This window comes from Mucilaginibacter sp. (genome assembly GCF_041660805.1).
Classification (GTDB): Bacteria; Bacteroidota; Bacteroidia; order Sphingobacteriales; family Sphingobacteriaceae; genus Mucilaginibacter.
The window spans coordinates 57,672-173,014 of sequence record NZ_JBAZVP010000004.1 but is presented as its reverse complement, the minus strand read 5'-3'; the positions used below and the strand labels follow the sequence as shown (position 1 = coordinate 173,014).

The 115,343-nt window shown below is 41.1% G+C and carries 93 protein-coding genes, 1 tRNA gene and 1 pseudogene (2 of these 95 cut by a window edge); 44 read left to right on the top strand and 51 right to left on the bottom strand.

Annotated elements, in window-relative coordinates:
- Nucleotides 1-820 carry the 5' portion of a BNR-4 repeat-containing protein gene (locus WC743_RS07935; RefSeq protein WP_373011368.1) on the bottom strand. It extends 1,541 nt beyond the left edge of the window, so 820 of the gene's 2,361 nt are visible here — the first part of the coding sequence; the start codon lies at nucleotides 818-820; its stop codon lies off the left edge, out of view.
- A gap of 274 nt (nucleotides 821-1,094) precedes the next feature.
- Between WC743_RS07935 and WC743_RS07930 the strand changes: the two genes are divergently transcribed.
- Nucleotides 1,095-1,871 (top strand): sialate O-acetylesterase, encoded by a 777-nt coding sequence (locus WC743_RS07930; RefSeq protein ID WP_373011366.1) that lies wholly within the window; start codon nucleotides 1,095-1,097, stop codon nucleotides 1,869-1,871.
- Nucleotides 1,872-2,053: 182 nt separating this feature from the next.
- Here the strand turns inward: WC743_RS07930 and WC743_RS07925 are convergent, their stop codons facing one another.
- On the bottom strand, nucleotides 2,054-2,305 hold the full coding sequence (locus WC743_RS07925; protein WP_373011365.1) for an Arm DNA-binding domain-containing protein: 252 nt from the start codon (nucleotides 2,303-2,305) through the stop codon (nucleotides 2,054-2,056).
- Nucleotides 2,306-3,353: 1,048 nt separating this feature from the next.
- Between WC743_RS07925 and tcmP (WC743_RS07920) the strand changes: the two genes are divergently transcribed.
- Nucleotides 3,354-4,181 carry a three-Cys-motif partner protein TcmP gene (gene tcmP, locus WC743_RS07920; RefSeq protein ID WP_373011364.1) on the top strand — a complete coding sequence of 276 codons (828 nt, stop codon included), beginning with the start codon at nucleotides 3,354-3,356 and terminating at the stop codon, nucleotides 4,179-4,181.
- Nucleotides 4,182-4,183: 2 nt separating this feature from the next.
- Here tcmP (WC743_RS07920) and WC743_RS07915 read toward each other — a convergent pair whose 3' ends face one another.
- The 5 genes from WC743_RS07915 to WC743_RS07895 form a co-directional block, all read right to left on the bottom strand.
- Nucleotides 4,184-4,942, bottom strand: coding sequence for a DUF5131 family protein (locus tag WC743_RS07915; protein ID WP_373011363.1), 759 nt, complete (start codon nucleotides 4,940-4,942; stop codon nucleotides 4,184-4,186).
- Between the two features lie 63 nt (nucleotides 4,943-5,005).
- Nucleotides 5,006-6,124 carry a three-Cys-motif partner protein TcmP gene (tcmP, locus tag WC743_RS07910; RefSeq protein ID WP_373011362.1) on the bottom strand — a complete coding sequence of 373 codons (1,119 nt, stop codon included), beginning with the start codon at nucleotides 6,122-6,124 and terminating at the stop codon, nucleotides 5,006-5,008.
- A gap of 679 nt (nucleotides 6,125-6,803) precedes the next feature.
- Nucleotides 6,804-10,076, bottom strand: a complete 3,273-nt coding sequence (locus WC743_RS07905) for a DUF499 domain-containing protein (RefSeq protein ID WP_373011361.1) — start codon at nucleotides 10,074-10,076, stop codon at nucleotides 6,804-6,806.
- A gap of 10 nt (nucleotides 10,077-10,086) precedes the next feature.
- Nucleotides 10,087-13,116 (bottom strand): DUF1156 domain-containing protein, encoded by a 3,030-nt coding sequence (locus WC743_RS07900; RefSeq protein ID WP_373011360.1) that lies wholly within the window; start codon nucleotides 13,114-13,116, stop codon nucleotides 10,087-10,089.
- A complete protein-coding gene (locus WC743_RS07895) occupies nucleotides 13,116-16,550 on the bottom strand; it encodes a helicase-related protein (RefSeq protein ID WP_373011359.1) in 3,435 nt (1,144 codons plus the stop codon). Before WC743_RS07895 ends, WC743_RS07900 begins: the two co-directional genes overlap by 1 nt.
- Nucleotides 16,551-16,758: 208 nt before the next feature.
- Here WC743_RS07895 and WC743_RS07890 point away from each other — a divergent pair, with 208 nt between their 5' ends.
- The gene (locus tag WC743_RS07890) at nucleotides 16,759-17,001 is read left to right on the top strand and encodes a hypothetical protein (protein WP_373011358.1); all 243 of its coding nucleotides are present in this window, start codon (nucleotides 16,759-16,761) and stop codon (nucleotides 16,999-17,001) included.
- Between the two features lie 2 nt (nucleotides 17,002-17,003).
- Nucleotides 17,004-17,825, top strand: a complete 822-nt coding sequence (locus WC743_RS07885; protein ID WP_373011357.1) for an SOS response-associated peptidase — start codon at nucleotides 17,004-17,006, stop codon at nucleotides 17,823-17,825.
- Nucleotides 17,826-17,840: 15 nt separating this feature from the next.
- Here WC743_RS07885 and WC743_RS07880 read toward each other — a convergent pair whose 3' ends face one another.
- Together WC743_RS07880 and WC743_RS07875 are read right to left on the bottom strand one after the other, a co-directional pair.
- The gene (locus WC743_RS07880; RefSeq protein ID WP_373011355.1) at nucleotides 17,841-18,077 is read right to left on the bottom strand and encodes a hypothetical protein; all 237 of its coding nucleotides are present in this window, start codon (nucleotides 18,075-18,077) and stop codon (nucleotides 17,841-17,843) included.
- Between the two features lie 118 nt (nucleotides 18,078-18,195).
- Nucleotides 18,196-18,321: a hypothetical protein gene (locus WC743_RS07875; protein ID WP_373011354.1), complete on the bottom strand. Its 126-nt coding sequence runs from the start codon at nucleotides 18,319-18,321 to the stop codon at nucleotides 18,196-18,198.
- Between the two features lie 183 nt (nucleotides 18,322-18,504).
- On the opposite strand from WC743_RS07875, the gene WC743_RS07870 reads away from it, so the two are divergent.
- The 5 genes from WC743_RS07870 (at nucleotide 18,505) to dnaE (ending at nucleotide 26,418) form a co-directional block, all read left to right on the top strand.
- Nucleotides 18,505-20,250 (top strand): DUF262 domain-containing protein, encoded by a 1,746-nt coding sequence (locus tag WC743_RS07870; RefSeq protein WP_373011353.1) that lies wholly within the window; start codon nucleotides 18,505-18,507, stop codon nucleotides 20,248-20,250.
- Between the two features lie 47 nt (nucleotides 20,251-20,297).
- Nucleotides 20,298-21,395, top strand: a complete 1,098-nt coding sequence (locus WC743_RS07865) for a hypothetical protein (protein ID WP_373011352.1) — start codon at nucleotides 20,298-20,300, stop codon at nucleotides 21,393-21,395.
- A gap of 1 nt (nucleotide 21,396) precedes the next feature.
- Nucleotides 21,397-21,984: a tetratricopeptide repeat protein gene (locus tag WC743_RS07860; protein WP_373011351.1), complete on the top strand. Its 588-nt coding sequence runs from the start codon at nucleotides 21,397-21,399 to the stop codon at nucleotides 21,982-21,984.
- A gap of 329 nt (nucleotides 21,985-22,313) precedes the next feature.
- Complete coding sequence (gene dinB, locus WC743_RS07855; protein WP_373011350.1) at nucleotides 22,314-23,471, top strand: DNA polymerase IV; 1,158 nt, start codon at nucleotides 22,314-22,316, stop codon at nucleotides 23,469-23,471.
- Nucleotides 23,472-23,475: 4 nt separating this feature from the next.
- Nucleotides 23,476-26,418 (top strand): DNA polymerase III subunit alpha, encoded by a 2,943-nt coding sequence (gene dnaE / locus WC743_RS07850; RefSeq protein WP_373011349.1) that lies wholly within the window; start codon nucleotides 23,476-23,478, stop codon nucleotides 26,416-26,418.
- A 303-nt stretch (nucleotides 26,419-26,721) separates the two neighbouring features.
- On the opposite strand, the gene WC743_RS07845 is transcribed toward dnaE, so the two are convergent.
- The 4 genes from WC743_RS07845 to WC743_RS07830 all read right to left on the bottom strand — a co-directional run bounded on the left by WC743_RS07845 (nucleotide 26,722) and on the right by WC743_RS07830 (nucleotide 29,278).
- Nucleotides 26,722-27,270 (bottom strand): hypothetical protein, encoded by a 549-nt coding sequence (locus tag WC743_RS07845; RefSeq protein ID WP_373011348.1) that lies wholly within the window; start codon nucleotides 27,268-27,270, stop codon nucleotides 26,722-26,724.
- Between the two features lie 57 nt (nucleotides 27,271-27,327).
- Complete coding sequence (locus WC743_RS07840; RefSeq protein WP_373011347.1) at nucleotides 27,328-28,335, bottom strand: DUF932 domain-containing protein; 1,008 nt, start codon at nucleotides 28,333-28,335, stop codon at nucleotides 27,328-27,330.
- A 4-nt stretch (nucleotides 28,336-28,339) separates the two neighbouring features.
- Nucleotides 28,340-28,507, bottom strand: coding sequence for a hypothetical protein (locus WC743_RS07835; protein WP_373011346.1), 168 nt, complete (start codon nucleotides 28,505-28,507; stop codon nucleotides 28,340-28,342).
- Between the two features lie 213 nt (nucleotides 28,508-28,720).
- Complete coding sequence (locus WC743_RS07830) at nucleotides 28,721-29,278, bottom strand: hypothetical protein (protein ID WP_373011345.1); 558 nt, start codon at nucleotides 29,276-29,278, stop codon at nucleotides 28,721-28,723.
- A gap of 588 nt (nucleotides 29,279-29,866) precedes the next feature.
- Between WC743_RS07830 and WC743_RS07825 the strand changes: the two genes are divergently transcribed.
- Entirely contained in the window at nucleotides 29,867-30,559 is a 693-nt protein-coding gene (locus WC743_RS07825; protein ID WP_373011344.1) for a hypothetical protein, read from the top strand.
- 53 nt (nucleotides 30,560-30,612) lie between these two features.
- Here the strand turns inward: WC743_RS07825 and WC743_RS07820 are convergent, their stop codons facing one another.
- The 16 genes from WC743_RS07820 to WC743_RS07745 form a co-directional block, all read right to left on the bottom strand.
- Nucleotides 30,613-30,786: a histone H1 gene (locus tag WC743_RS07820; RefSeq protein ID WP_373011343.1), complete on the bottom strand. Its 174-nt coding sequence runs from the start codon at nucleotides 30,784-30,786 to the stop codon at nucleotides 30,613-30,615.
- A gap of 75 nt (nucleotides 30,787-30,861) precedes the next feature.
- The gene (locus tag WC743_RS07815) at nucleotides 30,862-32,136 is read right to left on the bottom strand and encodes a hypothetical protein (RefSeq protein ID WP_373011342.1); all 1,275 of its coding nucleotides are present in this window, start codon (nucleotides 32,134-32,136) and stop codon (nucleotides 30,862-30,864) included.
- A 1-nt stretch (nucleotide 32,137) separates the two neighbouring features.
- Nucleotides 32,138-33,208 carry a conjugative transposon protein TraM gene (locus WC743_RS07810; RefSeq protein WP_373011341.1) on the bottom strand — a complete coding sequence of 357 codons (1,071 nt, stop codon included), beginning with the start codon at nucleotides 33,206-33,208 and terminating at the stop codon, nucleotides 32,138-32,140.
- A 10-nt stretch (nucleotides 33,209-33,218) separates the two neighbouring features.
- Nucleotides 33,219-33,443: a hypothetical protein gene (locus tag WC743_RS07805; RefSeq protein WP_373011340.1), complete on the bottom strand. Its 225-nt coding sequence runs from the start codon at nucleotides 33,441-33,443 to the stop codon at nucleotides 33,219-33,221.
- A complete protein-coding gene (gene traK, locus WC743_RS07800; RefSeq protein ID WP_373011339.1) occupies nucleotides 33,440-34,066 on the bottom strand; it encodes a conjugative transposon protein TraK in 627 nt (208 codons plus the stop codon). Before traK ends, WC743_RS07805 begins: the two co-directional genes overlap by 4 nt.
- Nucleotides 34,067-34,113: 47 nt before the next feature.
- On the bottom strand, nucleotides 34,114-35,325 hold the full coding sequence (gene traJ / locus WC743_RS07795) for a conjugative transposon protein TraJ (protein ID WP_373011338.1): 1,212 nt from the start codon (nucleotides 35,323-35,325) through the stop codon (nucleotides 34,114-34,116).
- Entirely contained in the window at nucleotides 35,322-35,987 is a 666-nt protein-coding gene (locus WC743_RS07790; protein ID WP_373011337.1) for a TerB family tellurite resistance protein, read from the bottom strand. The genes traJ and WC743_RS07790 overlap by 4 nt, the downstream gene beginning before the upstream one ends.
- Nucleotides 35,974-36,507, bottom strand: a complete 534-nt coding sequence (locus WC743_RS07785; RefSeq protein ID WP_373011336.1) for a hypothetical protein — start codon at nucleotides 36,505-36,507, stop codon at nucleotides 35,974-35,976. The genes WC743_RS07790 and WC743_RS07785 overlap by 14 nt, the downstream gene beginning before the upstream one ends.
- Before the next feature lie 133 nt (nucleotides 36,508-36,640).
- Complete coding sequence (locus WC743_RS07780; RefSeq protein WP_373011335.1) at nucleotides 36,641-37,321, bottom strand: conjugal transfer protein TraI; 681 nt, start codon at nucleotides 37,319-37,321, stop codon at nucleotides 36,641-36,643.
- A 144-nt stretch (nucleotides 37,322-37,465) separates the two neighbouring features.
- Nucleotides 37,466-37,837: a hypothetical protein gene (locus tag WC743_RS07775; protein WP_373011334.1), complete on the bottom strand. Its 372-nt coding sequence runs from the start codon at nucleotides 37,835-37,837 to the stop codon at nucleotides 37,466-37,468.
- 51 nt (nucleotides 37,838-37,888) lie between these two features.
- Entirely contained in the window at nucleotides 37,889-40,351 is a 2,463-nt protein-coding gene (locus WC743_RS07770) for a TraG family conjugative transposon ATPase (RefSeq protein WP_373011333.1), read from the bottom strand.
- Between the two features lies 1 nt (nucleotide 40,352).
- On the bottom strand, nucleotides 40,353-40,670 hold the full coding sequence (locus tag WC743_RS07765) for a DUF4133 domain-containing protein (RefSeq protein ID WP_373011332.1): 318 nt from the start codon (nucleotides 40,668-40,670) through the stop codon (nucleotides 40,353-40,355).
- 12 nt (nucleotides 40,671-40,682) lie between these two features.
- On the bottom strand, nucleotides 40,683-40,961 hold the full coding sequence (locus WC743_RS07760; RefSeq protein ID WP_373011566.1) for a DUF4134 domain-containing protein: 279 nt from the start codon (nucleotides 40,959-40,961) through the stop codon (nucleotides 40,683-40,685).
- Between the two features lie 127 nt (nucleotides 40,962-41,088).
- Nucleotides 41,089-41,682, bottom strand: a complete 594-nt coding sequence (locus WC743_RS07755; RefSeq protein ID WP_373011331.1) for a hypothetical protein — start codon at nucleotides 41,680-41,682, stop codon at nucleotides 41,089-41,091.
- Nucleotides 41,683-41,794: 112 nt separating this feature from the next.
- On the bottom strand, nucleotides 41,795-42,679 hold the full coding sequence (locus WC743_RS07750; RefSeq protein WP_373011330.1) for an RteC domain-containing protein: 885 nt from the start codon (nucleotides 42,677-42,679) through the stop codon (nucleotides 41,795-41,797).
- Nucleotides 42,680-43,079: 400 nt separating this feature from the next.
- Nucleotides 43,080-43,391 (bottom strand): helix-turn-helix transcriptional regulator, encoded by a 312-nt coding sequence (locus tag WC743_RS07745; RefSeq protein ID WP_373011329.1) that lies wholly within the window; start codon nucleotides 43,389-43,391, stop codon nucleotides 43,080-43,082.
- A 470-nt stretch (nucleotides 43,392-43,861) separates the two neighbouring features.
- Here WC743_RS07745 and WC743_RS07740 point away from each other — a divergent pair, with 470 nt between their 5' ends.
- The 5 genes from WC743_RS07740 (at nucleotide 43,862) to WC743_RS07720 (ending at nucleotide 52,126) form a co-directional block, all read left to right on the top strand.
- Nucleotides 43,862-44,461: an RNA polymerase sigma factor gene (locus WC743_RS07740; RefSeq protein WP_373011328.1), complete on the top strand. Its 600-nt coding sequence runs from the start codon at nucleotides 43,862-43,864 to the stop codon at nucleotides 44,459-44,461.
- A 91-nt stretch (nucleotides 44,462-44,552) separates the two neighbouring features.
- Nucleotides 44,553-45,602 (top strand): FecR family protein, encoded by a 1,050-nt coding sequence (locus WC743_RS07735; RefSeq protein ID WP_373011327.1) that lies wholly within the window; start codon nucleotides 44,553-44,555, stop codon nucleotides 45,600-45,602.
- A 202-nt stretch (nucleotides 45,603-45,804) separates the two neighbouring features.
- Nucleotides 45,805-49,341 (top strand): SusC/RagA family TonB-linked outer membrane protein, encoded by a 3,537-nt coding sequence (locus WC743_RS07730; RefSeq protein WP_373011324.1) that lies wholly within the window; start codon nucleotides 45,805-45,807, stop codon nucleotides 49,339-49,341.
- 13 nt (nucleotides 49,342-49,354) lie between these two features.
- Nucleotides 49,355-50,749 carry a RagB/SusD family nutrient uptake outer membrane protein gene (locus WC743_RS07725; RefSeq protein WP_373011323.1) on the top strand — a complete coding sequence of 465 codons (1,395 nt, stop codon included), beginning with the start codon at nucleotides 49,355-49,357 and terminating at the stop codon, nucleotides 50,747-50,749.
- Between the two features lie 33 nt (nucleotides 50,750-50,782).
- The gene (locus WC743_RS07720; protein WP_373011322.1) at nucleotides 50,783-52,126 is read left to right on the top strand and encodes a redoxin family protein; all 1,344 of its coding nucleotides are present in this window, start codon (nucleotides 50,783-50,785) and stop codon (nucleotides 52,124-52,126) included.
- Nucleotides 52,127-52,169: 43 nt separating this feature from the next.
- On the opposite strand, the gene WC743_RS07715 is transcribed toward WC743_RS07720, so the two are convergent.
- The 5 genes from WC743_RS07715 to WC743_RS07695 form a co-directional block, all read right to left on the bottom strand.
- Nucleotides 52,170-52,475 (bottom strand): hypothetical protein, encoded by a 306-nt coding sequence (locus WC743_RS07715; protein ID WP_373011320.1) that lies wholly within the window; start codon nucleotides 52,473-52,475, stop codon nucleotides 52,170-52,172.
- Entirely contained in the window at nucleotides 52,472-52,927 is a 456-nt protein-coding gene (locus tag WC743_RS07710; RefSeq protein WP_373011318.1) for a MauE/DoxX family redox-associated membrane protein, read from the bottom strand. Before WC743_RS07710 ends, WC743_RS07715 begins: the two co-directional genes overlap by 4 nt.
- Before the next feature lie 506 nt (nucleotides 52,928-53,433).
- A complete protein-coding gene (locus WC743_RS07705) occupies nucleotides 53,434-54,045 on the bottom strand; it encodes a Crp/Fnr family transcriptional regulator (RefSeq protein WP_373011316.1) in 612 nt (203 codons plus the stop codon).
- 115 nt (nucleotides 54,046-54,160) lie between these two features.
- Nucleotides 54,161-55,087, bottom strand: a complete 927-nt coding sequence (locus WC743_RS07700) for a response regulator transcription factor (protein WP_373011315.1) — start codon at nucleotides 55,085-55,087, stop codon at nucleotides 54,161-54,163.
- A gap of 4 nt (nucleotides 55,088-55,091) precedes the next feature.
- Nucleotides 55,092-55,673 carry a GNAT family N-acetyltransferase gene (locus tag WC743_RS07695; protein WP_373011314.1) on the bottom strand — a complete coding sequence of 194 codons (582 nt, stop codon included), beginning with the start codon at nucleotides 55,671-55,673 and terminating at the stop codon, nucleotides 55,092-55,094.
- Between the two features lie 287 nt (nucleotides 55,674-55,960).
- Here WC743_RS07695 and WC743_RS07690 point away from each other — a divergent pair, with 287 nt between their 5' ends.
- On the top strand, nucleotides 55,961-58,813 hold the full coding sequence (locus WC743_RS07690; RefSeq protein ID WP_373011313.1) for a thiopeptide-type bacteriocin biosynthesis protein: 2,853 nt from the start codon (nucleotides 55,961-55,963) through the stop codon (nucleotides 58,811-58,813).
- On the opposite strand, the gene WC743_RS07685 is transcribed toward WC743_RS07690, so the two are convergent.
- Together WC743_RS07685 and WC743_RS07680 are read right to left on the bottom strand one after the other, a co-directional pair.
- Nucleotides 58,701-59,861, bottom strand: coding sequence for a sensor histidine kinase (locus WC743_RS07685; protein WP_373011312.1), 1,161 nt, complete (start codon nucleotides 59,859-59,861; stop codon nucleotides 58,701-58,703). The genes WC743_RS07690 and WC743_RS07685 overlap by 113 nt on opposite strands.
- A 274-nt stretch (nucleotides 59,862-60,135) precedes the next feature.
- Nucleotides 60,136-60,879 carry a LytR/AlgR family response regulator transcription factor gene (locus WC743_RS07680; RefSeq protein ID WP_373011311.1) on the bottom strand — a complete coding sequence of 248 codons (744 nt, stop codon included), beginning with the start codon at nucleotides 60,877-60,879 and terminating at the stop codon, nucleotides 60,136-60,138.
- Between the two features lie 386 nt (nucleotides 60,880-61,265).
- Between WC743_RS07680 and WC743_RS07675 the strand changes: the two genes are divergently transcribed.
- On the top strand, nucleotides 61,266-62,009 hold the full coding sequence (locus WC743_RS07675; protein WP_373011310.1) for a LytR/AlgR family response regulator transcription factor: 744 nt from the start codon (nucleotides 61,266-61,268) through the stop codon (nucleotides 62,007-62,009).
- A gap of 198 nt (nucleotides 62,010-62,207) precedes the next feature.
- Here the strand turns inward: WC743_RS07675 and WC743_RS07670 are convergent, their stop codons facing one another.
- Together WC743_RS07670 and WC743_RS07665 are read right to left on the bottom strand one after the other, a co-directional pair.
- Complete coding sequence (locus tag WC743_RS07670) at nucleotides 62,208-62,687, bottom strand: hypothetical protein (protein ID WP_373011309.1); 480 nt, start codon at nucleotides 62,685-62,687, stop codon at nucleotides 62,208-62,210.
- 271 nt (nucleotides 62,688-62,958) lie between these two features.
- On the bottom strand, nucleotides 62,959-64,185 hold the full coding sequence (locus WC743_RS07665; protein WP_373011308.1) for an IS110 family transposase: 1,227 nt from the start codon (nucleotides 64,183-64,185) through the stop codon (nucleotides 62,959-62,961).
- A 755-nt stretch (nucleotides 64,186-64,940) separates the two neighbouring features.
- Here WC743_RS07665 and WC743_RS07660 point away from each other — a divergent pair.
- From WC743_RS07660 to WC743_RS07635, 6 genes are read left to right on the top strand one after another with little or no spacing between them, the layout of a single operon-like run.
- Nucleotides 64,941-65,606: an ArsR/SmtB family transcription factor gene (locus WC743_RS07660; protein WP_373011307.1), complete on the top strand. Its 666-nt coding sequence runs from the start codon at nucleotides 64,941-64,943 to the stop codon at nucleotides 65,604-65,606.
- A gap of 9 nt (nucleotides 65,607-65,615) precedes the next feature.
- A complete protein-coding gene (locus tag WC743_RS07655; RefSeq protein ID WP_373011306.1) occupies nucleotides 65,616-66,725 on the top strand; it encodes an MBL fold metallo-hydrolase in 1,110 nt (369 codons plus the stop codon).
- Between the two features lie 6 nt (nucleotides 66,726-66,731).
- Complete coding sequence (locus WC743_RS07650; RefSeq protein WP_373011305.1) at nucleotides 66,732-67,169, top strand: rhodanese-like domain-containing protein; 438 nt, start codon at nucleotides 66,732-66,734, stop codon at nucleotides 67,167-67,169.
- A gap of 11 nt (nucleotides 67,170-67,180) precedes the next feature.
- Nucleotides 67,181-67,708, top strand: coding sequence for a TlpA family protein disulfide reductase (locus WC743_RS07645; RefSeq protein ID WP_373011304.1), 528 nt, complete (start codon nucleotides 67,181-67,183; stop codon nucleotides 67,706-67,708).
- Nucleotides 67,705-68,499 carry a nucleoside phosphorylase gene (locus WC743_RS07640; protein ID WP_373011302.1) on the top strand — a complete coding sequence of 265 codons (795 nt, stop codon included), beginning with the start codon at nucleotides 67,705-67,707 and terminating at the stop codon, nucleotides 68,497-68,499. Before WC743_RS07645 ends, WC743_RS07640 begins: the two co-directional genes overlap by 4 nt.
- Nucleotides 68,487-69,719 carry an MFS transporter gene (locus tag WC743_RS07635; RefSeq protein WP_373011301.1) on the top strand — a complete coding sequence of 411 codons (1,233 nt, stop codon included), beginning with the start codon at nucleotides 68,487-68,489 and terminating at the stop codon, nucleotides 69,717-69,719. The genes WC743_RS07640 and WC743_RS07635 overlap by 13 nt, the downstream gene beginning before the upstream one ends.
- A 198-nt stretch (nucleotides 69,720-69,917) precedes the next feature.
- Here WC743_RS07635 and mobC read toward each other — a convergent pair whose 3' ends face one another.
- From mobC to WC743_RS07610, 5 genes are all read right to left on the bottom strand, one after another.
- The gene (gene mobC, locus WC743_RS07630) at nucleotides 69,918-71,960 is read right to left on the bottom strand and encodes a conjugal transfer protein MobC (RefSeq protein ID WP_373011300.1); all 2,043 of its coding nucleotides are present in this window, start codon (nucleotides 71,958-71,960) and stop codon (nucleotides 69,918-69,920) included.
- A 70-nt stretch (nucleotides 71,961-72,030) separates the two neighbouring features.
- On the bottom strand, nucleotides 72,031-72,972 hold the full coding sequence (locus WC743_RS07625; RefSeq protein WP_373011299.1) for a DUF5712 family protein: 942 nt from the start codon (nucleotides 72,970-72,972) through the stop codon (nucleotides 72,031-72,033).
- A gap of 38 nt (nucleotides 72,973-73,010) precedes the next feature.
- Nucleotides 73,011-73,553 (bottom strand): BfmA/BtgA family mobilization protein, encoded by a 543-nt coding sequence (locus tag WC743_RS07620; RefSeq protein WP_373011298.1) that lies wholly within the window; start codon nucleotides 73,551-73,553, stop codon nucleotides 73,011-73,013.
- Nucleotides 73,554-74,199: 646 nt separating this feature from the next.
- On the bottom strand, nucleotides 74,200-76,374 hold the full coding sequence (locus WC743_RS07615; RefSeq protein WP_373011297.1) for an ATP-binding protein: 2,175 nt from the start codon (nucleotides 76,372-76,374) through the stop codon (nucleotides 74,200-74,202).
- Nucleotides 76,355-77,692 (bottom strand): SIR2 family protein, encoded by a 1,338-nt coding sequence (locus tag WC743_RS07610; RefSeq protein ID WP_373011296.1) that lies wholly within the window; start codon nucleotides 77,690-77,692, stop codon nucleotides 76,355-76,357. Before WC743_RS07610 ends, WC743_RS07615 begins: the two co-directional genes overlap by 20 nt.
- Nucleotides 77,693-77,945: 253 nt before the next feature.
- Between WC743_RS07610 and WC743_RS07605 the strand changes: the two genes are divergently transcribed.
- The 3 genes and pseudogenes from WC743_RS07605 to WC743_RS07595 form a co-directional block, all read left to right on the top strand.
- A complete protein-coding gene (locus tag WC743_RS07605) occupies nucleotides 77,946-78,446 on the top strand; it encodes a hypothetical protein (protein ID WP_373011295.1) in 501 nt (166 codons plus the stop codon).
- A 503-nt stretch (nucleotides 78,447-78,949) separates the two neighbouring features.
- Nucleotides 78,950-79,135, top strand: coding sequence for a hypothetical protein (locus WC743_RS07600; RefSeq protein ID WP_373011294.1), 186 nt, complete (start codon nucleotides 78,950-78,952; stop codon nucleotides 79,133-79,135).
- Nucleotides 79,104-80,033 (top strand): annotated as a pseudogene (locus tag WC743_RS07595) (recombinase family protein); the annotation flags it as partial. The gene WC743_RS07600 and the pseudogene WC743_RS07595, both read left to right, overlap by 32 nt.
- Before the next feature lie 581 nt (nucleotides 80,034-80,614).
- Here the strand turns inward: WC743_RS07595 and WC743_RS07590 are convergent.
- Nucleotides 80,615-80,702, bottom strand: a tRNA-Ser gene (locus tag WC743_RS07590).
- Nucleotides 80,703-80,974: 272 nt separating this feature from the next.
- On the opposite strand from WC743_RS07590, the gene WC743_RS07585 reads away from it, so the two are divergent.
- Both WC743_RS07585 and cdaA read left to right on the top strand, forming a co-directional pair.
- Nucleotides 80,975-81,946 carry a polyprenyl synthetase family protein gene (locus WC743_RS07585; RefSeq protein WP_373011293.1) on the top strand — a complete coding sequence of 324 codons (972 nt, stop codon included), beginning with the start codon at nucleotides 80,975-80,977 and terminating at the stop codon, nucleotides 81,944-81,946.
- 50 nt (nucleotides 81,947-81,996) lie between these two features.
- Nucleotides 81,997-82,788 carry a diadenylate cyclase CdaA gene (gene cdaA / locus WC743_RS07580; RefSeq protein WP_373011292.1) on the top strand — a complete coding sequence of 264 codons (792 nt, stop codon included), beginning with the start codon at nucleotides 81,997-81,999 and terminating at the stop codon, nucleotides 82,786-82,788.
- Nucleotides 82,789-82,791: 3 nt separating this feature from the next.
- Here cdaA and WC743_RS07575 read toward each other — a convergent pair whose 3' ends face one another.
- Nucleotides 82,792-83,175: a hypothetical protein gene (locus tag WC743_RS07575; RefSeq protein ID WP_373011291.1), complete on the bottom strand. Its 384-nt coding sequence runs from the start codon at nucleotides 83,173-83,175 to the stop codon at nucleotides 82,792-82,794.
- Nucleotides 83,176-83,317: 142 nt separating this feature from the next.
- Complete coding sequence (locus WC743_RS07570; protein WP_373011290.1) at nucleotides 83,318-85,789, bottom strand: M1 family aminopeptidase; 2,472 nt, start codon at nucleotides 85,787-85,789, stop codon at nucleotides 83,318-83,320.
- A 367-nt stretch (nucleotides 85,790-86,156) separates the two neighbouring features.
- Here WC743_RS07570 and WC743_RS07565 point away from each other — a divergent pair, with 367 nt between their 5' ends.
- The 5 genes from WC743_RS07565 to WC743_RS07545 all read left to right on the top strand — a co-directional run bounded on the left by WC743_RS07565 (nucleotide 86,157) and on the right by WC743_RS07545 (nucleotide 96,324).
- Nucleotides 86,157-88,553: an ABC transporter permease gene (locus tag WC743_RS07565; protein WP_373011289.1), complete on the top strand. Its 2,397-nt coding sequence runs from the start codon at nucleotides 86,157-86,159 to the stop codon at nucleotides 88,551-88,553.
- A gap of 46 nt (nucleotides 88,554-88,599) precedes the next feature.
- A complete protein-coding gene (locus WC743_RS07560; protein ID WP_373011288.1) occupies nucleotides 88,600-90,972 on the top strand; it encodes an ABC transporter permease in 2,373 nt (790 codons plus the stop codon).
- Between the two features lie 47 nt (nucleotides 90,973-91,019).
- Entirely contained in the window at nucleotides 91,020-93,494 is a 2,475-nt protein-coding gene (locus WC743_RS07555) for an ABC transporter permease (protein WP_373011287.1), read from the top strand.
- A gap of 110 nt (nucleotides 93,495-93,604) precedes the next feature.
- Complete coding sequence (locus WC743_RS07550) at nucleotides 93,605-94,930, top strand: Gfo/Idh/MocA family protein (protein ID WP_373011286.1); 1,326 nt, start codon at nucleotides 93,605-93,607, stop codon at nucleotides 94,928-94,930.
- A gap of 23 nt (nucleotides 94,931-94,953) precedes the next feature.
- On the top strand, nucleotides 94,954-96,324 hold the full coding sequence (locus WC743_RS07545; protein WP_373011285.1) for a DUF1080 domain-containing protein: 1,371 nt from the start codon (nucleotides 94,954-94,956) through the stop codon (nucleotides 96,322-96,324).
- 130 nt (nucleotides 96,325-96,454) lie between these two features.
- Here WC743_RS07545 and WC743_RS07540 read toward each other — a convergent pair whose 3' ends face one another.
- Nucleotides 96,455-96,865 carry a BrxA/BrxB family bacilliredoxin gene (locus WC743_RS07540; protein WP_373011284.1) on the bottom strand — a complete coding sequence of 137 codons (411 nt, stop codon included), beginning with the start codon at nucleotides 96,863-96,865 and terminating at the stop codon, nucleotides 96,455-96,457.
- A 264-nt stretch (nucleotides 96,866-97,129) separates the two neighbouring features.
- Between WC743_RS07540 and WC743_RS07535 the strand changes: the two genes are divergently transcribed.
- The 4 genes from WC743_RS07535 to ahcY all read left to right on the top strand — a co-directional run bounded on the left by WC743_RS07535 (nucleotide 97,130) and on the right by ahcY (nucleotide 102,873).
- Nucleotides 97,130-97,993 carry a M23 family metallopeptidase gene (locus WC743_RS07535; RefSeq protein ID WP_373011283.1) on the top strand — a complete coding sequence of 288 codons (864 nt, stop codon included), beginning with the start codon at nucleotides 97,130-97,132 and terminating at the stop codon, nucleotides 97,991-97,993.
- A gap of 12 nt (nucleotides 97,994-98,005) precedes the next feature.
- On the top strand, nucleotides 98,006-98,422 hold the full coding sequence (locus WC743_RS07530; RefSeq protein ID WP_373011282.1) for a polymer-forming cytoskeletal protein: 417 nt from the start codon (nucleotides 98,006-98,008) through the stop codon (nucleotides 98,420-98,422).
- A 324-nt stretch (nucleotides 98,423-98,746) separates the two neighbouring features.
- Nucleotides 98,747-101,476, top strand: coding sequence for a carboxypeptidase-like regulatory domain-containing protein (locus WC743_RS07525; protein WP_373011281.1), 2,730 nt, complete (start codon nucleotides 98,747-98,749; stop codon nucleotides 101,474-101,476).
- A gap of 80 nt (nucleotides 101,477-101,556) precedes the next feature.
- Nucleotides 101,557-102,873, top strand: a complete 1,317-nt coding sequence (gene ahcY, locus WC743_RS07520) for an adenosylhomocysteinase (RefSeq protein ID WP_373011280.1) — start codon at nucleotides 101,557-101,559, stop codon at nucleotides 102,871-102,873.
- 66 nt (nucleotides 102,874-102,939) lie between these two features.
- On the opposite strand, the gene WC743_RS07515 is transcribed toward ahcY, so the two are convergent.
- From WC743_RS07515 to WC743_RS07505, 3 genes are all read right to left on the bottom strand, one after another.
- On the bottom strand, nucleotides 102,940-103,362 hold the full coding sequence (locus WC743_RS07515; RefSeq protein ID WP_373011279.1) for a hypothetical protein: 423 nt from the start codon (nucleotides 103,360-103,362) through the stop codon (nucleotides 102,940-102,942).
- An 88-nt stretch (nucleotides 103,363-103,450) separates the two neighbouring features.
- The gene (locus tag WC743_RS07510; RefSeq protein WP_373011278.1) at nucleotides 103,451-104,074 is read right to left on the bottom strand and encodes a hypothetical protein; all 624 of its coding nucleotides are present in this window, start codon (nucleotides 104,072-104,074) and stop codon (nucleotides 103,451-103,453) included.
- A 40-nt stretch (nucleotides 104,075-104,114) separates the two neighbouring features.
- On the bottom strand, nucleotides 104,115-104,516 hold the full coding sequence (locus WC743_RS07505) for a DUF5655 domain-containing protein (protein ID WP_373011275.1): 402 nt from the start codon (nucleotides 104,514-104,516) through the stop codon (nucleotides 104,115-104,117).
- 184 nt (nucleotides 104,517-104,700) lie between these two features.
- Between WC743_RS07505 and WC743_RS07500 the strand changes: the two genes are divergently transcribed.
- The 4 genes from WC743_RS07500 to WC743_RS07485 all read left to right on the top strand — a co-directional run bounded on the left by WC743_RS07500 (nucleotide 104,701) and on the right by WC743_RS07485 (nucleotide 111,189).
- Nucleotides 104,701-106,308: an aminopeptidase P N-terminal domain-containing protein gene (locus tag WC743_RS07500; RefSeq protein ID WP_373011274.1), complete on the top strand. Its 1,608-nt coding sequence runs from the start codon at nucleotides 104,701-104,703 to the stop codon at nucleotides 106,306-106,308.
- Nucleotides 106,309-106,442: 134 nt separating this feature from the next.
- Entirely contained in the window at nucleotides 106,443-107,162 is a 720-nt protein-coding gene (locus WC743_RS07495) for a pyridoxine 5'-phosphate synthase (RefSeq protein ID WP_373011272.1), read from the top strand.
- Nucleotides 107,163-107,273: 111 nt separating this feature from the next.
- Nucleotides 107,274-110,183 carry an aminomethyl-transferring glycine dehydrogenase gene (gene gcvP, locus WC743_RS07490; RefSeq protein WP_373011271.1) on the top strand — a complete coding sequence of 970 codons (2,910 nt, stop codon included), beginning with the start codon at nucleotides 107,274-107,276 and terminating at the stop codon, nucleotides 110,181-110,183.
- Between the two features lie 586 nt (nucleotides 110,184-110,769).
- Nucleotides 110,770-111,189: a response regulator gene (locus tag WC743_RS07485; protein WP_373011270.1), complete on the top strand. Its 420-nt coding sequence runs from the start codon at nucleotides 110,770-110,772 to the stop codon at nucleotides 111,187-111,189.
- Here the strand turns inward: WC743_RS07485 and WC743_RS07480 are convergent.
- Complete coding sequence (locus WC743_RS07480) at nucleotides 111,186-111,956, bottom strand: MBL fold metallo-hydrolase (protein WP_373011269.1); 771 nt, start codon at nucleotides 111,954-111,956, stop codon at nucleotides 111,186-111,188. The genes WC743_RS07485 and WC743_RS07480 overlap by 4 nt on opposite strands.
- Before the next feature lie 398 nt (nucleotides 111,957-112,354).
- Between WC743_RS07480 and WC743_RS07475 the strand changes: the two genes are divergently transcribed.
- From WC743_RS07475 to recN, 3 genes are all read left to right on the top strand, one after another.
- Nucleotides 112,355-112,723, top strand: coding sequence for a BlaI/MecI/CopY family transcriptional regulator (locus WC743_RS07475; protein ID WP_373011268.1), 369 nt, complete (start codon nucleotides 112,355-112,357; stop codon nucleotides 112,721-112,723).
- Nucleotides 112,724-112,738: 15 nt separating this feature from the next.
- Nucleotides 112,739-114,859 carry a M56 family metallopeptidase gene (locus WC743_RS07470; RefSeq protein WP_373011267.1) on the top strand — a complete coding sequence of 707 codons (2,121 nt, stop codon included), beginning with the start codon at nucleotides 112,739-112,741 and terminating at the stop codon, nucleotides 114,857-114,859.
- Between the two features lie 135 nt (nucleotides 114,860-114,994).
- Nucleotides 114,995-115,343 carry the 5' portion of a DNA repair protein RecN gene (gene recN / locus WC743_RS07465; RefSeq protein ID WP_373011266.1) on the top strand. The gene runs 1,307 nt beyond the window's last position, so only the first 349 of its 1,656 coding nucleotides appear in the window; the start codon lies at nucleotides 114,995-114,997; its stop codon lies beyond the right edge, outside the window.

The window sequence follows — 115,343 nt, the reverse complement described above, 5'->3', positions numbered from 1 at the left end:
CGTCACTATAAGCATATAATATATCGTGCTGAGACTGTACGTCGCCGGTTTCACGCCAGCCGAACACCGTATGTAGGCGGTTGCTGCCATAATACCCGATACCATCTCTGTATGAATTTCTTGTCGGCCCATCTGTAATGGGGCCAATATAGGATCCGGTCTTTTCTGTAAAGAACCCCAAATCACTCCAGGTACCTGTTGAAGGTGAATACTCAAACAGGTCATCCCTACCTCCGCCGCTATCGCCTATTCTTAACACCAGCTGTAGTTTTCCAGATGGTGTTGTCATAAAAGCAGGATAAGTTACACTGGTTTGAGACGCAGATGTTCCGGGCAAGGTATTGACAACCGAACCGAACAAAGTGGTACTCCACGTATAACTACCCGGACTATTTGCCACTCCTGCACTTGAAACACGATATTTAAGTGTTGAAACATGATGATCAAACGTTAGATGGATTTTACCGTCTGTAGAAACCCCAAGTACAGGGATATTATGACAGTCCGCGAAGCTTTGTAAATAATCTGTAAATATTATTGTTTCCCAGGTGCCTGATGGCAATGCCTTCCGGCCAACGCAAACACGCAGATCTTTATTGTAATAGATAACATATTGATAGTTATTGTAGGTTGTTACAGCAGATTGACTAAAACTCTGAATACTGGGGTAATAGCCATATGCATTAGTTGAATAAACAAGAGCTTGATTATCAACTATGGAATCCTGAAGGAGCTTAATATCCTGAGAAAATGCTCTCACACCGGTCAGGAATACTACGAGGGCAAGAGCTGCCAATCTGAAAAGTAATTTTTTTTTCATGAGAATAATTTACTGGTTAATAATTGGGTTAACTAAATTGGTATCCTACATATTAAAAGATAGGCAACCATTAAAATCACTTTTAATGGTTGCTCAAACTGTTTCTTTTTGATTTATAGGTAATTGGTATACTCCTATGACACGTCAGTAAAGAGAATGGGTGACAAATTTTGCAAGAATAAAAATTGGGCATTACCCATAAATATGCTTTTGAAGGGGATGTTTTAATTATATATTTGGCCGATTATTGATCAGAAATTTAATATTATTCGAGATGCTTCCAAGATTTTTTTTGTTTTTATCGTTAGTTTTTTCGTGTCTTTTTACTTCGGCCCAGGAAAAACCAGATCCTGATTTTCACCTGTATATTTTAATTGGTCAATCCAATATGGCTGGCAGAGGAGTCATCACTGACGAGTTCAAATCTCAGGGGCATCCCGATCTTTACATGCTCAATCAACAAAAACTGTGGGTAATTGCTAAAAATCCCCTTCATTTTGACAAGCCTAAAATGGACGGTGTTGGGCCGGGCATGATGTTCGGAATTCAAATGGCTGAAGCCAATCCCACAAATAAGATAGGATTAATTCCTTGCGCCGTAGGAGGAACAGCAATTGAGAGCTGGGTGCCCGGAGGTTACGATAAGGCGACAAATACACACCCCTATGATGATGCCCTTATCCGCATAAAAGAGGCTATGAAATCGGGCCAAATTAAAGGGGTAATCTGGCATCAGGGAGAGGCAAATAGTAGTTTAGAAAAAGCAAAAATATATTTGACTCAATTAGCAGAGTTGATTGAAAGAATAAGAAAACTTACGGGAAACCCTAACCTTCCAGTTGTTGTAGGCGAACTTGGCAGATACAAAGAAAACTATCAATACATCAATCAGGAACTTGTCAAGCTGCCCACTACAGTGAAATTTACGGCAGTTGCTTCTTCGGAAGACCTTGTTCACAAAGGAGATCAAATACATTTTGACGGAACCTCAGCAAACGAAATGGGGAAACGAATGGCTGTCAAGATGATCGAACTTCAAAAGAAACAATAATCAGTGCGGGAAGGTGGGAACTGTATCGCGCCGATGCCTGAAGAATTAAAAAGGACAAGGTAGAAAAAGCGGCATGGGTACGACCAGGGAAACTCTTTATCCCGATAGAAACAAAAAAGGCCTTTATCGGGCCTTTTATTATTTTGAGTTTTTTAAAATTGCGACTTTTTCGCGTTCACTGGCTAATAATTGCTCGTAAAGCTTTTATTCTCTTCAAATACTTCAATTAGTTTATCAATTGGATTAAAAGTAGGTTCGCCCGTGCCAGTGATTTTTTGTGCAGATGTGTTCCATTTAGATGGAATGACTCGTCGTTTAGAGGAGATCTCAATGCGTTGTCCATCAATGGTAATGCGTAAATAAATAGGGGCTGTGCCATCGGCACTCAGTTTGGAGCTTTTTACGTAAAAAAGCAGAGAAAATGATTTGTTCATCACAGGTCACCTTTAAGTGGACAAAATTAGTTACTTCCTATGCTATAAATCAAAATGTTCGTCCATTGAACATGTTGATTTATAGATCTTTATAAGCTTTATGGTGACCTATTGAATCGGGTGCATATCAGGTCACCAGAACAATGCGATTTATTGAATATTTTGGGTAGGTATAAAAACAAAAAAAGCCTTAAATGCATCATTTAAGGCTTTTTTGAATTATTTGAGATATACTTGGCGGGGATAAAGGGAGCCGGTTAGAACACCTTTCTGTAATTTTGATGATTATTAAAGAAATTTTAGAAATCCATAATAAAAGCAATTAGCTAAACCTGTATTTGACTTTCCTATTCAAGCAAGTTCTATTTACTTGATTTTAAGGATGACATTTAGTATAAAAAACATACAGATAAGCCAGGTCAAATACTCAATAAAAAAAACAACAACATTTGGTTTATTACTGTAATTGAGTTTTCCAAAGTCTATTTTTAAGCCAAAAAAAACAAAAGTGGTGTAAAGGAAAGTTAATGGAAGTCCTTTGGACTTATTCCGCTCTACGTTTTCGTCGTCATCGCCGTTCATAACGCCATACACAAGTTGCTTACTGTCCCACTTTCTATAATTAAATCCCAAAAAAGCATTAATAAGCACGATAAGTGTGATTTAAAGCGGCAAAAAGGCATACTTGGTTCAAAAATTAACCATTCACGGTGCGAAAGCTCGAACCGCCAGGATCAATGAAATTATGTTAAGTATTGCCCTGATTAACAGAAAATAAAATGCACAAAAAACTGAACTAAAGCCGATTTCTGGGCCTTGTCCATTAAGGTGGGGCCTACTGTACATAAATCGACCATTTCCTTTCTAAATTGCGTTTAATAGATTTGTTCTTGATTTTCTTAAAGGGTATTTACAAAACCATCGTATATTAAAACAATTGAGGTTAATAGTAATTCTAAAATACGCTATCTACTTGATATCAAATAAAATAAGTATTTTTACACCTCAAATGTTTATCATTTAGAACCTACCCTCTTTTAACGACGCAATGAATAATAATTTTGGTGGAGATTGGACTAGTCAAAAAATAGAAATCGTTACATCCTATACGCAAGCTTACTTAACTGTGATGAAAAATCAGCCATTCAACTTAATTTATTTTGATGGATTTGCTGGTTCCGGAGATATTGAGCAAGATGAAAATATAATTCAAGGCGCTGCACTTCGCGTGTTAGCCATAGATGATCCAAAGCCTTTTGATTTATATTATTTTGTGGAACTTGTAAAAAAATATGCTGACAATCTGAAGGCTCAAATAAAATTAAAATTCCCAGAACGAAAATTTGTTGTAAGATCGGAAGATTGTAATGTCAAAATTAAGGACATGGCTGCGTATCTGAGAAAGCCGGAGCAGAATATGACCAAGGTTTTGGCCTTTATAGATCCAAAGGGAATGCAGGTAAAATGGGAGTCATTGGAAATATTAAGAGGGTTGGGGGTAGATATGTGGATACTGGTTCCTTTAGGAATGGGTGTAACCAGGTTATTAAAAAAAGATGGTAATATCAGTGATGCCTGGGTAAGTAAGTTACAGGTGTTTTTGGGCATGCAAGAAAGCGAAATCAGGAATTATTTTTATGCAGATGAGCTAATTAACTTATTTGGAGAAGCTGTGGCAGGGCAACGTTTAGACAATGCAATTGTACGAGCAGCAAAACTCTACCAGGAACGCCTTAATACTATTTTCAAATTTGTATCCCAACCATTTGTGATGAGAAATTCTAAGAACTCTCCCATGTACCATTTTTATCTGGCAACCAATAATACCACCGCACTTAAAATAGCCAATAGCGTAATTAAACCTAAATACCAATGAGATTATACAGCAACCGGTAACTCCCTGTATATTTTCCCATCAAGTTCACATCCGCCTTTAGCGTGACGGGGATGTAATTTGTCGATGGTCGGGTCATTTGCGTTGGCATTAAACTTAGGTTTTCCCCATTGTTTGAAAAAGAAAGGAACTTTCTTAATCTCACATTGTCGTCTTACTGATTCAATCCATTCATATTTTACGGGTCGAGCACCATGCCCTGATTCACCACCAACAATAACCCAATTTATCTTATCAAGCGGCAAGTTTTTGATATAGCCAAGTAACGGTTCCACAGACAAAAATTTAGTTTTAGCCGGAGTTTTACTTAATTCTGTAACTCGCTGAACATATTTTTCATTTTCTACAGATACCCCCATCCATATATTTGCTGTCCAATTTAGTTCATCCGCAATGGTTAATAATCTATCAGACCTTTTAGTTAAAACTTGATATGTATGCTGTGGGGTTGCATTCATTACTGAAAACACTGCCTTTATAAAATCTAAGGGTATTTCATCATGAAACAGGTCACTCATGGAATTAACAAAAACGACTTTAGGTTTTTTCCAGGTAAACGGAATATTTAATGATTCTGGATGAACTCTTATCTTAAAACCATCCTTATATTTTTCGACACCCATCGCCTTTAATCTTCTTGACATAACTTCTGCATAACAGAATTTACATCCTGGGCTAATCTTTTTACAGCCTGTAACCGGATTCCAGGTTAGTTCTGTCCATTCTATTGTTGATTCTGCCATAAGTTAAAATTTAAAACATTGCAATCAGGCAATGCTAATATAGTTAGTATTATTAACTATCCGTTATTTATTTACAATGTATATCAGCTTTTTTGGAACCTTATGTACGTTTTGATAGTTTACCAAAGGCGATGTACAATCGTATTTGATCGTTTTTTTTCGTTTCATTTCTTTAAGACATTCTGCCGCATGGGAACCCAAAAATCCCTCATTAATCGAAAATTCATAGAGGTCAAAATTATTACTGATCTCGCCATTTAAAATCTTGTTCCGAACTTTTTCCTGGAAAGTTTCAATTCGGCTCCTACCCCTGTCACCGGAAAACATGTTTATTTGATTTACCGTTGCGTGGTCAAAAATATCAAAATTTGCCTGACCATTTGTTTTATTTCGATCCCAGGCAATGGTAAGGAATTTGTCTACGGCCCGGGCATGAGAGGCTCCGAAAATAATACCATGTATATTTTTACCTTTTTTTAGAGAAAAGGGATATAGCCTAAATTTGGTTCTCACAGGTAATTTACGGCGCAACTGCTGGATAATATTGACGTGGATAAATTTATAAGGGTCTTTTTTGGCTTCTTCCATATCGATATCCAAGTGCATTTTGAATTCGTCAAGCTTACCGAAGCGCCAAAAATAAGATGATGAAATAAAGTACAGAAAATCTGTCTGTGCGGTCTTTTCCAATTCGAGGAAATAAGTTTCCGAAGTGAATTTGATCCCATTTTGGTCCAGGTAAACTAAAGCCGGGTATTTTTTTATCGTCGGCAATAATTGAGGGAATAAGGTTTCAAAATCTTCATTATGATACTTTATTTCCAGTACATGCCTTAAACTGGGATGTTTATCTAAATATTCTTCACATGAAGCCTTTAATAACTCGAATTTCTTCTGTTCCTTTTTACAGGGTTCAAATTCATTGAGGTAAATCTCAATTTTAACGTGGTTAGAAAATATCAACGGTCGCTGCTCTTCAATTTTTTGGAGGAGCCGGATCGGGCTGCCTGGAACACCTGATTTATCATAGCCTGTGCCTGCAAAGAAATCAAAAATGCAGATCATAGGCGGAGCCTGCATAATAAAAGTAGGTAGCCAAGCCTGGGCATAATCTTCAAATATCTCCAGCTTGGTTATCGTTTCTTCACCAAAGGGTTTGTTGTGTAAGTTAATTGCTGCCATGATTGAGGTTTACAGGCGATTGCCTTTAACAAATCTAACATTTCTGTCTTGCTAACCAAATAATAATGTGGAAGATAGGTTAAAACAGGGCCTATTTTTCGATTGACTCACTGTGTAAAGAAACACTATTAAACATACCTACTATTTATAGATCATCCCAGCATTTGCTTAACGTCATTGTTAATTTTAAAACGGTGTCTTTTATTTCATCTGAACTCATGTTACCCAAAATAACCGGGGCCATCGTAGTGAATCGATCAATTTTATTTAGCTAAGTTAACGACGTTTTTACAGTATTCGTAGTCCGAAACCGGGGCTTTTCAGTTTTCGCAGCCTGACCGCTTAAATTAATGGTCCTGGACAGTCGGGATGGTGCAACTAAGTCTTTTTGAAATTTTGCATGTTCACTAAGATTCCTCTATAATCTTTCGTTTCTTCGTTGAAATAACTTTTAGGTAGTTATTTTAATTACTTTTAAGCTTTAATAATTGATGGAAAAACCAACAGCAAAAAATATTATGTCCTCCATTCGTGACAACCGAAAAAGAGGATCAGTAGGACAATTTTTAATTGATAATATTCTACCGGAATCAGATCATTCCATCGCATTAATATGCCAACATTCTTAAATTCAATTTATGTTCAATTGGCATTGTTTCTCATCTAACCTTACATAAAACTATAATGTATCTTCCTCAAAATCCAACCCTAATTGCTTACTTGCCTCTTTTGCAGATTTATACTGTTGTTTACTTTCATCTAACGGGCTGCTATCATTCGATTTCACCTTAAATCTTACCTCTATATCAATTTTATTTCCGTTCATGGCGAATGGTGTTATAAAATAGTTGAATAGTTCTGTATATCGTTCTAATGGAACTTTACCCGAAATTGTAATGGATTTAAACTGTTTTACAGCGTCTGATATATTGGCGACGTTTGGTTGAATTGGTTGTGTCGCTCCTCCGCCTGATGGCACAGGATTTGTATTCCCGTCGTTAGTTTCTTTTAATGGATCTTCCGGCTTTGGTTTTAAAGACTTATCGATCAACCAATATGAAATATCAGCAGCGTCAAAAAATGGAACGTTTTCACTTAAGTAATATTTACTAAACGTCGTTCCGTCACCACTGGCTATGCAATAATGCCCTTCATAGCAATATTTGATAATACTTTTATTGATCGCCTCTAAACCTGTAATCATTGGTTTATCGTCAAATCGAATAAATGCTTCATATATATCTTTAGCTTTAATAGGTTGGGTTAAGGAAGGCAACAAATTATTGTTTCGTAAAACATTCAAGCCCACAGACTCCAACAGCCATTCTTCCTCTTTTAGTGCGCCAATTATATTGTAATTAACCTGATTCTCAAATGTGTCTTTAAATTGTTTAATTGTCAACAATTCAATACCGTTTTTAACAGAATATTTGGCCAATACTGAATAAGCCGCTGCTAATGAACCAATAGCTTGTTTTTCTGCCTCTTCCATTCGCTTCCGAACTTCTTGCTTTTGATCTTGCTCTAATTGTCCCTGATATTCGGAATAAATTTTCTGGCAAGCAAGATAATCCCTGACATCGGCATTAAGTTTTGATACCCCAACTTCGGAGCACAACAGAAACAATAGTGTATTTCTATAAATGCGTTCGCTGTTCCCCTTTTTTGTAGATAGTTTTTCAATAATTTCATTTGCTGATTTACTTACAGAATTACCTACAAGGAAATATTTGGGACTTAAGATTAGTAATGTGGGTTTAAGTTGTTCCGGAATATCTGCCGGTGAATCAACTAAAACATTAAAAAGTTGAATAGTTCTTTCCTTTTCTTTGATTTTTTTAATTATTTCCGCATCAATGTTTTCGTTTTTAATGTCCGATTTTGCTTGATTTATTAAAATGTTTATATTGGGTTTGGTATGGAACCAATATCTTTTTCCATTCCCGCCAGCCTGGGCATAGTATAAGTAATAAGCATCATTTTCCAATTCGTCCAATGCGCCATTTATACTATTATGGTTAAATCCCCCTGGTGTCAATAACTGTAATTTTATTTCGGGAACTGATATTCCTTTGTTTGACCCTTCATTGCCGAAAGAGTTCATTAGTATAACCGATGCGATGGATTTGGTTAGATTCCATTGCCCATATTCCTTTTTCTCAACATCAATTTTAAAGGCATTGGAAGATGATCCAGCAACGTCGGCAGTAATAACGGCATCGTAACCATTGCCATATAGCCTCTTTAACTGTCCACTCATGGCATCTAAATTGGCAAAGTTAACTTCGCCCGAGTGAATTAATAAATTGGCGCCCGGTAGCGTTTGCTGACGTTTCCACAAATCACTTACTATCGCTGCCAATAAGCGCAAAGCGCCCCTAGTACGCTGAAAGTCATGATGACTGGCCCAACGCACTCTAAAAATATCTATCAGTTCTGGATGAAAAGGATAGGCTTTCAGCATCCGTTGCTTATACTCCATTTTATTAGCATTGCTCGGCAATTCTGTCCACGAACTTTGATACAGCTCCAAGTATTTTGAAGACACAGCTTCTATCATTTGCGGACTGCCTATATCTTCAAATAGTCGCCTTCTGATAACTTCATATATTTCATCATCAGCAACTGGCTGTGTATCGGCACCAACCCGACTAACGCGTTTCTGCAGACTATTTAATATAGATTGTGCTTCCGGTGTATTACCGACTTCTTGCGGGCTTGCAGGTAACGTAATTACAGCAACGCAATTGTTTGTCGCGGCTACAGCTTCTGTGAGTTCTTGAACAAAACTTATTGTTTGATCTGCCAAACTACTATTACCCGTCATCCGTGCAGAAGCTTTAACGCAATAGTCCGCAAGCTCATCTATCAAAATTAAAGCTGGAGTACACTGTTCTAATACTTTCTTAAACAAGCCGGCGGGGGCAATTAATTGTTCGTCATTTTTGCGGATTATTTCATAGGCACTTACTCCGCCCAATTGATAAGCCAATTCTCCCCAAATGGTTTGAATGTGCAAATTTTCGGCGGTAGTTCTTCCGTTTGCCGGGTCATTTGTTGTGTTTGTAAAAACAGCGATCTTCGCTGAATCAAAGGTGGGGTTGCCGGTATATGCTAATAATTCCTGCGTGTATTGTGACTGAATGGCTTGTTTGCCCCATTTGCCTAAATGGTACAGTGATATTAATGTGTGCGTTTTACCACCACCAAAACCTGTTTGAAGTGATATTACACGATTTTCTGCATCTTCATTGCCATTTAAGCCACTGATAACCGTTTTTGCTATGCTTTTTAATCCCGCGGTAAAGAACGTTTTGGAAAAGAATACAACCGGATTATTATAAATTTCGCGCCCTGTATTCAATGCTACCTCTGCAAGATTGGCAGCAAACACGGATTCATCCAATCGTCCCTGGCGAATATCCATATGCGGAGTTACAACTCTAAACCAAGGTTCCAAATCTCCAGATTGCTTGACTGGGGCAATAGGATGTATTGTTGCCTTTAATTCCTGCAATCCCGCCAGTTCGGTTTCAAGTTCATCCATATTTAACGATTTCGCTATACTTTTCATTTGAATGAACGTTTCAACAAATTCATCTACCGAAATTTCTTGAAAATGAGCTAATTTATTTCTCGTGTCATATATGGTTTCCAATCGAGTAGCAAGTTTATTGATGTCTTTTCCAAAATCCACTTTCAGCAAATCTTTGTATCTCAACGAAAAGGCTTTTAGATAAGGGTAATCTATCAATGTCTCTGGTGATGAGCCTGCTCTTAAGCCGAGATTCCAACTGTCTTTCTGGCCTGGATATAATGCTTCTACAAATAATGCAGGCCATTTATCACCAGCTTCTGTTTGTAAAACACTTACTACGTATGGTCGAAACGCCTCTATGAATAAACCAAATGCCTTAAATAAATTATCTTGTTGCTGCTGTGCTATTGCCATTTTTACTTTTTTATTTTAATTCAAGAGCGGTTTGTTCAGGCTTATCCTTAACTAATATCTGGCTCTCCCTTATTAAACTGTCTTTATTAGTAAGCAATCCTAAAGCTTGCTTCTGGTCATCAGAACCGGGCGATAAAATTTCACAAAGAGAAGTAACCACCCTCCAAAAGCTACCTTCCGGTTGCGCCGCAGTTCTTTCAATGTATTGCAGTAACAAGCTTCTGTTAGTACCTTTGTATAAGGCCATTGCTCTATGTACCTGATCAATTAAAAAACTATTTGACCTTTCACCCAAATTTTTATTGAAACTTAACCTTTGTGTAAAATCTCCAAGAGTTTGTTTATTACCATTCTTTATCAGAATATGGTTATTGAATAAATCAGCCACATTGATATTCAATCCCACACGACTAAATTTTGCAGCATCATCAAAATCGCTTATAGAAAATCCATACAATTGTAACCATCCAATATAGAATTTGGTAAAATCATCTCCATCAAAGCCTTTAAGTAAAGCATTAAATGCACTTTCCCTCGCCATCTCTAATAAATCTGCCACAGTAACCTCGCTGCCGTCTGCTTTCTCTACTTTTTCATATTTACCAAATTCACTAACCGCTTGACCGAAGCAAGCAGTTAATAAATCCGCACCTCTGAAACCAAGACTATATAATTCATGGACTTCTTTTGCAACTGTTTTTTCAATTTCTTTTTTCACCATTTTGAAATCGCCAAAACCTTGTCTTTGTGAAGGTCGACAGGCAACTGTAACCGAAGAGGAAAGAAAGGCTTTATCAGTTTTCAGCGCACCAGTTAATTCGGTATCATTTGCCCAACTACCTGTTATATTCATTCTTGATCCAAGAATTGAATTACATAATGTTGTCCAAGCCTCAGTACTTTGATGTGCAAACATGATACTAACGATATCAGAAGTTTGATGTTCAATAGCATCAAAAACTTGCATTAGCTTATTTTCAAAATGATTCTTAGCTTTTGTTATATCTTCATCAAAGTGGTGTTTAAGTGCGGTGCATTCTTCGGACTTTGGAGTCTGTGGAGTTGAGAAATTGAGCGGATAAATCGAGCCTATTGACCTTTTTAACCAAATATAATAGAAGTCAGAAATATCCGCATAGGCAATGGCATCATAATATGGAGGATCGGTAATAACAGCATCAATAAATTTATTTTCAAATTGACTTTTATCTCCACTTGATGCATTATTGCAAATACTACTATTAAAGTTAGGAGATTCATTTTGGATGAAAAGTGAAATCCAATATGCTGTGTCAATCGAAAATGGCGTTTGTTCAGGATAATCAAAAACCATCTGAATAGCTTGTTTACTAAATGGATCAACAATAGTTTCCCTTCCAATGTCGATAATACCAAAGGAGGTTTGCCTACTTGCAATCTTATCAATAATTAGAGCTAAATATGTAATAATCGCATCCCAATACAATTTATCTTCATCAATACTTAAAGATTCTAAGTATTTCAAACCATCAACTAAAGCATTAAGTGCTACTAATTGGCGCTTTGTAAAAATATCGCCCCAATTGTTAAAACCCCAAAGGCAAAACGCCATAGCTTTTGTGTATGTTACAGGTAACGATTCCTTAGGTCGATTTTTAGGCTCCGGAATTTGGTTAAGAATGTCGATATCCAATTGATTAGGTAACCTGTATTCCTTTCCTTTTTTTCCTTCATAAATTACCGCGATTAGCCTTTCCTTTGGATTACCGTTAACAAATTGCTCTTTTAAAATTTTGTTTTCCGTTGTATTGCCACAACATGGGCAAACTAGATTACCCCTTGCAACCCAGCCATTTCCATCAATAACTCCAGATTTTATTTCAAAATTAATCGTTGAATTTTCAATTATAGGTTTTAAGTGAATTTGTTTATTTTTTGTATTGCATAAATAAAATTGTTTTAACAACGGGACTTCTGCTCTACAGCTTGGGTTGGCGCAAATTCCGACTCTCGTCCAATAGTAGGCAATAATTTTTTCATTTGGGTTGCTCTTGGGATATAAGTAGCCGATTTCATTCTCGACATTTAATAATAGTTTACTTGCATAAAACTCAACATCAAAAGCAAGTCTATTTTCAATCCTTACCGAGATCGCCTCTCCATCTCTAATTTCCTTGTTTTCCAATAATTGACTTTCCCAAATTCTTTCACCATATAATTTTATGAATTCTTGTTTATCATAAACTATAGGTTTACCATACTTTTGAGGGAATTCTAAACTCGCTTTTTGTATAATATGTGCTACAGGATTAATATCATTGCCATAACTGCGACAACCCAGTCTTGAAGCTTCTAAAGGTATCGCGCCTCCTCCTGCAAATGGGTCAAAAACCTTTGGCATCCTATTCAAAAAGAAATTGATAGCGTCTCTTAAAAACAACTCTTTTTCCTTAACCGGATCTGTCAGCCTTTGTCTATTAATCGATGAATACAAGTTGAGTTCTGCGGATTTAATGGCAGCAAAAGCAGCATCGTACTCCATTAATAAATCAGTGACATTTGACTTTTTTATTGAATTGTAGGCCACCCATATTAATTTTCTGGCTATAGTTAATACAGTTTCATTATTTTTATTTTCCCATTTTATTAGGCTATATTCTGTCAAAACTTCTTTTGAGGCAGTCTTTTCCCCCAGTTTACAATATTTTTCAGAAAATTTACCAATAAACATCAATAACCTATTTCGTAGATTATCGTCCATTTTATCAACAGCCGCTGTATATGGTATATCGTCGTAAGGCCTGTAGATGTCAACTATATTTGCGCCTTTTCCAATCAATAGTTCAACAGCATCTTTAAAAATTTGGGGACAATTTTCATCTAATGGATCCGGTATTAAGCTTGCAAATATGACAGCACGACAGACAGGCAATGGTCTACGTGCCCACCATTTATGCAAAGAAGATATATGACCGTGTTGAATCCGGCCATCTCTCACACTTTCAGCCGATATTTCTTTTATCGGCATTGCTACTTCTATAAGTTTTTTTGGTTGCCCCATTAATTTATTACTTTATTTTCCCATTCTGCCATAGGCAAAAAGTATTGTATTCCCTTTGTTTTTAATTCAAAATTCAATTGTTTTGCAGGGTTTTGTATTCGATATATTTCAGGAGTATTTTTACAATTCATTATTATATATAACCAGGCGGCATCGCCCAATTGCGCTAAACGATTCATTTCATTTTCACTCAACATTACACTCCCATCGGCCCCACTTCTTCCTTTTACTTCAATATATCGCTTTAAATCTTCCGGACTAATGCTCCTAATATCATAGCCCTCATTATTTGCTGAAACATCTTGTGGTTTCCACCCTTGTTCTTCTTCAAATTCCATAGCTTTTTGCATAGCAATGGCTTCGGCTTCGTCATCACGGCTCATGCCATAATGGCCCAAGTATTCAATTTTCGACAAAGGTACAACATATGCGCAACCTAATATCTCAGGCTCCTTTGGACTCAATTGCTCCATCAGCGCTAAACTTTCCAACCTAAGTGTCTTTTTCTCGATTTTATCGTCAATGTGTTTCTGTAATTTAGAAATCTTTTCCTGCACTTTAACATCGCCTATTAGTACTTTGCCCTGTAGTTCCTGCATTTGTTTTTGCAAATCCAATATCACTTGGGTAAAAGCAGACTCGAGATATTTTTTACGATCAGCCGAGTCTTTTTTGACATGGGTTTTCGTATCTTCAAATTGCTGGATAGTTATATTCTCGAAGCTCCACTGCACTACATCGTTATTATTTACCACTGCAGGCAATTCAATAGGCTTGGTAAAATCAGCCGGGGCATGTAAGTCGATAAACTTAGCAGGCGATGTTACATGAAATGTACCGTCTCTTGTTTGAAAGACCATAACTAACCGTTCGTCGGCAATACTATCTTCTTTCTTACTTTCCCTATTGTCAACAATTTGAGATTTGACAAAAAAAGCGAAGTAATCTTCAGAATCGTCCGGCGAAATCAGTATTGTTCCTTTCAACATATCCTCACGGTATTGATGTCGAACCACTTTTATTAAGCTATCAAAAACGGGGTTACCAGGGTTTATATAATGAACCTTCCCCAAATCGCCAACATTCTGATAATCTAAAAAAACTTGTTTGTCAAAGCAGAATTGAATTTGTCTTATGTTATCTGCATAGATTGTATAATCCTTCCGCAAGGTTGCTGATATTAAATCAGGTAATTTGTCAATTCGGTAAATAGATGGTCTTAATTCTGTAAAGTCACCACCTATATGCTTAAATGCTTTTTCAAAAAACAATCGAATGTAAATTGGTTGAAGCCGTTTTTCATCCGAATTCTCTTTGAGAATACGGGCATCCTTGTAATCAACAACGCTGTGCGCTAATTTTTCCTTTTGCTCTTTTATTTTTTCAGAAAATTTCAGCTTTAAGATTTCGTTATCCTGCGCCAAAAATTCATCCAAAGCAGATTCTTTTCCATTAAAAACTGAGTTTATGACAGCATCAAGGCTAACGTTTTCTAAGACGTCCTGTATTACGTCATAAACCCGGTCATCACCCATTCCTTCCCGAATAATGTCCAATTTGGTGAGCAGCCTTTCTAACACTTTACCCTCCTTAGTATTACTCGCCACCATGTTAAACACCAATACATCCGCTTTCTGGCCATACCTATGAATACGTCCCATACGTTGTTCTAAACGGTTAGGATTCCAGGGTATGTCCCAATTAATTAACAGGCGGCAAAATTGCAGATTTATACCTTCACCAGCGGCATCAGTGGCAATCAAAATTTGCGTATCGGATTTGGCAAAATCAGCTTGTGCTTTTCTGCGTTCATCAACTTGCTTGCCACCATGAATGGTAGCCACGTTGTAGCCTCCACTTTTACTTAATCTGTCTTCAAGGTAAATTAATGTATCCTTATGTTCAGTGAATATTACAAGTTTCTCTCCGTGTTCTAACACACCATTTGATTTCAACAAATCCTGTAATTGCTGAAATTTCTTTTCTTCCTGTTTGCGGTTATAAAGTATTTCCGCCATTTCGAACAGCCTTTTAACTTCTCTTGCTTCCTGGTGAAGTTCTTGCGGATTTTTGGCAGTAGTAAATAATCTGAACTTTTTAGGGTCAGATAAGATACCTTCTAACGCCTCTCTTTCGTCATCTTCTAAATCTTCAAAATCATCAATGTCGTTTATTTGATTAAAAGCTGCATCCATTTTATGCCGCTGGCTCCAAAGATTTGGATTTAATGCTAAATCATCTACAATACTCTGTAGTGCTTTCCATCTACGTTCGAGTGTGTTTTTTATAGCATAAATAGAACTTACCAGTCGGCGTTGCATTACAGTGAGAGCTAATGAAACGTGGATGTTTTTGGATTCGGAAGCTTCTTCCTTTTTTGTCGTCAGATATTTAGTTACCGCATCATATAAGTCTTTTTCCTCGGGGGTTAGCTGGTATGCTACTGTTTTTGTAAAGCGTTCTTTAAATAATGGCATTCCTTTCCAATCCTTCATATCTTCCTTTAAACGGCGTATAAAGAACTTATTGATACCATTATGTTCAAACTCCTTAATCCTGGTCGATGCAATTTCATCGGTTGCAAAAATATCGGGATCTAATAGTTGAAGGAGTTTTTTAAATGTATCGGTGCGACCACGGTGAGGCGTAGCAGTAAGCAATAAAATGTGCTCACATTGTCGAGATAAAACTTCTGCAGCCTTATAACGCTGTGACAAATATTGCTTTGCGCCATAATCATAAGCAGAAAGCTTATGGCACTCATCAAATACAATCAAATCCCAATGATTATTACTTGCAGTATTTAATACATCTTCCCTTGAAATAAAATCAATTGAAGTGACAATTCGTTTTTCGGATTGAAAAACATTTGGGTCTGATGCAAACCGGGCTCGATTTACAAGCGTAAAGTTTATATTGAATTTTACGCCCATTTCGTCCTCTTGCCATTGTTTAGTTAAGCCGCCCGGAGTTATTATTAATATTCTTTCAGATAGTCCACGCATCATTAGCTCTTTTATTAGCAAGCCGGTCATGATTGTTTTACCAGCGCCGGTATCATCAGCTAAAAGGAAACGGATTTTTGGCAAGGGTAATAAAAACTTGTAAACAGCTTCAACCTGGTGAGGCAACGGGTCCACAATGCTACAATTAACTGCAAATAACGGGTCAAACTGGTAAGCTGAATTAATACGCTCGGCCTCTGCAAACAAAGCAAACTTATTGGGATCTCCTTTAAAATTGAAAGTGCCTTCTTCTGTGAGTATTTCTAATCGGTCAAAATCCTCGATAGAAATAACTTTTGAATTAGCGCGATTAGAATTTACGCCAGTAAATTTCAACGAAACCATATTTCCCAATGGTTGAATTCTATCAATGGTTACAGCTTCAGATGGAATCAGGTTCTTTACAATTTGACCGGCTTTTACAGGCATAGGGTAATCGAAAAATTAGGGATTGAATTAATCGTCTAATATAAGATAAGCGACGGGAACAATGATAGTAATATTAGAGTTTTTGCCAGGATTTGTATCCTCGACTGATTTGACTTGAAAAATGATTTTTAATCGTCATGTATTAACGTCCTTTGAAATCCTCGTCTTGAGATTATTTTGTAATTTTATGTTTAAATGCAAACTGACGATGGAATCCGGTGACCAATTTGAGATTAAGCTAAATGACCTGACTATGCAGGTGGGCTATCATATCATTAACAATGATGAAGTATTTCATATTGTTTTTTCAGATGGCCGCCCCGAACTGGTTTTGCACGAAGCACTGACGGGTGGCAGACCCTTTTGGACATCTATACCACAGGCGCAGCATCGGCTGAAGGAAGTGGAGTTTTTTGGTGCAAGAATTGCAGAGTATTTAAAAAATAATTAGCTATGTGTTATTACAACGGACAAAAGGTATCGAGAGCGGAATTTATCAAATTACTGCAACTGGAAAAAGCGGTAAAGAATTATGATTTTTTGAACCGTGCGGTACATAATGGTTTTGCTTATAGCCCGGTGGCTGTATTGCAACGCAACGAAGCAGAAACCAACTTTGACATTGTACAGATGGAATGGGGATTTCTGCCCACTTATCTGAAAGATAGGGATGCCGTTGCCAAATTCAGGAACGGTTATAAAGATGAGCAGGGAAAGTGGCATATCGGCTACACTACCTTAAATGCTAAAGCGGAAAATTTGTTTATCAATGAAAAAGGTAATGCCTCGCTTTATGCAGATGCAGCCAAGAAACGCAGGTGCCTGCTGTTATCTACAGGCTTTTATGAATGGCGGCACGTTTTCCCACTGAACAAAAAAACAGGCCAGCCACTAAAAACGTCATTGAAATACCCTTACTATATTTCGCTGAAAGATCATGAATATTTTTACATGGCGGGTGTTTGGCAGGAATGGACAGATAAGGAAACTGGTGAAACGGTAAAAACAATCGCCAACATTACCGCGCCCGCAAACACTTTAATGGAACAGGTTCATAACTCTAAAAAGCGGATGCCGACCATTTTAAACGATGACCTGGCTTATGAGTGGATGTTTGGCGATCTGAGCGATGAACGTATAACGGAAATTGCAATGACCCAATACCCGGCCAAACAAATGGATGCTTGTACCATTGCAAAGGAATTTCTCAGCACTTTAGAACCGGCAACACCTTTTATTTATGAGGATCTGCCTGCTTTGGAATATGCCATTTAACCATTGGGCATTACTTTATAAATGGTACCACTCGATCTTATCAATAATTTGGTTGATCATTTCTTTTTTCACTTCACCTGGATTTTGACAGGTGCGAAAAGTATCACCGTCAGGTTCCAGGCTTAATATCAATTGACCAAGCCGATATACTTCAAACTTACATTTACCATCTTCGTGATGCACGAAATCCTTTACGATCAAGGTTTGTAAGTCCCCTCCGTGCCCCAAAGTTATTTCAAAAACATCTTCCATTGTGGTAAGCATACGGGCTACATAGTCAAATGTATCGTCATTACAGCAACTGGGAATCCAATGGGCTGAGCCAGATTAGTTACTGCAAGTCAGCAGGGCTATCTTTTGCCAAATTCAATTATTGGTTACGTAAGCTCCGCCGGGGCGTTGAGCCTACATCTACTGAAGCTTTGGTTTTTTTTTCTGTAGAAGTCAACCCATCCAGTACGCCTGTTTTTGAGATCAGCCATAATAATGACCTCATGCCACACCGATGGAAAAACACCCAGGAATAACTCATGGAGGGTCTAGACCGCATGCTTACCCAGAAGTGACGTATGATAGTTTAAATGTGTTCAGATTTAATGAAGTATAGAAATGCCATTGTGAGTATACCTACTTGTAAATAATTATATATTTGAGAGATACTTAAACAATATAATCACGAATGAGTTACAACCCACCTATTTCAGTTAAACAAGCTATAGACAAAATTGACTATAACCAATATCTGTTACCAGCAATCCAAAGAGAGTTTGTTTGGAGTTCCACCCAAATAGAGCTATTGTATGACAGTTTAATGCGAAATTATCCGATAGGGTCATTACTAATGTGGAAAGTGCAAGGGGAAAACAAGGTAAATCATCGGTTTTATAGTGTCCTTAAAACGTTTAGAGAAAAGTATAGTATACACTGTAAGGAGGTAAACACCAACTCTATTCCTGACTTTGAAGCAGTATTAGACGGTCAACAGAGACTTACTGCCTTGTACATTGGATTGAAAGGCTCTTATGCTTATAAGCGAAAAAATTTTGCGTGGAAAGATAATGAGCATTCAATACCTACAAGAAAACTATATCTATGTCTATCAGAAGGTTCAATTGACGACGATGACAATGAAGATGGGAGGGTATATGATTTTAGATTTTTAACTAAAGAAGAATTAGATGGGTCTGAATACACTTGGTTTGAGACAAGTAAAATTTTGGAAATAAATGGAACGTTTGAATTAAATCAATACTTGAAAAAGCAAGGTTTTGATAATGATGAATACATTAGTAGCACCCTATTTAAATTATTTGATGTTGTCCATGTAAAAAATCTAATCAACTATTATTTAGAGGATGATCAAGATTATGATAAAGCATTAAATATCTTTATTAGAATTAATAGTGGAGGAGAAAAGTTATCATATTCGGATTTAATAATGTCCACAATTATTTCTGTCTGGAGTTCTAAAACTATTTCAGCTAGGGATGAATTCAATAACTTAATTGATGAAATTTGGAATTCAACCGAAATTGTAATTGATAAAGATTTGATTATTAGAACTTATTTGTTAATATTCAGTCAAAAGGATATAAAATTCAGGGTGACAAATTTTTCGGTAGAAAATGCTATCGAGTTTAAAAATAATTGGATTGCCATCAGAGAAGCTATCGTTGAAAGTATAGAGTTAGTTAAAAGTTTTGGCTATGTGGAACAAACTATTACATCTAAAAATGCTTTGCTTCCTATAATCCATTACTTATACATAAGCGGTAAGTCGAAACAGTTCAAAAATAAGGTTGCATATAGAGAGGATAGAGATTTAATAAAAAGATGGTTTCATACCGTTCTTCTAAAAAGAATATTTGGCGGTCAAGCTGACACTGTTTTAAAAATCATACGTGATGTAATCCAAGAACAAGTTAATACAGGTGCACAATTGTTTCCCGCTCCAGCGATAGCCAAAACATTATCCAAGACAAGGAAGTCAATAACAATGGATGACGAATCAATCGAAAATCTTTTGTACACTACATACGAAGATAGATATGCCTTTCCAATTTTAGCATTACTTTATCCTCATCTTGATTACAAGAATAATGATTTTAATAAAGATCATATTTTCCCTAAAAGTCAATTTAATAGCAAAAACTTAAAAAAGTTTAATATTGATTTAAACCAAGAAAACGGGAGTTATTATAGTGACAACTGGTGCTATAATGGAATTGTAAATCTGCAAATGTTTGATAGTAATGAGAATAAATCAAAGGGAGACAAGACATTTGAGGACTGGGTTAAGAGCTATCCAGTCGATTTTAAAAAGCAAATCTTACCGAATATCACAGAATTTTCTCGATTTAAGGAGTTTGTCGACCTTCGTTGGGAGATGCTTAAAGAAAGGCTTAAAAAAGAATTGACCTTTTGATCCTCTGAAAATAAATTCATTATTTAAAAAACTTAATTTACAAAGAAGTGACGACGAAGCAAACCTTTCACCCAACAAAGAAGCTACTCATTGAAGAAAAAGATTACAAGTTTTCAGGTTTAATTTTAACACAGGTAAGGAAATACCTTTACGACGAAAATGATAGATTAATTGAAGTAATAAGTTTAGACAAAAATGATAACTGTTTATACACTATCAAAAATGATTATAATGAAAAAGGGCAAAAATTTGCTGAATTAAAAATCTCTAAAAATCCAGAAGATAATACGGAACAATTTCACCTCTTCGACAGCGAAAACAGGATAATCAGCACATATGGTAAACTAGGTTCAGGACGCCAGTATGTACATGAATTTTCATATGGAAAAGCCGGAGAACAGATTGTTGCATCAATGGGGACTTTAGCCCAAGGGATTGATCTTTATAAGTTGTTTGAAAACGACTTAAAAAAGCAACAAAAGCCAATTGGAAATATTGAATCTATTTATCAAACGAACCCGCAATATGTTATAGATACCTTACAACTTTATTACTTCAATACAGTATTGTATTATGAAACTAAAATGGAACATTTCCAAAAATTAAAGATTTCTGGAAATCTAATGATGCCATTATCAGTAATTCAACATGCTGTGAGTTATAAAGAAAACAATGGCGTATATGAGTTCAAATTTAAAAGTGGTTTTTTGGGACTAGCATCTAAAGCGCCTTTTAAATTGCTTTTTAACGAAATAATCAAAGTTGGTTTTTCTGCGATTGACATTGATGATATGTATGAAAAATTTTATTCATCTAAAAATCCACTTCTTGTCAATTTATCTGAACGCTTTAAAGATTATGATATTTCGGTTAGTAAGCAGTTATATGAATTTATCCATAGACAGGAGTGTAACCCACAAAAAGACTGGACATTTTCTGAATTACGAACGGGCAACTGGAATTATAACTTATTGGCATTGAATGAAAAAGTTTGGGATACCGCTTTTGATAAAAAATACATAAATGAGATTTTTCATGAAGAGAAGGTTGATTTAGATAAGATTGAAGAGGGTAATTTAAAGGGTGATGGTCATAAACGTTACATAGAAAGAATAGATACTTTGATTGACGATAAATTAAGATAATATGTTTTGGGTAGGTAAAAAACACTTTGTAAGTATAGCCGATTATGAAGATCGCTTTATGGAAGTTAATCCAAAAGATTTAATGAGTCCGGCATTAATCGAGCTCCTATCAAGTATTCCTAAAGATGAGACATCTCGCTATACTATACAGGGCAATGAAAGGTATAGAAATAAGGATTATGAAAGCGCGGTAGACAATTACACCAAGGCTATCGAATTGAAATATGACAACATAGAAGCTTTATATTATAGAGGGCTCTGTTATATCAAATTGGAAAAGTATAACAATTGTGTAACTGATCTAACCAAAATCATAGATATACATCCTGACTTTGTTGAAGCCTATTTCTATCGAGCTAATGCTAGGGCTGCGTTACAAACCTTTAAACAATTAAAAGACGCTATTCTTGATTACTCAATTGTCCTTGAAGACAATGACAAAAATGGTCTATGCTATTATTTAAGGGGGTATTGTTATCTTCAACTTCAAAAAGATACCCTCGCTTATTCAGATTGGAAAAACGCAAAAGTTTTAGGGGTGGCGCAGGAAAGTGAAGCTAATTGGAAGAATGATTACCTCCATAAGTAAAGCGTTTCCTACACGCATTTTTTATTCTTAATATTAGAGTATACATTAAATTGTGGGCAAATAAATAGTATAAATCCTTCCTATTCCTCCGTAAGACGGGTATTTCACCTTAAATTCAGGCTATACAAGTGGGTAATCTAAATTTAAGAGTTATGAAAATTTTATATACAAGGGTTGTAAGCATGCGGTCTAGACCGCATGCTTACCCATTGTGTATCTAATTTACTGATAAGCACGCAAACAAAACAATTGTAAAAATTATTTTGTATTCATTTGGTAATTGCTAATATTTTTAGCATAATTTTGTAGCCCACAATTTAACGTACAGCATGGAAACTAACCGCCACATCATCCACATGGATCAGGATGCCTTTTTTGTATCGGTTGAGGTACGGAAAGACCCACGATTAATCGGAAAGCCTGTCATCATCGGCAGTCCTTCAGATCGTGGAGTAGTTGCGTCCTGTAGCTATGAGGCCAGGAAATTTGGGGTTCACTCCGCCATGTCCTCGCGGATGGCGCGAATGCTCTGCCCTCATGCGGTATGGATACGGGGCAATATGGACGAATATTCCAAGGCATCACATGAAATCACTGCAATTTTAAAAGAGCGGGTACCGCTTATTGAAAAGGCCAGTATTGACGAACACTATATTGATATGACGGGTATGGACCGTTTTCACGGCACCTTAAAATATGCCCATGAATTGCGGCAAAAAGTAATCACTGAAACCGGCCTGCCTATCTCGTTTGGACTGTCTGTAAATAAAACGGTTTCCAAAATGGCCACTAACGAATGCAAGCCAAACGGAGAACTGAATATCGAACAGCCCGGTGTACAACCATTTTTGAATCCTCTGTCCATTCGTAAAATTCCCGGTCTTGGCGAAAAGACTTTTATTAAGTTGAGTGATATGGGTATCAAACGAATCCATGCACTAACGCTGGTTCACCCGGATTACATGAAAAGCATTCTTGGTAAAAACGGGTTGTGGCTTCTTCAGAAAGCAAAGGGCATTGATAACTCACCGGTGATCCCTTACCAGGAACAAAAAAGCATTGGAACACAATGTACTTTTAAAGCGGATAGTATTGATGTCGAAACCATTAATCACCTGCTGACCTCGATGGTAATGGACCTTGCCTTTGAACTCCGGCAAAAACAAAAGCTTTGTGCTTGTTTAACCGTGACTATCCGCTATTCCACATTTGAAGATGTGACCAAACAGGCTACAATTCCCTATACGTCATTGGACAGTGTGCTGATCAAAAAAACAAAAGAATTATTCCGGGAACTTTATCAAAAAAGGATTTTATTGCGTTTGGTAGGTGTCCGGTTATCCAACCTTGTCAATGGCTTTGAGCAGATCGACCTTTATACTGAATCAGAGGAACAGTACAGCTTATGCCAGGCGCTGGATAAAATCCGCAGGCGTTTTGGCCCGCAATCTATTAAGCTGGCATCAGGTATTGATTTAAATCTTTAAGATTATGTACCTGAATGTCCACTCCCAATATAGCCTCCGTTATGGCACGATGTCCATACCAAAACTGGTAGAAGAAGCACTTTCCAGGGGTATTACCCAAATGGTGCTGACAGATATCAATAACTCTACAGGGATTATGGAATTCATGCGGGAATGTGACGATAAAGGAATTAAACCCATTGCCGGGCTTGAATTTCGTAAGGATAAAAAATTGCTCTTTATCGGAATTGCCAAAAGCAAGGAGGGTATGCGGGAATTGAATGAATTCCTGTCGGAGCATAACCTGGAGCAAAAAGAGTTGCCAGTAACGGCCCCTGCATTCAGGTATGCCTTTACCATATATCCTTATAGCTATGCAGGTGAGTTAAAGGACAATGAATACCTGGGCATACGCTTTGATGAACTACACCTGCTTTATAAAAAAGACTTATTGAGCATTAAGGAAAAGCTGGTCGCACTGCAGCCTGTCTTTGTCGCGGATAAACTGGAGTACAGGTTGCATGAATATTTGAGAGGTATTGACCTCAATGCGCTGCTTACTATGGTATCGCCGGAGGATAAGTGCAAACCAACTGATATGTTCCTTGCACCTGGTAAACTCGAAGCCAACTATGCCAAATATGCTTTTATTTTGGACAATACCCGCAACCTGATGAACCGCTGCGTCATGGATTATCCAAAGGGAAGGATCAACCTGAACCGTAAAACCTTCTCGGGCAATAAAAAGAATGACCGGGAACTGCTGGAAAAACTGGCGCTCAGCGGCATGGAATACCGGTATGGAAAGAACAATAAAGAGGCATTAAAGAAAGTTAAGCACGAACTAAAAGTCATCTATGAACTGGACTTTTGCGCTTATTTCCTGATCACCTGGGATATTATTCGTTATTCAACTTTACAGGGTTATTATCATGTAGGCCGTGGTTCCGGCGCTAACAGCATTGTCGCATATTGCCTGCGGATCACGGATGTTGATCCCATAGAACTGAACTTATATTTTGAGCGCTTTTTAAATGCTCAAAGAACTTCACCTCCCGATTTTGATATTGATTATTCCTGGGATGAACGGGAAGACGTACAGGATTATATTTTCAAGCGTTATGGCAGCCAACATACCGCTTTGCTTGGCACCATGTCCACATTTAAGGATCGGAGTATCATCAGGGAAATTGGCAAAGTGATGGGCCTGCCCAAATCTGAAATTGATGGCTTTACCGACCAGCGGCGGGCTGCATTCAACCGGGATAATGTCGTTTTTAAGAAGATTACCGCCATTCATCAAATGATGGCGAATATGCCCAACCAACGTTCTATCCACGCGGGTGGCGTACTCATTTCTGAAGAACCCATTACATACTATACTGCGCTGGATCTGCCGCCAAAAGGAATGGCAACCGTACAATGGGATATGTACGAAGCGGAAAAGATCGGCTATGATAAATATGATATATTAAGCCAGCGCGGAATAGGGCATATTAAACAGGCCGTTAAGCTGATCGAAGAAAACCAGCAACGGAAAATCGATATTCACCAGGTCAAAGCTTTCATGAAAGACCCGGTCGTAAATGCGCAACTCAAGTCCGGAAATACAATTGGCTGTTTCTATATCGAATCCCCGGCCATGCGGCAACTCATCCGCAAGCTGGACTGTGATAATTACCTGACCTTAGTTGCTGCAAGTTCGATCATCCGTCCGGGTGTCGCCAGTTCAGGTATGATGGGAACCTATATCAAGTATCACCATGCGCCCGAACAAGTAAAATATTTACACCCCGTAATGGAGGAACAATTGAAAGAGACCTACGGAGTAATGGTCTATCAGGAAGATGTGATCAAAGTTTGCATTCATTTTGCCGGGATGGATGGCACAGATGCCGATATTTTGCGCAGGGGAATGAGCGGTAAATACCGCTCAAAAATAGAATTTGACCGGCTGGTGGAGAGGTTTCATGTAGAAGCTGTAAAGCTGGGGCGGCCTGAAGAAATAGTTAAAGAAGCCTGGCGACAGGTTTCGTCGTTTGCAGGTTATAGTTTTTCCAAGGCGCACTCTGCCAGTTTTGCTGTTGAAAGCTACCAAAGCCTGTTTTTAAAAACGTATTACCCGAGGGAATTCATGGTGGCAGTGCTGAATAATTATGGGGGATTTTACAGCAGGTTCCTGTATGTCCTGGAACTGCGAAAATCGGGTGCTATGGTTCACCTCCCTTGTGTAAATCATAGTGACAGTACGGTAAACATTACCGGCGTTGATGCCTATCTCGGCTTTGTTGGTGTACATGCGTTGGAGCAGGCTTTTATCGACCGTATTCCTGACGAACGCAGGCAAAACGGGCCCTTTCAAAACATGGAGGATTTGATCAAACGTACAGGACTTGGATTGGAACAAACGATCATCCTGATCCGTGTCGGTGCTTTACGGTTTACCGGGCAAAGCAAAAAGGAGTTGCTTTGGAAAGTGCACCGGCTGTTTGATACCGATGCGAAGCCGACGAATGAGTTAGTGCTTTTTAATGTGGAAGCGAAAAATTACCAGTTGCCTGAACTGGTAAACACCCAACTGGAAAATGCCTATCATGAGTTAGAGATCCTGGGATTCCCTGTGAGTATGTCAATGTTTGATTTGCTGGAAACAGAATACCGTGGTGAAATAAATGCGGGCGATTTGGTTAACCACATCGGGCAGACTGTTAGGATGGTGGGATTATTTATTTGTGAAAAAACTGTGCCTACCAAAAACAATAAAATCATGTGGTTCGGCACTTTTCTGGATGCGGATGGCAATTTTTTCGATACCACCCATTTCCCCAATACAACAACCGGGTATCCTTTCAGGGGAGCAGGTTGCTACCTGATCATGGGGAAAGTTGTTGAAGACTTTGGCTTTCCGAGTTTAGAGGTAATGAAAATTGAAAAGCTATCAATATTGGGTAATCCAGTCATGGAATAAATAACGAGAAACGAAATATCCTCTTTAAATACTATTACGGTTTTTTGAAAAATTGTTGCACCGGCTATTAGAGTAACCGGACGTAGTTGAATGATTTCATTGTGATAAGTATTTAGCTCACCTAATGCACTTAAAACAAGGTGGTTATTATACAATATTGAAATAATATTTTACTCTGGCTATCATTTGTGGTAGTCTAAATTTCTGATAGGCAATTTCTACGTTAGTAAGAAAAATTAAACGGAGTTTACTTGCGGCAGCAACGCCCGTCTGTTGCGGAGCAACAGCGGGCGATTTTGGATTTTATCTTATTTCGACGATTAACCCATCTTGGCAATCTGCGGCTTCTGCTTCGGCATCGTAGCGGTTTTCAAATAGACGGTTATTACCATCTTCGTCCGTAACAATGGTAGCATGTTCAGGCCCACCATGCAATTCCAATACGAGGTAGTTATAACTTGTTTCATCAATAGCTTGAACTGGCAAGTAAAACAGGCTTATCGCATAGGTGAATTTTGGTGATTGTGCTTTATAAGTACCGTATTGCTCCAAACAATGATTGGTAAACAAAGCTAAATAACCTCCAAAAAGTTGTTCGGAAAATAGATTACTACTTTTAACCAAACTCTTGCCCTGTCTTTTGATAATACTATTAGCCTGTTCCGAAAGGGTTAGCCATTGATGATAACTAAGAAAAGGATTGCTCCAATTGGCTTTTAATGCATCTTGCTCATTGGTTACCTTATCGGCCATGGTTTGGGTATATTCTAAAAATGCAGGAATTTCATTTTTGAAAAGGTCAAATATAATTTTCGCTTTATCTACGTTAGTAAGCTGATCTATCGTTTTCATGATGTTTACAGTTAAATAGATGATAAATAACAAGGGGATATTCTCCCCCTGTCCGGATTAATTAAGCATTAAGGCACTACCGCCATTTTTGGCAAATTCGGTGCAAAGGTTAAAAGCTGTTTGCGCCCGGTCTTGTCCAGTTCCGTACATGATGGATTTAAATTTACTTTCATCATCACGGTAGTTACGGACATTTTGGTAGTAGCCAGTCACCGCGTTATACGTCCCAAACAGAGTTCCTTTCACAGAGCTTTCCTGCTGGCTATCTGCGGTCATGGCGTAATCAAACACACTTGATACCATGTTGTTGTAATGGCTTGATAATTCTTCATCCTTGCCTGTTTTCAGCTTTTCGTAAGTTTCCTTGTTCGGTATCATCGCTAATTGTATCAGCCGTTTGACCTGCGGGTCTGTTATCCTTACCCTTGCCCAACGGTTAAAGATGGCTTCTAACTCTATTGATAATTGGTCGGATATACCCAACATTTTATGCGCTGATTTCAGTTTTTCGGCGGCACTGGCGGTATGCCGTATTTTAATGCAGTTACTGCAATTGTTCAGTGCGGCATTTAAGGTATTTGAACACCAAATCCTGACTGGTGTAAAGGCGATAGTGATACTACCCAAACCGTCATGAGTTGATGTCAAAAAAAGGTACTGGTCAATCAGGTCGTTCCGCCCGACTTTAATATAGTCGGGCAGTTTTGCAGTTATAAAAATGGTTTCACCGTAACCTAACGCACCGGCGGTTTCATAGCGAATGCCACCGTTACCACCTACGATGCTGTCAAAAAAGCTAAAAGCTTCTGTGTTTTGAATCACTTCGTAATCCTTGCCTATCTTATCGCCTAATATCGCTTCGGTATCAGTTCGGAACGTGTAAAAACTATTGTCGGAAATAATGTTGTTGCCACTTGGCAGGATATGTAGATTAGGGCGTTTCATCACCTCGAAATCTAAACCCGCCTGTATCATGGCTTCGGCGCTTGTCGCATTTTTTGCAATGCTCGTCCCTAAGATGTGCCATACTTTGGGCTTTACTATGTTATTGCTATAATTTGTCATGGCTTTACTTTTTAGTGTTTAATGGGATAATTTTAGTTTCCAAAACCTCTATGTTTGGCGTACTGCTTACGTTTAACATGGTTTTGGCTTGGAATTCTGCAATAGCATCATGGATGCTTTTATGGGTGGTTCTGATGCCCACCTTTATCAATAAAAAAATGCTTTTTTTCATGCTTGCTATTGATAAGCGTTTAAAAATTCGTTAAACTCAAATTGAAATAGGGCTGGATTGTCTTTTGCTAATTCCTGCGCATAACCGACCCAATAAATCTGATTTGTTAATTCGATGAAAATCTCTAACATTGCTTTAGAATTTAGAATGGTTTAACCATTTTGAAATATGCCCTATGTACTCTGAATACATAGGGCATTTCCATTTGCACACTCAAAAAGGAATAACAATACCGGCTTCAACTTCGGCCAATTTGTCGATACAAAGCTGTTTTACCTCGTGGGCGACATAAGCGATAATGTAAGGGTTCTTGGTAACGAACTCGTTGCCGTCATCATCTGAAATCACCAGTTCACAACGCTGAAAACGGCTATCGCTTGCCATATCGTCTTTATCATCGTTTTGGGCAATGGTGAAACTGTCGAGGTTGCCGATGGTGTTTTGCAGTTTGTTTTTTTGAGCGATTTTCTTGCTCAATGCTTCCACCACTTTCACGGTATCGGCCAACTTGCGTTCCTGCTGTTCCCTTAACTGTTCTTTAATTTCCCGTTTGGTCGGCTCGGCTTGTGGTTTGGCTTCCTCTGCCTGTGGTGCAGGTGTTTCGGCTTTGGGCTCTTCCTTTTTCGGCTCGTCCTTTTTATCGTTAAAGGCAGTGCTTACAGGCAGGTTATTGACTTTTTGCCCGTTACCTGCGCCATCTGTCTTGTTGGTTGTGGCGTTATTATCAGCTTTGTTAACTATACCGTTTGTTTTAACTTCTGTGGTTTTCATGATTTTTTAATTTTAAATGGTTACTAAATTTTACTCCTTACTGTGATGGTCTCCGGTCTGTGCTGTTTCCGCCGTGCCGGGGGCGCCCTGCTTTTCTGTGTGTCCATATCCGTTATGCTTTTCAAAGTCACCCTCGGCTGAAGCCTCCGGTGGCTTTTTGTAAGCACCCTGACCTGAACACGGCGGGCTGAAGGGCAAGACTTTGCGGAAAAAAATACGACCCCGGAGCGCAGCGGAGAGGGTGGAGATTTTTTTCCAGCAAACCCGCAGGGCCCCGGTCTTGACATGCAGGCCCGGCGTTCAGAAATTTGCTTGCGAAAAAGCCAGTGGAGAAAATGGGAGGAGTTAAAGAAAGGTGATAAATAGCCGCAAAAAATCCTGGTGATTTGGGCGATGCGCCAGCGAAGCCCAAATCACCAGGTGTTTTAAAACGCAGTGAAGCGGCTGAGTGGAACTAAGCGGCTGGAACTGCTGACTTAAGTCAATTGTAGATTGAGATTATTAAAATGTTGTTAATAACAACATTTTAATATAAAAATAAAGTTGTATTTTTGATTTTGTTTATTAGCTTTACAAAAAAATAAGGCTATGAGCACAATTTTACAAATTGAAAAGCTATCGAAAGTATATTCTGAAGAGGAAATTAAGAGAATAGATGAAGCTGTTCGCGAATGGAACACATCTGATCGTATTGAATTTAAAATACAGAGTACAGTAATTTCTGGAGTATTTAAAAGTGTTGCAGTCCGGGTGAGCCAACCATTTAATGAATCTGGAATATATTTAGATAGGGCAACTTTAATAAGTAAAACGGAAGCCATTTTTAAGCCATTTCTATATGGCCGGATGCTTTATGTTGATGCTCATCCGTATAAGCCGGTAATAATAGATATTGTAACGCCAGAATGGCTGGAAAAGAGAATGGTGGAACGCGGTGTAAGGGTAAAAGATATAGCCATAGATACAGGCATTGACAGAACAAGTCTATCGGGTTGGATTAGTGGATTGCGGCCTATGTCACAACCGGTTAGGGCCATGTTTTACTTCTATCTCATAAGGCCAGCCGATAAACATAATTTAGTATCAGCATTTTACTACGATTTGTCGAAGGCTGAAATTGGCACAGTTATTAAAGTTGTAACTAACTATCTTCCCGAGATTGAAATAAGACCTATGTTAATCAGAAAGGCAAATGAGTTAAATTGCCAAGTTTCCATAGGGGACTTTTCCTCAGAAATAGCAGAAATTAAGTTTGTTGAAAAGAGGTGGATTACTGCATAATTAAGCCCTGCCAAACGTTGGCAGGGCTTCCAAAATAGTTTATTTACTGTGAATTATTTTGTGTTTTTCTTTTCCGTAACGGCTGTGCGTACCTCCTGTGCCGTTACTTTGAGTTGCTGCATCGTATTGCGCAGCCTTGTTCCCGCTGCATTGTTCCCTTTGTTGAATTTCTCCGCGTCAGCTTCTGCGGAAGCGATTAACTCCTTTAATTTTGCGATCTGCTCCATAATAAAATAATGATTTAAAAAGTGAATAATAATTGTTTGTTCCTTTTTGAAAAGCCGCAAAGATAACTTTCCGGTCTATACACTCATACCGTGTTCTTGTTCTTTTTCCTTGCCCTTCCCTTTGCCTACCTGTAGGGTTTGGTCCAGTTTCGGTTCCTTTAAGAACTGTTCCCGCTTTTCGGGCTTGCCATCTTCTTTGAAGAAATTTAACTGGCTGTAACGCGGCACGGCTTCCATAAACAGCTTGGTATCCTGTCCCTCTTTAACAGTTGTTACTAATGGACGATTACCATTTTCCAGGGTTTGAATTAAAGCTTCCTTCTTTTGCGGGTCGCTCAGTTCCTTGATCTGGTACTTATCCAATACTTTTTCCAGTTCAAAACCATAGGTTGGTACATGGTACTGGTTCGTCTGGTAATTCTGATAACGATCTTTCGGGCTGTCCATATCCAGCTTGATCCAGGCAGCATAACCCTGTCCGCCCAGGTTCAGCAGGTCATTGCGGAAAACAGACCGGCCCTGTATCAGGTTAGCGGCCTGCTCCGCGGTAAAGCCCCTGCCACGTTCTACGAAGAAAGTTTGTGTTTGGGCGGGTGTACGGAATGTGCGCTGGAAATCCTTGGCTACATAATTAACCTTGCCTTTTTCCATTTTGGCCAGTTCCACCTTATTGGCCGCATCTTTGCCTACTGCCAACTCACTGTTGCCTTTTTGTTCTTTGAAGAAACTGATGGCCTCGGTTACATTTTCAAAGGACTTCACCAGGTTCTTGCCCGGTGCCTGCGCATTGGGCGTGATGACCATGTATTTTTGTCCATCTTCCAAACCCTTGCCTGTATTCAGGGCCACTTCGTATTTATTAAAAAAGTAATTTTCGGACTGGCCCGATTGCCTGAAATGGAGTGTGAGGTCAACCTGCCCCTTAGCACCGTTGACTTTATCGTTCAGCGTAAATTCCGGTACGCCTTTCTCGATCTGTTTTTCCATTTCGGCTGCCACTTTATCCTTAAAGCCCAGCTTTTTCAATTCCTCTTTGAGGTTTTCTAAATTGTTTCTGTTCATATCCTGATGATTAGTTAATGAATTCGCTTGTTTTAATTCTTCCAGTAATTGGTCGATGTGCCGGTAGTAAACGGGATATTCATCGCCCCCACCCGGCAGGTACCCTAAACCTGACTTTGCATCCAAATAGTCGAGAGCTTCACCGATGGTGTCAAATAAATTTAGTTGATGCGGTTGTAAATCCATGTCTGCGGGCCGCAGTTCAAACACGATGTGATTTAACCCGATATCCTGGGCATCTTCGAGCATTGCGATAATGACCTGTGCATGTTTGGTTTCCAGCTGCATATCAGGACTTATTAACGCGAAGCAACAAGGTTTCACCACCTTTGAGCTTTACCCGTATCTTCCTGACCTTTTTGCCGAGTAAACCTTTAGCCGCCGAAATGCCCGCTGTCGCCGCCTGTGTGCTCAAACTGTTGTCCATGCTCAAAAACTGCATACTTTCCAATGCCCCGTTCGCGCCGCTGCCCGCCGCCTCGCCCAGTTCTGCTTCCGGCGCCGCAATGCCCGCCATGCCGTCCAGCGAAAAGACGGTGAGATTTACAGGGATAATCGCGGTGCCTAAACGGATATTCCGGATGTCCAGTAACAGGCGCTGATTGGTGATTGTACACGAACCGAACACCGTTTGGCCCTTTGGAATAATAATGCCGTTGATCCTGATCGTATCCTGTAAACGCAATTTGACCACGCCGCCCGGTGCCACTTTCTGGTTGCCGTCAATCACGGCGGGAATGGCCTTGAATGCGCTGTCTTTTACAACCGGCTTATTAATTGGCTGTTGTTCCTTTACTATGGCCGGATTCTGAATGGCCATGATCTTATCGAGCATAGTATTGAGCTGCTGCATTTGCGGATCGGGTTCATTCGCCTGCTGTTTTTGCTTCAGCAATTTTTCCAGGCGTTCCAGGTCTGCTGATCTGGCATCGGCCCCGTCGTCCACCGCTGACGGCCTAGATACCGGTGAGGGCTGGCTGATCTGTTTGTTGATTTGAGCCAGGCGTTCTTTGATCTTTGCTTCATTATCCACCGCGCTATTAGCGAGAGTTGTTGGATGCCGCGAGTATTTGGTCGTATCCCATCCTAAAGCGGCAAATGCACCCGCGGCAGATTTTGATTTTGCCGATGCGGAATCACGTTGCGCCTTGTCATACACCGTCATTTTGTTTTTGGCATCGTCCTTTTGCAATTGCGGGCCTGGTAACTGGGTATTGATCCCTTTATTAATTAATTCCGCTTGCGCATTTGTTTCGCCCTTGCCGCCGCCGAGCGCATAGAAGCCTAATGCCATAAATGGCAGGACTAAAAGCGGCAGAAAGAGCAGCATTTTTCGTTTCCGTTCTTCTTGTGTTGTCATATCTTATTGGTTAAAAGTGAATAATAGCTTTCAAGAGCAGAAGCAAGCAACCACCGCCGAATAGCAGGCAGAAAAGGGCTAAAGCGATGATCTTCGAGCTGCGGTTCCAGTATTGTGTCTTCCTACTCAGGTAAGCTGCCGCTTTTCTTTGCTTTTGCTCTATAGATTGCCTGACCTGGATGTTAAAGGCGCTTTCCACGCGATTACCTGTTTTTCTTTTTCTGAATAAATTCATGGCGTGTTCTTTTTTTCCTGTTCATCATTGTTTTGCAGTATTTCCCAGCCCTGTATCAGAAAGCCGTGCGGGTTATTGTCCGTTTCGGTTTTCAGGTCGCTGACTTTTCCTTTTGTGATGAGTTTACGGGTCACCGTACTGCTGGCCCTGACCAGTTTTTCAGTAGCATAACAGGTAAAGCCATAAGGATAGCTATCCAGGTCTAAGCGGATACTGTCGATGTTTACCTGCTGGTTGATATTACCGGAGATCAGGTTATTGAAATACCCTGCCTCTTTTAAATTATCATAAGCGGCCTTCGCACTCCCGTCGGCCAAATACAAAGCTTTGGTAACCGTAGCATCGATCTGCTTGTCATCCGGCACCAGGGTGAAGAAATCCTCGTGAAAAGTCCTGATATGGTCGCGCAATTCTACCGGCAGGTTCGTTTTCCGGTCGGACGCGATAGCTTCCAGCACTTTGCCGTTGTACAGGATATGCACCCTATTCTGCGCTTTATTGACGATATCATAGCTTTTATAGATACAAAAGCAAAGCGTAACCATATTTGCCAGTAACAGAAAAGTGCTGAATAGCTTGATGTGCTTAAACGCGGTGTCTATATTTTTGAATTGTTGAAACATAAGGCCCCCAGCCCCCTAAAGGGGGAGTTAAATGGTTAATAAATTGGTTAACTGCTTTTACCGGATAGTTTATCCTTTTGATAATTATTGTTTCCTGCGCTATTCCATCCATCCTTGAAGTCGCGCGGCATGTTTAGGATATTGCTTCGGGCTTGTTCTGCGCGGTTGCCTATTGTAGCCGCAGCATCAGGGGCCATACTTACTGTTGTGGTGGCCACACTTGTTACTTTATTTAGAAGACCATTGCCGCCATGCGCGTGTATGACATAATTGGCCACGCTCGGTACAGAGAAATAACCCACAATGCCAATACAGAGAAAAATTAGGTAACAGGTATCGGTCGGGCTGAAGAAAGTATCGCCTGCGCTTTGTATCTGCGAAATATCCAGCTTGATCATTTGCTGCTGTACCTGCCCGATAATACTGCCGAATATGTTGGCGATAGGCAGCCATAAAAAGATATTGATATACCTGGCTACCCATTGCTGCAAGGAATGCTGTAATCCGTCGAAGACAGCAAAGCCGAATACGAGCGGCCCTAAAATGGCCAAAACGATCAGGTAAAAAGTGCGTAAAGTATTGATGCAAAGAATAGCCGCCGCATAAACCACCTGCAAAATTTCAGACATCCACTGCTTGATGTTGTTCTTGAAATTGTACTGCATTTTATCCATCCAGAATTTCACATCGTTACCTAAACCGGAAAAGGTGCCCTCGTTCTGGTCATTGGGATCGTCGGGGTGCGTGTATTTATACCACTTGTCCCGGTCACCGCTGCCATCATCGCCCACATACATCTGGTAGCTTGAGCTATTTTTGATCGCATCCTGCTTTTGTTTGAGTAAAAGCGTTATCGAGTTGTCTGAATTGGTGACCATTGTGCCGGTCGCCGATACAATGGGCTGCATCACCCCGTTCATGAGCGAGATGACCATTGGAAACAGCATGATCGCCATGCCCAGAGCGAAGGGGCGCAACAGCGGATAGAAATCGAGCGGCTCCGCCTGCGCGATCTGCCGCCATACCCGCGAGGCGATATACCACAAGGCCGCAAATCCAGCTATGCCCCGCGAGGCATCAATGAGATTACTGCACATCGGGATCATTTGGTTATATACGTTATCCAGTACCGGCTGCATTCCTTTTAAGCTGCTCGTGATATCCTGCGCCTGGCTTAAATAGGGCAAAAGCAGCAAAACCATTAAGCCCCCCAGCCCCCTGAAAGGGGAGCTTTTGAATAGTATTCTTAATTTTTTCATGGGTATAAGGTTTTTAAGTTATTGACCTCGTTCCGTTCCTGTTGCCGCTGTAAAAGCAGGACATGGGCGCGCCTGTTAAAATCCCGCAGAAAACTTAGCTTGTCATTACTGGAAGCATAAATGCGGTCGATAGCCGACAGGCGCTCATCATCCGACATCCTTAATTTGGAAGCGGTCAGGATATTGGCAAGGTCGTTCACGTCATTCAATGCCGCGCTGGTCAACAGTGCATAAACCCTGGCCAGATAATCCAGCTCCCCGGAACTAAAACTTCCGCTGCCTTGAAATTGGCGGTATGCTTTTTTGTATTCTGACAGGATGCTGGCCTCATCTGCAATGATATCCGCTACCCGTGCGTATTTCGCGACCTCGGGATTGACCTGTAACAAACCATCCAAAAAGACGGAATGCAGGTTGAAATTACCCTGCGACAGGTTTTTGACCTGCTGGTAACCTTGCGTAAGGATGGAATATCCCTGCTGCATATCTGATAAGATGGCTTTAAATTGCGTTAGCTTTTCAATATCGAAGATCAGCTGCATCATATCCTGGTCCTGCGCTTTTGAGGGCTGAAAGCTAAAAGCGCAAAGCATAAAGCAAATAAGCCCCGCCCAAACCCTTCCCGGCAGGGAGGGCTTTAAAAGTTCCTTAATTGATCTCATAATACCTCCCTGATGATAGTACGTCCTGCAATTCCCGGTTGCGCTGGAGCAATAGCATCCTGACGTTATTACAGAAAGATTGTGTAAAGGCATATTTGTCTTTCACTCTAAAATAGATGTAATCCAACCGGTTGATGCGCTCATCATCGCTCATTTGGGCCTCGCCGCTGGTGAGGACTAACTGCAGTTCGGTTAAGTCCTTATCGCATTCAGCCAGTACTTTAGCTTCGACCTGTGCGATATATTTCCGGTTACCCTCATCCAGGCCGGTCAGGCTGTTCAGGTGGTCAAATTGCCCCGGAATCTGCACTGCATAGCTGATGATGGTATCCGCCTTTGGATTGTCCTTAATCTCCGGGTTGACGGTTCTTAATGAACTGTAATAAGCCGAATGCAGGCCGTGTTCGCTTTTGATGTATGCGCCAATATTGCCCAGGCCACTCCGCGAGATTTGATAACCCTGTTTGACGTAGATGCTATATTGCGCTACAGCCGCGATTTGCTGTAACAGGTATTTCATCAGCGTTTCCTTCTGGTTAAACCATTCGCCAAACGTCTGGGCTTCGCTTCGCTCCGCAGAGCCAAGAAGCAAGAGACTGGAACCAAGACAAAAGATCAAAAGACCTTTCAATTTTCGCCATTGACCTTTTAGCTTATTCGATTCCATAATAGCGTTTTAAAGTTTCTACCTCGTTTGCATCTTTGGCCCGCTGGATACTGAGCACATAATTCTGGTTATTGAATTGCTTCAGGTCGCTGCAATTGGTATCCACCCGGTCGGCGGCCTTATTAACCAGTTCCAGCCGTTTGGCATCGTTCATCTGCGTTTTAAAGGAATTGATGACCACTAAAATTTCATCCAGATTTTTGACGCTTTCCTGTAAAATGCCAGAATAGACCGAAGCCATATACTTCAGCTCATCGGCGGAGAAATGCTTATCTGATCTTAGCAGGCCCCAGGCGTGGTTGTATTGGCTGACCAAAGCAGCCTGCTTTTCGGTCATGTCCTTAATGCGCTCGTAGTAGGCGATCACGGATTTGACCTGCCACAACTCATTGTAATAGCCGCTGTACAGATTCTTTTGCTTTTGCGACCAGTCTGAAATTTCGTTAAGCTTTAGCTTGGATAGCTGGTTTTCCAGCGCCTTTTGCGCATTCTGCAGCCAGATCGTTTTATTCTGCATCCGCTGTACTTCCAGGTCGATGGCCCGGATCACCCGGCCAACCGTTTCCTGCAATACCTGGCTGACCACGATCTGCGCGTCTGCATCTTTGGGTATGGACACAAAGATCGTAACCGCAGACATTGGTAAAATGACCATATACTTTTTCATAATGTCTTTGATTATTCGTGTTATCATTGTTTTATTGGTGCTCATAAGTTCGTTAATGCCCGGTTTTTGACACAAAAACCTCCTTTACAGTGTCATTGACAGTGCTTAATGCTTATTGGTGAATGGTTTTGTTAACTGATCCGCCTATAACTTCCAGTAGGTATTGCTGCCGATAAAAAGCTTGTTCTGATCGGGCTGGAAGATGAGCGTCGTCTCATTTTGCATCAGTTGCATAACCTGTTTAACCGGGTCCCAATTGCCAGTTAAATGCTTTATGTTATGCTTAGCCGGGTATAACTTACCGTCACCGATCCTGCGGTAACCGGTTTTGCGTGTGATCAGATAAATATAATCCGTGTTCACGGCTTTGGTGATGACCAACGTGTCATTCGCCACGCTGAACTCGCTTTGCGACTGGTTCACATAAGTACCGGGTATGAAATCGCTGCCGCTGTTACTCTTGCAGGCTGCCACCAGTAAAATGGCGCCCACCATCAGTTTAAATGTTGCTTTCATAGTTTTAATTGTTATTTCATTTTTATTCGGTAGTTTTTGTTGTTAAAGCCCTCATGATTTGTTGCGCAGTTCCGTTGCCAGAACCGCGATGCCTTTCCGGATGCTGCCATATTTCTTAGCGTACTGCTGCACTTTTACCTTTTCGCTTTCTTCGGTCGTATAGGCCAAGTATTCCTCCAGGCTGACCTCTGTACGGTAGACTTTAGAGAGTTGCCCCAGCGATATGAATACTTCCTTGTATTTGCGTTTGGGATCATTGGCCCTGTTCATGGAAAGGATCAATGCCTTTTCCTTTTCGGTAAGGCCCAATAGTTCCTGTATCGCATCGAACTTGTTCTGGTACTTAGATTGGTCAAGCAGTATCTTGCAGTCGCTGTTATTGATGATCGCTTGTTTCACCACGGGGCTGCTGATAATATCCTCAACTTCTTGAGTAACCACTATTGCCTCGCCAAAGAACTTTCTGACCGTCTTAAACAGGTACTTGATGTATTCGGCCATGCCATCTTTGGCGATGGCTTTCCAGCATTCCTCAATCAGCAAAACTTTTCTAATGCCTTTCAGCTTGCGCATTTTGCTGATGAACATTTCCATCAAAACCAGCGTAACGACCGGGAATAAAATGGGGTGGTCCTTGATATTATCCAGTTCTATGACAATAAAGGGCTGGTTCAGCAGGTCAAGGTTCTCGCTGGCATTCAGCAGGTAGTCAAATTCGCCACCCCGGTAATAAGGATTGAGGACATATAGGAAATTACCGATGTCAAAATCTTTTTCCTTGACCTTGCCATCTTCCAACACCTGCATATATTCTTCCATCAGGTATTCATAAAATGTATTAAAGCAGGGAAACAGATCGGGCCGATTGGTCAATTGATCAAAGTACCCGGTTAAGGCATTGGATAGAGCCACATACTCGCTGCGCTTAAAGCTTTCATCATCTTTTTTCCAAAGGGCAAGCAGCAACGTTTTGATACTCTCCTTCTTTTCGGTATCCAGCACATCGCCCTCTGATAAATAGAAAGGATTGAATTTGATCGGGTCGTTTTCAGAATAGGTAAAATAATAGCCGTCCACCAGGTCACATAAACCCTTATAGCTATGGCCCACATCCACCAATACCACATGCGCGCCCTGTTCGTAATAACTGCGGATCATGTGATTGGTAAAAAATGATTTACCCGAACCGCTTGGCCCTAAGATGAATTTGTTACGGTTGGTGGTATAACCCAACCTCATCGGCTCATCGGATATATCCACATGGACAGGATTGCCGGTCAGCCGGTCGCCCATCCGCATTCCGAACGGGCTGATGCTATTACGATAATTGGCTTCGAGATTAAAAAAGCAGGCAGCCTGTTCAATGAAAGTATCAAACGTATCATTCATGGGGAAATCGGCCTCATTGCCAGGCATCCCGGCGAACCAGATTTGCGCTGCGCCGTCGGTTTCCTGCCTGGCTGTGGCATCCATTTGCGCCATTGCGGAGGATACCAGGTTTTTCAGATCCATGATCTTGTTTTCATTATCTGACCAGGCGAGTACGTTCACATGTGCTTTGATGGGTAAGCGTTGTTGCCCGATAGCCTCATTTAAAAAATCGTTAACGGCGTCACGGCTGATCGCGTTTTCCCTTGAATAACCGGATAGCGACTGTAACCTTAGCTTTTTAGCTTCCAGGCTTTTGATGGTCTGTTGCCCGTCTTCAATAAAAATATACTGGTTTAGAATGTGATTGCAGGGTAAAAGCTGGCCCAAAGGCGAGGCGAAGCCGATACTGAATTTGGTACGGTCGGTGCTGTACCTGTCATAATTGATACGGCTGCCGCAAAGCGCAGGCAGATCTTCTGCATCGGCCAGAGTATACAGTTCACAATGATTTTTTCCAACCCTGATCCCGTCTTTGATGTGAATGTCCTGTAGCACCGGCCTTTGCCCAGGAGTACCTAAAAAGCAGTAGTGCTCGATAATACCGGCCTGCTTTGCTGTTCCGGCCAGTTCATCATCGTTCAGACGGCTTAGCGTCACAAATCCGCTGTCCTTCAATATTCTCGCGAATTGCCCGGCACTGTCCAAAAAATCCTTAACCAAAACCGGGTTAATGGTTTGTTGCGGTACAATACTCTTGCGCAGGATATTGCTGTAAGCGGAACTGCCCAATTTCCGGTCTTTCGGCTTTTGGGACAGAAAGATATAGCAATGGTGCTCCAGGTATTCCCGCTCATTAAAGAACTGTTCGCTGGAACGGGAGAGGAAACTTTTACCGGCCTTTTCAAAATCAGCTTTAAAGCCGTCTTCGGTGAACCAGTCCTGCTTGTGAAAAATACTGCCTTGCGGTAATAAGCGGATCGCCTTCACCCAGGCCTGGTGGTAAGCTTCATAATCCCGGTCAGACAGCGTAAAGATTTCCGGCAGGGTCACTTTGTAGGCGATGCTAATGTCACCATACGCGGACAGGATCGTGCCATTTTCGACTTTGGTTAAGGGCAATATTTTTTCGATGTCTATTCCCATGTTATGCTTGCTTCAGATTGATGAATAATTTCCTCGACCGGAATTTGAGGTATACCGGCAATTGTTTTTTGGCCAGGTATTTAGCCAGCCCGTGCTCACCAAAGCGGTGGCTTAAGCGGAATACGCCTATAAATAAAGCGGTTCCTGTTCCGAATATGACGGGCAGTATGATCCACAAGCTTAGTCCGCAGATATATAATACCGCGAAACCGATCAGCAAAACCACTAACCCTACGGCCAGGTAAGCGATGTATTGCGCTTTTAACCCCTTGAAAATTATCGGTTTCGATACGCCTTTATTGATGTGATATACGCTCATGACCTAATCGATTTAAAGTCCGAAAAATGATTTGAGTACTGTAGCGACAACGACTAAGAACACGCAGGAACCGAACCAGGCGGCAGCTACCTTGTTGGTGTCCGGTTCCCCGGCGTTCCACTTATTGAAAACTTTAATGGCGCCTATGATCCCGACAACCGCACCAATGGCATACATCAGGTTACAGCCGGAATCGAAATATCCTTTAACCTGGGTAGTGGCTGAATTGATACCAGAGTTGCCGTCCTGACCGAAGCAATAATTGATCGTTACCAATAAGGCCGCGAACATTAAGGTTTTGAGCAGGGCCTGTTGTTTTGGCGTATAGGGAATATGGCTTATGAAAAGGGATTTCACTGATTTGATTTTAGATTTCACAGATTTTAACATGATTGAAAGCGTTTTTGCGATTAATAAATTAGTTCCACAAATTGTCGAGTTCTTCATCTGATATCGGGAAAAGCAGATTGTCCCGGATGAAGTCGTTTAGCGCCTGCTGGCTGGATGTGCCTTTGATATCCGGATATTTCGAGCTAACGAGGCCAAATAGGGAAATAAAATCCTGTTTGTTGCCTTGCTCTGTTTCCAGGATATGAAAGATACTTTTCAATTCCTCCAGCACATCAGGTACTACGCTTTGCTGTCGCTGTCGCCCTTCGTCAGTGTTCTCGTTTTCAAAATGCTCGTTCCGGTTTTTCCCGTCGCTCTGCTGGCGCTCTTCTTCATCACCTGCCGGTGGAGCGAAACTAAACTGCGCCATGCTTAACCTTGACATACCTTCGGGCAATGCAGGTTTGCCCATCAGGTCTTCTTCCTCCGTTGAAAACTCCTCACCCCAATCTTCGTCCCAGGCATGCGCCAAAGGTTCCGCTGGTCTGTCCGGCTTAGGCTTGCCGCTTAGAAATTCCTTTACCTGCTTCCTGTAAAAAAGCAGGATAATGGCCCCGTACCAAATCAGGCTGAGGATCAGCGCAGCCACTAAAAACTGCTGCCAGGTGAAATGCTGTAACATAATATTTCGCTTTAGCCCTGCCGCTCCATTACGGCAGGATTTACAAAGGCAAAGTTTGTCATGTCAGCAATTTTTGGCTCGCAAGGCTTTCGGTACATGCGAACGATTTATTTTAATTGCCTGATTTATAGTTTGTTTTCCGGGGTTTTTTCAATGCCAGGTCATCGTCAACACGCTTGTGAATAGATTCCCGCATCTGTTCGATGTAACGGGTAGGGCTGGTTGATTTCCTATTCCTGATGTCCAGAAAATCACGGTATGTCCTGGACAGGTCGATCTGCAAATGCCTTTCCATAAAGCGGATGATCACCGAAATATCGGCATTGCCATTATTGAGCTGCCCTGTAAAATACAGCCCGTAGATCACCTCGACGAGGTTGATCTTGTCACCGGTCCATTTCAGTTCCGGCGTTACTTTTTCCTCAGAAGGCATGTTGCTTAGTGATGGGTCTAGCTTTGCAAGTGCTTTAAGTAAATAGTCCTGTAGAAGTTCATAGGCCATGATTTTAGAAAACAGGTAATCGCAACTGGTTGAAAATTCAGGATCAGGTTCCGGTACTTCCGGTATCAGCACGCTTTGCACCTCCACACCCCGGACAAAATACAGTTCGTCAAGTTCGGTCGCACCTAAGCGGTAATACTGGTAATGGAAATAAATGTGCTGAAAAAAGCGCTGCACCGATTTCAGTTCGTCCCTGTAAAAGTTCTTCAGTGTTTGAGCGTCCCCGGCAGGGATGCTCATTTCAATATTATACTTTTCCAGGTAATAGATCCGCAGGGAGTAAAAGAGCGGTTTAATGTGTTTGAAAAAATGGACCTGCTCAGCCTTATGTTTAAAGGGATTTTGTTTGATATGATCCTTTAATTCTTTCAGGGCCGAACGGATGGTTTTTAAGATGGCGGCCAGTATTTTAAAGGGATCGGTTTCCTCTGCGCTGATTTTTGCGATCTCACCCTTAAGCTGTATTAACAGCTTTTCACTAAATTTCACTAACATAAAAAATAGGTTAAATGATTCCTGCTGTCTGCCGGTTATCCGGCTACCCCAACCATACAGGAGATGCGTAGAGATTTTGCCATAATGATCTGTTTAAATGGATTAAAAACAGGGCTAAATTACAGGATGGTTAAGCGGCGGTAAATACTCAAATCAGGGATTTGGTATTCCTAAAAAGGGGTAATTTTCATGACAATGGAGCCTAAATCAAGCTATATCGCCGAAAGAGCAAGATATACGACTGATCCAGCTTACAGATTTGATAATTAAATAAGGGTCAAAACATTAAGGATAATGTTTAAGTTACTTTGTTCTTTTAGCCTTCACTGTTTTATTAGAAACATTGGCTTCATGCAGGGAGATGACCTTTTTCTGGGTTTCGATAATTTCTATTAGTCTTTCAGCTTTTCGACTGCGGTTTCTGAATCTTTTTATTTGCAATAATTTTATCTGATTTCTTCTTTTCCAAATAATCCTGTAATACAGAATTGCCTGTTTCATTTTTCCAATTAGTTGGTTCAATTAACCTTGTTATATCAATTCGGCAAATTTTTGCAATATTATAAAGATCAGCAAGTTTCGGTTGATTCACGTTTCTACACCATCTTGAAACGGTGTCTTTAGAAACTTTTAAAATCTCTGCTAAATCAAGCTGATCTAAATTGAGCTCATCCAGTACAATACTTACTCTATTTAATCTCGGTTTTTCCATTCTCTTTATCTCTGAAACAAATATATAAAGATGGAAATAATTGAAAATCAGCTATTTATATACAATTAATGTATATAAATAGACATTAATTGTATATAAATATTGTATTGTTAGCTACTTTTATTTAAATTTGATAAAAGCAATTATTATCTATTTATAAGAAGTAATTGTATAATATAAGATTATTTTTGCGATGTCTATATAATTATTCATCGTTTACGAGCCTCGCCCGATAAATCTGGTAAATTTTCCCCGCGAGTGTAAGTAAAGCGCTGTACCCTGTATATTGCGATAGGGTCGGCGCTTGCTTATTCTTTTGTGGGAATCCATCCTGTTAAGTTAGGATGGATAGGCTTTACCAGAGCCTTTCGGCATTAGAATCTGTAAGCTACCGGCCCTATTGCATTTTGTCAATATGGCCCTTCGTTTCTAAAAGCTCGTTATTGAATTCCAATAAACAGAGCAGTACGATGGCTTCAGATAACGAAAATTTAAAACTTCTAATCCAACAACTTCGAACTGGAAGTGAAAATGCGTTTACGGCACTATACGATAAGTATAGCACGCAGCTTTACAGAAATATCCTCCGATTAGTCAAAGATGATGACATCGCGCAGGAATTATTGCAAGACCTGTTCTTGAAAATTTGGGAAAGCAGACAAAATATCAAACTGGAAGGGTCATTCAAGTCATTCCTATATAAAGTAGCTGAAAACCTTGTTTATACCCATTTCCGCAAAATCGCCAAGGACAATCGCCTTATTGCCAAATTGATTATATCCTACGATGATTTTGAAACTAACGTAGAAGAAACTATTATATCGCGGGAAAATCACGCTCTTTTAAGAAAAGCCATTGAGAACCTTTCCCCCCAAAGAAAGCAGATCTATGTCTTATGCAAGTTGGAAGGTAAAAGTTACGAGGAAGTGAGTAACGAATTAGGAATTTCGACATCTACCGTCAGAAATCAGATCGTCAAAGCCAATAAATCTATCAAGCAATTTTTCACCCTAAACCAGGAAATGGTTATAGTCCTTCTGGCCTCACAAATTCTCAGACACTTGAAATAATTTACTGAGTGTAAATGTCTGCCTTTAATAAAAAAATCCTAATCAATAGACCATTATTCATTTTACTCCATGATAGGGTAAAAAGAACGACTTGAACAACCAATTACCCATAGCAGACCTTTTTGTAAGGTATCTTGAAAACAACTGTACTGCCGATGAGGTCCGGCAGTTGTTGAAGTACTTTGACAGTGGCGAAAACGAAGAAGTACTCAGGGCGCTTATACAGGCCGAATTAGGATTTACAGACCAAAGCAAAGAAACCACAAAGAGAACCGAAGCCGCCATCGCAAAGGTAAGATCAATTATACTTCAGGAAATAAGGGGCAACCAGGAACAAGAGCCGCAGTATACTAAGCCAGCTAAATCATTCATTATGAATACCTGGTTAAAAGCTTGTGCAGCCTTGCTGATATTTGGATGTTCAGCCCTTGTGTACTGGCATATTGGCCAAAAAGCATATCAAAAGCAACAGCTAAAACAAGCCGTTACCCAACCTGGGAAGCGCAAACTACTTCAACTATTTGATGGCACAAAAATATGGCTTTGTCCCTCCAGTTCGCTACAATATCCGGATCAGTTAACAGGTAATTATCGCGAGGTAAAACTGGAAGGCGAAGCTTTTTTTGAAGTAGCAAAAGATAAGGTACACCCTTTTATTATTCATAGCGGCAGGATGCAAACCCAGGTTGTCGGCACCTCGTTTAATATCCAGGCTTACAAAAAGCAGGATAAATTAAGTGTGACCGTTGTTACCGGCATAGTAAAAGTTACCGGCACCACGGCATCTGGATCGTCACCAGCGCAAGTTATGCTTAAACCCAACCAGAGGGCCTTATTTAATCCAAAAACAGGATCGCTAACAGGAGAGAACTACCCGGATGCACAACAAATGCTGAAAAGGAAGGATGGCATTTTAACCTATAACGGGACACCTATACAAAAAGTAATAGCGGACTTTCGCCTGTTTTATAACCTACCCATTGAATTAGAAAACAATGCAACCGGTTGCCTATGTTACGGTGAGTTTAATACCAACAGACCGGTAAATATTGTACTCGAACAACTGGCTGCGGCAATAATTGGGAAAGTGATCTTCGAAAAGGATAGGTACATATTGAAAGGAGGATGTGATGAACGATGACAGCTTAGGAATTAACCGATAAGCGGATCAGCCCGAAAAGCGGGCTGAACTACCTTGAATTTTTTAACAAAAACGACACTGCAATGAAGACAAAAAATTGCTTTACGGCCATGCTCTTGCCCATTCCGAACAGTTTTGACCAGCCAAGCCCTAATGCGCTGCTTAATCTAATTTATTCTTTAACCCCCAATTAAATAACACTATGCCAAAACGTTTACGAACCCTAAGAAAGACCAGGCTGCTCATGATGTGGTTTCCTGTACTCTGCGGTATTCTTTCTTTTACCGTTGCGCAAGCCGAATCCCAGGGCCTGGAAAAAAAGATCAGTATCAGCATTGAGAAAAAAACGCTGAAGGAAGCCCTTGACCAGATCGCCGCCACAGCTTCCGTGGCGATCATTTACAGCAATTCAAAGGAACTGATCAACAGCAGGGTCAGCTTGCACGTTAAAAACGAACCCCTAAAACAGGTGCTGGACAAATTACTGACGCCCTATCCCTTAGCCTACAAACTGATCGACGATAAAATTGTGATCGTTTATGACGGCTCAAAACTGAACCGCGCAGTTCCCGAAAAAGTTAAGCCATCGCCGCACCCGGTAAAAGGAAAGGTAACCGATCATAACGGTTCACCGCTTCAGGGCGCTACTGTCAGGATCAAAGACGAAAAGGCACTAACCATTACCGATGAAAGAGGTGAATTTGCATTTGTTGACGTTCCTTCTAATGCCGTTTTACAGGTTTCCTTTATCGGCTATAAAACCCGGGAACTCAAAATAACAACCGATCACGATTATCTCACTATTGTTTTAGAAGAAGATAAATCCAGCCTGAATACCGTGAGCATTGTTTCAACCGGCTATCAGACCTTACCCAAAGAAAGAGCGACCGGCTCTTTTGCACAACCCGTCAAGGAAATGTATGATGCCAGGGTATCGACCGACGTGATCACCCGGTTAAACGGCATTACAAGCGGTTTACTTTTTAACGGCAATACGACAGCAACGCAAAACGGGCAGCTTGATATCAATATCCGTGGCCGGAGCACCATTTTTGCGAACGACCAGCCTTTGATCGTCATCGACAATTTTCCCTATAGTGGTGATATCAATAACATTAACCCGAATGACGTACAGAGTATCACCGTTTTAAAGGATGCTGCCGCGGCGTCCATCTGGGGCGTGAGAGCCGGTAACGGGGTCATTGTCATCACCACCAAAAAAGGGAAGTTAAACAGGTCCTTGCAAGTCTCCCTGAACTCCAATATTACGGTCGGCCAAAAACCTGACTTGAAATATAACCCAAGCTACATGGGCACATCCGACTATATCGATGTAGAACAATACCTGTTTAAAAATGGCAGGTACGACAATGATCTGAACAATACCACGACCTATCCCTTCATTTCCCCCGTTGTCGAGATTCTGAACCAGGAAAGATCTGGCACCCTTTCAACTTCCGATGCACAAGCCCGAATCAATGCATTGCGAAATAAGAGCCTGTTAAATGACGTATCGAAGTACCTCTATCAAAACTCCGTAAAGCAGCAATACGCGTTAAGCCTGAACGGAGGCGATGATAAAACATCCTACTACCTTTCTGCCGGATACGACAAAAACCTGCAAAGTCAAAAGGATAATGATTTTAGCCGGATGACACTCAATTCCAATCTTACTTTCAGGCCCCTTAAAAATCTGGAGGCCGGAACGACACTGAATTATATTCAATCCGTCACGAATTCCGACAATACGGCTTCCAATACACTTTCAGGTACTATTTACCCCTATGCCCAATTAGCCGATAACAATGGTACCCCCTTAAACATTACCCACCTGTACGGGGTCGGCTTTGTGCAGTCGGCCCCGTCTCTCGGCTATCAGGACTGGACTTATGCCCCGCTAAAAGAACTGGGCTTAGCCGGGATAACCACTAAAGGCAATGATATCAGAATATCCCCCAACATTAAATACAGCATTATTGACGGCCTGAGCATCGAAGCCAAATATCAATATGAACAGTATACTACCAATTACCGGAACTATCAAAGCCAGCAAACCTTTTATACCAGGAATGTCATTAACCAGTATTCGGTCATTGATAATACAGGTGCAGTCACTGGCTACAATATTCCTTTGGGCGGCATTCTCAATGAATCCCTGACAACTGTAAAAGCATACAATATCCGTGGCCAGATCAGCTATTCAAAGGTATGGGCCAAAAGCGCCGTTAATGCCATCGCCGGGATCGAACAAAACCAAACGAAAACAGACGGCACCGTTAATTCAACGCTGTATGGCTACGATAACAATACCGGCACCTACGCCAATGTCAATTACGTAGATTACTACCTCCTGAATCCCCAATTGGCTTTTGCTACCATCCCCAATAGTGCAAATATCACCGGCTTGCTGGATCGTGTCCGTTCCTATTTTGCCAATGCCTCCTATACCTACAATAATAAATATACGCTGTCGGCAAGCGGGCGTACCGACGGTTCCAATTATTTCGGGGTAGCCACCAACTTAAAATCGGTGCCCTTATGGTCTGTCGGCGGTAAATGGGACATCAGCAGGGAAAGTTTTTACCATTTAGGATGGCTGCCGGAACTGAAGTTACGGGCTACTTATGGTTACAATGGCAATTTGAACCGGAACATTACTGGCATTACAACCTTCCTTTATAATTCAAGTGTGAGCACCTATACCAATCTTCCGCAGGCATCCATATCCAATATCGGTAACCCGGAATTAAGATGGGAGAAAACAGCGATTGCCAATTTCGGTGCCGATTTCGGATTGAAAAATAATGTGATCACCGGAAGCCTTGAGTTTTATATCAAGAATGGCGTTGACATTATCGGTAATGAGTCGGTAGCCCCGAGCGTTGGCGCAACAACGTTTACGGGGAACTTCGCCCATATCAAAGGCAATGGCCTGGATGTTCAGTTGGCCAGCAAAAATATAGATCAGCAATTCAAATGGTTCAGCACTTTTTTAGTCAGCCATACAATTGATAAAGTGACCAGGTATACCGCCCCGGTTATACCTTCGGCGTTAACCACCGCTGACGGAGCCAGTGGAAATATTTATCCTGTGGTAGATAAACCGGTTTATGGCATCTGGAGCTATCGCTGGGCGGGATTAGATCCCGCAACCGGTGACCCGCAGGGATATCTGAACGGAACGGTCAGTAAGGATTATGCATCATTGATCAACCCCGCATCGGCTAACGATATGGTGTACAGCGGCCCTGCCAGGCCGACCTGGTTTGGCGGATTAAACAACCGCTTTACTTATAAGGGCTTCGAACTGTCGGCCAATATCAGTTATAAGCTGGGATATTACTTCAGACGAAGCGCCCTTAATTATTCAAGTCTGTATAATAACTGGCTTGGCGGCAACCGGGAATTTGCCGCGAGGTGGCAAGCGCCGGGTGACGAAAAACACACCAACGTGCCGTCCATTGTTTACCCGGCAGATCAAACCCGAGATGGCTTTTATCAATATTCCCAGGCAACAGTTGAGAAAGGTGACCATATCCGCCTACAGGATATCAGCCTGGGTTACAGCTTTGATAAACTCCGATTTAAAGGCTTGCCCTTCAATAGCCTGCAAGTCTATGCCTATGCCAACAATTTAGGGATTTTATGGCGGGCCAATAAACTGAAGCTTGACCCGGATTACCCCACAGGCACGCCTTCGCCAAAGACGATCTCCATTGGTTTAAAAACGAATTTTTAACGGACAATTAATCATGAAAACGCGATATAATCTATCAAAAAGAATAAGCGCAATCCTGCTGCTGCTCATTGCCATGCTGGTATTTTCCTGTAAAAAGGAATGGCTTGATGCCAAACCGAATTTAGCATTGGTCGTTCCTTCAACGGTCAAAGACTACCAGGCTATTCTGGATAATAATACCGGCACAACGCTGTTCAATAATAACCAGCCCGCTTTAAGCGAAGTTGGCGCAGGTGATCTTTATTTACTTTATCCGACATGGCAGGCATTGGATAATACCCAGGAACGGAATGCCTATTTATGGAACCCGGATATCTATGCCGGGGAGACAGCTTATGACTGGAACGACACCTATAACAGAATACTCAATGAAAACATTGTGCTGGATGGTATTGCCAAAGTTCCTTCCGATCAGACCAGTATCGCCGACTGGAACAATGTAAAAGGAACCGCATTATTTTACCGGGCCTACGATTTCTGGAGCTTGGCCCAGGAATTTGCGAAGGCTTATGACCCGAATACCGCTTCCTCGGATTTAGGAATACCCATACGCACCAATCCTGACATTAACGTTAAATCCGTTAGGGCAACAGTGCAGCAAACCTATGACCTGATCGTTAATGACCTCTTGCTGGCGAAAACACTTTTGCCCGATGCAGCCTTATTCCCTACACGGCCCGGTAAGGCAGCCGTTTACGGTATGTTAAGCCGGGCTTATATGTCAATGAGTAGCTATGACAAAGCATTTTTATATGCGGATTCCTGCCTGCAATTGTCCAGCCAATTATTGAATTATAATTCATTGTCGACGACTTCCTCTAAACCCATTGCACGATTTAACAAAGAAGTGATTTATCACCATACCCTTGAATATTACTCCGCATTCACCAATGGTTCGCCCAACCTGATTGTTGACTCCGTATTGTATAATTCCTATTCTGCAAACGACCTGCGGAAAAGGATCTTTTTTAAGGATGTGTCCGGGTTCAAAACGCGCAAGGCATCCTACGGCGGCGCCAGCATCCCTTTCGGCGGCATCGCCACAGATGAAATCTACCTGATCCGGGCTGAATGTTACGCCCGTAAAAACGATATGGCCTCAGCGATGAAGGATTTAAATACCTTGCTTTTTACCAGATGGCTGACCGGCACCTTTGTCCCATACACAGCCGCAAACAGTACCGACGCACTGTTACAGATCCTGGCCGAGCGCCGAAAGGAACTTGTATACCGAGGGCTTAGATGGTCTGACCTGAAGCGGCTGAACAAAGACACCCAAACGGCAGTCACGCTTACCCGTACCCTGAACAGCAAAAGTTACAGTTTAGCGCCCAACAGCAATTTATATGTATTTCCGATTCCTCCTGCGGAGGTCCAGTTAAGCGGCTTACCTCAAAACCCACGATAGTATCCAATCAAATCCAATTGAAATAATTATATCATGAAAAAAATATTCCCCGTTCTGCTTCTTATCATTTTAACCGGTTTCCAAACCCATGCGCAAACCAAACCTTTAAACATTGGAGACCAGGTTCCCGATGTTACGATTGCCCAGGTACTGAATTACAAAACGTCTTCGCTTAAGTTATTGGATTTCAAAGGGAAACTTTTAATAATAGATTTCTGGGCGACCTGGTGCAGCCCATGCGTGGCCATGATGCCTAAAACCGATTCCCTGCAAAAACAATTCAACGGGCGCGTGCAATTCCTGCCTGTCAGCAAGGAAGGCAAAAATCTTGTAGAAGGATTTCTGGCAAAAATGAATAAAGAGAAGCATATAACAATAGCATCGGCCTGCAATGACACGCTTTTAAATTCCTTATTCGTTCACCATTATTTACCCTATTATGTCTGGATCGATCCAAATGGAAAGATTATCGCCACCACTGAAGCAAAGGAAGTAAATGAAAAAAACATCCGGAATGCTTTAAACGGAGATGCTGGTAAAATCAAAAAGGTAACAGGAACAAAATTAAGCGAGTTAGACCCTAAAATGCCACTTTTTGTGGCCGGTTTTCCTATAATAGAAAATGCAAAAGATAGTTTGACCAGGCTAAATCCGGTTAATGACACCGATATCTTGTATCAATCGATAGTCAGCAGATATAACCCCCATTTACGGGCTGTCTTGCGTTTTGACTCCACGCATTTTTATACCGTCAATGCCCCGATAATCAACCTATACCGGTTGTGTTTCGCTCTCTCGTCCGGGAAATTGCCGACATTTTTCTGGAGTAAAAGCAGGTGTAAGGTCGAAATAAAGGATACCGTCCTATATAATAAAATTACCTCCGATCTTGTCGGAGATGCTTTCGGCGAATGGTTAAAAACAAACGGCTATAATTATGAACTGATCTGGAAAAGTGCGAAGAAATGGAAGGACAAATATGATCTGTTAAACCAGGATTTGGATCGCTACTTTGGCAAGCCTTTAAAAATCGACGTACATCTGGAAAAAAGACTTGTTCCAGCGGATATTTTAGTGATGGATAAAGTGGATAAAGTGAAAACAAACGGCGGGACCCCTTTCGAAAGGCATGATGCTTATTCATTTCAGATGCAGAATATGCCCCTAAGTCGCTTCATCACGCAGTTGGAAAGCTATTTCTGGCAATTTTCCGAGCGGCCAATTATCGACGAAACGAATTTTAAAGGCAATGTCGATATTCAAATTAATTGCAAGATGGCCGATATTGATGCGGTAAACAAGGAACTGGCTAAGTACAACCTGAAATTTGTTGACGGCGAAAGAAAAGCGGATGTTCTGGTAATAACAGATAAGTAAATTACCGGGGCAATTCACAACAGTAAATTGCCCCGGGTAAACATTATTGGCCCTGATAGTTGCCAGGCGTAATAGTGCCTTCTACGGCATTTGAAGCAGGGTTAGCACCTTCTGCGGGAGCCACAGATTGTGTCCAGACCGCTTTACAGTTATTTACAGATTGTGTACAGTCGTCCGGATCGGCCCTGAATATATAATCCGTCCTTAAATTAGAGGCGGAATGAGCCGGATGAACGAAGGTATAAGATGCAAATCCGCTCTTTGTGTTTTTTGCATTTGTAAATGCACTGGTTCCAATCGCCAAAGCGCCTACTATAAGGCCAAAGGCTATTTGTTTTAAGTTTTTCATTTTTTATGTTTTTTGAAGATATATTTTGAATTGATGAGCCGGAGGGCAAAAATGGCCAGTAATATAAATGCGAGATTGAACCATAAATGCTGTGTCCAGCTTAATTTTTCGATGGCGCCGCCGCAGTGACAGGGAAGTTTTTCCTCCCAGATCAATGCGCTGATGATATATCCGGTAAACAAGGTCATCAGGCTTATAAAAGCATAAAGGCCCCATTTGGCAGTCTGCGGAATGAGTATGAAAACAGACGCCAGGATTTCAGCGAAAGGCACCAGCCAGGAAATATACATAGCCGCGCCATGCACGAAATGCACTCTTGTCAGGCCCCTTAAAAAGCGGTCGTGATCAACGATTTTGGCGTATGCCGTATATAGGAATAAAAATAGGCAGACCAAGCGAATGCCGGTAATTACCCTTTCCCTAACAGGCTCCGAAAACTGAAATGCTTCCATTTTTAAGATCATACTTTCCATGATGTATCATTTGGTCCATCGGTTTTGATTGCTCAATGCCTCTTATAAGGCTATTTGAGTTAGCTTCTTTGGTGAGCGTCCCAGGCAAAATTACCTGCTACAGATCCTTTTGCTCTTTTTGTAATAACTGCCTGGAGCCACCCGGAAACAACGCAAATTTTCGGTCGTGAATAATTTGGTTTTTAGTTCTATAGGATATGGGTGTGTGAGCCGATAATAATACTGCGCTAAATGCGAAATATTGCAAACAGGAACTTATGCAGTTAACCATGACGCGAATGATGAGTGTCGCGATAACAACAAACATTGCCGGTTCCAGGGTGATCCCATGTATTATAGATGATAAGTTTTTCATCGGTAAAAATGTAACCTAAAGGTACAGGTGAACATTTTTAAAAGCGGAAAGCTTAAGTTCAGAAGTTACTTACCCTATATTCAGAAATGAGTTACCAAATGATAAGATTTATCCCGCCATCAGGGTGCCATTAAGGGTGCCCGTTCAATTTGATCAAGCGGCTAAGGGACTGCGGTGTAATGCCGAGATAAGAGGAGATGATCTCTTTGGATATTTTTTGTTCTATTTGGGGTTGCTTCCGAAGCAAGGCAAGGTATCTTTCCCAGGCCGAAAGACTGATCAGGTCGCGTGTCCTTTGGGAATGGTAGGCTATATATTGAAGCATCAGGCAACGGCTAAATACTTCGGTGTAGGGAAACGCCTTAAATATTTCAGACAAATGCTGGCCGGAAAGAAACAATAATGTGCTTTCCGGCATAACCTCGATGCTCAATTCGGATGGCTGTTTATTGAAAAAACTATTGGGCTCCGTGATAAAGGAATGTTCATCCCATAGACTTACCGTATACTGCGTGTTTTTCTCCATATCATAGTAATATCCCCTGACCAAACCATTTTCCACGTAATAGATATAATCAGCGGCCTGGCCCGCACTTAATAAGAGCTGGCGGTGAGCATGGTAGCTATAGCCAACCCGTGATTCCATAAATTGAGTAAGCGAACGGCGGTTTTCCGCCAATCTCAATTCCAATGGCAAGGGGCCCAGCCCCCAAAGCACATCGTATAAACTGTGTGGCACCATAAACTTAAAAATAAAGGCAAAACTACCAGGCTATCCGGGAGGCGTAAATACCCCGAAAGGGGATTTGACATTACTAAATAGTGGTATATTTAATGACAAAAGTGGTTTAAGCCGGTCAATGATGAGGGTTTTGCAATTTGTGGATCAAAGCAGACCGATTTTTTACGTTTGTTTTCCGGAAGATATTTTGGATATGTTTTTTGATGGTTTCTTCGGAGACAAACATTTTCTCTGCGGCCTCTTTATTGCGTAAACCTGTGTACAGCATCCTGACGATCAGAATTTCAGTCCTGGTCAACCCGAAATGCAGGCAATTGGCCTGAAATAATTCAGTGTGAGTCCTTGCCATATTTGCACGGCGCTGCCGCTCATAATCCAGCCTTGCCTGGTGCGCTGATTTCCAGAAATAGATGACCGTAATAATGATGAACCCGGTATTCGTACAAAGCACCTCAACCAGCTGGCTTTCTTCAACCAGGCCAAAGAGGGTCATCGCCAGCCAGGGCGTGACTGTGCAATACATGGCGATCTCTTCGAGATATTTGTTCCTGTCGCGGCTTTCCTGGTATTTCCGGTATATGGCCCGGAAAATAACCCATAACAAGATAATGGCATAGATAAACGGCACGATCATGCCATATTTAATGTCCACATCTAAATTGCCATTTACTGCATATACAATTACAAAAAATACCAGGTAGGGTGACATGAGGAACAGTGGTACGCCGAATAGGGCGTGCCAGCGTAGCGATCTCAGATCAAACGCCTTATAAAAATAGAAAGGGAAATAGGAAGCGAGCAGGAAACCCGTGCCATAGGCGATCATTTCCTGTACCGGCACCGGTATTTGAATTTTGGGATCAGGGAATAGGCCGCCCGTGATATTATACAGGAGGTAGAGGATCAGCAGGGTCATGAACCATCCGCTGTACTTATCCTGGGGTAGGTAGAAGTACCTGGCTGCCTGGAAGATCAGCATGCAAAATTCAAGCGCAATGAAAATAAAGGTGACGATATGGATTTGGGTTCCGAAGACAAGCATGATATCATTGTTTATCTGGTTCCCGTTTCAGGAAATACAAGGTATACCCGAGATCCAGCCGCCCATAAACCTGAAACCCCAGGTTTTCATACCAGGGCAGATTTTTTAGCGTGGATGTTTCCAGGTATATGGGGAGGTCATTCCTGTTTGCATTTGCGATAACATCTTTCATTAATTTGCTTCCCGTACCCCGGTGCTGATGTTCCGGGTCAACGCCGATAAACCAGAGGTAAGCCTTTTCTTCTTTGGGCTGGAGTTTTTTGACCAGTGCTTCCCGGCTTAGCGTTTTCCGGATGCCGCTTAACCCGATGGCCCTGACGATCAGTTTGACGTCAAGCCATATCGCAAACAGCGACATGTGTTTTTTATGCGGGTACAATACCAACGCACATGCCTTCCTGTCATCAGATAGCCAGGCTTCGCCAAAATGCTGGCATAGTTCAAAGGAATAATCCATTAAGGTGCGGATGCGCTGTGTCTTTTTCTTATCCTGCCGGACGATAAAGTTCACACTTTGATTGTCCACAAAGGACCGGCTTAGCACATCCAGTGCCAGTTCCTTATCGGCTGATTCTGCTTTGATCATAAAATAAGTAGATGTATAAAATATCCGCAGCCCACTAATTGCTCTCCCTGATATACCCGCTTTATAGCGTATAAAACTTTGAAATCCGAGATAGCGCAATGCCCTGACTTCGAAAGATAAAAATAAAACAGCTTCTGTTAAAGGCATCAGGATTGTATCCCGAATTTTGACCGCTCTGTCCCGAAAATCCACCATTGTATAAAAAACGAAGAGAAAAAAAACGGGGAAGCTATTCATTTGATCAGAAAACAAAAGAAAACCAGGCAAGGCCTGATCATTGATCAAACATGAAGCTGAACATATTGGACATTATTCTTTGCCGGACACCTGCATTTAGCCTCGAAGACGATTTGGGCGAAAGGTGGCAGGACTTAAAGTTACTGATCAGGGACGCTTCTCCTTCTTTTTACCAGGTCATTGCAGATTTAACAGCAGAAGAATTAAAAGCTGCCGATAAAAAAATAAGCTTTTCGATCTGGAAATATTTTAACAGGGGTAAGTATAGGGCAACGCCATACGGTGGTTTTGCCGCTTTTACCCTGGTGCCATTTTTAAAAGAAAACGGCTCGTCAATCTTGCTGAACCGCGACATGATATGCCATCAATTTACGGATTGGAAACAAAAGGATACCCATTTGGCTGGTATGCCTGCGCTTGCGGAAAAATCAGCCTGGTTTCAAACTAATTCCTCTGTTTATGCATTTGGAAAGGAATGCCGTTATATCCGTGTAAAAAACGGATGTTTTGAGATCGCTTCGGTTAATAGCTTTCCGCAGCTCAACGCCATCTTAAAACTTTGCCGCGAAGAGGCCGCCAAAGAAGAAATATATGGCTTAATGGCAACGGGATTTGGGATGAAAAGGCAGGAGGTTACCAGGCTGCTTGAACAAATGTTATCTCTTCAATTGCTATTAAGTGAACAATGTCCGAACATTACCGGTGAAGATTATTTCAGGAGGATAGGCATTGAAGACTTAAGGTCAGCAAGCCCTTATATCATATCAGAACGAGAATTAATATCCGGTGGGGTTAATAACGGGAACCTACAAAACATTCCTGGCATGATCGGCTTTTTAGCAAAGTATTTACCGGATACGGCAAACAGCACATTAACCACTTTTCGTGACGCATTTCTAAAAAAATTTGAATACAGGACAATACCCCTTGCTATTGCTATGGACCCGGAAATTGGCATAGGTTACGGAGACCTGGCACAAACTCCGGCAGGTCAGGAAATCCCAGATATTTTAGGGGAATTAGATCAAAATAAACAACCCGGTGTGCATATTCCTTATACAGCCTTGCACCGGTTTTTATTGGATAAATTTATGAGGGGCGGCATCATCCGGCTGGAGGAATTTGAAGATCATACGGCTAAATCCGTTACGCCATTGCCTAATACCCTAAGTGTCATGCTCCATTTCTGGAATGGGCAACCTGTAATTGAAAACGTGGGCGGCTGCACGGCAAATGCCTTGCCGGGCCGTTTTACTCTGGCCAGTCCCAACCTGGAGGAATTTGGCCGGAAGATCGTATCCATAGAAGAACAAGCGAACCCGGATGTGCTTTTTTTCGATATTGCTTACCAGGCTGAGGCATCGGTTGATAATGTGAACCGCAGAAAACGACTCTATAAATATGAGTTGCCTGTTTTAACCTGGTCATGCGATCTTTCTCCGCTAACCTTTGATGACATACTGGTTTCAGTCCGGGGTTCAGAAATTATTTTATGGTCAAAAAAACATCAAAGACGAATGGTTCCGCGGATTCCCTCGGCTTACAATTATGTACGTTCCGACCTGGCCGTATATCGTTTCCTTTGCGACCTGCAACATCAGCAGGTTAAATCTGACCTGAACTTTAAAATGCCTTATTTCTTTCCTGATCTGAGTTTCTATCCCCGCGTTGTTTATAAGGACGCGATCATTTCACCCGCGATGTGGCGATTGCCGCAGGATCTTTTGATAACTGGAAAATCCGGTAACGAAGAAGAAAGAAAGGCAAAGTTGCTTGGCTGGCTGCATGAGAAAAATATCGATTCCCCATTTAAAACCGGGCATGCTGACCAAACCTTATGCTTTGATCCAGTTGTTAGCGTGGATTTAGAGGCGTTTTTACGATATTGTAATCAAAATACCCGTAAGGAAATTTACATCTCTGAGGCCTTAATATCAAACGATGACAGGGTACAGGATCATAGCGGTAAAAAATATGAGGCACAATTCATTGCCAGCTATAGCCATGAAAGCTTGGTATATAAACCTTATGAATTTGCAAATCCACATGAGGACAAAGAACAGCCGAACGGTCACACCATTTTTCCTGGTGGGGAGTGGCTGTACTTTGAGATTTATTGTCATCCGGCCAGGACAGACCAGATCCTCCGTAACCCTGTCTCCCTTTTTTTAAAGGAAATCAGAAAACAAATCAGGAAATGGTTCTTTATCCGGTATGATGACCCTAAACCGCATATCCGGCTAAGACTTCGTTTGAAAGAGCCGTCTGAAGCTTACCAGATCATCGGAAGGTTGAAATCATTGCTGGAGCCTGATTGTACAAAAAGCCTGATCTCTGATATTCAAATTAAAACCTATTATCGGGAAACCGAACGTTATGGGGTCAATCGCATGGAATTGGTTGAACAACTATTCTTTGCAGACAGTAAATATGTTTTGGATATGCTCGGCGGGAAAATAGCCGCAGACCAGTTTTATGCAACAACCCTGGTCATTATGCAAAGGCTGATCGCATTTGCCTTACCGGATATCATGGATCAGGTCAGTTTCGTTAAAAACATGGCCGGTCATTTCAGTAAGGAAGTTGCCATGACACCCGAAAATTTTAAAAAGCTTAACCAGAATTTCCGAGAGCTCAAAGGCAATTCAAACCTTGATATCAATTCCCCGGCCGTTAGGCTGCCTGCCGGGTTGGAAAAGGTATTTGTCGCGGTTTTTAGCACTTGTAACAGTCAGGAAGAATGTCAAAAACTACTTGCCGACCTGCTCCATATGCACATCAATCGCCTGTTTAACTCGGATCAGCGTAGCCGGGAAGGGATTCTGTACCATTATCTTTTAAAGATACTGCTGGCCCGTCATGCGCTTTCAGTAGTTCCATTGGAATTGCCAGATGCAATTTGAAATGATGGGCCTCATCCGTATAATAATCAAGCTTAGCTTCATTGCCGTAAGCATACCGCAATCTTTTTTCGATATTGATCAGGCCGGTGCGGCTTCCCGGCTTTGGCCATTGATGATCGCCCAGGTTATCGGTTTCAATATGAAAGACACCGTTCTCCGTATAGATGCTCACCGACGCCTCATTTCCCGGTTGGTCGAGACTGCCATGCTTAAAGATATTTTCTACCAGTGTTAAGAGCACCAGCGGAATTAAATAAAGCTCCCGCGCTTCTTCTTCATAGTACAACCGGAATGCCAGTTCATAATTTTTCCGCATCTGGTTTAAATACAGCAGGTTTTCCACTTGGTCTATTTCCTCGCCAAAACAGATAAAGTCACCCATTTTGTCAGAATCTATTGCAAAGCGCATCATTTCGGATAGTTTAATGACGGCATCGGCGGCGACCGGCGATGTCGCATCTATGTTGTGGTATATAAAATCCAGTGTATTAAAAAGAAGATGCGGGTTGATCTGCGCCTTTAAAAAGGCATTCTGGGCCTTGGTCAGTTCCTGCTCAGATTTCTGACGATAGATAATGTCTTTTAAGCGCTGCTTTTCGAGTTCATTGGTCTTTTTTTTCTCTTTAATATAGGTCATCAGGAAATAATAGCCGGTCGCGAACCCTAAAAAATAGATGGCCCTGTAAAGCATTTTCAAATTATACAAATAAGAAAGGCGGAAACCCTTTTGATAGGCTACAATATGGGCCGCCATTAATGCTTTGTCTATCCAATAAGAAATAACAATATATACGGCGATCTCAAACGCCAAGATCAGCGGCAGCCTCCAGAACGCTGCCCGTTTATCCTTTAAGGACCAGGGCAGGAAGAGCCCGGCGTGTGTGTAAAAAAGGATAAAAATAGTTGTATAGTGAACGGCGTAAGTCAGCGGATGACCGAATTTGCCGGAAACCAGGCCGATAACGACAGATTCATACAGGATAAACAGCGCCCATATCAAGATGTGCAATCTGTATTTTCTCAGCCAATTCTCAATTATCCGTTTCATGAAAAAAACCTCTTACGAGTAGAAAAGCTACCGTTCTGAATAACATCATTTTGTAACACTGGTTTTCACCATAAGTTTCATAAAAAAAAGATCATGAAACACCAGCATTTTAAAATTACAGACGCTACACTTTTTGTGTACAGATCAAAAACAAATTCAAAACCCCTTGCGGACACGGACCCGACCGATCCGACCACAACCATGGTCACCCTCACGAAAACCGGCATTTTCCAGGCCGGGCGTCCGAAGTGAGGATACCTAAAGAGACAGGGCGTTATTTTTTTCGCCCTGTCTTTATCAGTTTCCCGGTCAGAAATTCCGTAAAATCCTTCCGGTAATATTCGCCCACGGTTATTTTGAGGCCGTTAGCCATTTTGATCGTATTGCCATCGATTGAATCAATATGATCCTTGCTGATAATAAAGCTGCGCTGGAACTGTACAAAGTTCTGGAATGGGTTGAATATTTTGGAGATCTCTGTCAGGGACATATAAGTCAGCACCTGTTTAGAAGCGGTATGGATCAGTACATAGTTTTGCTTGCTTTCCACAGCAACCACCTCATCGTACCTGATCTTTACAATTTTCAAATGTTCTTCTTTGTTTTTGACAAAGAAGAATGTTTCAGTTGTTTGAGCCTCTGTCTTTTCTTCTTCCTGCCGGGGAAATAGCTTGGCGATGGTTCCAGCGAACTTCGAAAAGGTATAGGGTTTGAGCAGGTAAGCGTCTGCTTCGGCCTCGAACGCCTCATAGCCATACTGCTTGTGCGCGGTTGAAAATATCAGTTTCCTTGTTTTTTTCCTGATCTCCCTGGACAATTCGATTCCGGTTATCCGCGGCATATCGATATCCAAAAAAACAAGGTCTACCATGGGGCCGGCAGTTATCTCCATTAAAGCCTCCAAGGGATCGGCGTAACATTTAATTAAACGCAGATTTGGAACTGAGCTGATATATTTAGTTAGCCAGTCGATGGCGAAGGGTTCGTCATCTATTATTACACATTCATATTTTTCCATATTAAGGCAGTTAATTCAGATGTTTAAAAAAAGAGCAATTAATTTAAAAGTCATTCAATCCGTAAGATTCAAACGAATAGCAAATATTAAATAAGGTGAGGGTAACCATTGTTGCAGACTAAGGGTGAAGAAAATACACCTTTGTATGTAGAAAAATGGCCTTTCCGGGTAAAACGCCCCGGACGTTGTTCTTATTACGTTTAGTTTTGGCCAAACAGCCAAAAGCCAGGCCAAATGACTTGTAATATTTAATGGGCAATGTAACTATGGTTTTTAGAATGTGCTGGTTTTTAGATATATAAATTATTAGTTACTTTGTTTTTATTCAGACTTACCACTGATTACTGGACCTTTATGCATTAAGGATTTCTTAATAATAAAATGATATGCTAAACTGTATCATAGTAGACGATGAACAATTTTCCGTTGACGCGATAACAAAGTACATTGATATGTTGCCGAGGATGAACATTGTAGGTGTTTATACCGATCCGCAACTGGCATTGGAAAAGGTAAGTTCAGAGAGCGATGTCGATCTGCTTTTCATGGATATCGATATGCCACGGATAAACGGATTAGAGCTGGCTAAGGCGCTAAGGTCAAAGACACAAAAGCTGATCTTTACGACTTCGCACTCTAAATACGCCTTTGACGCCTATCAGGTGGAAGGTGACGCTTATCTGTTAAAACCTTTCAGCTTCGGTAAATTCTCAACGACGATCAACCGATTATTCCCGAATACAACGGAAGCAAAAGCATCTGTGTCAAGCCATGAGGATGAGTATTTCCTGGTCAAAAACAAAGAAGAAGACCTGCGGATCGTCAAAGTCAAATACAAAGAGGTGATCGCTTTTGAAAGTTCGCATAACTATGTCAAGATCCATTTGGTGAATAACAAACCTGTCATTGCTTATTTAACGATCAAGGATATTCTCGAACTGTTAGGCTCCCGTGATATCTTTAAACAATTTCACAGGGCGTTTATCATTTCTACCGACTGCATAAGCTATATTGAAGGGAATACGATCAGGATGAATAACAACTTAGCTTTCAGTGTCGGTGAAAGCTACAGGGATAATTTCAGCGCTTACCTGGCTGGTAAACTGCTGAAAACTTCGAGGAAACATTAATTTCTATTAGCTGCAGGCTTACTGGCCATATTTTTGGAAGATAAAAAGACTCTGCCGAACGATGCGTTAATTTTTTATATATCTTCGCTTATCTATTGGCAGGTACTTCCTGCCTATTGTGATAAGGTTTCCTCTAAAAATCAACGTCTAATTCGACGCTTTTATGAATTATGGTTTTGTAGTAAGGAGAGGAAACTGTTAATCTTTTTCTAAAAAAGCCTGCATATCTTCAGGCATGGGGTAATTTCCGCACTGTCTTCTCAAAAGTATAATCTCACCTAAATGAAAAGATAAATGTGTTGCCATGTCCAATATCTTCCTAAATTTAAGTTCAAAATCCAATTCACTTAATGACAAAGTTGACGCAATAGTCTTAATTTTACCTATTTGACTATCAAAAATGCGAACTGCGTTATCTATATCACTTTGCTCATTTGGCACCTCTGTTTTAATCCAGGTCTCTATTTCTGAAATATGCTTTTCTGTCTTCTTGCCTTCTGCCAATAATAATTCATCTTCTTGCCAGAGAATTAAATGATTAAGAATTTGCCAAATGTTTTTTGACGTCCCAGGAGGCATGCAAGTAACGGTAACAACACTTAGGCTTTTAAATACTTTAAATGTGTCAAAAGCTTCAGAGAAAATGGGCTCAAATTGTATAGCATGCAGATTCGACATAGGGATTGATTTGGTGATAAGAATGGTTAAAAGTAAGTCTTTAAGAGTTTTTTAATAAGTTTTTATTAACATATTCATTATAAAAGTTGGTCAAAGTAAAATAATCTTTCTGTATACTATAATGTAAGCCGTCATTTAAAAAATAAGTTTCCTCTGCGTTCTCGTGGAACAAGCGTGGGTGCTATCTACAGTTTTGGCAGCTTAGGTTTCAGACTGTTTATTCTATTACCTTTTCCGTCCTTTTAGTATGTTAAATATCATTGGTTTGCGGTCATGACAATTGTGCCTTATGGTATAGAGTTGCTTTAGCTTGCAAATCGACAAAATGAGCGATCCCTTTTTCCTGATAAACAGTTAACGTTTCCAGTGTCTTATACACCACTTTAAGTAATCTCCTTGCAACAGCAACAATGGCTTTCTGTGCTTTCATTCGTTTACGTAGCTTATCAAATAAGGCATGCCAGTATGAATCTTTCATACGAACCGCAGCCCATGCCGCGCCAACAATGGCAACTCTTAAATAACTGTTGCCCTTTTTAATTGCAGTATTTTTTCGCTTACCTGCACTTTCATTGTTACCCGGAGCTATACCGCACCACGCGGTAAAGTGATCCGCTGTTGGAAATCGGCTCATATCTTTTCCAGCCTCACTTATAATGATTTCTGCTGATTTGACCCCGATGCCGCTAATGTTATCTAGACATTCAAAGGCTTGGGCATAATGCTCACTGATAATTTCAGTAATTGATTTATCTAAAAAGTCGACTTGCTTTTGCACATGGTCGTAATCTTCTAATAACATCTGTAATTGAGTATGGTGGTAGGTTTGAAGTGTGCCATCCAAAGCTTTAGCTAATTGGTCTTTCTTTTTGATTACTTTACCTCTGGCACAATTCAGCAATTGCTCATGGTCGGTAACTCCTTTTGCCAGCAATCGTATCATATCCATAGCTGATAAGGTGTGGATAGAACTAATGACAGAACGCAGTTTGATGTTGTTGCTCTCCAATATCTTCAGCAGACGGTTCCTTATCCTGTTAAGCTGCCAAGTATAGAATAAGCGATTGCGGCAATAATCCCTGATGATCCGTTGTGTGTTGTCTGGCATAAAGCTCGGTCGCACCAATCCATGCAATAACAACGTGCAAAGCCATTTAGCATCCTTGCGATCCGTTTTGCGCTTAGGCATCTGCTTGATATGAACCGGATTCGCCACAATGACTTCGATGCCTGCATCGGTGAGTATGGCGTATAAACTCATCCAATAAATACCCGTGCTTTCCATCAGACAATGGTGAATATCACTCTCTTGTAACCAATCTCTGATCTGTTTCAGTTCACAGGTATATGTCCCAAATTCCCTAAACTCTTGATTGCTGCCATCTTTCCCGGAGATAAAGCCAACGATCTTGTCTTTGTGCATATCCAAACCACAGGCTCTTTCTAATTGAGGCATAATGTTTACATCGTTTACATCTTGAATTACTTGTTGTTTCATAAATATCCTCCGTTGATTATCTATGAACTACATTTTTATGAGCCCGGGTGTTTTTCAAATCATAATACTTAGGTTAAAAATCCCTGGCAGCGAGTGCTCGGGATTTTTTATTGTTATGCTATCCTCTTATCTTCTTAGCAAAGTAAATAAGAAACAAAATCCAAACTCCAAAACCTACAATAAATAGTGGTAACTTATTTGACAACATGGTAGCGGCAAGAAATGCGTCAGTTGCAACTATGCAGGTAAGACAAAATAAAATGAATGTTCTCATGATTCTTATACGCTTACAAGGCGCATGGTTTTACGTTGTTCTATGGGGTCGGTTAATTCCTTTATTTTACTTTTTTGTGGCTTGGGAGGTTTCGGTTTTGTTCAAATGCTGTGGATTTCTACAATCTTGATAGCTATGATCCACAAATCAGGCTTTACAACACAGTTTTTTAGTTTAATAACCTGTTCAGCAGGAATGCTTCTTTTTTTTGGTTTTTTGGCGGTGACCAATTTTATAAACCTTAAAAGGATAATTGCTTTATTTTAACCAACGCCGACATCTTCATTATTGTAAATCTTTCTGGCTTCATTGAACAGGGTACGCAAACCATGCATGTGAGATTAAATACCCAGGTTTGCACCCCTCTTTCAGTCGTCTTTAACTCAGAGTAAGTATTCCCCATGATTCATTCAAAAAAAAATAATCTATTCAATAAATTACTTGAATAGATTATTTTCTCTATTTTTGAGAAATCGTTTTTATGGAAAAAAGAGCATATAAGGACACCGTATTTGCTGAACTTGCGCGCATTAGCGGCGCATTAAGCAATCCCCGGCGGCTGGAGATCGTCGACCTGCTGGCACAGGGAGAGAAAACAGTCGAAAAAATTGCATTGGAAACCTGCATGTCTGTCGCCAATACCTCCCAGCATCTCCAGGTCTTAAAAGCCGGGAGCCTGGTCGAGATCAAGAAACAGGGCAATCATATTTATTACCGGCTAAGCAGCGATAAAGTTGCGGAAATATGGAAGCTGATGCGCGATTTCGGCACATCCCGAATTGCAGAGATCAATCGCGTGGTGAAAGATTTCAGAGAGCAAAAACAGATCCTGGAATCAGTAACGATTGATGAGCTTATTGATAAAATGGAAGGGGGGCATGTGGTTTTATTAGATGTCCGTCCGGAGGAAGAATATTTATCAGGCCATATCGCCCGGTCCATCTCTATCCCCGTTGAACAATTGCTTGACCGGATGGCTGAACTTCCACCGGATAAGACCATAATTGCTTATTGCAGGGGCCCCTTTTGCGTCTTTGCAGACGACGCTGTCGCGCTGTTAAAAGAGCATAATTACAACGCTGTCCGTCTTGAAGAAGGTTTTCCCGACTGGAAACTAAAGGGGTTACCTGTAGAAATGAATGCTTAACCAATGATCATGGAAAAAGAAAAATTTAGTATCAGCGCCGATAATTTAAGAGCAGCGCTTGAAAAAGGCGAGCAAGTTTTGGTGCTTGACGTAAGACCGCTGGAACAGCGGCAGGAGTGGCAAATACCCGAAAGTAAGCATCTCGAAGTTTACGAAGACTTGAAAAGCGGAGATTATTCCAAACTTCAGCAGGCTGAAATTCCCGCGAATACGAAAGTCATAACAGTTTGTGCAGCCGGCAGAATAAGCCAGGTAGCTGCCTCGGCTTTGCGCGAAGCGGGAATACAAGCATTCTCGCTGGAAGGTGGCATGAAAGCCTGGAGTTCGGCCTGGAATACAGCCAGGTTACAGGATGAAAAAATAACGGTCATTCAGATCAGAAGAACCGGAAAAGGCTGCCTGTCGTATATGGTAGCATCAGATAATGAAGCCATTGTGATCGATGCCTCGTTGGACAGGGATATCTATGTAAAGCTTGCAGAAGAAAATGGCTGGAAGATCAAATATGTGTTAGACACCCATATTCATGCAGATCATCTGTCTCGTTCCTTAGCCTTATCCCAATACACGCATGCAGGTTTGTATATGCCTGACCAGGATAAACTGCAATATCCCGTCAACAAAGTGAAAAATGGAGATATACTCTATTTTGGCTCCGCCCAATTAAAAGCGATACATACGCCCGGCCATACGATGGAAAGCATGACCTATGCTGTCAACGAACATTATCTTTTCACCGGTGATACGCTTTTTACTGAAGGCGTTGGCAGGCCGGATTTAAAGGCAGAAGAAGCAGAGTTAAAAAAACGCGCTGGTTTGCTGTATCAATCGTTAAGCAAGCTAATGGGTATGAACCCCGATTATCTTGTTTTGCCGGGACATGCCAGTAAGCCGGTTCCCTTCGATAACCTGGTAATTGCCTCTACGCTGAAAGATATTAAGGAGAAAGTTCCTGCATTAAAACTGGCTGAAAATGATTTTATCGACAATATCCTTTCAAAAATTCCGCCGACACCGCCAAATTATAAAACTATCGTTGAATTAAACCTGGTCGGAGATACGCAAAGTATTGACCCGGCAGAGGTTGAGGGCGGGGCAAACAGATGTGCCATTAACTAAACTAAAATGAAAAAAATCGGATTTCTTATTGCTGCGATAGCTATCGCATTTTCTTTAACTACTGCTGCCCAAAGTAACCCGGAGCCATGGAAACCGGAGCAGCTATTGGCCCCCAAGCAGCTGGCCGACCTCATTAAATCAAATGCTAAGGATAAACTGCTGATTATCAGTGTGGGACCTGCCGCTTTAATAAAAGGTTCGGTTGATATAGGCGCCGTACATGATCAGGTGAATCTTAGCAAGCTGAAAACGCTTCTTTTAAAAGAAAAGAAAGACCGGGAAATTGTGATCTATTGCGGTTGTTGCCCGTTTGAACATTGTCCAAATATCAGGCCCGCATTTAAGCTTTTGAATGAGCTAAGATTTACAAATCAAAAACTGCTGAATCTGCCCCGTAACCTAAAAGCTGACTGGATCGATCAGGGATATCCAACTAATAATTAAACACGGAAAGAATGCATAAACTATTTTTTGCCGGCTTTTTACTGATCGCTGTAGCGGCAACTGCCAGTGCTCAGTCATCTAAGCCTGTCCATGGCACGAAACCAGGTAATGCAGCGCCTGAGATCAGACTTCCCGGCCCGAAAGGCGATACTATTTCCCTTTCTTCAAAAAAGGGCAAAATCGTGCTCATCGATTTTTGGGCGAGCTGGTGCGCCCCTTGCGTCGGCGAACAACCGGAATTAGCCGTACTCTATAGAAAATACCGTCACACTGCTTTTAAGGGAGCGATGGGATTTGAGATTTTTGGCGTCTCACTCGATTCCAAAAAAGCGGAATGGGTCAATGCTATAAACAAATTGGGCATAACCTGGACACAGGTGAGCGATTTGAAATTCTGGAATTCGGGTGCAGCAAAAAGCTACCAGATTGAAAGCCTTCCGTACAATGTATTAATTAACGGCAATGGAACTGTTATCGCCACCGACCTGCACGGTACTGACCTGGAAAAAATGCTCTTAAAGATTAAATCAGCGAAATGAAAATTTCCGACAGCAAGTATTACCATGAGGACAGCGTTTTTAAGCCTGAAAACCTGCTTCGCGAAGTGAGACGTCAAAAAAGCCTGCCGGATGGGTCTATCCCTTCGATTTGTCTCCTTGACCCTGACGGCGATATACTGGACTATCTCTTGAGAACCGGCCAGGCTCGCATAAATACCTCCTGGGCGTGCTATCACACTAAACTCTATGAATTCCGGTTAGAAGAATACGAACTGGGAATAATCGCCTGCGCCGTAGGCGCTTCTTTCGCTGTGTTATTGGCCGAACAGCTATTTGTTTCAGGCTGTCAAACGCTGATAAGCATTACGTCTTCAGGTCTTATTGGTGAGATTCCAGCAGACATAAATTATATTTTGATTGAAGATGCTATACGTGATGAAGGAACAAGCTATCATTATTTACCACCAGAAAAAGTATCGGGTATTAGTTCCGATTTGTTGGCGAGGTTAAAAAACACGCTGCCTAACCAATTGCCCTATGTCGGAACAGGCAGGAGCTGGACGACGGATGCCCCGTATAGGGAAACTGCGCACGCAATCGAAGACATGAGGGCGGCAAATGTTCAGGTCGTCGAAATGGAAGCGGCTGCTTTATATGCCTTTGCAGAAGCAAAAAATAAAGACGTGATCTGCTTTGCACATATCACTAATTCGATGGCGCAAAACGGAACTGATTTTGAAAAGGGATTGGAGCAGGGAAGCATCAGTTCTCTCGCACTGGTACTATGTACTTTAAAAGGATTAGCAACAGACCAGGTATGGATAAAATAGAACTCGGCTTAAAAGAGAACTGGAAACAGTTTACCCTGCTTGTTATCGTCAATGCCTTCGTCGGAGGTATGGTAGGACTGGAAAGGTCTATCCTGCCGCAGATCGCCGAAAAGGAATTTCATATCGTTGCCAAAACGATCATCCTCTCTTTTATAGTTGTTTTTGGTGTGGTCAAGGCAGCGACAAATTATTTCACCGGAACATTTGCAAACTATTTAGGACGCAAGAAACTGCTGACGATTGGCTGGCTGATCGGTATTCCTGTCCCCATCATATTGATGCTTGCGCCTTCCTGGAACTGGATCATAGCAGCCAACGTTTTATTAGGCATCAACCAGGGTTTAACGTGGTCAACGACCGTCGTCATGAAAATAGACCTGGTCGGCGAAAAAAACAGAGGCCTTGCCATGGGCTTAAATGAGTTTGCGGGATATGGGGCATTGGCTTTAGTCGGTTTCTCTACCGGTTGGGTGGCAAGCCAGTACGGGCTCCGGCCTTATCCTTTTTATATAGGGATCGCAATAGCTTTAGCGGGATTTCTGACGAGCTGGTTATTCATTAAAGATACCGGACATCACAGTATCAAGGAAGGATTACAAAGTGTCGTCCCACGTTTGACGAATATCTTTAAGGATACAACCTGGAAGAACCCGAATTTGGGATCAGTCACACAAGCCGGACTAATAAATAATTTAAATGACGGAATGGTATGGGGACTGTTTCCCATTTTATTCGCGGCCAAAGGGTTTACACTGGGGGAAATAGGAATCATCACAGCGACTTACCCCGGCGTGTGGAGTATCAGTCAGATATATACTGGTAAAATGGCTGACCATTATGCAAAAAAGACCTTGCTTTTTTGGGGAATGCTGATCCAGGGTATTGCCTTGTTAATGTTTATTGTGGCGGTTTCTTTTACTCAGTTCATCGTCCTTTCCGTTATTTTGGGTATAGGAACAGCACTCGTGTATCCAACCTTTTTGGCGGCCATAGCCGAGAATACGCACCCTGCGGATAGGCCCAAAAGCATAGGGACTTTCCGGCTTTGGAGAGACTTAGGCTATGCCATCGGCGCTATACTTACCGGAGTTATTTCGGATGTTTTTAATATTAACGCATCGATCTTACTAATCGGAGCTTTAACTATAATATCTTCATTTATTATTCTTTACAGAATGATCCCTTTGATGGCTATTACAAGCAATAATAATGTCAAATAGCTTCGTGAATTTTGTTGCCCGCTAACACACTTGTGACTATAATGCCAGATCAATAATAACGAAAGAAAATTATTAAAAAATATTTCAGTAAGCCTACCTCAATAACAGATGGAACCTTCTATCTGTTGTGATAGGGTTGAAAGCCCCGGGCAGCGAGCGTTAGGGGATTTTATTTTACGTCTTTGCCCGCCTTAGCCTTTACATCGATATATCTTTTTCTTCGTTGTTTTCCTCACTTCCTTTTGATTTTTCTTCTTTTTCGTTGTCCTGGGTTTGAGGTGGCTCTTTAGGTTTCCTGGCTTCGATCTTTTCCATTTCTTCAGCGATAAGGACGCTTATTTCTGCCTTGATTTTCCGGTAGTTTTCCTCAACGTCTTCCGGCGAAACATATTCCACTAAAGGTATCCGTTTATACCCGACTTCTTCTTTGGCAATAGCCTCATGGTTGTTCTGTATCTCACTGTGAAATAATTTAAGCTGTATTTTCTGTTCGGGATTATCGGCCACCATGCCGACAAATTCACCTGAGGAGAGCGCCGCAATTTTAGAAGCTGGTATCGCGTAATCCAGTTGAGTAGCTTTAGTGGTAGAGGTATCGCTGCTGTTAATGGTCATACTGTTCTTGTCCTGAACGATCTTGCCAAAGTTATCAGCTAAGGTTTTGGCGGTATCCCCGGTCACCTGCCCGCTGATGATATTACCGACAATACCTGTGATTACATCCGCCTGTTCAGGGCCATAGTCTTTTCGTAGCTGGCTGAAATCCTGTACAGCTAAAGTCGTAGCCACCTTATTGCTCCGCGCCGTAGCGATCAAGCTGTCCATATTATTAAAAAAGATGGTGGGAAATTCATCGAAGACCAGGCTGCTTTTTAACTGGCCCTTCCGGTTTACCAGTTTGATCATGCGGGATATATACAGGGACAGCACCGCTCCATAAATTTGTAGCTTCTGCGGGTTGTTTCCCATGCAGACGATCTTTGGTTCTTCGGGATTATTGACATCCAGCGTAAAGTCATTGCCGCTCAATACATAATATAATTGCGGGGAAGCTAACCGGGCCAGGCCTATTTTGGCGGAAGCGATCTGACCCTCTAATTGCGCTTTGGCATTGTTATTATAAGCCAAAATAAATGGATTGATTAATACCCGCACCTGTTCTTCTTGCTGTAACACAGAGAATAGCTGTTCATAGTCGGCCTGCATCAATTCGATCACATGGGGAAGGGTGCAATATTTGCCATCCTGGTATTTGCGCAGATACCATATTACGGCTGTTAAAAAGTTGATCGGGCTTTCCACGAAAAATTCCCCCTGTTTTTTGATCCACTCGCGGTTCAGTCCCATCATGATCGTTCGGCTTGCTTCCGTTGCATCTGTAATATCGGTCATGGCTTCCGGCTCCAACGGGTTACAGCGGTGGGTATGGTTCAGGTCGTCGAAATTGATCACGTAAAAGGCAGGTTTAACCTTGTAATTGTCCTTGTACATTAATAGTTTGTTGTAGGCTATCTTCGAGAGGTCATCGTATTTAAAATCATAAACGAACATCGAAAAGCCTTTTTTGATATGCTGGTCGATAATGTGTCTGATTACGAAATACGATTTACCCGCGCCGGGTGTACCCGCCACCAAAATCCCCCGAAATGGATTGATAAAGTTGATCCAGGAATTGCGTATCTTTCCTTTGAGCCGGTATTTAGCAGGCAGGTTGATGGAGTACTCATTTTCCAATAATTCTTCCTGCTGCGGAAAAGTTTCATTTTCTGAATTGAAGATATCCTTATGGAGTTTGTCTTTCAGTAAGCGTGACAACCAGGTGCCGCCTGTTAAGATGAGCAAATAACCTATCCCCGTTAAGGCCATATAAACAATGGCAATTACCTGGAAACTGAACGGCAGGTAAAAACTTAAGGTGCTTATAAAATAAATGAGCAGGCCGGTAAGCAAATAGGCAACAATGCTCTTGTAGTTGATCTTTTCATCCTTTTTACCTTTTACGCCGGTCAGGGATATAATCAAAAACAGCAGAGCCGCCAGTTTCGGTTTCCATAGATCATTAAATAAACCTATACGGGCAATGTTGCCTATAATATGATCAGTTATCATTGCTGTCCAGTGCCAACTTATAAATGCCTGGTAACAGCAGATATAAAAATGGATGGCCAATATGAATATGCTGATCAACCGGGTAAAGTCGATTATCTTGCGTAATCCCTGTGTATCTTCTCCTGTTTGCATGAGTGCTTTCTACACATCTTCCCCGATAGGGAGAACGTTGATCTTTATGGTAAATAGATAATTGAAATGATTATAAAGTCAGTCCCTGATCTTGTTGCTGCTCGTTATTTTTTCTTTTCTTCTTTTTGCGCGGGATGATCGGCGCTACCTCAGTCCCCGCTTTGGCGAGTGCGATCTGTAGTATATTGGCAGGAACTTGTGTCTTGCCATAATTTTTGATTGGCGCATTTTGTTGCTGCTTTTGGGCCGGCCTTAATTTCTGTGCTGTTTCGTGGCTTCGCTTTTCCGCATGAATGGCTATCCTTTGATCTAAGTTGCCTTTCTTCTGTTCATTGGCATAGCGAAAAGTATCGGTAAAACCACGTTCAAAACTAAAATACTGGTCAAACAGCGTTTCACCTGATTGTTTGAAGGCTGAACGGTCAAATTGACCCAGCTTCTGGGAATGGGCCGCGTTTTTACCCCGTGAATTGTTCATCGGGCTGAGCTTAACCTTATTGGTGACGTCCTTGCGGCTCACGATGACCTGAACATGCATTTGTTCACCCGGCTTGCGTTCGCCGCGATTTTTTAATCCCTGTTTGACTTCCAGGTCTTTATGGCTGTAATAACGATAGTTTTCCAGTTTACCGAACCAAAGCAGGTCATTATTGCTGTTGATGCCCGGCCGTTTGAAATTCATGGCATATTCGTCCATGACCTTAGCTGCATAGGCCTTCAGTTGTTCCTTTGCACCCTGTTCCCCGTATTTTTCTTTGAGAAAGGCGATCTCTTTCTGGCTTGGGCTGATATTGATAAGGAAAAACTTGGAATCGGCCCTGCCCAGTTTAGCCACATTAGTATCGATGGCCTGCATGGTTTCATAGGATTGTATGCTATGACGTTCCTGGTTAAACCATAGTTCCGGTCTTCTTTCCTTATCCATCTGGTTTTCCTTATCCAGATAATGTACCAGGCCGCTGCTGCTGCCTTTATTATCTGCGGTTTCGCTGTCTGTGATATTGATATACATAAGCCCTCCTTAGCCCCCAGGTAGGGGAAAACTTAATTTTAAAGTTTATTAATATGTTGCCGTGTCTCCTGAAGTAATATCTCCCGGTCTTTTGACGAAGCATTAAAGCTGGTTTTGCTATAATAATTCAGGATATACAGGAATTTAAGTTTCAGGCTTTCCTTGTCGTCCAACTTATCTGCAATAGTTTTAAGTACGCGATTTGTTTCGGCTGCCTGCTGTGCCTGGCCTGCCAGTATATCCCTATTTGCTTTTAAGACCTGGTTATTAAAGCTGTCGATAATCTTGAACTGTGAGGCGACCATACGGTCAACCTCGGTCTTGATGGGAATAAGCATTTTTTCCTCCTGCGCCCGGATGAAACGGATATAGGTATCATGATTTTTAACCAGCGTATTTTTTAATACCTCATCATTAATATCTGCCGGGTCTTTGCCGGTACGGTGAAAGTACTCTACCATCTGGCTGAATAATTGCAGTTTGCCTCGCCCGAATTTTTTGGTCAGCTTACTGATTTTATCATCGAGCGCAATAGGAAACCGGATGGTTTTAACATTGAGGTCTTTAGTCACTTTCATCATATTTATTAATCATTGTATACACTACTGTATACATTTTTCCGGCGTATCTGTACTTCTATGGCCCCAATGTATACCCGGAGTATACATAAAACCCCGTTTGCAGGGCAAACGGCAAGCAGAATAGGGCTCTGCCCAATTCCCGCTTGCTCCAATTTTTCAAAGAAAAATCGGACGCTCTTTACCGCATATCGGCTTCGCCCGTATGCTAATTCCGAGCAGCGCCTTGCTGTCTACCGGGCGGCTCAATTGGAATAAAGGATCGTAAAAGCTGATGTATCCGCTGTCGCGGCTCCGTTCGAGTGCGTTTGATCTTGGGATAGCGGGTGCCATTAAAGGCTCGTCCTTTCAGGCCGGGCATGGGATGTTGAATTTTCATGACTTTCTGATTGATAGTCAAAGATGAGGTGATTAATTTGTTGCAGTTCGCATGTGAGACGGTAGATGCGAAAGATATATATTCAATTATGAATTCACTTTATTGGTAAGTAGTTGGAAAATTATCACGCGTACCAAAATGTTAGTAACGAACCACGCGACTATGCAGAATTCAAATATTTCTCAAAAAACCAGGAAAGTAACTACCCAAACAAACAGAAACGAGGTTATTGTTTTAAAAGCTCAGAATTGCTGCATACGATTAAATGATTCAAAAAGGTAAGTCATCGTCATCTGCGGCTGCTTGAGTAGTATCTTCTTCTGTTGCAGTTCCCGCATCTTCAGTTTGACCAGATTGTGAACCTTTTTCTCCTTTCCATTCATCAGCAATAGCTTTCCAATCTTCTTTTCTTTCAGTTTCTCCAGTCCAGACTTCCCAAAAATCGGGGTCATCTGATTTTGGCCGATATTTTTTTTCTAATTCATTTATTTCGACAAGAATTGGAATCGGCGATGCCCAACCTAATAGAATTGCTTTTCTAGTAGGTAGCATAGGCAATTCATTTAGCAAACCACCTATCGTATCTGGCACTAATCTTCTTACCAGATCCTGATCGCGATCATTTACCAGTCGATGCAATAGAAATGTATTACATTGTGATAGTACCGTGTCAGATAGCTCTGATGGTCGTTGGGATGAAATGATTAAGCTGAGGCCAAACTTTCTACCCTCTTTTGCAATTTTTTCAAAAGTTTGACTGCAAATGTCTAAAGGGCTGATTTCATCGGTTGACGAGTGGTGTTTTTTTATAAAATTGTGTGCTTCTTCGAGCATTAGCACTGTAGGCAATACATTTCCTTTAAGTCGCCTGTATCGTTGTATGGCTTCAAAAGTTATTCTTGAAATAACTGCCACGATAATATGGATAATATCAGCAGGGATCAGCGACAAATCTATAATCGTGATACCTGATATATAATCTACCAACCATTGTTCCAATGTTATTTCGGGATCATTCCCTATGGTATCCTTCATTCTGGTATCCGCCATTAGTGTCCGGATTCTCATAATTAAAAAGTCCAGAAACTGTAATACGCCTTGTTCTTCTGATATAACTTCAAGGTGGTCTGAAAGCATCGAAATATCAAACTCGATTGGCATATCTTCATTTGGGCCTTCGTTTAAAGATATTCCACCAATGGAGTTTAGAAGGGTATTGACCGCGTCCAAAGCGCCGGATGCTTCAGAGATTTCAAAGCCTTCGTAGTACTCTACAGTTTCGCCGGAACTATTAACGAAAGTTCGGTATCTAAATCTCGCTATTGCTTCCAGTGCACTTGAAAGGGTTTCTAAATTCTGTTTAAGGGCATCTTTACTTTTGCCTGCAAAAAAAGTCGCTTCCCTGGCAAGGCTTTGTATCTTTTTCCCAAACTCGCCTCTTCCTGGTTTGTCTTTGAAAGCGCTAACTCCGGTGTTGATGTCTGCACGTAATGAAATTGCACAACTTGAAAAATAGCTTTTAACCGCTGGTGTTACGTCATCCGCATCCAGCTTTATTCCGCCTTTTAACTCGCGTAGCGCCCGTCTTAAAATTGGTCGTTGTGTTCGGCCGGTGGCAAGCGTAAAGGAACTCCATTCGTAGCTGTTCCAAAACCATGCAGGCACCCGCAACTGCTGGAACGTAGATTTTTCTCTTTCAGAAAGTTCTATTTTGAATCTCTTAACTGGCACATCGAGATCATCAAATGATTCCGAATATTCACCATTGGGGTCAAGTATTAAAAATCGTGCGTTTAATGAACCACTGGTTTCTTTTTTTTGGAGCTTGGCTTGTTCCAGCGACCATCTTATTATTCCCGCTGCTGAACATGATTTCCCGCTGCCCGTATTACCTAAAACGGCCACATGTCGGCCAAAAAGTTTATTTGGGTTTATTTTTACTACAGCATTACCAGCAACTGGAGCAATACCAATTTTTACATAAGCTTGTTCATCATCATTTTCAATAATTGACCGTAATTGTTCGTCCTTTGGGAGAACTACAGTATCTCCAATCGACGGGAATGAATATATACCGCGTTCTAACTTATAAACGGTTTCCTTATTTTTAATTTCAGTCTTTAGTGTCCCGATTGGGTTAATTGCCATTTTCCGTAATGGAAAAGGTAGATCTATTAAGTCATAATCTCGAAACCCTTTTCTTTTTGGAAATTGAGAATGCTCAACACCTAACCAACTGATTATCCCAACTAATGCACCAACCTCGTTGGGTATTAAAACAAACCCGTTGATTCGGGGAAATAAACTAGGCACCCCGGTGTTTAATGCGGTATTTTGAGGCGCATCGGTTTCAAGAAGTACCTTAATCTCATTCGGAGAAACAAAATCAACTGTTCCTATGCTTAAATTACGTAGCTGATCGAAATTAAAATGGGAGGTCGTCATTATCGTTTCCTGGGTTTGGTGAATTTACAGAAGGTGTTGATTGTCCCGAATCATATGCGCCAAAATCCCTTTTGCCAATAAGATCTTTCATTTTGATGGTCAAGCGGTCGATAGCTGATTTAGGTAGATAATTATCAACCAATTGTTCTAAATCGCCAAAATGGCTGCCCAATAATAAAGTATATTGGGCTTTATTTTTATCACGTAGAAACTTTTGCACCCTATTTCCAGGATCACTGAAAGCAATAATGACCAAATGTGTAGAGGGTATTGTAAACATATCTGCTATTATTCTATTGATGTGGGAATCACCAAATCCATACCCGTAAGTAACTACAGCGGAATTTGGGCGACAAATTGCAGTAGAGAAATCTCTAAAGAGTTCTGAATACGGGTAATAGGCTGTTTCAATATCTTTTGCAGAATTAGGGTATATTACAACATGGTCAGTCGCATCTTTTGGAATATCCGGATGGGTATCATGGGCACCAAATGGTAAAAGTGCTCTAATTATTTTTCCATGGCCCTTAAAGTTCCAATCTATGGAGCCGTGTAATTTGGTTATTCTGGCAACACCTTCAACATATCGTGGTTCACCTCTTATTCCAGGTGGATTGTAATGGTAGTCCAATTCAAGCCGTGTATTGCGAAATATAGGTTGCAATTTCCCTTTAAATCGGTCTAACAGGATAACGCCAACCTCATCACAACCGTATTCTAAAAACCTGTCATAATTAGTAGTAAATACATTCAGTCGTTCACGGGAGGCTGCTCTACTTGAAAAGCTTAATAAGAAAGCCTGCAAATATCCAAACGCGTTAATTGCCGCTTCTTGTTTGGTAGCATCCCCACTTGATAATTGATCTTTAAACGCCTTCTCAGTCGAAAGAATATTTTTAATGAACTTATTAAGCTCGGAGTTTAACTCTGTTTTTAAACCCGTCTGGTTGGCGTCTTCTAATATTTCATATCCTTTTAGTAGTTCTAAAGCGACGCGGAAGTCGTCTTCAAGGTTAGCTTCGCCTCTTTCCATTGCTGAAGCTGATTTATTTGCGCTTGCTGTGATTTTATCTTTATAGTCCTCACCAGTTAATGTAAGTCGCCCCATTGCCTGGGCATCTATTTTTGAAATATAGGCTAAAGCATTCGTTAAACCCGAGCCAACCAAAAGTGAAAAATGCTCTGTTTGAAAAATTGCGCTTAACCAAGGTTCTATTTTAGGTCGCCAATTTTTTGGCATCGGTGTTTCATCGCTGGATAACGTCTCAGTACTAGTTTTTAAAATGTGATGTTTACTCCAGTCTATTGTATTTTCCATGTGATAAGTTAGCTCCGGTTGTGGTGTTTGAATTTACTTGTTCCTGAAGGTTATAAATGTCAGATTAGGTCAATTGATATTAAGTAAATATATGAATGATAATCAAATAGGTAATATCATTTTCTTTATATTATTTAGGCTAAATATTAATTCCAAAAAAGAATAGTTTATAAGCATTATTTGCTAATAATCAATATTTATCATACTATATCGACACTTTTGCAGTAACACGGCTTTCAAAATTATATTCACAATGACAGATAATCCCTTAATTCTAGATACAGATGATCCAGTCTTTCTACAACGGGCAACATGGTTTAAAAAGCAAATCCAAATTGCATTAAACCAGCCATTCCTGAAATTTGATCAGATTACAAAGATCAAGGAAATGGGACTGTATCTAATTTATGATAAAGATGAACTGCTTTATATTGGAATGACTACTCGAAAAGGCCACTTAAGATTGTCAGAATTATCAAAAAGCTTCAGGACTCATACCTTTAATAGAAAATTAGTGGAACAGCATATTCGCGGACTTGGTCATCAGATAGGTGTTCTTAGTCCTAAAACGTTCAAAAGAAATTTGATAGAATCAGAATTGATGACGATGGAGGACTTTAAAGCAATACAAATCATTGTAAATGAAAAGATTGCGAAGGAATTGAGGTTTAAATTTTACGAAACCCGTTTAGGCAATTTGGAAGCCATCGAACATTATTCAATAGCGTTATTGTATCCGCTCTATAATTTTTAATGCTTATGGCCTGAAACAAAGCAAGCAATACTAAACCATCTTCCCTATTTGGGATAAGTTGATGATAACGCAGCTTAGCTTCATAATAGAGATCTATATCGTTCATTGGCGGATAAGTTCCTAGGTTTGGACTTAAATATACGTTGTGGTAAATAGGATTGAAATCTATATATAAATATTCAATAGATTAAATTTAAAAAATGAGATTAATATCGAATGGATTTGAAAAAACTTATAAGTTACCCAATAAATAGTATGCAATATTAGCCGCTATTATGCACATTTTTTGTAACTCATTTGGTTGCTTTAATGAAAGAATCAATTGTTAATCAATGCTTTTGTATCGGGGGTTATAATTTATAAGCCTTTCAAACAGGTTCGATAGCTTTTTAAACTGTTTATCAAATGCAAATTTAATTTCTCGTGTCTCACGGGCTACTTGCGAATAGGTTAATTTTTGAGCGTGCAGTTTTGCTTTTTTATTTATCAAAAAGGTAACTGTGATGATAGAACAAATTGATAATTCTACCCCGCTGGGTATAGAAAAAAATGATGATTTTTCAGCAAGAAAACACCTAAATAGTGCCGAAAATAGCCATAATTTTCGTAAATTGATTGCTGAGATTATTGTAGAAATCATCGTTAAAAAGCAAAAAAATGGATGCGATAGGATACATAAGAATAAGTAAAAAGGATCAGTCAGTTCACTCCATAGACTACCAGGAAAAGAATATCAAGGATTATTGTGAGTATAACCACATCGTTCTCGAATCTGTATTTGTGGATGATGGGGCATCCAGCTATACCTTTGATCGACCCGATTATATCGCGCTCGAAAATTTTATCAAACTGCACAAAGGCAAAGTAAAATACCTGATCGTACTTGACCATGACCGGTTTAGCCGTAACCTGCCCGAAGCTTTACAAAAAATTGAGCAGTTAGAAAAGAAATACGGCCTCAAAGTGATCGCTACCAGTGAGCCTTTGGACATCGACACTTCTGACCCCTCGGTGTTTCTTTTGAGGGCGTTTAAATACCTCATTGCTAATCAGGAGCTGCTAACCATTCGGCGCAGAGCTAAATTGAGCGCACGTCATGCACAAGAGTCTGGTAGATATTTAAATAAAGCGCCTTATGGTTACTTAAACGGTAGGCAACAGGATGGTAAGATGATATTGGTTGTAGATGAAACAAAAGCCTATATCGTTCAAAAGATTTTCCGTGATTATTTAGCCGGTGTACCACGTTATTTAATTCACAAAGAAATAAAGGACTTGGGTTTCCCTCAAAGCGGTAACGGGGCTATATTTAGAATTTTGATTAACCCCTTGTATGCAGGCCTTGTAAGAGTCGTGGCAAGTGGTAAAAACCCTGAAAAAATCATTAAGGCCATTCACCAGCCGATAATATCAGAAACACAATACTGGCGAACGCAAGAAATGCTTGGACTTACCAAACGGTCAATGAAAACCCAACCCAAAAACGAATTTCCGTTAAAAGGTATTTTAAGGAGCCCTTGTTGTGGCCAAAGCATGACGGCGGGTTGGAGCAAGGGTAAGAACAAATACTACTTATATTATCGTTGTATCAAGCATAGCAACGTTAATATTTCGGGTGCTCTGCTTCATGAACAGTTTAGTAAGCTTTTGGTCAATCTTAGTTTTACGCAAGAGGCTATTGATGAAATAGTAACAGAGGTAAAGAGCGGTTTAAGTGCGATGAATGTCAACCGTAACAAGGAGTTAAAAGTGGTGACGGATCAATTAGAAAGGCTCGAAGAAAAGATGGATAGTGCAGAAAAAAAGCTAATGGACGATACAATTAATGGCGCGACTTACAAGAAATGGAACAAAAAGTTCATTGCAGAAAAAGGGCAATTGCTTAAACGCAAAGATGAATTGGACGGTGATTTGGAGGATTATATCAATCAGGAATTACTTGTCTTACCTTATATGCTCAATTTACCGGCGATTTTTGAAGATGCTTCTATAAATCAGCAACACGCTATTTTAAACGAGGTGTTCAAACATAGTCTCACATTTAAAGAGGGGGTGTTTAGAACACCTTGGATACATCCAGAGTTTGAACATAACCTATTGAAATTAAAACAATTAAGGCTGCTCGAAATCGAACAGCCTTATGATAATTCCAATGGAATCTCGTATTGCGGAGAGGGAGGGATTCGAACCCTCGATACACTTTTGGCGTATACACACTTTCCAGGCGTGCTCTTTCGACCACTCAGACACCTCTCCGGGTATTTAAGGATTGCAAAGGTAAAAATATAACGCTTATGGGCAATAAAAAAGCGGGACCTGTTTTGCAGGCCCCGCTCAAACGAAAACTTTAACTCAAAAACTCACAAACTCAACTTTGTATTTAAACTAACTATTATAATAGAGTGTAAAACCGGGCAATGGTTTAATCGTAATTAAATAATAGGTGTTTGCGCAGATATATTTTTTTAGCTTATGTTTGCTGCGAATTGCCAGGTAAGGTAATTGCATAAAAAGCACGCTTTGTTTCGATGCTGAATATCAACGACATTAAAAGACCTATTGCTGCACAAATTGATGTTTTTGAAGAGAAGTTTAAAACTTCTATGCAAAGCTCTGTGCCTTTGCTTGATCGTATTACCCACTACATTGTAAAACGTAAAGGCAAACAGATAAGACCCATGTTCGTGTTTTTTTCGGCCAGTATTTGTGGCGGGATAAATGAGAGCACCCACCGTGGCGCCGCTTTGGTTGAACTGTTGCATACTGCTACTTTAGTGCATGACGATGTGGTAGATAACTCCTACCAGCGTCGGGGCTTTTTTTCTATCAACGCTTTATGGAAAAATAAAATAGCGGTGTTGGTAGGCGATTACCTGTTATCAAAAGGCTTGTTGCTTTCAATTGATAACGGCGATTTTAAGCTGCTTAAAATAGTATCAGAAGCCGTTAAACAAATGAGCGAAGGTGAACTGCTACAAATAGAAAAAGTTAGGCGGATGGATATCAGCGAGGCTGTATACTATGAGGTTATCCGACAAAAAACAGCTTCGTTAATTGCTTCGTGCTGCGCATGCGGGGCGGCATCTGCCGGGGCCGATGAGGAGACTATTGAGAAAATGCGCCTGTTTGGCGAAAAGATAGGCATCGCTTTTCAGATCAAAGATGATATGTTTGATTTTGGTACTGATGATGTGGGCAAACCGTTGGGTATTGATATTAAAGAAAAAAAGGTAACCCTGCCACTGATCTACGCGCTGAACAACAGCGAAAGCAGCGAAAAGAAAAGGATGATAAATATGGTGAAGAACCATAACGATGATCCGCAAAAGATTACCGAGATAATTAACTTTGTTAAAGAAAAAGGCGGGCTGCAATATTCAGATACCCAGATGAAAACCTATACAGATGCAGCCTTTGAAATATTAAACACTTTCCCTGCCGGTGAGGCCCGTACCGGGCTGGAGCAATTAGTGCGCTTTACTACCGAACGCAATAAATAATCTGCTTTTTGTAATAAACGATGTTTAAGGAAACTTATTAACTTCGTAACATGCAATCTTTTGATTTTAGCAGCCTTAAGATAACCCCTTTTGCCATATTAGATATTCTATTATTGGCTATTATTATTTATCAGTTATACAATCTGATACGGGGAACTATTGCCGCTAATATATTTATTGGGCTTGCATTCATCTATGTACTTTACTTTATAGTCCCCGAGGCAAAAATGCCCCTGCTTGCCGGCATCCTTAAAAGGGTAGCTGATGTGGGTATTATTGCAGTTATGATAGTGTTTCAGCAAGAAATCAGGCGGTTTTTATTATTGGTTGGTAAGAATGCTTCCTTACAGCGGAATAAAGCCTGGTGGCGCTATTTTTTTGGTAAGGTAGATGCCGAAAAGAACAACTACGCGCGTATAAAGCCTATTATTGATGCCTGCCGGAGTATGAAACAAACCCGTACCGGTGCGCTAATTGTTTTTGCCAAGTATTATGATGAGCAGTTTTACCAGAACAGCTGCGAGGTATTAGATGCCAAAATATCAAAACGGGTGCTGGAAAGTATTTTTCAGAAAAATAGCCCGCTGCATGATGGTGCCGTGGTGATATCAGAGAACAAGATAAAGTCAGCAAGCTGCATATTGCCGGTTACTGAAAAGTCAGATCTGCCCGCGCAATTTGGCCTGCGCCACCGTGCAGGTATTGGCGTAACCGAAGCTAATGATGCTACCGCCATAATTGTATCAGAAGAAACAGGCGAAATATCTTATGCCAAGCAAGGCCGCATAAAAATGGATATCAGCTTTACCGAACTGGAAAAATTGCTGAATAAGGATTTTTAAAATTTACGGCTTAGGTATCACTACTTCCTTCGGACTGTCCTTACCTATTACCGGCATTTTAGATGTGCCCGGAAGTCCTATTACCGGCATTTTTGAATTTCCTTCTGTGTGTAAAACCGGCATATTATCCAGCTTATCATAAGTGATCCTTTTATTGTTTATAGCACTGGCTAAAACATTGCCATGCAGGCTATTCAATTGGTTTAAGTTGATGCCGCTGCCTAATTGCAGTTTATTACTGAAGAGCTTGTTTTTAAACAGGTTAGTATCCGCCTTAAAATTCAATTGTTTCCTCAAAATGCTATCGGCAGTTAATTGCTTTTTTTGTTGTGCCATTACGCCGCAGGTTGCCACAGATAACACCAGCAATGACAAAATCTTTTTCATAAGTGTTTAGTTTATACTAAAGTTACGCAATAGAACTTTTAAAATAAATATTAAAAAAGGTTAAATTGTGTTAAATATAAATAGGGATAAAACAAAAAGAGCCGCTTTTTCAGCGGCTCTTTTGTTTTTATAGAAGAAGGTATTAATTCAACTGGGTAATTGCTTTATCAATTGCAGCAACTGCAGCTGCATCAGTAGCACGTGCTGTTTTAACACCATTCAAAATTTGAATAACCTGTGGGGCAATTCCAAATTGTTTATACTTGATACCTAAATCGGCCATGGCTTTAATGCCTTGTTGTGCATATTCGGGGTTTTTAACACGCCCGGTAAAGTCGGCAAACTTTCTTAGCAAGCCAAACTGTGTTTGTGGAGCGCCGCTAATAAATGCATTGTAAACATAAGTCCACTGTTCATCGGTTCCGCCGGTAGCATAAACACCTAATATAGCTTGTTTAAGTGCACCTTCGCTGTCTTTTTCATACGTTTTAGCTAAAGGGATGGCATCAGCAGGGTTAAGCAGGCCAATAGCGTTTAAAGCAGCTCCCTGAATGGCGTATGATTGGCTGGCTAATGCTTCTTTAAATAAATTCATATTGCCTGATGCTTTTAGCTTGCCCAAAGCAGTAATAGCTGCGGCCCTAACTAAATTATTATCATCAGTTTGTGCCAGGTTTACCAATATAGGCTGCGCGGCATTACGCACATCATCATTAGTTAAATTAGCGGCATTAATAGCTTTAACGCGTAACGGATAAAATTTATCCTTCATAGCGGCCAGTAATATTTTTTGAGCGCCTTTTTCTGTTTGTTTGGCTTTGGCGGCATCAATAGCTTCGTTACGGTCTAAAAATAAAGGAGCGTTAAAGTATTGGAATACATATTCGTCCAGTGATTTAGTGTCGGTTTTTTTGGTTAATAAAATTTTATCACCATCAACATTTACCAGGTCTGGTTTGGTAGCGGCAGGAAAACTCAAAGTATCGGCCTTATTGCGCATCCAAACGTTGTGGCGCACTTTTTTACCGCCCGAATAGATATCAATTGCCATTGGTAAAGTAAAGGCATTACCATCCTGGCTTTGTTGCAGATAAACGGTTTGTGTTTTGTTAACCGCATCATAATTATAGCTAATGTTTAGCACAGGGTGACCGGCACCATAATACCACTGATTAAAGAACCAGTTTAAGTCCTTACCACTGGCTTCTTCCATAGCTAAACGGAGTTGTTGTGCTTCGCCATTTTTAAGGGCATTTGCTTTTAGGTAAATGTTTAAACCTTTGTAAAAAGCATCCTTACCCAAAAAGTTGCGCAGCATGTATAATATACGGCCACCTTTTTGGTAAGTAACCACATCAAACACATCTTCCTTGTCATTGTAGTGGAAACGCACAAGATCTTTTGTTTTAGCCGATGGTTGGCTCAGATAGCTTTGCATCGCCTCATAGCTGTGCATATCGCCCATATCTTTACCATATTTATATTCGGCCCAAATGCTTTCGCTAAAATCAGCGAATGATTCGTTGACAGTAAGGTTGCTCCAGCTTTCGGCAGTAACATAGTCGCCAAACCACTGGTGGAACAGTTCATGGACAATGGTGCTGCGACCGGCATCATAATAACGATCAGCAAGCTCACGTTTGGTACCTTGTACATAGTCGCCATGCAGGGTAGCAGTGGTATTTTCCATTGCGCCGCTTACATAATCACGGACAACAATTTGTGAGTATTTATTCCATGGATAATCAACACCTAATGTTTTAGAGTAAAACTCCATTACCTCCGGCGTAAAGCCGAAAATATCTTTGGCATAAGGCGCATATTTAGGCTCCAGGTAATAGCTAACCTCTTTGCCTCTCCAGGTATCCTTATAGATCTTGAAATCACCTACGGCCATCATAAACAGGTATGGCGAGTGTGGCAGCTCCATTTTCCAGGTATCGGTACGTGTGCCATCGGCATTAACTTTTTTAGAAGCTAAACGGCCGTTTGACAGGGTCACGTACTTAGCCGGAACAGTCATGCTGATCTCGTCGGTAGTTTTCTGGTTAGGCTTATCAATGGTAGGGAACCATGCCGATGAACCTTCGGTTTCGCCCTGTGTCCATATCTGGGTTGGCTTATCTTTTTCGGTACCATCCGGGTTAACAAAATATAAACCTTTAGCATCATTTATAGCAGCACTACCTTTTACTTTAAGCTCGTTTGGTTTTGAGGTGTAGTCAATATAAATGGTGTAATTTTCGGTGTTCTTATAAACCTTGTCCAGTTTAATGGCAACTGTTAGGCTATCATAAGTAAATTTAAGTGGGGTATTCTTGCCGTTTTTTACTATCGCGATGGTTTTAAGGTCCATTCCTTTGGCATCAAGCCTTAAAGTATCGGTAGGGTAAAAATGAGGCTTTAAAGTAACCCATTCCTTACCGTACATATAGCGTTTTTTATAGTCGAAACGCACATCCAGTTTGGTATGTATCAGGTCATTGATCTTTGGGGGAGTTTCGCGATAGATCTTTAATGCCGGATTCTCTGGCGGGGCAGTTTGCGCGATAGCTGTGCTAAGGGCGCAAGCGCTAATGCTGCCGGCTAAAACCGCAGCGTAAATTGTTTTCATATAGTTAATTAGTTTGAATTGATATGCGTGCATAATAAAAGCTAAATTATATGTTTTTTATAACTTATAATAAAACAATTATCGCCGTGGTAATATGCCCCGGCGATGTAGTATGTAGTATAAGACGTGCTCCTCAGAATTTTGTTACCGGGTTTTAATAAAGAAAAACAATTATTCATTACCTGCCGCTTGAAAGCGAACACCGCACTGTCCGTTAACGAACATTTGTTGCGCGTTAATCTTACTAATTAATTGCAAATCAGTAAATTGCAAAGTTGGCACGTAGATGGTAGCCTGTTGGCCGGTAAGCAAACGATGTGACTTGGAGGGGAAACTAATGAACAAGTGATTAATAAACCAATGAACTATGATAAAAAATTATCTTAAAGTTGCCTGGCGTAACCTGTTGAAAAATAAGGCACATACATTTATAAATGTTACGGGCCTATCGGTAGGGATGGCTGTGGCTATATTAATTGGCCTTTGGATATGGGACGAGTTATCATACGATAAGTATCACCAGAACTATGATAGTGTTGTGCAGGTGATGCAGCACCAAACCATAAACGGCGATACCCACTCACAAACGGCTATGCCTATCCCCTTGGGTAACATGCTGCGCAGCGATTATAAAGGCGATTTTAAATACGTTACATTATCCAGCTGGACATTTGGGCACATAGTAGCTTATGGTGATAAAAAATTGCTTACACAAGGCAACTATATACAGCCCGAGGCACCAGAAATGTTATCGCTAAAGATGCTGAAGGGTACCCGCTCAGGATTAAACGATCCATCATCCATCATGCTATCAGCAACGTTGGCTAAATCGCTGTTTGGCGATGTCGATCCCTTATTTAAAGTAATTAAGCTAAATAACAAGAATAGCGTTAAAGTTACCGGTGTGTACGAGGACATGCCGCGCAATACTACCTTTCATGAGGTGTCACTACTTGCGCCATGGGACCTTTACCTGTCTAATGAAGATTGGTTAAAAAGGGCTTCAACGCAGTGGGGCAACAACTCTTTCCAAATATTTGCAATGCTAAACTCCAAAGCAGATATTGATAAGGTTAACAGTCGTATCCGCAATCTTAAACTGAAAAATATTACTGCGCAAGGCGACAAAGTTGGCGCATCATTTAATCCGCAGGTGTTTTTGCACCCAATGGCCAAATGGCATTTGTATTCAGAGTTTAAACAAGGCGTCAACACAGGTGGCGAAATCCAGTTTGTATGGATGTTTGGCATCATCGGTGTATTTGTTTTGCTACTGGCTTGTATTAATTTTATGAACCTGAGCACCGCCCGGTCAGAGAAGCGCGCGAAAGAAGTAGGCATCCGTAAAACAGTGGGCTCATTGCGCAGCCAGATCATTACGCAATTCTTCAGCGAATCATTGATGATCACCATATTCGCGTTCTTCTTGTCGCTTGTTGTTGTGGCGCTGATCTTGCCATGGTTTAACCAGGTGGCAGATAAGCAAATGTCGGTATTGTGGTTTAACCCGATGTTCTGGATCCTGGGCATAGCCTTTAGTATTTTAACGGGTGTTATCGCAGGCAGTTACCCGGCTTTCTATTTGTCGTCGTTCCAGCCGGTAAAAGTTTTAAAAGGTACCTTCAAAGCAGGTAAATATGCCGCCTTACCGCGAAGGATCCTGGTGGTATTGCAATTTACCGTATCCGTTACCCTGATTATCGGTACTATCATCGTTTTCCGCCAGGTACAATTTACCAAGAACCGCGCGGTAGGTTATGAACGTACCGGCCTGCTTGAGGTACACATGAAAACCGATGATATCCATAAAAAATTTAGTGCCGTACGCAACGACCTTTTGCAAAGTGGCGCTATTGCAGAGATGGCCGAATCGGGCAGCCCGCTTACCAGCGTTTATTCAAACAACAGCGGTTATAACTGGCGTGGTAAATTACCCGGCTTGCAGGACGATTTTGCTTACGTACCGGTTACCCCGGAATTTGGCAAAACCGCAGGCTGGAAATTAATTGCCGGCCGCGATTTCGAGAAAGGTAACAAGGCCGATTCTTCCGCCATTATCCTGAATGAAGCATCTGTAAAATTCATGGGCTTCAAAAACCCGGTGGGCGAAATTATTGATAACGATGGGTATAAATTGCATGTGATTGGTGTAGTGAGGGATATGGTGATGTCATCGCCATACGAACCTGTAAAAACTACGCTGTTCGCATCACAAAGTGGTTCGAGCGGCATTATTGATATCAGGCTTAACCCTAAAAAAAGTACCCGCGAATCGCTGACTAAAATTGAGGCGGTATTTAAACAATATGATCCGGGAAGCCCGTTCGATTACAAATTTTCTGATGACGAATACAATAAAAAATTCGCCACCGAAGAGCGGATAGGCAAGCTTGCGGGCTTCTTTACCTTACTGGCCATCTTTATCAGTTGTATGGGCTTGTTTGGTATGGCATCTTTCATGGCAGAGCAACGCACCAAAGAAATTGGTGTGCGCAAGGTGCTTGGTGCATCAATTTTTAGCCTGTGGCGCTTAATGTCTACAGATTTTGTGCTGCTGGTAGGTATCTCGTTACTGGTAGCAATACCAACTGCTTACTATTTTATGCATGGCTGGCTGCAAAATTACAAGTACCGCGCTGATCTGTCCTGGTGGATATTTGGTTTAACGGCAGTTGCCGCCATAGTGATAACCCTGCTAACCGTAAGCTATCAAAGTATTAAAGCCGCGTTAATGAACCCGGTAAAAAGTTTAAAAACTGAGTAGCAAGGAGACAAGAAATCAGAATTAAGAGACAAGATATTATCAAACCATGATCAATAATTATTTAAAAATAGCCTGGATCAACGTAAAAAAGAACAGGGTTTACAGCTTGTTAAATATATTTGGTTTAGGTACCGGCATTGCGGTGGCATTGCTAATTGGTATGTGGGTTTATTATGAATATAGTTACGATAAATTCATTCCGGATCATAAACAGGTTTACCAGGTTAGGCGAAACTTTAATAGCAATGGTGACACACTCACGTTTAGCAGTACGTCGTTAAAATTAGCAGATGCATTACGCAACCAAATACCGGAAATAGCCTATGTTGCAGAGACAGACCAGATGGGATCGCACGGCCTGATGGTTGGCAATAAAAAATTGTATTTACACGGCATTCAGGCCGGGAAGGATTTCCTGAACATTTTTAAACTGCCCCTTGTAAACGGGAATTATGGCAAGGCACTTGCCGATCCTTATTCAATTGTAATTACACGGTCTACCGCCAAAGCGCTTTTTGGTAGTGTTGATGTGCTTAATAAACTGGTTAGGGTAGATAATAAAGATAACTTAAAGATCACCGCTGTAATAGACGATCTCCCCGCTAATTCAACCTTTCAGTTTAAATATATTATTCCATTTAGCTATTACGAACTCACCCAGAATTGGGTAAAACAGGCGCGCACCAGTAGTTTTAGCGATAACTCATTTTTGCAATTTGTAAAGTTGAAAGACGGTGTATCCTATGAGGCGGTTTCACAAAAAATAAAGAATATCGAAAAGGTGGAAACCAGCAGCATGAATGCCATTAACTCCAATGTTATCATTCAGCCTGTACATGAATGGCATTTATATGCAGATTATAAAAACGGAAAGGCGACTGGTGGTTTTATTGAGTATGTACGCATGTTCATCATCATTGGTGTATTGGTGCTTATTATTGCCTGTATTAATTTTGTAAACCTATCAACCGCACGTTTCGATAAAAGGGCAAAAGAAGTTGGCGTAAGGAAAGCAATCGGCTCCGGCAGGGTGGAGTTAATATGGCAGTTTTTGACTGAAGCCGGGCTGGTGACTTTATTATCGTTTGGCCTTTGCCTGTTGTTGGTGCAAGCCGTATTGCCGGCCTTTAATTCGCTTACGGGTACAGTTGTGCATATTCCGTTTACCAGTTTAACGTTTTGGCTAATCATGGTTGCGGCTGTTGTGGCAGTAACACTTATAGCAGGCAGCAGGCCCGCCTTTTATTTATCATCATTTAACCCTGTCGATGTTTTAAAAGGAACTATAAAAGCTGGAAGGTCGGCAACTTTGTCGCGTAAAATTCTGGTGGTTGCACAATTCTCCTGCTCTATCGCTTTAATTATCAGTACCGTTGTTATTTTTAAGCAAATTGAACACGCTAAGGACAGGCCAACAGGTTACAATATCAGCAGGTTATTAACCACTGACATGAATGATGATCTTAGCCGCAATTACATCCCACTTAAAAACGAACTGTTGCAAAGCGGATTGGTTACATCTGTTACCACAGCCTCCAGCCCTGCAACGGGCGTTTATTCACATGGCGATATAGATTACTGGCCCGGCAAACGCCCCGGCGAAACTGTTGAAATGGGAATGATCCTGGTATCAGGCGATTACTTTAAAACCCTTGGTATGCAGCTCTTATCCGGTAGGGATTTTATTGTCAATTCCAAAACAGATTCATTAAATGTGATATTTAATGAGGCCGCCGTTAAAAGGCTGCGGTTGAAAGATCCATTGAACCAAACCTTTACAAAAAACAATAAGCAATACCATATAGTTGGCATAGTAAAAGACGCGTTAATGAACTCGCCCTATCAGGCTGCCGAACCTACCGCCTTTATTTATGAGAACGGCTGGAATATGATATACCAGCTATCCGGCAAGGTTAACACGCACGAAGCCATTGAAAAACTTACGGCTATCTTCAACAAATACAACCCGTCTTACCCGTATGATTTCCGCTTTGTAGATGAGGATTATAATCAAAAGTTTAGTGAAGAATTACTGGTAGGTAAGCTTGCAAGTGTGTTTACGGTGCTGGCTATATTTATATCATGTTTAGGTTTATTCGGGATGGCGGCCTTTACTGCGGAGCAGCGTGTAAAAGAAATAGGAATAAGGAAAGTTTTGGGTGCTACGGTAACCCAAATTTGGTTAATGCTATCAAAAGACTTTGTTGTTTTAGTATTTATTAGCTGCATAATAGCTTCGCCGCTGGCGTTTTATTTACTGCAAAAATGGTTGCAAAAGTATGATTACCGTATAACCATAGGGCCGGGCATATTTATACTATCAGCTTTTATCGCAATCGCTATCACGCTCATCACCGTAAGCTTTCAGGCTATAAAAGCGGCGATCGCCAATCCGGTAAAAAGTTTAAAAACGGAATAGCACACGAGACAGGAAATAAGAGACAAGAGACAAGATATTATCAAAATATGATCAACAATTATTTAAAGATTGCCTGGCGGATACTAGTAAGGCAAAAACTATTTTCATTGATAAATATCTTTGGATTGGTTATCGGTATGGCGGCCTGCCTGCTTATTGTACAATACATCAGCTTTGAGTTGAGTTATGATAAGTTCCACCAAAACGCGGGTAACGTTTATCGTATAAAGCATCAAAGCTATAGCCAGGGAAATTTAATTGAGAACCTGCCTAAAACGTATTCGGCAGTTGGCCCTGCGCTAAAGGCCGAATTCCCGGAGGTAAAGGAAGAAACAAGGGTGTCTAAACTGTCCGGGCAGGTTAGTACCCAGCAACCGGGTGGGGCTGTCATCGCTTTTAACGAGCAGCATTTGTACGCGGTTGAGGCATCGTTTCTTAAAGTGTTTTCTTTCCCGATGGTGGAAGGTACCGCCTCAGCACTTAATAATCCTAATACCGTAGTTATCACGCAATCAACAGCAAAAAAATATTTCCCTGATCAGGATGCCATTGGTAAAACGTTAAGGATACAACAACAAATATCCGGTACGGATATCACCGCTACAGTTACCGGTGTATGTAAAGATGTGCCTGCCAATTCACATTTACAGTTTGATTTTCTGGTATCGCAGGTATCGCAGGATATGCAGGCCGGCGATTGGGTGTACCCCGATTTTTATACTTATGTGCAGTTATCGCCCAATACAGATCATCAGGCATTTGAGGCCAAATTACCTTCATTTATTAAAAAGCACAGTACCGGCGGTGATAAGATCAAAAATTCAAGTTTTACTTTAGGCAAAACCAACGTAGCTAATATACAGTTCACGCTGCAACCGCTTAAAGATATCCACCTATACTCTAACCTTACCGACGAGATTAGCACTGCCGGTAATGGCAACATGGTTTGGTACCTGGGGTTAATAGCCGTGCTGATATTGGTGATCGCTTATATCAACTACGTTAACCTGTCTACAGCCAAAATAATTGAAAGGGCAAAAGAAGTAGGTATTCGCAAAGTATTAGGTTCACAGCGTTTGCAATTGATCATCCAGTTTCTTTTTGAATCCATGCTGCTGAATATCATCAGCATCGCGATAGCTGTTTTTGTTGTAATACTGGCTATGCCGTGGTTCAGTACCTTATGTGGCGTGCAAATGCGGTTCACCTTATGGAAGGACTATACCTTTTTGTTTGGTTTTATGAGTTGTTTGGTACTGGGCATATTACTGTCGGCTTTTTATCCGGCGCTTATCCTGTCCAATTATAAACCGGTTCAAATATTGAAGGGTAAGTTCCAAAATACGTCGCAAAGCTTATCATTACGCAAATCATTAGTGGTGTTTCAGTTTGCGGCTACTATTGCTTTTATGATTGGCACTTTGGTGGTTTACAGGCAGGTAAATTATATGAAAAATGCCAACAAAGGTATGGATATGAAACAAACGCTTATTGTTGTTGCCCCGCAAATTGTACGGGCAAACGATGCCGATGCTTTCAACTTTATGCACCGCGACAGTGTTTTTCAGACTGAAATATTACGCAATCCGCGCGTACAAAGTGTTACCTCGTCATCCAGCATACCGGGCGAAACCATTAACTACATCATGTCATACACCCGCCCAATGCAGGATAAGGGTATCAGGCTGCCAACATTGGAGATAGGGAGTAAGTTTCTTGATCAGTTTAAGGTTAAAACAATTGCCGGCGATAATTTTTCTACAGCGCCACAATCAGGCAAATCATTAATGATGCTGAATGAAGCCGCGGTGGTATCATTAGGTTTTAAAAATGCGCAGGATGCGGTTGGCAAAATCATTCAAACCAAAAACGGCCGGGGAAGAATATTTGAGAACGAGATTGTGGGTGTAATAAAAAACTTCCATCAAACTTCGCTGAAAGAGGGTTTTACACCAACCGTTTTCAGGCTGATAGATCCATCAAGCGTAACCCATTACGAGCTAAAAATTAACAGTGCCGATATGCCCGCCACGCTGGCACAAATCAACAAAACCTATAAAAGTGTATTTTCTGAAGCTGCTTTTGATTATTTCTTCCTTGATGAATTTTTTGATCAGCAATATAAAACAGAACAGCACTTTGGCAAGGTTTTCAGCCTGTTCTCCGGCTTCGCGGTATTTGTGGCTTGCCTGGGTTTATTTGGGTTAACGTTAATTACAATTACCCAGCGAATTAAAGAAATAGGCATCCGTAAAATATTGGGGGCGTCAATCTCTAATATCCTGCTGCTTATAGCCAAAGATTTTGTTGGGCTGATATTAATAGCCAATGCTATAGCCCTGCCGCTTGCCTACTGGGGTGGGCATCAATGGTTGCAGAACTATAAGTTCCGGGTAGATTTTACTGTTTGGTTCTTCATTTTACCCATGTTGTCGGTATTTATTATTGCATTAACTACCATAAGTTTCCAGGCTGTTAAAGCCGCAGTGGCTAACCCGGTGAAGAGTCTGAGGAATGAATAAAGCATTTATATTTTAAACGTTTAACAACATTGTTGCATAAAAAAATTCCTCCCTTTAGGAGAGGATAGGTGTGGTTTACTATATTTACAAAACCAATACCTATTTTAATTATGCAAAGGAGACGATTTATTGAGACCGTAGCCGTTACCGGTACCAGTTTTTTAGTTGGCCCGGGTTTATCAGCATCTGCCTTTTACAAAGGCTCCCCAAATAAAAAAGTAGTGCTGGGTATAATGGGGGTAAACGGCCGGGGCAGTTTCCTTGCACAAAAGCTGGCAGCCATACCCGATGCAGAGATTGGCTATATATGCGATGTGGACAGCATTGCTATGGCCAAATGCATTGCCAATATTGAAAAAACAACCGGTAAAAAGCCCGTTGGCATAACTGATATCCGCCAATTATTAGATAAAAAAGACCTGGACGCGCTGGTAATAGCAGCGCCCGATCATTGGCACGCACCCGCAACTATTTTAGCCTGCCAGGCCGGTAAGCATGTATATGTAGAAAAGCCCTGCAGCCATAACCCGCATGAGGGCGAGATGGCTGTTGCCGCTGCAGCAAAATATAACCGCTTGGTACAAATGGGCAGCCAGCGGCGCTCGTTTAACAATGTGCAATTAATGGTTAAGGAACTGCATGATGGCATTATTGGCAGGGCGTATTTTGCAAGGGGATGGTATACCAATAACCGCAAATCAATTGGTATAGGTAAGGTGGTGCCGGTTCCTCAAAATTTAAATTACGACCTATGGCAGGGCTATGCGCCCCGCATGCCTTATAAAGACAATCTTATACATTATAACTGGCACTGGCATTGGAACTGGGGCACCGGCGAAGCGCTTAACAACGGCACGCACGAGATAGACGTAATGCGCTGGGGCCTGGGTGTTGATTTCCCCGAACGGGTAACATCATCAGGCGGCCGTTTTGCTTTTAAGGACGACTGGGAAACCCCCGACACACAAACTATACTTGTGAATTTTCCTAATAACACCGCCATGTCATGGGAGGGACGTAGCTGTAACGGTTATAACTCTGAAGGTGTTGGCCGTGGTGTGGTTTTTTACGGCGACAAAGGCACTATCTATTACGGAGGCGGCAATGGCTACCAGGTTTATGATGGTGATAACAAAATGGTAAAGGAAATTAAAGATGAAACCCCGGTTGATGCCACAAATAAGGTTAGCCCTACGGAGTTGTTAGACAGGATCCACCTGCAAAACTTTATCAGTGCCATACAGGGAACCGAAAAAATCAATCAACCCATAACCGAAGGCCATAAATCAACCGTGATACCGCAGTTAGGTAACATTGCCCAGCGCGTTGGCCGTGTGCTTAATTTAGATACCAGGAACGGCCATATCATGAACGATGCCGAAGCCACCAAACTATGGAGCCGTGAGTATGCACCCGGGTGGAACCTTAAAGTTTAATACATCAACCTTAAATAAATATAATGAAGAACGTAAAAACACTTTTACTGGCTATAGCAGCAATTGCCGGCGTCCAAAGCGCATCGGCACAAACGGGCGGTTATACTAACTTGTTTAATGGAAAAGACCTGCAAGGCTGGAAGATACTGGCCGGCAAGGCAGAATACAAAGTTGAAAATGGCGGCATTACGGGTACTGCAGTGCTCAACAGCGGCAATACTTTTTTAGTTACCGAGAAGGAATATGGCGATTTTATTCTGGAGCTGGATGTAGAAACTGAAAGTACGATCACCAATTCTGGGGTACAGCTACGCAGCCATTATAACCCTGCCGGGCATGAAGGCAAGGGGCTGGTTTACGGCCGTCAATGCGAGGTTGACCCAAGCGACAGGAAATGGACCGGTGGTATTTATGATGAAGGCCGCCGCGACTGGCTATATCCAATGGAACTAAATGCCAAAGCAAAATCTGCCTGGAAGAACGGCGCTTTTAACCATATTAAAATTGAATGCATTGGCAATGCCACCAAAACATGGATCAACGGGGTAGCTACCGCCTATGTTGTAGATACGCTTGACCGTACAGGCTTTATTGGCTTGCAGGTACACGCTATTAATGAAGCCAGCCAGGCAGGCAAAAAAGTGTTCTTTAAAAACATCCGCATTAAAACCACTAACCTAAAACCACAGCCATTTGCTAAAGGTGTTTACGTAGTGAACCTGGAGCAAAACACATTATCAGCATACGAAAAACAGGATGGCTGGAAGTTATTATTTGATGGTAAAACCAGCGCCGGCTGGCGTAGTGCAAGTTCTATGGCTTTCCCAACAAAAGGCTGGGAAGTAAAGAACGGTATGATAAGCGTGCTGGGTTCGGCAGGCGGCGAAGCTGCAAATGGCGGGGATATTATTACTAACGACCAGTTTAAAGCTTTCGATATGTCATTTGAGTTCCGCATGTCAAGAGGTGCCAATAGCGGATTAAAATATTTTGTAACCCTATCCGAGAAAACAACAGGCTCGGCTATTGGCCTGGAGTACCAGGTATTGGATGACGCCGTACACCCCGATGCTAAACTGGGCCGTGATGGCAACCGTACCCTGGCATCATTATATGACCTGATACCGGCTAAAAAGCAGGCCAGGTTTGTACACCCTATAGGTTCATGGAACACCGGCAGGATAATAGTTTATCCTAATAACCATGTAGAGCATTACTTAAACGGCATAAAAGTTTTGGAGTATGAGCGTGGCTCAAAAGAATTCCGTGACCTGGTAGCCATTAGTAAATTCAAGGTATGGAAAGAGTTTGGCGAAGCTGCCCAGGGGCACATCCTGTTGCAGGATCACGGCTTTGACGTAAATTACAGGAATATTAAGATGAAAGCGCTGTAAGAAGGAATCAAGACATTAGAAGCAAGAATCAAGAAACCAAACACAAAAAAGGTCCGGTATAACTTATACCGGACCTTTTTTTATAAACCTAAGTCTTACCTCTTGGTTCTTATTTCCTGGCTCTCAAATGTTAGCAGTATTGCTCAAAAGCACCTATAAGGTTATCGGCAATCATTTGTGCCGGGCGGCCTTCAATTTGGTGGCGCTCAATAATATGAACCAATTTACCATCTTTAAATAAAGCCATTGATGGTGAAGATGGAGGGTAAGGCAACATTAAATTACGTGCTGCATCAACTGCATCTTTTTCCATACCTGCAAAAACGGTTACCAATCTATCAGGATGTTTTTCGTTTTGTGAAGCAATTTTAGCTGCAGGGCGTGCATTAGCAGCAGCGCAACCACAAACAGAATTAACCATCACAAATACAGTGCCTTCGCTTTTAATAGCCTGGTTCACTGCTTCCGCATCTTTTAACTCTTCAAAACCAACTTTGGTTAAATCTTCCCGCATTGGGGCTACTAAATATTCTGGATACATCTCTTCGTTTTCTAAATTTATTAACAAAAATAACAAATGATTAGCAGTTAGCATTCAATTTTCCGAATAATAACAATCTGCTGACGTTTGGATGTCAACGATATGAAAACCAATGAGTTTGTTGCTTATGGGTTAAATTAACAAAAACATAGTGTTATTTTTTATAATTTAATGGGTGAAGCATGCGTTTATCCTACAAACTAACAAGAATTGTTGGGTTTTTTTACAGGTATTATTTATATTGCCCATCCCTAATTGATTACAATGAATTCAAAGCGAACGCCTGAAATAAGTACGGTTATTATTGTAAATAAAAGCAGTCAACTTTCAAAAACATTACAAATAAAAACAAGGCACATTAGCAGGTTAAAATATTATGTTTATGGGGTTTTGGCCCTTATAATAACACTTGCAGGATCTGTAATTTACCTCAGGTCTCAAAATCAGGAGCAAGAAGCGGAAAAGAACAAGCTGTTAGCTCAAATCACAAAGCTTAAAGGCGAAATCCCCCCACCTGTTACCCTTCAACAAAACCCTAATAGCGCCCAATCATACATCCAATCGATTGAAGGCAAGTTGCAATCCATTAACAGTTACCTTAAAAAACGTGGTTTAAAGGGTTTTTCAACAAAGGCGGTAGGCGGCAGCACTGAAGCACCCAAACTTTCTGATAAGGAAACCTACTCATTATATGATGAGTATTTAAACAGGCTGGTACGTACCGTTGCGTTTATCCCAATGGGCTATCCCCGCATTAGCTCAATAACATCTGTTTTTGGTTACAGGAGCGATCCTTTTGATATGGCCCATGCCGAATTTCACCCGGGTATTGATTTTAAAGGTAATAAAGGCGATGACGCAAAATGCACAGCTAATGGCAAGGTGGTTTTTGCAGGCCGGTATGGCGGGTATGGCAATTGTGTACGTATTGCACATTCAAATAATTTTGAAACTTTATACGGGCATCTTTCCAAAATAACCGTAAAAGTTGGGCAGGAAGTAACCGTAGGAGAAAAAATCGGGAAAATTGGTTCAACAGGGCGTTCAACAGGTAACCATTTACACTACGAGATACGTAAAAATGGGAAACCTATTAATCCCCGAAGTTTCCTTACGCTTAATAATTAACCACCGTATATTATGGCATTTTTTTCAAAAAAAGATAACGTTTCGCTTGATCTGCAGTCAATATCAACACTTATCAGCGAAGGCTGCATCTTAGATGGTAACCTTAAAGCACCAGCATATGCCCGTATTGACGGACAAGTTACCGGTGATGTAATTATTGATGAAGGATTAATAATTGGTGAAAAAGGAACTATATTAGGTAACGTTATTACAAAAGAAATGATTGTTTATGGCGCTGTAAACGGCAATATTCAAACAAACTCTCTTGAAATTAAAGCCACCGGAAAAGTTAATGGTGAGATAAGAACACAAACCCTGCAGGTTGAAAACGGCGCAGTTTATAACGGCAGTCTCTCAATGACGCAAAACAACAAACTGGCACAAAGTCAGCAAATAGCCCCACCCGCTCAAAAGATGATAGAAGTATAAGGTTATACGGAATTTGTAACAAGTCATACAGCCCTCTTTTTGTTTCTGCAGAAAGAGGGTTTTGTTTTTTTTATTTAAAAAAGCGATTAGCGGTAAACAAACTTTGGTTTCGCTAACAACTTATTAATCAATATAATTTGTTAACTTACCATTGTAAACCAACCACCTAATTTGTCGCTAATGCTTTTTGCACTTGTTAAAAGACTGCTCATCTTTTGTACGGGGTTTTGCGTGCTTTTTCTTCTTTGCCTGCCGCTATATTCTCACGCCCAAAGTGCACCCTCCCAGCAGGCGTTGCTTAAGATAAAGTCGCAGTCGGATAGTTTGAACAAGAACTTCGCTGTAGAAAAGATCCATATGCAGTTTGATAAACCTTACTATGCTTTGGGCGACACCATTTGGTTTAAAGCCTGGCTTATTAATGCGCCATCGTTCCTATTGTCGGCTAAGAGTGGGCTACTGCATATAGAGATAGCCACAGACAGTAACAAAGTTATTCAGCAGTTTTTGCTACCCATATCTAATGGCGTAACCTGGGGGAATATCGCCATCAATGATAAAGATTATAAGGCGGGCGCCTATGTGATTCGCGCCTATACCAATTGGATGCGCAACTTTGGCGATGAAACCTTTTATTGTAAACGCATCAATATCACTACTGCTTATGAAGATGCCTGGCTGGTGAATTCAAAGATGAAACAGTCGGTTATAAATACTAAACCCAATGTACAGGCGGTATTACAATTCAAAAACCTCGATCAATCTCCGGTTGTTGGCAAACCTGTTAGCCTGCGGGTAATGAGCGGCAAAAAAACATTGTACAAGCAAGTGCTGGATACCGACCTTTTCGGCTCAATGGACATCAGCTTTGCACCGCCGCAAAAAACAGGCGGACTTTACATTGTTGCAGAAAGTGATACTAAAGATAAGAGAGCGATCATCCCACTAAATATCAATAATCCCGAAAATACCGACCTGCAATTTATGCCCGAAGGCGGTAGCCTTGTGGCCGGCCTCCCCGCCCGAATTGGTTTTAAGGCAATAGGCGAAGATGGAAGGGGAGCAGATCTCAAAGGCATTATTACCGATAGCAAGGGCGTGCAGGTGGCAACCTTTCAATCAGCACATAAAGGAATGGGCAGCTTTACAATGGATGTTAAAGCCGCTGAAAGCTACTCGGCTAAGGTAACTCTGCCGGGCGGGGTGGTAAAAGCGTACCCCTTGCCTGTGGTGGCATCGTCAGGTATAGTATTGCAGGTCAGTAACTCCATTGAGAGCGATTCGGTTAAGTTAGCTCTTGCTGCAACTGCTGATATTTTGCAAAAACGATCAGCCTACTATCTGATAGCAAAAGCAAGGGGCGTGATTTGCTACGCCGCGATATTGAACTTTCAGGATCATAAAACCATCCAGCGTGTGATTACTAAAAACCTGTTCCCAACGGGCATTACCCATTTTATATTGATGACCGATCAAGGCGTGCCATTAAACGAGCGGCTGGTGTATATAGATCAAAAAGATAACCTGAATATCAGTTTTAAAACGGGAAGCGGCCAAACTGCACCGAAAGACAGCATAGCACTCCACTTAACCGCAACCGATAATACAGGAAAGCCGGTTACCGGCAACTTTGCAATATCAGTAACCGACGATGCCCTGGTAAATACAGACACCTTGCAAAGCGATAATATATTTACCAACCTGCTGCTTACGTCAGATTTGAAAGGATATGTGGAAGAGCCCGCGTATTATTTTCAAAGGAATGCAATTGCGTGGCAAGAGTTAGACAACCTGTTACTTACACAGGGCTGGGTAAACTATGAAATGCCAACAAAAGGGCCGGCCTATGCCGCCGAAACGGATTACAGTGTAACCGGCAGAGTAACCAACGTGTTTAATAAGCCTGTATCGAAATCAAAGGTGGTATTTTTCTCAAGCCGCCCGCTTGTGGTAAAGGATACAGTTACAGATAAACACGGCAGGTTTGTTTTTAATCCCTTACCAATAGTTGATACACCTATGTTTATTATAAAGGCGGTGAACAAAAGTGGCAAAAGCATGAATGTAGGGGTAGAAATAAATGAATTTATTGCCCCTAAATTTACCGCTACTGCTATCCCTTCAGCAATGCCATGGTATGTAAATAGTAATGATACACTTACAAACTATGTGAAAAATAACATATCCTTAAAAAGGGAGAAAGAAAAAATGCCCGCCGGGATACGGCTTCTGAAACAAGTGAACATCACAGCAAAAAAAATAGTTAAAGGTTCCAATAATTTGAACGGCCCGGGTAACGCCGATTTGGTGTTTGATGAAAAAGATTTGGAGAAAGCCGGTAAAAAAACCATGCTGCAATTTTTAGAAGAAAACGTTAAAGGATTTAGAGAAAGGTCATATTTATTCCCAAAAAATCTGCCACAATCTGTGGCGGAAAGAGTTTATGCGTTTGAAGTTAGATTAACTGGTAATATAACCGGTATACGCGATAACTGGTTTTTTATTGGCCAGAAAGCTGCGGTATTAAAAGTTGATGGAATAGAATTTAGGGATTTTAACCCCGAATTTGGACATGATTATATTCGGAATTTTCTTCAATCGCATTCTGCCGAGGAGATAAAAGGGATAGAAGTAAACGCAACTTCCCAGTATAGTTCTAACTATATGCGCAGATGGCGCGATATGCCAATGGAAGAACCAGATTATCACGAGTATGCGTTCATAGAAATTACTACCCGTAGCGGTCATGGTCCGGCTTTAAGCACTACACCCGGCGTTTACCTGTACAAACCCCTGCCCTTAAGCTTGCCTAAACAATTTTATAAACCCCGTTACAACGTGACTGATATTGCAACACCAACCGAAAACCGGAGCACCGTCAACTGGGAGCCCAATATCATCACCAATGCAGCGGGGCATGCTACTATTAAATTTAATGCGGCAACAAAGCCATCTACCTATACCATTATAGCGCAAGGGGTTGACTATAATGGCAACATAGGGTATCATTATCAAAAGTTGGTTATAAGTAAAACATCCGTCTCAAATAAATAACTCATCGTACGGTCAAACAGTTAAAGCCGATTTCATTAAAATATTTATATTGATTAGTTTTGTAAAAAAAATTGAATAATATGTCATCAGTAGAGACTACGTACGTTAAAAGTAAAGTGAAGGATTCTTCACTGGCCGCCTGGGGCCGCAAAGAAATAGAATTAGCCGAGGCAGAAATGCCGGGTTTAATGGCTCTGCGTAAAGAATACGGTCCCGCTAAAATATTAAAAGGCGCACGTATTGCAGGCTGTTTACACATGACTATTCAAACTGCTGTTTTAATTGAAACACTGATTGAATTAGGTGCAGAGGTTACCTGGTCGTCATGTAATATATTCTCAACCCAGGATCATGCTGCTGCTGCTATTGCTGCTGCAGGTGTTTCTGTTTATGCCTGGAAAGGTTTAAATGAGCAGGAATTTGACTGGTGTATTGAGCAAACTTTGTTTTTTGGCGAAGATCGTAAACCATTAAACATGATCTTGGATGATGGCGGCGATTTAACCAATATGGTTTTTGACCGTTATCCTGAACTGGTTGCCGGCATTAAAGGTTTATCAGAAGAAACCACCACCGGTGTACACCGTTTGTACGAGCGTATGAAAGCCGGAACATTATTAGTTCCTGCTATCAACATCAATGACTCGGTTACCAAATCAAAATTTGATAACAAATACGGTTGCCGCGAATCATTAGTTGACGCAATCCGCAGAGCTACAGATGTAATGATGGCTGGTAAAGTGGGTGTTGTTTGCGGTTATGGCGATGTTGGTAAAGGTTCAGCAGATTCTTTACGTAATGCCGGTGTACGCGTTATAGTTACCGAAATTGACCCTATCTGTGCATTGCAAGCTGCTATGGAAGGCTTTGAAGTGAAAAAACTTTCAACCGCTATAGCCGAAGCTGATATTGTAGTTACCGCAACAGGTAATATGAACATTGTACGCGAAGAACACTTCCGTGCTTTGAAAGATAAAGCTATTGTTTGTAATATAGGCCACTTTGATAATGAGATTGACATGGCCTGGTTAAACGGCGCTTATGGCAGTACCAAAATTGAAATTAAACCACAGGTTGATAAATATACTATTGATGGCAGCGACGTTATTGTTTTAGCTGAAGGCCGTTTAGTAAACTTAGGTTGTGCTACAGGCCACCCAAGCTTTGTAATGAGTAACTCATTCACCAACCAAACTTTGGCTCAAATTGAGCTTTGGACAAACGGTGGTGCTTACGAAAACAAAGTATATACCCTGCCTAAACATCTGGACGAAAAAGTTGCCCGTTTACACTTAGCAAAAATTGGTGTTGAGCTGGAAGTTTTAGATCAAAACCAGGCTGAGTACATTGGCGTAACAGTAGATGGTCCGTTTAAACCGGAGTACTACAGATATTAAAAAAAAGCGCTAAGTGTTCACGTTCACGTCCGTGAACACAGGTTGAATTTTATAAATAGCTTATTATTAGTTGTTTGTGAATTTGACTACTGACAAAATAGCGCCACCAATACATATTAAAAAAGGGATATAGCTTAAAGCTATGTCCCTTTTTTGTTGTGTACTACCTGTCATGCCGATGCATATCGGCATCTCACAGGCAAAGTTCAAGTCCGTCCTGAGAGATCCTGAAATAAATTCAGGATGACCACGTAGTTTATCCGACTGCCCACCCGTCATGCCGATGCATATCGGCATCTCACAGGCAAAGTTCAAGACTGTCCTGAGAGATCCTGAAACAAGTTCAGGATGACCAGGTAGTTTGTGCGGCTGCCCACCTGTCATGCCGATGCATATCGGCATCTCACAGGCAAAGTTCAAGACTGTCCTGAGAGATCCTGAAACAAGTTCAGGATGACCAGGTAGTTTGTGCGGCTGCCCACCTGTCATGCCGATGCATATCGGCATCTCACAGGCAAAGTTCAAGACTGTCCTGAGAGATCCTGAAATAAATTCAGGATGACTTGTTCAGGATCAGCTATAAGGTTTCAACTATCTCTTTTGGCAATACCTTGTCCAATAATAGCCGTTGGCGCGATTCTATATTTACAAATTTCCAACCATTTAAACCATCGGCAGATACGCCACACGATTTTTTGCGGGCAGTTATCATGAAAAAATTTGTTGCCTCATCTAATTTTACGTTATCTGTCCCAAAGGTGTTAGCAAGTGATAGTTTTAATAAGCCCAAACGTTGTTTTTTCTTTTCGGTAGTTTCAAGCGAATCTACCTGTCTAAATTTCATAGCGATGTTAGACGTGTATGTTAAAACAGCGTAGTAATTCTTATCTATTAACTTCGCGTCTTTTATTTCTAAGATTTTGTAGTCCAGAATTTTGTAATCAAGTTCTTTATTGTTCATTACACTTTTGAGGGCCACTATCATTTGTGCTTTTGGTATCACTGTAAAAAAAGAATCGGGAATGTACTCCACAGCTTGCTCAATGTTATTCCGGGCAATAAGGTTATAAAATTCATCAAAACGCTTTTCGATATTCTTTTTATAATCCTGCGCATAGCTGGTACAAATGCAGGTGAATAACAAAATTATGATAAGTGGCGCTTTAAGTTTCATGATAACTAATATCCGATAAATTGCCATGATTTAAGAATATAATTGGTATGAGATTGACTACGTTACCTCACAACAACTCATAAGACTCCCTTATCCATTTAAACAACTGGGGCCTTAGCTCGCTTGCATCATTAAGCCTGATATGGTTCTCGTACCGGCCTGCTGTGGCAGTGCTTTTTATCACCGGTGCTTCTTCCAGCTTGGTGGCCGAGTAAAACTTCAGGTCCAGCTGCTTTTGCATCGGGCGGATAACAAAGAAGGTTTGCTTATGCACAAAGGTGATGCAGTTTGGTGTGGTGCCTACCAATACGTCGGGCCAGTCGGCAACCTCGGCAAGCAGTTTATCAAACACTAAAAGTAATTCGTCGGGTTTGCCTTTAAACAAATCATCTAAACTAACGCGTGCACAATAATGCCGCTGGCTTTCGCTGGTCAGTTCGCGTTCGCATTTGGGGCAGGTCCACGGCATAATAACAATATTACAAATTTTATGCCTGCATTATCCGGCAAAAACATCGCTTTTTCTCCAGCTAAACATTTATTTTGTGCCTTTATCATGCAGGAAAACGCAAACGACAAATCAACTAATTTTTTAGTTTGAATGTTTTATTCTTTTATATTTGTATCTTAACCTAAGCCTTAACAACTATACAATGAAAATTCTAAATAAAACCTTTACCCTGGCTGCTGCGCTTTGCATGGGTGCATTGTCTGCCTTTTCACAATCTGCAGAACAAAACCTGCCAAAAGATTACTTAAGCAAAGAGTTTCATGCAGGCAGGCGGGATGCGCTGCGTAAATTAATGCCTGCCAATTCGGTAACGGTAATATTCGCTTATCCCGAACAGGTTTTTTCAAATGATGTAAATTACGTTTATCACCCCAATCCCGATCTTTATTATTTCTCGGGCTACAAAGAGCCCGATGCAGCTTTGCTGATATTTAAGGATACACAAGGCGCCGGTGATAGCAGCTATAACGAGGTGCTGTTTGTACGCAAGCGCGATGCCCAGCGCGAGCAATGGACAGGAAGGCGTATGGGTGTTGACGGAGCAAAAACGCAGTTGGGTTTCAAAAAGGTTTACAATAGCAGCGAGTTTGCCAAGTTCCCCGTAGATTTTAAAAAGTTTAGTGCCGTTTTATACGATGAGATCCCCGATGACGCACAGGGCGACCTGAAAAATTTGATTAGTGCTTTTAAAACAAAGGCCACTGTCCCGGATATAGATAAGCAATTATTATCCGACTTAATTTTGATAAGCCAGCGTGGAACCCCTGCCTTGCTGCCGCGATTGATGGATTACATAAAGCCGCGTTTGAGCCTTGAAGCGTATAAAAATAACTCAATTATACAGGAGCTGGTAGCTAAGCCCGACTCTGCAACATTATTAAGTGTTAAAGCAAAAATACAGGCCGCTTACGGAAATGCCGGTAAGTTTAATGAGTTAACCATTGCCCTGCGTGGAATTAAACAACCGGAAGAATTGGCACTATTAAGCAAATCAGTACAGCTATCCAGCATTGCACATGCCGAAGTAATGAAGGCCGTAAACCCCAGCATGAGTGAGCGCGAACTGGAAGGTATTTTACTGTATGTACACAAAAAATACGGGGCCGAAGATGAAGGTTACCCGCCAATAGTTGGGGTAGGGGCTAATGCCTGTATCCTTCACTATGAAGAAAATAGCGAAACGGTATTAAACAACCAACTGGTATTGCTTGATGTAGGTTCAGAATACCACGGCTATTCGGCCGATGTTACCCGTACTGTGCCGGCCAATGGCAAATTCAGCGAGGAGCAAAAAGCCATCTATCAGATAGTTTATGATGCGCAGGAAGAAGTGTTTAAAATGTGCAAAGCAGGTGTTCCTTATGCTTCTCTTGAAGAAAAAACGCGTGAGGTTTTAGCTGCAGGATTAATAAAACTGGGTATTATAAAAGATGCGAAAGAACTAAGGTCTTATTATCCGCATGGCGTATCGCACCATTTGGGATTGGATGTACATGATAAAGGTTCTTACGCGGGCAACCTGGAAGAGAACATGGTAATAACCGTTGAGCCGGGAATTTATATTCCCGCAGGTAGTAAATGCGATAAAAAGTGGTGGAACATTGGCGTACGTATTGAGGATGATATTGTGATTGGTAAAGATAAAGGCACAAATTTATCAATAGATGCCCCAAGAAAATGGCAGGATGTAGAGAAAATGACCGCCCAAAAAAGTATATTTGACGGTGCGAAATTCCCGCCGCTTAAATAGGATTTACTACTATATTAGAACGCCCCGATTTATTGGGGCGTTCTTGTTTTATACGGATAAATGATATGCGCGCAATGGAGGCTGTTTATAATATTACAAATGATTTATAGATATTTGCCTAAACATCTGTTACCATGGCCCGATTATCTGTCAACATCAATAAAATAGCAACTCTGCGAAATTCCCGCGGCGGCGATAAACCAAATCTTGTACAGGTTGCTAAAGATTGTGAGCGCTTTGGCGCACAGGGTATTACCGTGCACCCAAGGCCCGATGAAAGGCATATCCGCTATGCTGATGTTTTCGATCTGAAAAAGATTGTAACAACCGAGTTTAATATTGAGGGTAACTGCCAGGAGAAAAAATTTATAGACCTGGTTTTAGCCAACAAGCCAGAACAAGTTACGTTAGTTCCGGATGTTTTGGGCCAAATAACATCAAATCATGGATGGGATACAATTACCAATCAGCAATATTTAAAAGATATGATAAAGGTGTTTAAAGACGCCGGGATCCGGGTATCTATCTTTGTTGACCCGATAATTAATATGGTTGAAGCTGCTGCTACTACAGGTACAGACCGTATTGAACTGTATACCGAAGCTTACGCCCATAACTATGCCGCCAACCGCGAAGAAGCCATTGCACCTTATGTAAAAGCTGCCGAAGCCGCGCAAAAAGTGGGTTTAGGTATTAATGCAGGCCATGATCTTGACCTGGAAAACCTGAAGTACTTTGCCGAAAATATCCCGGCTTTGGATGAAGTGAGCATAGGCCACGCACTAATAAGCGATGCTTTGTATTACGGACTGGAAAACACGATACAAATGTACCTGCGCCAGTTGGCAGTATGATTTTATTGCTTGCTTCTGTATGTAAAACCACTGTCACTAAAGTATTACGCAATTGTTATTCAATACCTAATATTGTACCTTTGCCGTAAAATTTAAGGGATACCCATTTCAATGAAGCTGAACATAGATTACCAGGAAAAATTCCAGCAAAGGCACATAGCGCCAAACCAGGCAGATACCGAAAAAATGTTAAAGACTGTCGGTGTCAATTCGCTTGATGAACTGATAGACGAGACTGTACCGGCCAGGATAAGATTAAAAAGTCCGCTGAATTTACCAGTTGCCAAAAGCGAATTTGATTATCTGAATACGCTTAAGCAAACAGCTTCAAAAAACAAGGTGTTTAAATCATATATCGGTCAGGGTTATTATGATGTAATTGTACCGGGCGTTATACAGCGTAATATTCTAGAAAACCCAGGCTGGTACACGCAATACACCCCTTACCAGGCCGAGATTGCACAGGGCCGTTTACAGGCACTGTTAAACTTCCAAACCATGGTTATTGATTTAACCGGGATGGAAATTGCCAATGCATCGTTACTTGATGAAGGTACCGCTGCTGCCGAGGCAATGTTTATGCAATACAGCCTGCGTAAAAATCAAAAAGCCAATGTGTTTTTTGTTTCAGAAGAAGTGTTCCCGCAAACTATTGATATTTTAAAAACCCGCAGCGAGCCTTATGGTATCACCCTGCAAATTGGCGACCACCGCAACGTTGAATTAACCGACGAGATGTTTGGTGCCATGGTACAATACCCTGCAGGCAGCGGTGCGGTTTATAACTATACCGGTTTCGCCAATGCTTTGCATGAAAAAAACATCAAACTTACTGTTGTTGCCGATATTATGAGCCTTATCCTGCTAACCCCTCCGGGTGAATGGGGAGCGGATATAGTGGTAGGCAGCACCCAGCGTTTTGGTGTACCAATGGGCTTTGGTGGCCCGCATGCCGCATTTTTTGCTACTAAAGAAGAATACAAACGCTCTATTCCCGGCCGTATAATTGGTGTAACTATTGATTCGGCTGGTAACTATGCTTTGCGTATGGCATTGCAAACCCGCGAGCAGCACATCCGCAGGGATAAAGCAACCTCAAATATTTGTACCGCGCAGGCATTACTGGCAATTATGGCCGGTATGTACGCCGTTTACCATGGCCCACAGGGCTTAAAACTAATTGCCGAAAGAATTCACGGCCTAACTGTTCTGTTAGCATCGTCATTAAAAGAACTGGGTTACGAGCAATTGAACGAAACTTATTTTGATACAATTAAATTTGACCTGGGTAAACTAAGCGGACCTGTTCATTCTGAAGCTTTAAACAACGAGGCCAACTTAAATTATAATGGTAATGTGGTAACCATCTCGGTTGATGAAACTACATCCCCTGAAGATATTAAAACCCTGGTGCGCCTGTTTGCAAAAGTTAAAGGCAAAACTTTAACCGATGCTAACTTTGATGAGTTGAAGAACAGCGTTGAAGGAATTATCCCAACAGAACTGCAGCGCACTTCAGATTATCTTACCCACGGCATATTTAATTCGCACCATTCAGAACATGAAATGCTGCGTTACATTAAATCGCTTGAGGCTAAAGATCTTTCGCTTTGCCACTCAATGATCGCTTTAGGATCATGCACCATGAAACTGAATGCCACCACTGAAATGGTACCGGTTACCTGGGCGGAGTTTAGCAAAATGCACCCTTTTGCACCAACAGACCAAGTTGGCGGCTACATGCAGTTGTTTGATGAATTAAACAAATGGCTTAGCGAAATTACTGGCTTTGCAGCAATGAGCTTACAGCCAAATGCAGGCGCACAGGGCGAGTACGCAGGCTTAATGGTTATCCGGGCTTATCATAATGATAGGGGCGACAGCCACCGTAATATTGCTTTAATACCTTCATCTGCACATGGTACCAATCCTGCATCGGCAGCTATGGCCGGGATGAAGATAGTTGTTGTTAAGTGCGATGATAATGGTAACATTGACGTGGCCGACATGAAAGCCAAGGCCGAGCAATACAAAAACGAACTATCATGCCTGATGGTGACCTATCCATCTACACACGGTGTATTTGAGGAGTCTATCATCGAGATCTGCGAAATTATCCATCAAAACGGCGGACAGGTTTATATGGATGGCGCTAATATGAACGCACAGGTTGGCCTAACAAGTCCCGCTAATATTGGTGCCGATGTTTGCCACTTGAATTTGCACAAAACCTTCTGTATACCACATGGCGGTGGTGGCCCGGGCATGGGCCCTATCGGTGTAGCTAAACACCTGGTTCCTTATTTACCGGGCCATGCTGTTGTTGATATTGACAATGGCAAAGCTATCCACGCGGTATCTGCTGCACCATGGGGGTCAGCATCTATATTAATTATATCACACGCCTATATTGCCATGATGGGTGCCGACGGTTTAACCAATGCAACCCGTTACGCAATCCTGAACGCCAACTACATTAAAACACGCTTAAAAGATCATTACAGCGTGTTATACACCGGCAGTAAAGGCCGTTGCGCGCACGAAATGATATTGGATTGCCGCTCATTTAAAACATTTGGTGTTGAGGTTACTGATATTGCCAAGCGTTTAATGGATTATGGTTTCCATGCGCCAACAGTATCGTTCCCGGTTGCGGGTACAGTAATGGTTGAGCCAACTGAATCAGAACCAAAGCATGAGCTTGACCGTTTTTGCGATGCCATGATCTCTATCCGTCATGAAATTGAGGATGTTGAAAAAGGCTTGTCAGATAAGTTGGATAACCCGTTAAAGAATGCGCCGCACACCGCCGCTGTAATTACGGCTAATGAGTGGGAGCACCCATATACCCGTCAAAAAGCGGCGTTCCCATTACCTTATGTAGCTCAATACAAATTCTGGCCATCAGTTGGTCGTGTAAATGATACATACGGTGACAGGACCCTTATTTGCTCATGTCCTCCGTTAACAGATTATGAGTTTGAAGAAAGCGAAGTAACAACACCCGAATACGGAACGTGAATACAGAAAAATATGCAGGTGTGTAAATAATAAATAAGCCGGTGACATGCACTTTCACCGGCTTATTTAATTATAATTACAGGAAGTTTTTGGTAATTACACCAACATTGACTTTTTAATCTGTATATTCATATGTATTTAATTGAGTAACAATCTGCACCTTTGCATGTCCGCATATTTGCACATTTTTTTTAGAAGATCCCCAATTTCGCCGCTCCTGTTATACAATAATATTTACATCGGTGCGTATCAAAGGAGGAAGATTACTTAGATATGGCTGCCGAAATGTAGAGCCTGGCAGACAGGTTTTTGAGAGTAGAATCTCTACACGGAGCGAGACAGGTATTACAGCATCTTAGCGGCAATCATTAGATGCTACAAGAAACTGGAAAATAAACACGACACATCTCATTGCCCAAAAGTATGGCCGGTAAAATGGTACAAGAACTATAAGCAGGATATGTAAAATTGAGTGTAATTGCGATTTTATAATTTGTTAAATTATAAAACAACATTCAAAAAATTCTATGTTTACAACTTCAAGGAGAATAACCTTTTAATTTGGATATCCGTATAAAGCATATATATGAACCCTAATAACAGCAAAACAGTAAGTGTTTTATTGGTTGACGATGATGAGATAAACAATTTTATTTCTATAAAATTGATAAAGAAGGCTTTATTAAACACTGAAATTATGGCTTGCCTTAATGGTAAGTTTGCTATTGAACAGCTTGCTGAAATTCAACAGAAAGACCCCGCGCAACTGCCCGACTATATTTTACTGGATATTAACATGCCAATAATGAATGGATGGGAGTTTTTAGATGAATATAAACGCCTTAACCTTGATCCTTTAGGCAAAAGCAAAATTTATATCATCTCATCATCAGTGTTCAGTAATGATATTAACAAAGCGCGTTCATATCCTTTGGTAAAAGATTCTATATCCAAACCGCTTAACGTTGAAAAGATAAAAGAACTTTTTGGGGTAGAGGAATATTAAACAGGTAGTACTGTAAACATTTCATCTTTATAAGTAACGATGCCTATGGCTATTGTCCTTGCGTGGTAAAAAAGGCAAACATCTCCATCTGCGGCAGCTTTTTTTCCATATTGTATCCGCAGTTCAGCAGCTTTATGTCCGTCGTAATCGTACTTTGCAACAAACTTTCTTATTAATTGCTCCGGTTCGGGTAGTTCATCGCCGCCAAAAAAAACTTTTTTACCTTCAAGGTCTATCCAAAATACCTGGTGAAATTTACTGTGCCCGCCAGATAGTTCATAATTAATGCCTGGTTTGTATTCGCCGCTGCCTTCAACAAAATCAATTTTAGCGCCGGCTTGTAATGCCTCAAAGATCTCTATATGGTAAGATGATGATTTCCCCGATAAGCCAAATTCAAATTCTTCACGTTGTATTACATGGGTAGCCTGCGGAAAGCTGGGCTCCAGTTTGCCATTACGTTCAACAACCAACCCGCCTGAATGATCATAATGCAGGTGCGACATCAGAACCAATGTTACTTCTTCCGGGTCGAAGCCCGCATTACGGATGTGCTGGTGAAGCAGTAATTCATCGCGGGTATCTTTGTACCCTAAACCGGCATCCAGCAAGATCAGGTCGTTGGCAGTTTTTATCAGGAAAGGGTTTACATGGATGAACAACGAGCCCGGGCGGTCTTTCCTGTTATCCGTTTCAGGGTTAAAAGGAATAAATTTTTTAGTAGCATCAACCGAATACGAGCCTTCGCTCAAAGCAAAAATTTCCATAGTAAATAATGTGCCGCAAATATAAGCTCCAAAAATTTAAAGGGTGAATGTTGGGCGATAAATGACAATAAGGCTATGATGCCCCGCTCAGGCTCTAGAATACCTTATCACTATCTCTCTGTACACCACAGGCAGAGGATAAGTAACCGGCAAGAGAGAAATTCATCACCGGTTGTAACGTTTACAAAATTAGCACGTCTATTAATTAGTAAAACAGCCAACACAAGGGTTTACACAGGATTGTCGGTTATATACGTTAAAAGTTAATTTATTTTTCTGTGTACCCTTGTGTTTTTTGTGATCACTACCTGATTCTAAAAAATATTTTATTTTTTATTTTGATATACGAAAATTATCGTACATCTTTGTACGAAGAAATTCGTATAATATAAAACAACATGGATTTGAAACCGACAGAAAGCGAACTGGAAATATTGCAGGTGATTTGGAAGAGGGGGCAGTGCAGCGTTCGCGATGTGCACGAAGAGCTTGCTAAAAGTAAAGATGCAGGTTATACCACTACCTTAAAACTGATGCAGATAATGCATGAAAAAGGCCTGGTTGAGCGTAATACCGATGCTAAAAGCCATTTATATAAAGCGTTGATCACCCGGGAGCAGGCACAGCAAGGCGCATTGGATAAAATTATTTCTACTGTGTTTAAAGGCTCAACATCTGATTTGGTGATACAGGCCTTAGGCCAGCACCGGGCATCAAAAGATGAGATAGATGCTATAAAAGACTATTTAAAACAGTTTGATAAATAAAAAACATTTACAGCCATGGAAAATATATTGTATAACATTAGCCAGGTTTTAGGTATCACCATTATCCACTCCTTGTGGCAGGGCTTGCTGATCTATTTTCTTTTAAGATTAGCATTGATTTTATTGACGGGGTTGTCTTCGTCTAAAAAATACCTGTTGGCCGTAAGCAGTCTGCTGGCCATAACTGGTTGGTTTGCCTACACCCTGGTAAATGAGATACAGATCTATGACTGGCTTGCCGTAAAGCCGGCCAACCTGGCTAATATGCCCCTGCTGCTTGAGCTGCCGGCTAACATCCGCCAGTTTAATGTACAAAGCATACGTTATTATTACAGTATAGAAGAGTACCTGCCATACATTACGCTATTGTACGTGGCAGGTTTGTTTTTAAATGCCGGCCGCTTAATGATGGCCCGTAAAAAGATCAATACCATAAAAGAAACCATGAGTATTGATGTGATACTGCAGCAGCAAATAAGCCGCTTTGCAGAAAAATTCGACATCACTAAAAAAGTAAAAGTTGGTTTAAGTAAAATGGTTGATGTACCCTGCATTGCAGGCTATTTTAAACCGGTTATCCTGCTGCCATTCACGCTGTCAACCTATCTGTCAGAAGATGAGATAGAGGCTATACTGATGCATGAACTGGCTCACATAAAACGTAACGATTACCTTGTAAATGTTGCCCAGCAGGTAATAACCACCTTGCTGTTCTTTAATCCATGTGTACTACTTATAAATAAAATAATTGGGGAGGAGCGCGAAAACAGCTGCGATGATTTAGTGGTTGATGCCACGCAAAACCCCGTTATATACGCAAAGGCCTTATTTAAATTAGAACAAACCCGCCAAAATGAGTTACAGTTAGCGCTGGCTGTAACAGGCAAAAAGTATCATTTATTAAACCGAATTGAACGTATCATGAAAACTAAAAAACAAACCCTTAGCGTGCGCCCAACATTAGTAGCCATGCTAATCTTAACTATAGGTGTTGGCACCATGGCATTACTTAATCCAGAAATTGCACAAGGTAAAATATCTGTAAAAGCCATTAAGCCGGCCATTGAAAATTTATTAACCGATACCATCCCCAAGAAAGCGGTAAAAAACCGCACTCAAGCTGCTAAAGCTACTGCCAAAGCCAAATACAAAGCAGAGAAATTTAAAGAGATGCGTTACCAAACGCACCCTAACTATTATTATAACGATGGATTGAAAGACCCGAAATTAGATAAATTAACTGCCGAGGTAGATAAGCATGCAAAAGCAATAGGCAAATATTACGATAGTGACGTGTTTAAAAGTTATAGTGCCGATATCGATAAACGCGGTAAAGAGATAGATGCTTTTTACAATAGCGATAAAATGAGGGAAATTACCGCGGCCCAGGAAAAAATGGGTGCTGAATTTGAAAAGAAATGGGGTGGGAAAAACAACCAGATGGAGCAGGTAGGCAAGCAAATGGAAGTTTTGGGCAAGCAAATGGAAAAATACTTTAACTCGCCCCAGTTTAAAGAAACCGATAAAAAGCTCCGTGCCAAATATGGTATCAAAAGTGATTACAACGATGACCGTAACGATAACTACAAAAAATACCAGGAGGAATTGCAGGCAAGCCTATCTCCGGAGATTAAGGAAACTACTGCTAACATGAAGAAGCTTGGCGAGGAAATGAGGGATCATTACGGTGCAGATATGCGCAGAGATGGCGATCAGATGCGTAAAATGGGCGATAGTATGCGCCGGGCTTTTGATAACCCCCGTATGAAACAAACTCAGGAAGAGATGCGTAAGATGGGCGATAAAATGCGCGCTTATGCCGATAACCCCGAAATGAAAAAACAAAAGGAATTACTTAGGCAAGCAACAGATAAATTAAGGGAGTATACCAATACACCTGAGTTTAAAGCTAAAGTAAAAGAATTTAGAAAGAACAGAAATGTTTACCAATGGGATAATAACAACGATAACGACAATAATAACGACAACAACAATATAAACGTTGATGTAAGGGAAAAAGTAAAACGGGATATTCAGGAAGCGAGAGAACGCTCAATTGAAAAAGCACCGGATGTAAAAGAAGTACCTGCTGCACCGGAAGTACCTGTTGCACCAGAAGCACCTGTAAAACCCTAGTATATTTTATTGACTAAACACAGTAGCGATGGGTTTTAAACTCATCGCTATTTTTATTAGCATTTTTACGTATCAAAACTTATAACTAAGCATCCTTTTTGTAATTTAGGGTTCTCAAAAAGGGGATACTTTTTTATGCTTCAAAAGCTAATCATACAAAATTACGCGCTGATTGATAACCTGGAGATCAATTTTGATAAGGGCTTAAATATACTTACCGGCGAAACCGGTGCAGGTAAATCCATTATCCTGGGGGCCTTGTCTTTAATATTAGGGCAGCGTGCCGAGAGCCGTTATTTTTTCAATCAACAGAAAAAATGTGTGATAGAGGGCTCGTTCAAAATAGCCGGGTTCCATCTCAATGCATTTTTTGAAGAGAACGACCTGGACTATGAAGGCGAAACCGTTTTGCGCCGTGAAATATCTGCAGATGGTAAATCACGTGCGTTTATCAATGATACCCCGGTTAACCTTACCCTCATAA

Coding starts and splice junctions, on each gene's coding strand:
- WC743_RS07505 (WP_373011275.1), bottom strand. CDS start 104,516: ATGCCGTGGACCTGCCCCAAATGCGAACGCGAACTGACCAGCGAAAGC.
- WC743_RS07550 (WP_373011286.1), top strand. CDS start 93,605: ATGCAAAGGAGACGATTTATTGAGACCGTAGCCGTTACCGGTACCAGT.
- traK (WP_373011339.1), bottom strand. CDS start 34,066: ATGTTTCAACAATTCAAAAATATAGACACCGCGTTTAAGCACATCAAG.
- WC743_RS07760 (WP_373011566.1), bottom strand. CDS start 40,961: ATGTTCGCGGCCTTATTGGTAACGATCAATTATTGCTTCGGTCAGGAC.
- WC743_RS07820 (WP_373011343.1), bottom strand. CDS start 30,786: ATGGAGCAGATCGCAAAATTAAAGGAGTTAATCGCTTCCGCAGAAGCT.
- WC743_RS07805 (WP_373011340.1), bottom strand. CDS start 33,443: ATGAATTTATTCAGAAAAAGAAAAACAGGTAATCGCGTGGAAAGCGCC.
- WC743_RS07600 (WP_373011294.1), top strand. CDS start 78,950: ATGATAGAACAAATTGATAATTCTACCCCGCTGGGTATAGAAAAAAAT.
- WC743_RS07825 (WP_373011344.1), top strand. CDS start 29,867: ATGAGCACAATTTTACAAATTGAAAAGCTATCGAAAGTATATTCTGAA.
- WC743_RS07870 (WP_373011353.1), top strand. CDS start 18,505: ATGAGTTACAACCCACCTATTTCAGTTAAACAAGCTATAGACAAAATT.
- WC743_RS07650 (WP_373011305.1), top strand. CDS start 66,732: ATGAAAAAAATCGGATTTCTTATTGCTGCGATAGCTATCGCATTTTCT.
- WC743_RS07710 (WP_373011318.1), bottom strand. CDS start 52,927: ATGGAAGCATTTCAGTTTTCGGAGCCTGTTAGGGAAAGGGTAATTACC.
- tcmP (WP_373011364.1), top strand. CDS start 3,354: ATGAATAATAATTTTGGTGGAGATTGGACTAGTCAAAAAATAGAAATC.
- WC743_RS07860 (WP_373011351.1), top strand. CDS start 21,397: ATGTTTTGGGTAGGTAAAAAACACTTTGTAAGTATAGCCGATTATGAA.
- WC743_RS07675 (WP_373011310.1), top strand. CDS start 61,266: ATGCTAAACTGTATCATAGTAGACGATGAACAATTTTCCGTTGACGCG.
- WC743_RS07725 (WP_373011323.1), top strand. CDS start 49,355: ATGAAAACGCGATATAATCTATCAAAAAGAATAAGCGCAATCCTGCTG.
- WC743_RS07655 (WP_373011306.1), top strand. CDS start 65,616: ATGGAAAAAGAAAAATTTAGTATCAGCGCCGATAATTTAAGAGCAGCG.
- WC743_RS07700 (WP_373011315.1), bottom strand. CDS start 55,087: ATGCTTGTCTTCGGAACCCAAATCCATATCGTCACCTTTATTTTCATT.
- WC743_RS07895 (WP_373011359.1), bottom strand. CDS start 16,550: ATGCCTGTAAAAGCCGGTCAAATTGTAAAGAACCTGATTCCATCTGAA.
- WC743_RS07560 (WP_373011288.1), top strand. CDS start 88,600: ATGATCAATAATTATTTAAAAATAGCCTGGATCAACGTAAAAAAGAAC.
- WC743_RS07475 (WP_373011268.1), top strand. CDS start 112,355: ATGGATTTGAAACCGACAGAAAGCGAACTGGAAATATTGCAGGTGATT.
- WC743_RS07515 (WP_373011279.1), bottom strand. CDS start 103,362: ATGACAGGTGGGCAGCCGCACAAACTACCTGGTCATCCTGAACTTGTT.
- WC743_RS07930 (WP_373011366.1), top strand. CDS start 1,095: ATGCTTCCAAGATTTTTTTTGTTTTTATCGTTAGTTTTTTCGTGTCTT.
- WC743_RS07575 (WP_373011291.1), bottom strand. CDS start 83,175: ATGAAAAAGATTTTGTCATTGCTGGTGTTATCTGTGGCAACCTGCGGC.
- WC743_RS07750 (WP_373011330.1), bottom strand. CDS start 42,679: ATGTTAGTGAAATTTAGTGAAAAGCTGTTAATACAGCTTAAGGGTGAG.
- WC743_RS07790 (WP_373011337.1), bottom strand. CDS start 35,987: ATGAGATCAATTAAGGAACTTTTAAAGCCCTCCCTGCCGGGAAGGGTT.
- WC743_RS07695 (WP_373011314.1), bottom strand. CDS start 55,673: ATGATCAAAGCAGAATCAGCCGATAAGGAACTGGCACTGGATGTGCTA.
- cdaA (WP_373011292.1), top strand. CDS start 81,997: ATGCAATCTTTTGATTTTAGCAGCCTTAAGATAACCCCTTTTGCCATA.
- WC743_RS07530 (WP_373011282.1), top strand. CDS start 98,006: ATGGCATTTTTTTCAAAAAAAGATAACGTTTCGCTTGATCTGCAGTCA.
- WC743_RS07740 (WP_373011328.1), top strand. CDS start 43,862: ATGGCTTCAGATAACGAAAATTTAAAACTTCTAATCCAACAACTTCGA.
- WC743_RS07480 (WP_373011269.1), bottom strand. CDS start 111,956: ATGGAAATTTTTGCTTTGAGCGAAGGCTCGTATTCGGTTGATGCTACT.
- WC743_RS07620 (WP_373011298.1), bottom strand. CDS start 73,553: ATGATGAAAGTGACTAAAGACCTCAATGTTAAAACCATCCGGTTTCCT.
- WC743_RS07745 (WP_373011329.1), bottom strand. CDS start 43,391: ATGGAAAAACCGAGATTAAATAGAGTAAGTATTGTACTGGATGAGCTC.
- dnaE (WP_373011349.1), top strand. CDS start 23,476: ATGTACCTGAATGTCCACTCCCAATATAGCCTCCGTTATGGCACGATG.
- WC743_RS07830 (WP_373011345.1), bottom strand. CDS start 29,278: ATGAAAACCACAGAAGTTAAAACAAACGGTATAGTTAACAAAGCTGAT.
- WC743_RS07500 (WP_373011274.1), top strand. CDS start 104,701: ATGAAAATTCTAAATAAAACCTTTACCCTGGCTGCTGCGCTTTGCATG.
- WC743_RS07585 (WP_373011293.1), top strand. CDS start 80,975: ATGCTGAATATCAACGACATTAAAAGACCTATTGCTGCACAAATTGAT.
- WC743_RS07540 (WP_373011284.1), bottom strand. CDS start 96,865: ATGTATCCAGAATATTTAGTAGCCCCAATGCGGGAAGATTTAACCAAA.
- WC743_RS07885 (WP_373011357.1), top strand. CDS start 17,004: ATGTGTTATTACAACGGACAAAAGGTATCGAGAGCGGAATTTATCAAA.
- WC743_RS07510 (WP_373011278.1), bottom strand. CDS start 104,074: ATGGCAATTTATCGGATATTAGTTATCATGAAACTTAAAGCGCCACTT.
- WC743_RS07680 (WP_373011311.1), bottom strand. CDS start 60,879: ATGGAAAAATATGAATGTGTAATAATAGATGACGAACCCTTCGCCATC.
- WC743_RS07565 (WP_373011289.1), top strand. CDS start 86,157: ATGATAAAAAATTATCTTAAAGTTGCCTGGCGTAACCTGTTGAAAAAT.
- WC743_RS07765 (WP_373011332.1), bottom strand. CDS start 40,670: ATGAGCGTATATCACATCAATAAAGGCGTATCGAAACCGATAATTTTC.
- WC743_RS07715 (WP_373011320.1), bottom strand. CDS start 52,475: ATGAAAAACTTAAAACAAATAGCCTTTGGCCTTATAGTAGGCGCTTTG.
- WC743_RS07845 (WP_373011348.1), bottom strand. CDS start 27,270: ATGAAAACGATAGATCAGCTTACTAACGTAGATAAAGCGAAAATTATA.
- WC743_RS07815 (WP_373011342.1), bottom strand. CDS start 32,136: ATGCAGCTGGAAACCAAACATGCACAGGTCATTATCGCAATGCTCGAA.
- WC743_RS07915 (WP_373011363.1), bottom strand. CDS start 4,942: ATGGCAGAATCAACAATAGAATGGACAGAACTAACCTGGAATCCGGTT.
- WC743_RS07495 (WP_373011272.1), top strand. CDS start 106,443: ATGGCCCGATTATCTGTCAACATCAATAAAATAGCAACTCTGCGAAAT.
- WC743_RS07875 (WP_373011354.1), bottom strand. CDS start 18,321: ATGAGGTCATTATTATGGCTGATCTCAAAAACAGGCGTACTGGATGGG.
- WC743_RS07570 (WP_373011290.1), bottom strand. CDS start 85,789: ATGAAAACAATTTACGCTGCGGTTTTAGCCGGCAGCATTAGCGCTTGC.
- WC743_RS07545 (WP_373011285.1), top strand. CDS start 94,954: ATGAAGAACGTAAAAACACTTTTACTGGCTATAGCAGCAATTGCCGGC.
- WC743_RS07685 (WP_373011312.1), bottom strand. CDS start 59,861: ATGAAACGGATAATTGAGAATTGGCTGAGAAAATACAGATTGCACATC.
- WC743_RS07470 (WP_373011267.1), top strand. CDS start 112,739: ATGGAAAATATATTGTATAACATTAGCCAGGTTTTAGGTATCACCATT.
- WC743_RS07705 (WP_373011316.1), bottom strand. CDS start 54,045: ATGGTGCCACACAGTTTATACGATGTGCTTTGGGGGCTGGGCCCCTTG.
- WC743_RS07610 (WP_373011296.1), bottom strand. CDS start 77,692: ATGGAAAATACAATAGACTGGAGTAAACATCACATTTTAAAAACTAGT.
- WC743_RS07635 (WP_373011301.1), top strand. CDS start 68,487: ATGGATAAAATAGAACTCGGCTTAAAAGAGAACTGGAAACAGTTTACC.
- WC743_RS07535 (WP_373011283.1), top strand. CDS start 97,130: ATGAATTCAAAGCGAACGCCTGAAATAAGTACGGTTATTATTGTAAAT.
- WC743_RS07755 (WP_373011331.1), bottom strand. CDS start 41,682: ATGTTACAGCATTTCACCTGGCAGCAGTTTTTAGTGGCTGCGCTGATC.
- tcmP (WP_373011362.1), bottom strand. CDS start 6,124: ATGGCAGCAATTAACTTACACAACAAACCCTTTGGTGAAGAAACGATA.
- dinB (WP_373011350.1), top strand. CDS start 22,314: ATGGAAACTAACCGCCACATCATCCACATGGATCAGGATGCCTTTTTT.
- WC743_RS07730 (WP_373011324.1), top strand. CDS start 45,805: ATGCCAAAACGTTTACGAACCCTAAGAAAGACCAGGCTGCTCATGATG.
- WC743_RS07645 (WP_373011304.1), top strand. CDS start 67,181: ATGCATAAACTATTTTTTGCCGGCTTTTTACTGATCGCTGTAGCGGCA.
- WC743_RS07810 (WP_373011341.1), bottom strand. CDS start 33,208: ATGACAACACAAGAAGAACGGAAACGAAAAATGCTGCTCTTTCTGCCG.
- WC743_RS07890 (WP_373011358.1), top strand. CDS start 16,759: ATGGAATCCGGTGACCAATTTGAGATTAAGCTAAATGACCTGACTATG.
- WC743_RS07720 (WP_373011322.1), top strand. CDS start 50,783: ATGAAAAAAATATTCCCCGTTCTGCTTCTTATCATTTTAACCGGTTTC.
- WC743_RS07925 (WP_373011365.1), bottom strand. CDS start 2,305: ATGAACAAATCATTTTCTCTGCTTTTTTACGTAAAAAGCTCCAAACTG.
- WC743_RS07485 (WP_373011270.1), top strand. CDS start 110,770: ATGAACCCTAATAACAGCAAAACAGTAAGTGTTTTATTGGTTGACGAT.
- WC743_RS07785 (WP_373011336.1), bottom strand. CDS start 36,507: ATGAAATACCTGTTACAGCAAATCGCGGCTGTAGCGCAATATAGCATC.
- WC743_RS07555 (WP_373011287.1), top strand. CDS start 91,020: ATGATCAACAATTATTTAAAGATTGCCTGGCGGATACTAGTAAGGCAA.
- mobC (WP_373011300.1), bottom strand. CDS start 71,960: ATGCAAACAGGAGAAGATACACAGGGATTACGCAAGATAATCGACTTT.
- WC743_RS07625 (WP_373011299.1), bottom strand. CDS start 72,972: ATGTATATCAATATCACAGACAGCGAAACCGCAGATAATAAAGGCAGC.
- WC743_RS07640 (WP_373011302.1), top strand. CDS start 67,705: ATGAAAATTTCCGACAGCAAGTATTACCATGAGGACAGCGTTTTTAAG.
- WC743_RS07835 (WP_373011346.1), bottom strand. CDS start 28,507: ATGAAAAAAAGCATTTTTTTATTGATAAAGGTGGGCATCAGAACCACC.
- WC743_RS07770 (WP_373011333.1), bottom strand. CDS start 40,351: ATGGGAATAGACATCGAAAAAATATTGCCCTTAACCAAAGTCGAAAAT.
- WC743_RS07780 (WP_373011335.1), bottom strand. CDS start 37,321: ATGAAAAAGTATATGGTCATTTTACCAATGTCTGCGGTTACGATCTTT.
- WC743_RS07900 (WP_373011360.1), bottom strand. CDS start 13,116: ATGGGGCAACCAAAAAAACTTATAGAAGTAGCAATGCCGATAAAAGAA.
- WC743_RS07665 (WP_373011308.1), bottom strand. CDS start 64,185: ATGAAACAACAAGTAATTCAAGATGTAAACGATGTAAACATTATGCCT.
- WC743_RS07905 (WP_373011361.1), bottom strand. CDS start 10,076: ATGGCAATAGCACAGCAGCAACAAGATAATTTATTTAAGGCATTTGGT.
- WC743_RS07775 (WP_373011334.1), bottom strand. CDS start 37,837: ATGAAAGCAACATTTAAACTGATGGTGGGCGCCATTTTACTGGTGGCA.
- WC743_RS07660 (WP_373011307.1), top strand. CDS start 64,941: ATGGAAAAAAGAGCATATAAGGACACCGTATTTGCTGAACTTGCGCGC.
- WC743_RS07615 (WP_373011297.1), bottom strand. CDS start 76,374: ATGACGACCTCCCATTTTAATTTCGATCAGCTACGTAATTTAAGCATA.
- ahcY (WP_373011280.1), top strand. CDS start 101,557: ATGTCATCAGTAGAGACTACGTACGTTAAAAGTAAAGTGAAGGATTCT.
- WC743_RS07670 (WP_373011309.1), bottom strand. CDS start 62,687: ATGTCGAATCTGCATGCTATACAATTTGAGCCCATTTTCTCTGAAGCT.
- WC743_RS07840 (WP_373011347.1), bottom strand. CDS start 28,335: ATGACAAATTATAGCAATAACATAGTAAAGCCCAAAGTATGGCACATC.
- gcvP (WP_373011271.1), top strand. CDS start 107,274: ATGAAGCTGAACATAGATTACCAGGAAAAATTCCAGCAAAGGCACATA.
- WC743_RS07880 (WP_373011355.1), bottom strand. CDS start 18,077: ATGGAAGATGTTTTTGAAATAACTTTGGGGCACGGAGGGGACTTACAA.
- WC743_RS07605 (WP_373011295.1), top strand. CDS start 77,946: ATGACAGATAATCCCTTAATTCTAGATACAGATGATCCAGTCTTTCTA.
- WC743_RS07690 (WP_373011313.1), top strand. CDS start 55,961: ATGAAGCTGAACATATTGGACATTATTCTTTGCCGGACACCTGCATTT.
- traJ (WP_373011338.1), bottom strand. CDS start 35,325: ATGAAAAAATTAAGAATACTATTCAAAAGCTCCCCTTTCAGGGGGCTG.